Origin of the sequence: Geminocystis herdmanii PCC 6308 (genome assembly GCF_000332235.1) — a bacterium.
In the GTDB taxonomy this organism is placed as follows: Bacteria; Cyanobacteriota; Cyanobacteriia; order Cyanobacteriales; family Cyanobacteriaceae; genus Geminocystis; species Geminocystis herdmanii.
In genome coordinates this window covers 1246382-1359245 of record NZ_CM001775.1, presented here as the reverse complement: position 1 = coordinate 1359245, position 112864 = coordinate 1246382, and the positions used below count along the sequence as shown (strand labels likewise).

The 112864-nt window shown below is 33.4% G+C and carries 133 protein-coding genes, 3 tRNA genes and 2 pseudogenes (1 of these 138 only partly in view); 76 read left to right on the top strand and 62 right to left on the bottom strand.

Annotated features, from left to right (window positions below; genetic code table 11):
- Both SYN6308_RS06955 and SYN6308_RS06950 read left to right on the top strand, forming a co-directional pair.
- Positions 1 to 1382 carry the 3' portion of an alpha/beta hydrolase gene (locus tag SYN6308_RS06955; protein ID WP_017293716.1) on the top strand. The gene continues 259 nt to the left of window position 1, outside the view, so only the last 1382 of its 1641 coding nucleotides appear in the window; the start codon falls outside the window, past its left edge; it ends in the stop codon at positions 1380 to 1382.
- Between the two features lie 226 nt (positions 1383 to 1608).
- Positions 1609 to 2763, top strand: coding sequence for a DUF58 domain-containing protein (locus tag SYN6308_RS06950; RefSeq protein ID WP_017293715.1), 1155 nt, complete (start codon positions 1609 to 1611; stop codon positions 2761 to 2763).
- A gap of 89 nt (positions 2764 to 2852) precedes the next feature.
- Here the strand turns inward: SYN6308_RS06950 and SYN6308_RS06945 are convergent, their stop codons facing one another.
- Entirely contained in the window at positions 2853 to 4388 is a 1536-nt protein-coding gene (locus SYN6308_RS06945; protein WP_017293714.1) for a tetratricopeptide repeat protein, read from the bottom strand.
- 74 nt (positions 4389 to 4462) lie between these two features.
- The gene (pyrE, locus tag SYN6308_RS06940) at positions 4463 to 5020 is read right to left on the bottom strand and encodes an orotate phosphoribosyltransferase (protein WP_017293713.1); all 558 of its coding nucleotides are present in this window, start codon (positions 5018 to 5020) and stop codon (positions 4463 to 4465) included.
- 59 nt (positions 5021 to 5079) lie between these two features.
- Between pyrE and SYN6308_RS06935 the strand changes: the two genes are divergently transcribed.
- Positions 5080 to 5496 (top strand): hypothetical protein, encoded by a 417-nt coding sequence (locus SYN6308_RS06935; protein WP_017293712.1) that lies wholly within the window; start codon positions 5080 to 5082, stop codon positions 5494 to 5496.
- A gap of 8 nt (positions 5497 to 5504) precedes the next feature.
- On the opposite strand, the gene SYN6308_RS06930 is transcribed toward SYN6308_RS06935, so the two are convergent.
- Positions 5505 to 5577 (bottom strand) — tRNA-Ile (locus tag SYN6308_RS06930).
- Between the two features lie 61 nt (positions 5578 to 5638).
- Here SYN6308_RS06930 and SYN6308_RS06925 point away from each other — a divergent pair.
- The gene (locus SYN6308_RS06925) at positions 5639 to 5941 is read left to right on the top strand and encodes a hypothetical protein (protein WP_017293711.1); all 303 of its coding nucleotides are present in this window, start codon (positions 5639 to 5641) and stop codon (positions 5939 to 5941) included.
- A 31-nt stretch (positions 5942 to 5972) separates the two neighbouring features.
- Here SYN6308_RS06925 and SYN6308_RS06920 read toward each other — a convergent pair whose 3' ends face one another.
- A complete protein-coding gene (locus SYN6308_RS06920) occupies positions 5973 to 6431 on the bottom strand; it encodes a molybdenum cofactor biosynthesis protein MoaE (protein ID WP_017293710.1) in 459 nt (152 codons plus the stop codon).
- 376 nt (positions 6432 to 6807) lie between these two features.
- On the opposite strand from SYN6308_RS06920, the gene isiD reads away from it, so the two are divergent.
- From isiD to SYN6308_RS06890, 6 genes are all read left to right on the top strand, one after another.
- Positions 6808 to 7020: a protein IsiD gene (isiD, locus tag SYN6308_RS06915; RefSeq protein WP_017293709.1), complete on the top strand. Its 213-nt coding sequence runs from the start codon at positions 6808 to 6810 to the stop codon at positions 7018 to 7020.
- The gene (gene coaBC / locus SYN6308_RS06910; RefSeq protein WP_017293708.1) at positions 7007 to 8251 is read left to right on the top strand and encodes a bifunctional phosphopantothenoylcysteine decarboxylase/phosphopantothenate--cysteine ligase CoaBC; all 1245 of its coding nucleotides are present in this window, start codon (positions 7007 to 7009) and stop codon (positions 8249 to 8251) included. Before isiD ends, coaBC begins: the two co-directional genes overlap by 14 nt.
- Positions 8252 to 8374: 123 nt before the next feature.
- Entirely contained in the window at positions 8375 to 10105 is a 1731-nt protein-coding gene (locus tag SYN6308_RS06905) for an HlyD family efflux transporter periplasmic adaptor subunit (protein ID WP_017293707.1), read from the top strand.
- Positions 10106 to 10211: 106 nt separating this feature from the next.
- Positions 10212 to 11018: a UDP-3-O-acyl-N-acetylglucosamine deacetylase gene (gene lpxC / locus SYN6308_RS06900; RefSeq protein WP_017293706.1), complete on the top strand. Its 807-nt coding sequence runs from the start codon at positions 10212 to 10214 to the stop codon at positions 11016 to 11018.
- 391 nt (positions 11019 to 11409) lie between these two features.
- On the top strand, positions 11410 to 12156 hold the full coding sequence (locus SYN6308_RS06895; RefSeq protein WP_017293705.1) for a phycobilisome rod-core linker polypeptide: 747 nt from the start codon (positions 11410 to 11412) through the stop codon (positions 12154 to 12156).
- A 341-nt stretch (positions 12157 to 12497) separates the two neighbouring features.
- Positions 12498 to 12809, top strand: coding sequence for a slr1957 family protein (locus SYN6308_RS06890; protein ID WP_017293704.1), 312 nt, complete (start codon positions 12498 to 12500; stop codon positions 12807 to 12809).
- A gap of 22 nt (positions 12810 to 12831) precedes the next feature.
- On the opposite strand, the gene SYN6308_RS06885 is transcribed toward SYN6308_RS06890, so the two are convergent.
- Both SYN6308_RS06885 and SYN6308_RS06880 read right to left on the bottom strand, forming a co-directional pair.
- Positions 12832 to 13137: a HepT-like ribonuclease domain-containing protein gene (locus tag SYN6308_RS06885; protein WP_017293703.1), complete on the bottom strand. Its 306-nt coding sequence runs from the start codon at positions 13135 to 13137 to the stop codon at positions 12832 to 12834.
- A 32-nt stretch (positions 13138 to 13169) separates the two neighbouring features.
- A complete protein-coding gene (locus SYN6308_RS06880) occupies positions 13170 to 13514 on the bottom strand; it encodes a nucleotidyltransferase family protein (RefSeq protein WP_017293702.1) in 345 nt (114 codons plus the stop codon).
- A gap of 151 nt (positions 13515 to 13665) precedes the next feature.
- Between SYN6308_RS06880 and SYN6308_RS06875 the strand changes: the two genes are divergently transcribed.
- Both SYN6308_RS06875 and SYN6308_RS26070 read left to right on the top strand, forming a co-directional pair.
- On the top strand, positions 13666 to 14316 hold the full coding sequence (locus SYN6308_RS06875) for a PAP/fibrillin family protein (protein ID WP_017293701.1): 651 nt from the start codon (positions 13666 to 13668) through the stop codon (positions 14314 to 14316).
- A 1179-nt stretch (positions 14317 to 15495) separates the two neighbouring features.
- Positions 15496 to 15948, top strand: a pseudogene (locus SYN6308_RS26070) (M23 family metallopeptidase); the annotation flags it as partial.
- A 6-nt stretch (positions 15949 to 15954) separates the two neighbouring features.
- Here SYN6308_RS26070 and miaE read toward each other — a convergent pair.
- From miaE to gltB, 9 genes are all read right to left on the bottom strand, one after another.
- A complete protein-coding gene (gene miaE, locus SYN6308_RS06865) occupies positions 15955 to 16548 on the bottom strand; it encodes a tRNA-(ms[2]io[6]A)-hydroxylase (RefSeq protein WP_017293699.1) in 594 nt (197 codons plus the stop codon).
- 92 nt (positions 16549 to 16640) lie between these two features.
- The gene (locus SYN6308_RS06860) at positions 16641 to 16874 is read right to left on the bottom strand and encodes a hypothetical protein (RefSeq protein WP_017293698.1); all 234 of its coding nucleotides are present in this window, start codon (positions 16872 to 16874) and stop codon (positions 16641 to 16643) included.
- 27 nt (positions 16875 to 16901) lie between these two features.
- Positions 16902 to 17108: a type II toxin-antitoxin system HicB family antitoxin gene (locus SYN6308_RS25455; RefSeq protein WP_272943059.1), complete on the bottom strand. Its 207-nt coding sequence runs from the start codon at positions 17106 to 17108 to the stop codon at positions 16902 to 16904.
- Between the two features lie 499 nt (positions 17109 to 17607).
- Complete coding sequence (locus SYN6308_RS06845) at positions 17608 to 18303, bottom strand: DUF3226 domain-containing protein (protein ID WP_017293695.1); 696 nt, start codon at positions 18301 to 18303, stop codon at positions 17608 to 17610.
- Complete coding sequence (locus SYN6308_RS06840) at positions 18296 to 19474, bottom strand: AAA family ATPase (RefSeq protein ID WP_017293694.1); 1179 nt, start codon at positions 19472 to 19474, stop codon at positions 18296 to 18298. Before SYN6308_RS06840 ends, SYN6308_RS06845 begins: the two co-directional genes overlap by 8 nt.
- Before the next feature lie 87 nt (positions 19475 to 19561).
- Complete coding sequence (locus SYN6308_RS06835) at positions 19562 to 19807, bottom strand: DUF4926 domain-containing protein (RefSeq protein WP_017293693.1); 246 nt, start codon at positions 19805 to 19807, stop codon at positions 19562 to 19564.
- Positions 19808 to 19875: 68 nt separating this feature from the next.
- Positions 19876 to 20148, bottom strand: coding sequence for a DUF2442 domain-containing protein (locus SYN6308_RS06830; RefSeq protein ID WP_017293692.1), 273 nt, complete (start codon positions 20146 to 20148; stop codon positions 19876 to 19878).
- The gene (locus tag SYN6308_RS06825; RefSeq protein WP_017293691.1) at positions 20132 to 20365 is read right to left on the bottom strand and encodes a DUF4160 domain-containing protein; all 234 of its coding nucleotides are present in this window, start codon (positions 20363 to 20365) and stop codon (positions 20132 to 20134) included. The genes SYN6308_RS06830 and SYN6308_RS06825 overlap by 17 nt, the downstream gene beginning before the upstream one ends.
- A gap of 38 nt (positions 20366 to 20403) precedes the next feature.
- A complete protein-coding gene (gltB, locus tag SYN6308_RS06820) occupies positions 20404 to 25185 on the bottom strand; it encodes a glutamate synthase large subunit (protein ID WP_017293690.1) in 4782 nt (1593 codons plus the stop codon).
- Positions 25186 to 25683: 498 nt separating this feature from the next.
- Between gltB and SYN6308_RS23805 the strand changes: the two genes are divergently transcribed.
- A complete protein-coding gene (locus tag SYN6308_RS23805; RefSeq protein ID WP_083879529.1) occupies positions 25684 to 25857 on the top strand; it encodes a BrnT family toxin in 174 nt (57 codons plus the stop codon).
- Positions 25850 to 26110: a hypothetical protein gene (locus SYN6308_RS21985; protein WP_017293688.1), complete on the top strand. Its 261-nt coding sequence runs from the start codon at positions 25850 to 25852 to the stop codon at positions 26108 to 26110. The genes SYN6308_RS23805 and SYN6308_RS21985 overlap by 8 nt, the downstream gene beginning before the upstream one ends.
- Positions 26111 to 26198: 88 nt before the next feature.
- Here the strand turns inward: SYN6308_RS21985 and SYN6308_RS06800 are convergent, their stop codons facing one another.
- The 10 genes and pseudogenes from SYN6308_RS06800 to SYN6308_RS06750 form a co-directional block, all read right to left on the bottom strand.
- Positions 26199 to 26969, bottom strand: coding sequence for a hypothetical protein (locus tag SYN6308_RS06800; protein ID WP_017293687.1), 771 nt, complete (start codon positions 26967 to 26969; stop codon positions 26199 to 26201).
- Positions 26970 to 27120: 151 nt separating this feature from the next.
- Positions 27121 to 27969 (bottom strand): M56 family metallopeptidase, encoded by an 849-nt coding sequence (locus SYN6308_RS06795; RefSeq protein WP_017293686.1) that lies wholly within the window; start codon positions 27967 to 27969, stop codon positions 27121 to 27123.
- Between the two features lies 1 nt (position 27970).
- The gene (locus SYN6308_RS06790) at positions 27971 to 28393 is read right to left on the bottom strand and encodes a BlaI/MecI/CopY family transcriptional regulator (protein WP_017293685.1); all 423 of its coding nucleotides are present in this window, start codon (positions 28391 to 28393) and stop codon (positions 27971 to 27973) included.
- A gap of 91 nt (positions 28394 to 28484) precedes the next feature.
- Positions 28485 to 28769: pseudogene (locus SYN6308_RS25450) on the bottom strand (type II toxin-antitoxin system VapC family toxin); the annotation flags it as partial.
- A 132-nt stretch (positions 28770 to 28901) separates the two neighbouring features.
- Positions 28902 to 29129 (bottom strand): hypothetical protein, encoded by a 228-nt coding sequence (locus SYN6308_RS06775; RefSeq protein WP_017293683.1) that lies wholly within the window; start codon positions 29127 to 29129, stop codon positions 28902 to 28904.
- An 82-nt stretch (positions 29130 to 29211) separates the two neighbouring features.
- Positions 29212 to 29583, bottom strand: a complete 372-nt coding sequence (locus SYN6308_RS06770) for a hypothetical protein (protein ID WP_017293682.1) — start codon at positions 29581 to 29583, stop codon at positions 29212 to 29214.
- 10 nt (positions 29584 to 29593) lie between these two features.
- Positions 29594 to 30091, bottom strand: a complete 498-nt coding sequence (locus tag SYN6308_RS06765) for a ribonuclease toxin HepT-like protein (protein ID WP_017293681.1) — start codon at positions 30089 to 30091, stop codon at positions 29594 to 29596.
- Positions 30081 to 30458, bottom strand: a complete 378-nt coding sequence (locus SYN6308_RS06760) for a nucleotidyltransferase family protein (protein ID WP_017293680.1) — start codon at positions 30456 to 30458, stop codon at positions 30081 to 30083. Before SYN6308_RS06760 ends, SYN6308_RS06765 begins: the two co-directional genes overlap by 11 nt.
- Positions 30459 to 30531: 73 nt before the next feature.
- Positions 30532 to 30822 carry a YtxH domain-containing protein gene (locus SYN6308_RS21975; RefSeq protein ID WP_017293679.1) on the bottom strand — a complete coding sequence of 97 codons (291 nt, stop codon included), beginning with the start codon at positions 30820 to 30822 and terminating at the stop codon, positions 30532 to 30534.
- A 14-nt stretch (positions 30823 to 30836) separates the two neighbouring features.
- On the bottom strand, positions 30837 to 31283 hold the full coding sequence (locus SYN6308_RS06750) for an acyl-CoA thioesterase (RefSeq protein ID WP_017293678.1): 447 nt from the start codon (positions 31281 to 31283) through the stop codon (positions 30837 to 30839).
- 247 nt (positions 31284 to 31530) lie between these two features.
- On the opposite strand from SYN6308_RS06750, the gene SYN6308_RS06745 reads away from it, so the two are divergent.
- On the top strand, positions 31531 to 33009 hold the full coding sequence (locus tag SYN6308_RS06745) for a transglutaminase domain-containing protein (RefSeq protein ID WP_017293677.1): 1479 nt from the start codon (positions 31531 to 31533) through the stop codon (positions 33007 to 33009).
- A gap of 48 nt (positions 33010 to 33057) precedes the next feature.
- On the opposite strand, the gene SYN6308_RS06740 is transcribed toward SYN6308_RS06745, so the two are convergent.
- A complete protein-coding gene (locus SYN6308_RS06740) occupies positions 33058 to 33654 on the bottom strand; it encodes a Uma2 family endonuclease (RefSeq protein WP_017293676.1) in 597 nt (198 codons plus the stop codon).
- A gap of 176 nt (positions 33655 to 33830) precedes the next feature.
- Between SYN6308_RS06740 and SYN6308_RS06735 the strand changes: the two genes are divergently transcribed.
- A complete protein-coding gene (locus SYN6308_RS06735; RefSeq protein WP_017293675.1) occupies positions 33831 to 34085 on the top strand; it encodes a hypothetical protein in 255 nt (84 codons plus the stop codon).
- Between the two features lie 40 nt (positions 34086 to 34125).
- Here the strand turns inward: SYN6308_RS06735 and SYN6308_RS23300 are convergent, their stop codons facing one another.
- From SYN6308_RS23300 to SYN6308_RS21960, 3 genes are all read right to left on the bottom strand, one after another.
- Positions 34126 to 35325 carry a polysaccharide deacetylase family protein gene (locus tag SYN6308_RS23300; RefSeq protein ID WP_017293674.1) on the bottom strand — a complete coding sequence of 400 codons (1200 nt, stop codon included), beginning with the start codon at positions 35323 to 35325 and terminating at the stop codon, positions 34126 to 34128.
- A 27-nt stretch (positions 35326 to 35352) separates the two neighbouring features.
- A complete protein-coding gene (locus SYN6308_RS21965) occupies positions 35353 to 35898 on the bottom strand; it encodes a hypothetical protein (RefSeq protein WP_052312594.1) in 546 nt (181 codons plus the stop codon).
- Positions 35899 to 36118: 220 nt separating this feature from the next.
- Entirely contained in the window at positions 36119 to 37009 is an 891-nt protein-coding gene (locus SYN6308_RS21960) for a serine/threonine-protein kinase (RefSeq protein ID WP_052312593.1), read from the bottom strand.
- Positions 37010 to 37278: 269 nt separating this feature from the next.
- On the opposite strand from SYN6308_RS21960, the gene SYN6308_RS21955 reads away from it, so the two are divergent.
- The 6 genes from SYN6308_RS21955 to SYN6308_RS06690 all read left to right on the top strand — a co-directional run bounded on the left by SYN6308_RS21955 (position 37279) and on the right by SYN6308_RS06690 (position 39130).
- A complete protein-coding gene (locus SYN6308_RS21955; protein ID WP_017293673.1) occupies positions 37279 to 37557 on the top strand; it encodes a hypothetical protein in 279 nt (92 codons plus the stop codon).
- Complete coding sequence (locus SYN6308_RS06710; protein ID WP_017293672.1) at positions 37550 to 37966, top strand: putative toxin-antitoxin system toxin component, PIN family; 417 nt, start codon at positions 37550 to 37552, stop codon at positions 37964 to 37966. Before SYN6308_RS21955 ends, SYN6308_RS06710 begins: the two co-directional genes overlap by 8 nt.
- Positions 37967 to 38168: 202 nt before the next feature.
- Positions 38169 to 38438, top strand: coding sequence for a hypothetical protein (locus tag SYN6308_RS06705; protein ID WP_026101959.1), 270 nt, complete (start codon positions 38169 to 38171; stop codon positions 38436 to 38438).
- Entirely contained in the window at positions 38404 to 38574 is a 171-nt protein-coding gene (locus tag SYN6308_RS23800) for a type II toxin-antitoxin system YoeB family toxin (protein ID WP_017293670.1), read from the top strand. The genes SYN6308_RS06705 and SYN6308_RS23800 overlap by 35 nt, the downstream gene beginning before the upstream one ends.
- Positions 38575 to 38673: 99 nt before the next feature.
- Positions 38674 to 38895: a hypothetical protein gene (locus tag SYN6308_RS06695; RefSeq protein ID WP_017293669.1), complete on the top strand. Its 222-nt coding sequence runs from the start codon at positions 38674 to 38676 to the stop codon at positions 38893 to 38895.
- On the top strand, positions 38873 to 39130 hold the full coding sequence (locus SYN6308_RS06690) for a ParE family toxin-like protein (protein ID WP_017293668.1): 258 nt from the start codon (positions 38873 to 38875) through the stop codon (positions 39128 to 39130). The genes SYN6308_RS06695 and SYN6308_RS06690 overlap by 23 nt, the downstream gene beginning before the upstream one ends.
- 110 nt (positions 39131 to 39240) lie before the next feature.
- On the opposite strand, the gene SYN6308_RS21945 is transcribed toward SYN6308_RS06690, so the two are convergent.
- A complete protein-coding gene (locus SYN6308_RS21945; RefSeq protein WP_017293667.1) occupies positions 39241 to 40455 on the bottom strand; it encodes a serine hydrolase in 1215 nt (404 codons plus the stop codon).
- 2 nt (positions 40456 to 40457) lie between these two features.
- Entirely contained in the window at positions 40458 to 42113 is a 1656-nt protein-coding gene (locus SYN6308_RS21940) for a protein kinase domain-containing protein (protein ID WP_017293666.1), read from the bottom strand.
- 258 nt (positions 42114 to 42371) lie between these two features.
- Between SYN6308_RS21940 and SYN6308_RS06675 the strand changes: the two genes are divergently transcribed.
- From SYN6308_RS06675 to SYN6308_RS24825, 3 genes are all read left to right on the top strand, one after another.
- Complete coding sequence (locus SYN6308_RS06675; protein ID WP_202803877.1) at positions 42372 to 42680, top strand: hypothetical protein; 309 nt, start codon at positions 42372 to 42374, stop codon at positions 42678 to 42680.
- A complete protein-coding gene (vapC, locus tag SYN6308_RS06670; protein WP_017293664.1) occupies positions 42673 to 43095 on the top strand; it encodes a type II toxin-antitoxin system tRNA(fMet)-specific endonuclease VapC in 423 nt (140 codons plus the stop codon). The genes SYN6308_RS06675 and vapC overlap by 8 nt, the downstream gene beginning before the upstream one ends.
- A 73-nt stretch (positions 43096 to 43168) precedes the next feature.
- Positions 43169 to 43321 (top strand): hypothetical protein, encoded by a 153-nt coding sequence (locus SYN6308_RS24825; protein ID WP_017293663.1) that lies wholly within the window; start codon positions 43169 to 43171, stop codon positions 43319 to 43321.
- Positions 43322 to 43407: 86 nt separating this feature from the next.
- Here SYN6308_RS24825 and hisG read toward each other — a convergent pair whose 3' ends face one another.
- The gene (hisG, locus tag SYN6308_RS06660) at positions 43408 to 44058 is read right to left on the bottom strand and encodes an ATP phosphoribosyltransferase (RefSeq protein ID WP_017293662.1); all 651 of its coding nucleotides are present in this window, start codon (positions 44056 to 44058) and stop codon (positions 43408 to 43410) included.
- A 101-nt stretch (positions 44059 to 44159) separates the two neighbouring features.
- Here hisG and SYN6308_RS06655 point away from each other — a divergent pair, with 101 nt between their 5' ends.
- Positions 44160 to 44849, top strand: a complete 690-nt coding sequence (locus SYN6308_RS06655) for a response regulator transcription factor (RefSeq protein WP_017293661.1) — start codon at positions 44160 to 44162, stop codon at positions 44847 to 44849.
- 5 nt (positions 44850 to 44854) lie between these two features.
- On the opposite strand, the gene dmeF is transcribed toward SYN6308_RS06655, so the two are convergent.
- The 3 genes from dmeF to map all read right to left on the bottom strand — a co-directional run bounded on the left by dmeF (position 44855) and on the right by map (position 48116).
- The gene (gene dmeF / locus SYN6308_RS06650; RefSeq protein WP_017293660.1) at positions 44855 to 45820 is read right to left on the bottom strand and encodes a CDF family Co(II)/Ni(II) efflux transporter DmeF; all 966 of its coding nucleotides are present in this window, start codon (positions 45818 to 45820) and stop codon (positions 44855 to 44857) included.
- A 405-nt stretch (positions 45821 to 46225) separates the two neighbouring features.
- Positions 46226 to 46861: a phosphoribosylglycinamide formyltransferase gene (gene purN / locus SYN6308_RS06645; protein ID WP_017293659.1), complete on the bottom strand. Its 636-nt coding sequence runs from the start codon at positions 46859 to 46861 to the stop codon at positions 46226 to 46228.
- A gap of 484 nt (positions 46862 to 47345) precedes the next feature.
- On the bottom strand, positions 47346 to 48116 hold the full coding sequence (map, locus tag SYN6308_RS06640) for a type I methionyl aminopeptidase (protein WP_017293658.1): 771 nt from the start codon (positions 48114 to 48116) through the stop codon (positions 47346 to 47348).
- A 398-nt stretch (positions 48117 to 48514) separates the two neighbouring features.
- Here map and SYN6308_RS06635 point away from each other — a divergent pair, with 398 nt between their 5' ends.
- Positions 48515 to 49624: a TRAP transporter substrate-binding protein gene (locus SYN6308_RS06635; protein ID WP_017293657.1), complete on the top strand. Its 1110-nt coding sequence runs from the start codon at positions 48515 to 48517 to the stop codon at positions 49622 to 49624.
- 115 nt (positions 49625 to 49739) lie between these two features.
- Here the strand turns inward: SYN6308_RS06635 and SYN6308_RS06630 are convergent, their stop codons facing one another.
- A complete protein-coding gene (locus tag SYN6308_RS06630; RefSeq protein WP_017293656.1) occupies positions 49740 to 50924 on the bottom strand; it encodes an ATP-dependent 6-phosphofructokinase in 1185 nt (394 codons plus the stop codon).
- Between the two features lie 221 nt (positions 50925 to 51145).
- Positions 51146 to 51880 carry a DUF2232 domain-containing protein gene (locus SYN6308_RS06620; RefSeq protein ID WP_017293654.1) on the bottom strand — a complete coding sequence of 245 codons (735 nt, stop codon included), beginning with the start codon at positions 51878 to 51880 and terminating at the stop codon, positions 51146 to 51148.
- 100 nt (positions 51881 to 51980) lie between these two features.
- Here SYN6308_RS06620 and SYN6308_RS06615 point away from each other — a divergent pair.
- Both SYN6308_RS06615 and SYN6308_RS06610 read left to right on the top strand, forming a co-directional pair.
- A tRNA-Thr gene (locus SYN6308_RS06615) sits at positions 51981 to 52053 on the top strand.
- 116 nt (positions 52054 to 52169) lie between these two features.
- Positions 52170 to 54146, top strand: coding sequence for a potassium channel family protein (locus SYN6308_RS06610; protein WP_017293653.1), 1977 nt, complete (start codon positions 52170 to 52172; stop codon positions 54144 to 54146).
- 8 nt (positions 54147 to 54154) lie between these two features.
- Here the strand turns inward: SYN6308_RS06610 and SYN6308_RS06605 are convergent, their stop codons facing one another.
- From SYN6308_RS06605 to SYN6308_RS06595, 3 genes are all read right to left on the bottom strand, one after another.
- Complete coding sequence (locus SYN6308_RS06605; protein WP_026101957.1) at positions 54155 to 55009, bottom strand: DNA adenine methylase; 855 nt, start codon at positions 55007 to 55009, stop codon at positions 54155 to 54157.
- A gap of 285 nt (positions 55010 to 55294) precedes the next feature.
- A complete protein-coding gene (locus tag SYN6308_RS21935) occupies positions 55295 to 56080 on the bottom strand; it encodes a hypothetical protein (RefSeq protein ID WP_017293651.1) in 786 nt (261 codons plus the stop codon).
- A gap of 163 nt (positions 56081 to 56243) precedes the next feature.
- Positions 56244 to 56705 (bottom strand): peroxiredoxin, encoded by a 462-nt coding sequence (locus tag SYN6308_RS06595; protein ID WP_017293650.1) that lies wholly within the window; start codon positions 56703 to 56705, stop codon positions 56244 to 56246.
- Positions 56706 to 56879: 174 nt separating this feature from the next.
- Here SYN6308_RS06595 and trhO point away from each other — a divergent pair, with 174 nt between their 5' ends.
- Positions 56880 to 57644: an oxygen-dependent tRNA uridine(34) hydroxylase TrhO gene (gene trhO, locus SYN6308_RS21930; RefSeq protein WP_017293649.1), complete on the top strand. Its 765-nt coding sequence runs from the start codon at positions 56880 to 56882 to the stop codon at positions 57642 to 57644.
- A 303-nt stretch (positions 57645 to 57947) separates the two neighbouring features.
- Here the strand turns inward: trhO and SYN6308_RS06585 are convergent, their stop codons facing one another.
- On the bottom strand, positions 57948 to 58652 hold the full coding sequence (locus SYN6308_RS06585; protein ID WP_017293648.1) for a response regulator transcription factor: 705 nt from the start codon (positions 58650 to 58652) through the stop codon (positions 57948 to 57950).
- Between the two features lie 240 nt (positions 58653 to 58892).
- Here SYN6308_RS06585 and SYN6308_RS06580 point away from each other — a divergent pair, with 240 nt between their 5' ends.
- From SYN6308_RS06580 to accD, 4 genes are all read left to right on the top strand, one after another.
- Positions 58893 to 59255 carry a hypothetical protein gene (locus SYN6308_RS06580; RefSeq protein ID WP_017293647.1) on the top strand — a complete coding sequence of 121 codons (363 nt, stop codon included), beginning with the start codon at positions 58893 to 58895 and terminating at the stop codon, positions 59253 to 59255.
- A gap of 206 nt (positions 59256 to 59461) precedes the next feature.
- Positions 59462 to 60508, top strand: a complete 1047-nt coding sequence (locus tag SYN6308_RS06575; RefSeq protein WP_017293646.1) for an AI-2E family transporter — start codon at positions 59462 to 59464, stop codon at positions 60506 to 60508.
- Between the two features lie 416 nt (positions 60509 to 60924).
- The gene (gene psbO, locus SYN6308_RS06570; RefSeq protein ID WP_017293645.1) at positions 60925 to 61758 is read left to right on the top strand and encodes a photosystem II manganese-stabilizing polypeptide; all 834 of its coding nucleotides are present in this window, start codon (positions 60925 to 60927) and stop codon (positions 61756 to 61758) included.
- A gap of 285 nt (positions 61759 to 62043) precedes the next feature.
- Positions 62044 to 62925 carry an acetyl-CoA carboxylase, carboxyltransferase subunit beta gene (accD, locus tag SYN6308_RS21925; protein ID WP_017293643.1) on the top strand — a complete coding sequence of 294 codons (882 nt, stop codon included), beginning with the start codon at positions 62044 to 62046 and terminating at the stop codon, positions 62923 to 62925.
- 102 nt (positions 62926 to 63027) lie between these two features.
- On the opposite strand, the gene rbfA is transcribed toward accD, so the two are convergent.
- Both rbfA and SYN6308_RS06550 read right to left on the bottom strand, forming a co-directional pair.
- Positions 63028 to 63405, bottom strand: coding sequence for a 30S ribosome-binding factor RbfA (rbfA, locus tag SYN6308_RS06555; RefSeq protein ID WP_017293642.1), 378 nt, complete (start codon positions 63403 to 63405; stop codon positions 63028 to 63030).
- A 50-nt stretch (positions 63406 to 63455) separates the two neighbouring features.
- A complete protein-coding gene (locus tag SYN6308_RS06550; RefSeq protein ID WP_026101956.1) occupies positions 63456 to 63659 on the bottom strand; it encodes a DUF751 family protein in 204 nt (67 codons plus the stop codon).
- A 148-nt stretch (positions 63660 to 63807) separates the two neighbouring features.
- Here SYN6308_RS06550 and SYN6308_RS06545 point away from each other — a divergent pair, with 148 nt between their 5' ends.
- Entirely contained in the window at positions 63808 to 64167 is a 360-nt protein-coding gene (locus SYN6308_RS06545) for a GGDEF domain-containing protein (RefSeq protein ID WP_083879528.1), read from the top strand.
- Between the two features lie 20 nt (positions 64168 to 64187).
- Positions 64188 to 64823, top strand: coding sequence for a metallophosphoesterase family protein (locus tag SYN6308_RS06540; RefSeq protein ID WP_017293639.1), 636 nt, complete (start codon positions 64188 to 64190; stop codon positions 64821 to 64823).
- Between the two features lie 310 nt (positions 64824 to 65133).
- Here SYN6308_RS06540 and SYN6308_RS06535 read toward each other — a convergent pair whose 3' ends face one another.
- The 3 genes from SYN6308_RS06535 to acnB form a co-directional block, all read right to left on the bottom strand.
- Positions 65134 to 65388 carry a hypothetical protein gene (locus SYN6308_RS06535; protein ID WP_017293638.1) on the bottom strand — a complete coding sequence of 85 codons (255 nt, stop codon included), beginning with the start codon at positions 65386 to 65388 and terminating at the stop codon, positions 65134 to 65136.
- Between the two features lie 61 nt (positions 65389 to 65449).
- On the bottom strand, positions 65450 to 65575 hold the full coding sequence (locus SYN6308_RS25745) for a hypothetical protein (RefSeq protein ID WP_017293637.1): 126 nt from the start codon (positions 65573 to 65575) through the stop codon (positions 65450 to 65452).
- Positions 65576 to 65615: 40 nt separating this feature from the next.
- Complete coding sequence (gene acnB, locus SYN6308_RS06525) at positions 65616 to 68219, bottom strand: bifunctional aconitate hydratase 2/2-methylisocitrate dehydratase (RefSeq protein ID WP_017293636.1); 2604 nt, start codon at positions 68217 to 68219, stop codon at positions 65616 to 65618.
- A 143-nt stretch (positions 68220 to 68362) separates the two neighbouring features.
- Between acnB and SYN6308_RS06520 the strand changes: the two genes are divergently transcribed.
- From SYN6308_RS06520 to SYN6308_RS06495, 6 genes are all read left to right on the top strand, one after another.
- Positions 68363 to 69277 (top strand): DNA adenine methylase, encoded by a 915-nt coding sequence (locus tag SYN6308_RS06520; protein WP_017293635.1) that lies wholly within the window; start codon positions 68363 to 68365, stop codon positions 69275 to 69277.
- Positions 69278 to 69305: 28 nt separating this feature from the next.
- The gene (locus SYN6308_RS06515) at positions 69306 to 70079 is read left to right on the top strand and encodes a type II restriction enzyme (protein WP_017293634.1); all 774 of its coding nucleotides are present in this window, start codon (positions 69306 to 69308) and stop codon (positions 70077 to 70079) included.
- A 276-nt stretch (positions 70080 to 70355) separates the two neighbouring features.
- Positions 70356 to 71657 carry an AAA family ATPase gene (locus SYN6308_RS06510; protein ID WP_017293633.1) on the top strand — a complete coding sequence of 434 codons (1302 nt, stop codon included), beginning with the start codon at positions 70356 to 70358 and terminating at the stop codon, positions 71655 to 71657.
- 5 nt (positions 71658 to 71662) lie between these two features.
- On the top strand, positions 71663 to 72328 hold the full coding sequence (locus tag SYN6308_RS21920) for an RloB family protein (protein ID WP_017293632.1): 666 nt from the start codon (positions 71663 to 71665) through the stop codon (positions 72326 to 72328).
- Positions 72329 to 72559: 231 nt separating this feature from the next.
- A complete protein-coding gene (locus SYN6308_RS06500) occupies positions 72560 to 73090 on the top strand; it encodes a hypothetical protein (protein WP_017293631.1) in 531 nt (176 codons plus the stop codon).
- Entirely contained in the window at positions 73087 to 73278 is a 192-nt protein-coding gene (locus SYN6308_RS06495; RefSeq protein ID WP_026101953.1) for a hypothetical protein, read from the top strand. The genes SYN6308_RS06500 and SYN6308_RS06495 overlap by 4 nt, the downstream gene beginning before the upstream one ends.
- Positions 73279 to 73427: 149 nt before the next feature.
- Here the strand turns inward: SYN6308_RS06495 and SYN6308_RS06490 are convergent, their stop codons facing one another.
- Both SYN6308_RS06490 and SYN6308_RS06485 read right to left on the bottom strand, forming a co-directional pair.
- Positions 73428 to 73712: a type II toxin-antitoxin system RelE family toxin gene (locus SYN6308_RS06490; RefSeq protein ID WP_017293629.1), complete on the bottom strand. Its 285-nt coding sequence runs from the start codon at positions 73710 to 73712 to the stop codon at positions 73428 to 73430.
- Positions 73687 to 73917, bottom strand: a complete 231-nt coding sequence (locus SYN6308_RS06485; protein ID WP_017293628.1) for a hypothetical protein — start codon at positions 73915 to 73917, stop codon at positions 73687 to 73689. Before SYN6308_RS06485 ends, SYN6308_RS06490 begins: the two co-directional genes overlap by 26 nt.
- Before the next feature lie 324 nt (positions 73918 to 74241).
- Here SYN6308_RS06485 and SYN6308_RS25445 point away from each other — a divergent pair, with 324 nt between their 5' ends.
- From SYN6308_RS25445 to SYN6308_RS06445, 9 genes are all read left to right on the top strand, one after another.
- Positions 74242 to 74403, top strand: a complete 162-nt coding sequence (locus tag SYN6308_RS25445) for a type II toxin-antitoxin system HicA family toxin (protein ID WP_272943057.1) — start codon at positions 74242 to 74244, stop codon at positions 74401 to 74403.
- A gap of 2 nt (positions 74404 to 74405) precedes the next feature.
- The gene (locus tag SYN6308_RS06480; RefSeq protein WP_017293627.1) at positions 74406 to 74624 is read left to right on the top strand and encodes a type II toxin-antitoxin system HicB family antitoxin; all 219 of its coding nucleotides are present in this window, start codon (positions 74406 to 74408) and stop codon (positions 74622 to 74624) included.
- A 53-nt stretch (positions 74625 to 74677) separates the two neighbouring features.
- Positions 74678 to 74878, top strand: coding sequence for a hypothetical protein (locus SYN6308_RS06475; protein WP_017293626.1), 201 nt, complete (start codon positions 74678 to 74680; stop codon positions 74876 to 74878).
- Entirely contained in the window at positions 74868 to 75221 is a 354-nt protein-coding gene (locus SYN6308_RS06470) for a type II toxin-antitoxin system PemK/MazF family toxin (RefSeq protein WP_017293625.1), read from the top strand. Before SYN6308_RS06475 ends, SYN6308_RS06470 begins: the two co-directional genes overlap by 11 nt.
- A 119-nt stretch (positions 75222 to 75340) precedes the next feature.
- Positions 75341 to 75556, top strand: a complete 216-nt coding sequence (locus tag SYN6308_RS06465) for a hypothetical protein (RefSeq protein WP_017293624.1) — start codon at positions 75341 to 75343, stop codon at positions 75554 to 75556.
- The gene (locus SYN6308_RS06460) at positions 75546 to 75953 is read left to right on the top strand and encodes a type II toxin-antitoxin system VapC family toxin (protein WP_017293623.1); all 408 of its coding nucleotides are present in this window, start codon (positions 75546 to 75548) and stop codon (positions 75951 to 75953) included. Before SYN6308_RS06465 ends, SYN6308_RS06460 begins: the two co-directional genes overlap by 11 nt.
- Before the next feature lie 45 nt (positions 75954 to 75998).
- Positions 75999 to 76199: a type II toxin-antitoxin system Phd/YefM family antitoxin gene (locus SYN6308_RS06455; protein WP_017293622.1), complete on the top strand. Its 201-nt coding sequence runs from the start codon at positions 75999 to 76001 to the stop codon at positions 76197 to 76199.
- A gap of 81 nt (positions 76200 to 76280) precedes the next feature.
- Complete coding sequence (locus SYN6308_RS06450) at positions 76281 to 76466, top strand: hypothetical protein (protein ID WP_017293621.1); 186 nt, start codon at positions 76281 to 76283, stop codon at positions 76464 to 76466.
- Complete coding sequence (locus SYN6308_RS06445; RefSeq protein WP_026101952.1) at positions 76450 to 76791, top strand: type II toxin-antitoxin system PemK/MazF family toxin; 342 nt, start codon at positions 76450 to 76452, stop codon at positions 76789 to 76791. The genes SYN6308_RS06450 and SYN6308_RS06445 overlap by 17 nt, the downstream gene beginning before the upstream one ends.
- Before the next feature lie 233 nt (positions 76792 to 77024).
- On the opposite strand, the gene SYN6308_RS06440 is transcribed toward SYN6308_RS06445, so the two are convergent.
- Positions 77025 to 77930 (bottom strand): S1 RNA-binding domain-containing protein, encoded by a 906-nt coding sequence (locus SYN6308_RS06440; RefSeq protein WP_017293619.1) that lies wholly within the window; start codon positions 77928 to 77930, stop codon positions 77025 to 77027.
- 158 nt (positions 77931 to 78088) lie between these two features.
- Here SYN6308_RS06440 and SYN6308_RS06435 point away from each other — a divergent pair.
- From SYN6308_RS06435 to SYN6308_RS06415, 6 genes are all read left to right on the top strand, one after another.
- Positions 78089 to 78169 (top strand) — tRNA-Leu (locus SYN6308_RS06435).
- A gap of 71 nt (positions 78170 to 78240) precedes the next feature.
- Positions 78241 to 78315: a hypothetical protein gene (locus SYN6308_RS25985; RefSeq protein ID WP_390091428.1), complete on the top strand. Its 75-nt coding sequence runs from the start codon at positions 78241 to 78243 to the stop codon at positions 78313 to 78315.
- A gap of 35 nt (positions 78316 to 78350) precedes the next feature.
- Positions 78351 to 78827, top strand: coding sequence for a DUF1499 domain-containing protein (locus tag SYN6308_RS06430; RefSeq protein WP_017293618.1), 477 nt, complete (start codon positions 78351 to 78353; stop codon positions 78825 to 78827).
- 77 nt (positions 78828 to 78904) lie between these two features.
- Positions 78905 to 79252, top strand: coding sequence for a DUF1622 domain-containing protein (locus SYN6308_RS06425; protein ID WP_017293617.1), 348 nt, complete (start codon positions 78905 to 78907; stop codon positions 79250 to 79252).
- A 378-nt stretch (positions 79253 to 79630) separates the two neighbouring features.
- The gene (locus SYN6308_RS06420) at positions 79631 to 80560 is read left to right on the top strand and encodes a glycosyltransferase family 2 protein (RefSeq protein WP_017293616.1); all 930 of its coding nucleotides are present in this window, start codon (positions 79631 to 79633) and stop codon (positions 80558 to 80560) included.
- 115 nt (positions 80561 to 80675) lie between these two features.
- Positions 80676 to 82850 (top strand): hypothetical protein, encoded by a 2175-nt coding sequence (locus SYN6308_RS06415; RefSeq protein WP_017293615.1) that lies wholly within the window; start codon positions 80676 to 80678, stop codon positions 82848 to 82850.
- A 56-nt stretch (positions 82851 to 82906) separates the two neighbouring features.
- On the opposite strand, the gene SYN6308_RS06410 is transcribed toward SYN6308_RS06415, so the two are convergent.
- Positions 82907 to 83329, bottom strand: coding sequence for an ATP-binding protein (locus SYN6308_RS06410; protein ID WP_017293614.1), 423 nt, complete (start codon positions 83327 to 83329; stop codon positions 82907 to 82909).
- 71 nt (positions 83330 to 83400) lie between these two features.
- On the opposite strand from SYN6308_RS06410, the gene SYN6308_RS06405 reads away from it, so the two are divergent.
- Positions 83401 to 84303, top strand: a complete 903-nt coding sequence (locus SYN6308_RS06405; protein ID WP_017293613.1) for an alpha/beta fold hydrolase — start codon at positions 83401 to 83403, stop codon at positions 84301 to 84303.
- Positions 84304 to 84385: 82 nt separating this feature from the next.
- Here the strand turns inward: SYN6308_RS06405 and ppk2 are convergent, their stop codons facing one another.
- The 3 genes from ppk2 to SYN6308_RS06390 all read right to left on the bottom strand — a co-directional run bounded on the left by ppk2 (position 84386) and on the right by SYN6308_RS06390 (position 85999).
- Positions 84386 to 85315 carry a polyphosphate kinase 2 gene (ppk2, locus tag SYN6308_RS06400; RefSeq protein WP_017293612.1) on the bottom strand — a complete coding sequence of 310 codons (930 nt, stop codon included), beginning with the start codon at positions 85313 to 85315 and terminating at the stop codon, positions 84386 to 84388.
- Positions 85316 to 85660: 345 nt separating this feature from the next.
- Positions 85661 to 85792 carry a type II toxin-antitoxin system HicA family toxin gene (locus tag SYN6308_RS25980; protein WP_017293611.1) on the bottom strand — a complete coding sequence of 44 codons (132 nt, stop codon included), beginning with the start codon at positions 85790 to 85792 and terminating at the stop codon, positions 85661 to 85663.
- On the bottom strand, positions 85793 to 85999 hold the full coding sequence (locus tag SYN6308_RS06390; protein ID WP_017293610.1) for a type II toxin-antitoxin system HicB family antitoxin: 207 nt from the start codon (positions 85997 to 85999) through the stop codon (positions 85793 to 85795). It abuts the gene before it with no gap.
- 93 nt (positions 86000 to 86092) lie between these two features.
- Here SYN6308_RS06390 and SYN6308_RS06385 point away from each other — a divergent pair, with 93 nt between their 5' ends.
- Positions 86093 to 86314 carry a hypothetical protein gene (locus SYN6308_RS06385; RefSeq protein WP_017293609.1) on the top strand — a complete coding sequence of 74 codons (222 nt, stop codon included), beginning with the start codon at positions 86093 to 86095 and terminating at the stop codon, positions 86312 to 86314.
- 21 nt (positions 86315 to 86335) lie between these two features.
- Here SYN6308_RS06385 and SYN6308_RS06380 read toward each other — a convergent pair whose 3' ends face one another.
- A complete protein-coding gene (locus tag SYN6308_RS06380; RefSeq protein ID WP_017293608.1) occupies positions 86336 to 86599 on the bottom strand; it encodes a type II toxin-antitoxin system RelE family toxin in 264 nt (87 codons plus the stop codon).
- Entirely contained in the window at positions 86592 to 86783 is a 192-nt protein-coding gene (locus SYN6308_RS06375; RefSeq protein WP_017293607.1) for a hypothetical protein, read from the bottom strand. Before SYN6308_RS06375 ends, SYN6308_RS06380 begins: the two co-directional genes overlap by 8 nt.
- Before the next feature lie 166 nt (positions 86784 to 86949).
- Between SYN6308_RS06375 and metH the strand changes: the two genes are divergently transcribed.
- The 9 genes from metH to SYN6308_RS06320 all read left to right on the top strand — a co-directional run bounded on the left by metH (position 86950) and on the right by SYN6308_RS06320 (position 97861).
- Complete coding sequence (metH, locus tag SYN6308_RS06370; RefSeq protein ID WP_017293606.1) at positions 86950 to 90501, top strand: methionine synthase; 3552 nt, start codon at positions 86950 to 86952, stop codon at positions 90499 to 90501.
- A 122-nt stretch (positions 90502 to 90623) separates the two neighbouring features.
- A complete protein-coding gene (locus SYN6308_RS06365; protein ID WP_017293605.1) occupies positions 90624 to 91994 on the top strand; it encodes a DUF6035 family protein in 1371 nt (456 codons plus the stop codon).
- A 185-nt stretch (positions 91995 to 92179) separates the two neighbouring features.
- Entirely contained in the window at positions 92180 to 92416 is a 237-nt protein-coding gene (locus SYN6308_RS06360; protein WP_017293604.1) for a type II toxin-antitoxin system HicA family toxin, read from the top strand.
- A 1-nt stretch (position 92417) separates the two neighbouring features.
- Positions 92418 to 92657, top strand: a complete 240-nt coding sequence (locus tag SYN6308_RS06355) for a type II toxin-antitoxin system HicB family antitoxin (protein WP_017293603.1) — start codon at positions 92418 to 92420, stop codon at positions 92655 to 92657.
- 107 nt (positions 92658 to 92764) lie between these two features.
- Positions 92765 to 92995, top strand: a complete 231-nt coding sequence (locus SYN6308_RS06350; protein WP_202803895.1) for a BrnA antitoxin family protein — start codon at positions 92765 to 92767, stop codon at positions 92993 to 92995.
- A gap of 627 nt (positions 92996 to 93622) precedes the next feature.
- Positions 93623 to 94402: a hypothetical protein gene (locus SYN6308_RS06335; protein WP_017293599.1), complete on the top strand. Its 780-nt coding sequence runs from the start codon at positions 93623 to 93625 to the stop codon at positions 94400 to 94402.
- Positions 94403 to 94722: 320 nt separating this feature from the next.
- A complete protein-coding gene (locus SYN6308_RS06330; RefSeq protein WP_017293598.1) occupies positions 94723 to 95532 on the top strand; it encodes a metal ABC transporter permease in 810 nt (269 codons plus the stop codon).
- Positions 95533 to 95792: 260 nt separating this feature from the next.
- Complete coding sequence (locus SYN6308_RS06325) at positions 95793 to 96728, top strand: ribonuclease Z (RefSeq protein ID WP_017293597.1); 936 nt, start codon at positions 95793 to 95795, stop codon at positions 96726 to 96728.
- Positions 96729 to 97087: 359 nt separating this feature from the next.
- Positions 97088 to 97861 carry an RNA polymerase sigma factor SigF gene (locus SYN6308_RS06320; protein ID WP_017293596.1) on the top strand — a complete coding sequence of 258 codons (774 nt, stop codon included), beginning with the start codon at positions 97088 to 97090 and terminating at the stop codon, positions 97859 to 97861.
- Positions 97862 to 97946: 85 nt separating this feature from the next.
- Here the strand turns inward: SYN6308_RS06320 and SYN6308_RS06315 are convergent, their stop codons facing one another.
- Together SYN6308_RS06315 and SYN6308_RS06310 are read right to left on the bottom strand one after the other, a co-directional pair.
- The gene (locus SYN6308_RS06315; protein WP_017293595.1) at positions 97947 to 98690 is read right to left on the bottom strand and encodes a YebC/PmpR family DNA-binding transcriptional regulator; all 744 of its coding nucleotides are present in this window, start codon (positions 98688 to 98690) and stop codon (positions 97947 to 97949) included.
- Positions 98691 to 98907: 217 nt separating this feature from the next.
- Positions 98908 to 99999, bottom strand: a complete 1092-nt coding sequence (locus SYN6308_RS06310) for a DUF389 domain-containing protein (protein ID WP_017293594.1) — start codon at positions 99997 to 99999, stop codon at positions 98908 to 98910.
- Between the two features lie 81 nt (positions 100000 to 100080).
- Between SYN6308_RS06310 and SYN6308_RS06305 the strand changes: the two genes are divergently transcribed.
- Both SYN6308_RS06305 and rpmB read left to right on the top strand, forming a co-directional pair.
- Positions 100081 to 100320: a hypothetical protein gene (locus tag SYN6308_RS06305; protein WP_017293593.1), complete on the top strand. Its 240-nt coding sequence runs from the start codon at positions 100081 to 100083 to the stop codon at positions 100318 to 100320.
- A gap of 248 nt (positions 100321 to 100568) precedes the next feature.
- Positions 100569 to 100811 carry a 50S ribosomal protein L28 gene (gene rpmB / locus SYN6308_RS06300; RefSeq protein ID WP_017293592.1) on the top strand — a complete coding sequence of 81 codons (243 nt, stop codon included), beginning with the start codon at positions 100569 to 100571 and terminating at the stop codon, positions 100809 to 100811.
- Positions 100812 to 101076: 265 nt separating this feature from the next.
- Here rpmB and SYN6308_RS06295 read toward each other — a convergent pair whose 3' ends face one another.
- A complete protein-coding gene (locus SYN6308_RS06295) occupies positions 101077 to 101334 on the bottom strand; it encodes a hypothetical protein (protein ID WP_017293591.1) in 258 nt (85 codons plus the stop codon).
- Positions 101335 to 101529: 195 nt separating this feature from the next.
- Here SYN6308_RS06295 and SYN6308_RS06290 point away from each other — a divergent pair, with 195 nt between their 5' ends.
- The 5 genes from SYN6308_RS06290 to SYN6308_RS24170 all read left to right on the top strand — a co-directional run bounded on the left by SYN6308_RS06290 (position 101530) and on the right by SYN6308_RS24170 (position 107516).
- Positions 101530 to 102375 carry a hypothetical protein gene (locus tag SYN6308_RS06290; RefSeq protein ID WP_017293590.1) on the top strand — a complete coding sequence of 282 codons (846 nt, stop codon included), beginning with the start codon at positions 101530 to 101532 and terminating at the stop codon, positions 102373 to 102375.
- A gap of 96 nt (positions 102376 to 102471) precedes the next feature.
- Positions 102472 to 103017, top strand: coding sequence for a TIGR04376 family protein (locus tag SYN6308_RS06285; RefSeq protein ID WP_017293589.1), 546 nt, complete (start codon positions 102472 to 102474; stop codon positions 103015 to 103017).
- Positions 103018 to 103043: 26 nt separating this feature from the next.
- Positions 103044 to 103403 (top strand): hypothetical protein, encoded by a 360-nt coding sequence (locus tag SYN6308_RS06280; protein ID WP_017293588.1) that lies wholly within the window; start codon positions 103044 to 103046, stop codon positions 103401 to 103403.
- Between the two features lie 85 nt (positions 103404 to 103488).
- The gene (locus SYN6308_RS06275; protein WP_017293587.1) at positions 103489 to 105159 is read left to right on the top strand and encodes a serine/threonine-protein kinase; all 1671 of its coding nucleotides are present in this window, start codon (positions 103489 to 103491) and stop codon (positions 105157 to 105159) included.
- A 455-nt stretch (positions 105160 to 105614) separates the two neighbouring features.
- Positions 105615 to 107516 carry a calcium-binding protein gene (locus SYN6308_RS24170; protein ID WP_017293586.1) on the top strand — a complete coding sequence of 634 codons (1902 nt, stop codon included), beginning with the start codon at positions 105615 to 105617 and terminating at the stop codon, positions 107514 to 107516.
- Between the two features lie 158 nt (positions 107517 to 107674).
- On the opposite strand, the gene SYN6308_RS06265 is transcribed toward SYN6308_RS24170, so the two are convergent.
- The 4 genes from SYN6308_RS06265 to SYN6308_RS06250 all read right to left on the bottom strand — a co-directional run bounded on the left by SYN6308_RS06265 (position 107675) and on the right by SYN6308_RS06250 (position 111107).
- Positions 107675 to 108859 carry a M20 family metallopeptidase gene (locus tag SYN6308_RS06265; RefSeq protein ID WP_017293585.1) on the bottom strand — a complete coding sequence of 395 codons (1185 nt, stop codon included), beginning with the start codon at positions 108857 to 108859 and terminating at the stop codon, positions 107675 to 107677.
- Between the two features lie 650 nt (positions 108860 to 109509).
- Complete coding sequence (rpsR, locus tag SYN6308_RS06260) at positions 109510 to 109725, bottom strand: 30S ribosomal protein S18 (protein ID WP_017293584.1); 216 nt, start codon at positions 109723 to 109725, stop codon at positions 109510 to 109512.
- 44 nt (positions 109726 to 109769) lie between these two features.
- Positions 109770 to 109964, bottom strand: coding sequence for a 50S ribosomal protein L33 (gene rpmG, locus SYN6308_RS06255; protein ID WP_017293583.1), 195 nt, complete (start codon positions 109962 to 109964; stop codon positions 109770 to 109772).
- 954 nt (positions 109965 to 110918) lie between these two features.
- Positions 110919 to 111107 (bottom strand): hypothetical protein, encoded by a 189-nt coding sequence (locus SYN6308_RS06250; RefSeq protein ID WP_017293582.1) that lies wholly within the window; start codon positions 111105 to 111107, stop codon positions 110919 to 110921.
- 339 nt (positions 111108 to 111446) lie between these two features.
- Here SYN6308_RS06250 and SYN6308_RS06245 point away from each other — a divergent pair, with 339 nt between their 5' ends.
- Positions 111447 to 112301, top strand: a complete 855-nt coding sequence (locus tag SYN6308_RS06245) for a carbohydrate ABC transporter permease (protein ID WP_017293581.1) — start codon at positions 111447 to 111449, stop codon at positions 112299 to 112301.
- The last annotated feature ends 563 nt before the right edge of the window (positions 112302 to 112864 follow it).

Genomic DNA, 112864 nt, shown 5'->3' with positions numbered 1-112864 from the left:
AACCTGTTTTAGTTTCTCGCTTTTTTAATAGTGAAATGGGAGAACAAATCCTTCTACGTTTAGGTAAAGGAATCACCCTTGAAGGGGGCGAAAACGGCGGTATTGCCTTACGAGGTGCGATCGTACAATCAGCTTTTGATCCCGATGGTTTAACTTTACTTAATATTCTCAAAAAATATCCCACAAATCTTCAAATACAAGGGGAATTAATTAAGGGTGCAGTGGAAGAAGGAGACAAAATCATCTCCGCTACGGAAAATTTAGTCAAAGAAATGCGCACTTGGACGGCTGAAGAAGCCTCTAATAATCCTTCTGTTGATTATGCTAAATTACCTGATATTCGTAAAGCAGGACAATATCAAGTCAAAAAAGAAGTTTGGCAGTTGACAGATACCAGTCGTAACCGTAAATTTTATGTTGATGTTTATGTACCTCAAGGGGTATCAAGGGATAAAATTCCCGTTATTGTATTTTCTCATGGTTTATCCTCTCGTCCTGAAGATTTTGCCGATCCCCTTAACCATCTTGCTTCCTATGGTTATGTCGTCGCCGCTCCTCAACACATTGGCAGTGACATCATTTACTTAAAAGAGATGTTTGAAGGCTACCATAAAAATATATTCGATCGAGATGAATTTATCAATCGCCCTAAAGATATTAGTTTCGTGATTGATGAATTGGAAAGACGCAACCCCACTGAGTTTAAAGGCAGACTTGATCTTCAAAATGTGGGAATGGCAGGACATTCTTTCGGTGGTTATACTGCCTTGGCCATCGCTGGTGCTACCATTGATTTTGATTACTTACAAAAAGCCTGTGAACGCCCTTACGGTGGTTTAGATGTAGCGATACTATTAGAATGTAGAGTCTTAGAATTACCTAGACAAGATTATCAGTTTAGAGATTCTCGTGTAACTGCCGTATTTGCAGGTAATCCTGTCGTTCGGTATATTTTTGGGCAAACGGGTATCAGTAAAATTGATATACCTGTACTCTTGGCTTCAGGAAGTGATGATCCAGCCGCCCCCCCAGTGTTTGAACAAGGAATGCCTTTTATTTGGTTAAATACACCCGATAAATACTGGATGTTAGCAGAAGGACAAGCCCATGTTAATTTTAGCAAACTTGATGGCGGAATAAAACAAGCTCTTGATTCGACAGTTCATTTAACATTACCTAGCCAAGATTTGATTAGTAGTTATGTCAAAGGAACTTCTTTAGCTTTTTTTGAAGTTCATCTCAAAAATAATCAGGATTTTCGTAAATATTTGCAATCTTCCTATGCACAATATCTCAGTGAAAATCAAGATTTTAAACTAAATTTTATTACTAATGCTTCTGCCGATAAAGTCAAAAATTCGATCGAAAAATTTGATAATTAATATTGTCACTGTACTTTGAGGGAAAATAGAGAGAAAATAAAAATAATCACAAATATTATTCTTTCTCTATGAACAAAGATAACAGAATTCAAAAATAAGGGCATCATAAAATGTGATAAAACAGATATAGCAATCCGATTTGAATCCTGAGATTGGAAATGTATATTTCTCATTCCTCATTCTTTAGCAGGTATAATTGATTGTAAAACTATGCCATCCTGTATCAATGTCTAATTCTCCCCATAATAATTTCATTATCTCTTTTTTTGATTGGTTAGAAAGTCGTTGGGCAACTCCAGCTTATGCTGGGTGGGTTTTAATCGGTATTGCCTTAAGTTTTTTTGGGGCAGCAACTAACACGATGGCAGGTTGGTTATATGTTTTGAGTGGGGTGTTATTTTCTTTACTGGCGTTAAATTTATTTGTCTCTATCAATACTTTAAAAAGACTTCAGTTAAAACGAACGAATATTGAAGCCATCAGCGCGGGGAATGAGTTAACCATCGAGTTAGTTGTTAGTAATCCCACGAAAAAAGTGAAAACTCTTATAGAAATTATTGACGAGTTACCTTTGGAATTGTCAGGGAAAATTATTAATCGCATCGAAACCCTACCACCGAAAAGTGAATTAAAATTAGTATCCTATGCCCACGCCAAAAAAAGAGGAGTCTATCATTGGCATAATATTATTTTAAAAACGGCTGCCCCCTTTGGATTATTTTACAGCAGTCGTCAACGATCGATCCAAAGTAAAGCCATTGTTTATCCCCAAGTCTTACCATTGCAAACTTGCCCCCTCATTGATAATATCGGCATTCAAGAAACCCACCAGAGACAAAGTGAAAGACTGTATCAAAACGCCACAGAAGGAGTGACAAAAGCCATCAGACAATATCGTTATGGTGATGCAACCCGTTTAATACATTGGCGTAGTAGTGCCAAATTCGGAGATTTACAAGTAAGAGAATTAGAAACCATTACAGGAGGAGAAGAAATCATCATTTGTTTAGACAACTCCAGTCAGTGGCAACCGGAATATTTTGAAACCGCCGTCATTGCCGCCGCTTCCATGTATTTTTATGCCAGTCGTCAACAATTAGATGTAAAATTATGGACGGCAGATAAAGGTTTAATTAGGGGAAATAAAGTCATGTTAGAAACCTTAGCAGGTGTTGATTTTTTAGTCAACTCGATCGAACAAATCCCTTCATCTCCAGTTATTTGGTTATCTCAAAATGCCGATTCCTTGTCATCATTACCCCTAGGCAGTCGTTGGTTATTATTTCCCCCTGTTGAGGGGAAACCCAATCCCGAAAATCTTTCAGGTATTTTTTATGATGAGGAAATCCCCTTACAAACTCTGCTACAAAAACCCCTTTAATTAATTCCTTTTTTTCTCCTGATTGATTTTTTTATCACAAAAAATGCCTACATTTCTTGACAATTATCATTTTAAATTAAATCAAATAGTTAAAAAGAATGAGTTTGTTTACTATCAGGTACATTAAAACAATATTTGTCCAAATCACTGTTATTTTTTCCTTTACTATTTATACCAATAACTTCAGGATTTTGTGTCAAGGAAGATAAAATTTCATTATCATCAAGAATACTTCCCTCTTTTTCTAATAATGAAGATAAAGAGTGATGATTTTGAATTGCTGGAATAAAATAAGGATCAATTTCTGAAATAATTTGATAGGTATTAATCGATTCTTTATAGTAACCTAAATCAGCTTGTAAAATTGCTAAATTATAATAAGATTTTAAATATTTATCATTAGCTTTTATTGCCAATTGATAACTGTTAAAGGCTTGTTTATATTCTCCTAATTGTTGATATATAATGCCTAAATTATAATAAGCCTGTGGTAAATTTGGTTGTATTTTTATCGCTTTAAGATAATCTTCGATCGAACTGTCCTTATCTCCTAATTGATAATATATAATAGCCCGATTATAAAAACCTTGAAACAAACTATGATTAATTTGAATCGCCATAGTATAATCTTCCAAAGCCTTAATAAATTTAGTTAATTTAGTATGAATAATGCCTCGATTAAAATAAGCAAAATAATTTAAAGGATTAATTTTAATTTCTTGAGAATATTCCATTAAAGCCTCTGGATAATTACCTAATTGTTGATGTAAATATCCAGCCCAATGATAAGCTAAAGAATCTTGATCGTTTAACGTAATAGTTTGAGAAAAATCTGTTAAAGCACCTTGAATATCGCCTAATTTATATTTAGAAATACCTCGTAAAAAATAATTTTTTGATTGAGTAGGATTATTAAAAATTGATTTATTATATAACAGTATTGACTCAGCATAACTACCTTTTTTGAGATAAGATTTAGCTAGTTTTAAGAGATAATAATCAGTAGGTAAAATGTTTTGTAAATAAAAATTGAGTCCACCTATATATAAAAAGTCTGCTAAATTAATATCTAGTTTATCATTGAATCTTGGTAATGATTCCACAGGAATAAATCCTAAAAAAATAATAACATATTCTTTTAAATTAACTCTAAATTTCTCTGGAGAAATTGTATAAATAATTAAATTATTATGTTCGATTTCTTGTGCAGATACACTATATCTTATCTTCTTAAAATTTCCTGAATAAGTTTTAATTAAAATTTTATTATTTGTTGCCTGTTTCACCAAAAAATGGCTATTAACCAAACTCGCTTCATAATCTTCATAATATTTATGATTATCTAACCAAGTTAAATGACCAAATTTTAATAAAAAAGCCTCCATACCTAATTTTCGATAAAAAACTATTTCTAATATTTCTTTTAAAGGGTAAGTTAAATTATATTTATTGGCAATTTCTTCGGATTCTAAAATAGATTCAACCTTAATTTTTTCGATCGAATCTTCATTAATAACCACCATTTCACTATGAAGATAACTTTCTTGACAATGTAACAAATTTCCCAAATCAAGACGGGAACAAAAATCTTGTTGTTGTGCCTTTAATGGTGTTGTCCAATCCATGGGGGAAAATAACTAATATAGCAATCAAATTGTATTTATAAAGGTCGAATATCAGAATTCCTAATTCCTAATTCCTAATTATTTCTAATCTCTTCTAAAGTAAAAAGACTCTCAAATTCTAACCCTTGAGATTGATAAAATTCACTACCTCCTGCTTGTCGATCGATCAAAGATATAATTTTGTTAACCTGATAACTGGCATCCCTTAATCTTTCTACAGCCAACATAGCAGATTTTCCTGTTGTTACCACATCTTCTAAAACAACCACATTAGCACCAGAAGGCAAACTAACCCCTTCAATATAAGCCTGTGTACCATGTCCTTTTGCCTCTTTACGCACAATTAATGCTGGAATAGGCTTATTTTCTAAAGCAGACACTAAACTTACAGCTGTAACCATCGGATCAGCTCCCAAAGTTAAACCAGCTACGGCAGTAGTATTATCACTCAAGAGAGAAAAGATTAATTTACCTACTAATAAAGCACCTTCTGCCCTTAAAGTCACCTGTTTACAATTAAGATAAAAATTACTTTTTTGTCCCGAAGAAAGAGTGAAATCCCCTTCTTGATAAGCATATTTAACGATTAAATCTAATAATTCTTGTTTTAAAATAGTGTTATTATTTTCCATAAATGTTTTTCGATAAATCAGTTACAATGAGAGTAACATGATCTTACCAAATATCAATTATGTTATCAAAAATTTCTCGTTTTGTTGCCATTGCCACGTTAACAACTCTAACCTGTGTGATTACTAATCCCACTTCTGCTAAACCAGTTGACTCTTCCAAATCTCCCGAAGTAGAAACTGTTGAATACCGCCCAATGAATATGAGTAGATTAGTCAATGAAGCCTTTTCTACCCATAGTGGGAATTTTTTTGAAGGTGCGAGTCTAGCAGGACAAATTGATACTATTTTAGGAATGCGTAGCTTTCCTCAAGGCTCTTTTCCTGAGAATAATATCACTAATGATGCCTTACTGTTAAACGTTATCATGTATGATTATTTTAGACAGTTAAAAGAAGGAGACCCTACTATACGCACCGAAGATTTACCTAATCCTTTTGATACTTCCTTAAGAGAAATTATGGATGATAGACAGTAATTGATTTATCCAGGGTACAGGAGTTGAACCTGTCTTGGGCGAATTATGAGTTCGCTGCCTCAACCGCTCGGCCAACCCTGGTATTTTTTAACCTTTCCCATTATAAAATATATTGTTATCTTTTTGTCAAATTTTTCTTTTTATGAAAACAAATACTTCTTCGCTACGTTCCCCTACTGCGATCGCAAGTATTCTAGTACTAATCAGTAGTCTATCTATTGGTATTGGTGTCGGATATTTGTCTTTTTATTTAGGTACAGAATCTTTAATGGGAGTGACATCTCCAGAAGAAAACCCCACCCAAAAAATCAATAATAAATCAGAAAATGGCAAAGAACGTCAAAATTTTACCTTGATGTCTGAACAAAAAATGTTGGTCAAGGTTTATGATCATATACATAAAGCTAGGGAAGAAAGTAAAGTTCAAGCACAACAGAAAAAATAAATTGTTTCAAATGAGATAATCTTGCTTTTTCTCAACAATTATTCATCTTTAATTGTTCACACATTCCGATACTAACCCAACTACTAACTCCGTCTTCAAAATGTTCTTTTTTCCAAATAGGAGCATTATGCTTTAAGGTATCAATGCCATAACCACAAGCACTAAAGGCTTCTCCACGATGAGGACATCCTACGGCAACTAAGACACTAATATCACCTATATTTAATTTGCCGATACGATGATGGATGATAACACTATTCACATCTTGCCATTGTTCTTTAATTTGATGGCTAATATCTTGAAAAATTTTTATCGCCATAGGTTCGTAAGCCTGATATTCTAAATATTTAACAGGTTTCCCCTCGGTTTTATTTCTTACTGTACCACTCATAAGCACGATCGCACCATTACCAGCATTATCTGCTAGTTGATACACTTGAGATAAGGAAAGGGGTGCAAAAGTAATCTTAAAATTAGTAAATAAAGTCATAAGAATCGAGGAATGAGAATTGAGAAAACCTGAGTTCGATATAAAAATAGGTGAGGGCTGACTCTCGTTGACAGGAAGACAGGCAGACAGGAAGATTGTATTTCTGGTGAATGAATAAAATTCTCTCAAAAGTACATCAAATATTGAGAATTTTTCTCCCTGTCCACTTGTCCACTTGTCCACTTGTCCACTTGTCCACTTGTCCACCTGTCTAGTTTTCATCATTTTCTTTATGTCGAACTGAGGTGAGAAAATACTATTCTATCCATTTTCTGATTAATTACTTATTGTTAACGATTAGTGGTTAAGAGTGCAAAGATGGTTAAAATACAAAGTGGGGTAAAATCAGTATCTCCTAATAAGGGAGGGTAAAGCTATGACAACTGTAACTTTAAAAGAAGAAGACTATTCTAAAATCACGGCGGAGGAGGTGGCTGAAATTGCCGCTAGACTTGAGCTAGATGACTATAATACACCTTTTGATGGTTTACAAGATTGGCATTTATTACGCGCCATCGCATTCCATCGGGAAGATTTAGTCGAGCCTTATTTCTATCTTTTAGATATTGAGGGTTATGACGAATCATAGTCATCCGTTGACAGGAAAAAACATTTTAGTTGGTGTGGGAGGTGGTATCGCCGCTTATAAGGTGTGCGAAGTCGTCTCCCATTTGTTTCAACTGGGGGCAAATTTGGAGGTTATTCTCACGGAATCAGCTCAAAAATTTGTCACTCCTTTAACTTTTTCTACTTTAGCTCGAAAACCTGCTTCTGTCGATGGAGATTTTTGGCAACCTGTCTATGAGCGTCCGTTACATATTACCCTAGGAGAATGGGCGGATTTAATGGTTATTGCACCTTTAACCGCTAATACTTTAGGTAAATTAGTCCATGGTTTAGCTGATAATCTATTGACTAACACGGTTTTGGCTTCTACTTGTCCGATTATAGTCGCCCCTGCCATGAATACGGAAATGTGGTTACAAAAGTCTGTGGAGGATAATTGGCAAAAATTGGCTCAAGATAGCCGTTATCATCTTTTACATACTAACACGGGTTTATTGGCGTGCGATCGAATCGGTAAGGGCAGAATGGCAGAGGCAAAGGAAATTTTAAGCTCGATCGAGTCTATTATTGTCAGTAAAGGAAAACGGGATTTAGTGGGCAAAAATATTTTAATTAGTGCTGGAAACACAAGGGAATACATTGATCCTGTTAGGTTTATGGGCAATCCTGCCACGGGGAAAATGGGCATAGCCTTAGCCAACGCCTGTTATTATCGAGGAGGAAATGTTACGTTAGTGGCAGGAAATATCAACCCCGAATTGTTACAACTGTTGCCTCCTGTGCAAATTATTCCTGTTACCACCGCCCAAGAAATGGAATCGGCAATGGTGAGTAATTTTCCTCAAGCGGATATAACTTATATGGCGGCAGCAGTTGCGGATGTGAAACCCCGACATTATGCTTCCCAGAAATTGAGTAAAAAATCTTTACCCTCTAGCCTTGAATTAGAGCAAGTTAATGATATTGTGGCTAAATTAGGGGAAATGAAGCAGTCAAGTCAAAAATTAATCGGATTTGCCGCTCAAACGGGAGATATTATCACCCCTGGGAAGGAAAAATTGCAACGGAAAAATTTAGATGCCATAGTTGCTAATCCGATAGATAAAGATAACGCAGGGTTTGCTACAGATACTAATGAAGGAGTATGGCTCGATCGTCAAGGAGAACAAATTATGTTCGATCGTACCACTAAATTAACCTTAGCTCATAAAATTATCGATTTTTCACTTTTTTACCTAATACCTAATACCTAATACCCAAAGTCCACAATCTATTTTGCATCAGTACTTAGAAGTAAATTTTAGTACACAATATGGAACTTTTCCCTCAGAAAATTGATAAGCTAGTTTCTAATCCCCTATTTATAATATTTAATTATGGTTAATAACAACGGCAAGACAGTAAATATAGACCCATTATTACAATCTCCTGAAAATTCTCTCAATGGTAATCAGAAAAATTCTGATACAGCTATTAACTTAGATATTTCTGAATTTGAAAAGGATGTCATTCTTAAACCTTCTCCTATTTGGTCAAGAACGATGATCTGGAGTATTATGGGGGTGACGGTATTTGCTATCGTTTGGGCGGCCATTGCCAAAATAGAGCAAGTTGTAACGGCTCAAGGACAACTAAAACCGAAAGCTACAGTTAAAGAAGTTCAAGCGCCATTAAATGGTGTTGTCAGAGAAGTTAATGTGGAAGATGGACAAAAAATTCAAAAAGGTGATTCATTGTTAGTTTTTGATTCGGAAGCTACAGAAGCGGAATTAGAATCTCTCCAAAAAATCAGAAATTCTTTAATACAAGAAAATAAATTTTATCGTACTCTGATTAATGCTAATATCACCCCAGAACAAATACAACGATCGATCACAGAATTAAAATTACCTGCTGAAATAGAAGCATTAGCTTTAAATCGAGCGGAATTGGTGGCAGAAAACAAACTATATCAAATACAGTTAGCCGAAGGAAATCATAACATCGGTAGCTTGAGAGCTGATGAAGCGTCTCGATTACAAGCCGCCTTTGCGGAGTTAAATTCTCGATCGAGTGCGGCTAAACTAGAAGCTGATCAAATTGAAAAACAACTGACTCAAAATCGAGTTAAATTACAGGATACTCAAAAACAATTATTGAACGATCGACGAGTACTTCAAGAAATCGAGTTTCGTAATAAACAATCCATCAAAGAAGCCGAAGAAAGTTTGCGTATTGATCAAGAAATTTTAGAGAGTATTCAACCTTTATCAGAAGAAGGTGCTTTAGCCAGTATTCAAATTGAAAGACAAAAACAACAGGTACAAGATAAAAGACGAGATTTGGTCGATCGAAAATCTAACGGTATCATTGAATTTGAAAATCAAAAACAGCAAATAGAAACCCGTTTAGCAGAAATTGAGCAACTCAAAGAAGAAGAATCTCGTTTGCGTGTCACCATTAATCAAGCGCAACAACAATTTGAAAACACCATCGCCGTTACAGAAAAAGATGTGCGCGATCGTATGGCAGTCAATAGCCAAAGAATAGCCGAATTAGACAGTCAAATCAATAAAGTGATTGTGGATAACGAAAAGCGTATTTCTGAACTTACCAGTCAAATCAGTAGCGCGAACCAAACCATTAAATATCAAGAATTAAAAGCTCCCGTATCAGGTACAGTTTTTGACTTAAAAGCTGGAAAAGGTTTCGTGCCTAAAAGTGGACAATCGGAAGCACTGTTAAAAATTGTACCCGATCCCGGTCCTGATAATCCCCTCATTGCAGAAGTTTATGTTACTAACCAAGATATAGGTTTTGTGCAAGTAGGACAAATTACCGATGTTCGTATCGATTCCTTCCCCTATAGTGAATTTGGAGACATCAAAGGAAAAGTATTTTTTGTCGGCTCAGATGCCCTCGAACCCGATCAAATTTATAACTTTTATCGTTTTCCTGTCAAAGTAGAATTAGATGCCCAAGAATTAGTCATCAGGGGTGAGCCTGTGGTTTTACAATCGGGGATGTCCATCAGTGTTAACATCAAAGTAAAAGAAAATCGTACAGTACTAAGTCTATTTACAGAACTATTCACCAAGAAAGTGGAAAGTCTCAAACAAGTAAGATAATGAATGGAGAATGAAGAATGGATAATGGATAATGGATAATGAATGAGAGAAATATTCTTAATTTTCAATTTTCAATTCTCAATTCTCAATTCTCAATTACTTACTTATGTTCACACCTTTTGAATTATCTGGTATTGGTCTTCATTCTGGCGTTAAAACTACCGTTAAAGTTTCCCCTGCTCAAAAAGGGAAAGGACGTTATTTTGTCAGGGTGGATTTACCAGATAAACCCATTATTCCAGCCTCGATCGAATCTATTGCGACTACAACTTTATCCACAGAATTGAGCAACGGGGAAGCAAAAATTAGGACAGTAGAACACTTATTAGCCAGTTTAATCGGTTGCGGTATTGAAGATGCCGAAATTTCCATCGATGGTTGTGAAGTTCCTTTGTTAGATGGTTCAGCCCAAGAGTGGGTAAATCATCTCGACTATCAATCAGAAAATCCCTTTCAAGCAGTAACCGAAACCATAGAAGAAGAAATTTGGGTAAGAAAAGGGGATGCTTTTTGTGCCGTGATACCTTCCCCTGAAATGAAGTTTAGTTGCGGTGTGGATTATCCCTATGCCGTTCTCCAAAATCAATGGTATAGTTGGTATCCTCAACGAGAAAATTTTGTAAGCTCGATCGCCCCTGCCCGTACTTTTGGCTTTGCCGATCAAATAAAACAACTCCAAGAAGCAGGATTAATCAAAGGAGGAAGCCTTGAAAATGCCCTAGTGTGTGATCATAGCGGTTGGTTAAATCCTCCCCTCAGATTTGAAAACGAAGCTGTTAGGCATAAACTCTTAGATTTTATCGGTGACTTGAGTTTATTGGGCAAAATACCACGGGCGCACTATTTAGCCTATAAAGCCAGTCATCAACTCCATACAGAATTAGCAAAAAAAATTCATAAGGTAATAAGTTGATTTCTGACATATTTTCCGTAGAAGGGTTAAATTTTACATCTCTACAATGATTTGGGCTTCTGAAAATTTAATTTAGATTCCCTGAGTTCGAGATTAAAAACCTTTTAAAATAAGGGTTATTGACTAATAACAGTTCAAATTTTAGTCAAAGAAAATAATTAAATAAAGGTAAATAATTGCCAAAAATGAATTTTACATAAGTTTAAATCAATTCTTAGTACTATCTCCTCTCTCCTATCTCCTCTCTCCTACCCTTATCTAAAATTTTATGGTTCACTCAGGTAACTGTAACAATTCTTTACGTTTTTTCAGGTAAAATGCCGTTGTGGATTATGCTAATGATTGTAGAAAAAAACATTTAAGATAATCTTAAGATACGGAGGTCTTAACATTGGCTATTCCTCTTTTAAATTACGCACCTAACTCTCAAAATACTCGTGTAGCAGGTTTTGAAGTCGGTGGAGATGAACAACCCAGAATCTATAACGCTGAAAGTCTTTATAGTGCATCTGATATGGATGTATTGATCGAAGCGGCTTATCGTCAAATCTTCTTTCATGCTTTCAAATCCGATCGTGAAATAGCCTTAGAATCTCAATTACGCAATAAACAAATTACCGTGCGTGATTTTATTCGTGGTTTATTATTATCCGAAACCTTTAAAAATAGTTTTTACGATAAAAATAGTAACTATCGCTTTGTACAGCACTGTATTCAAAAAGTATTGGGTCGTGAACCTTACAGCGAAAAAGAAAAAATCGCTTGGTCGATCGTGGTTGTAAACAAAGGAATCAAAGGCTTTGTTGATGAGTTATTAAACTCTGATGAATACTTAGAAAACTTTGGTTATGACATCGTACCTTACCAACGCCGTCGTAATTTACCTTCCCGTGAATTAGGAGAAAGACCATTTAATATTTCTTCTCCTCGTTACGATGCTTACCATCGTGCTATTCTCGGATTCCCTCAAATTATTTGGCAAAATCAAGTACGTCGTTTCGTACCCCAAGAAAAACAAGCAAAAGCAGGAGATCCTTCTCTATACCTCAGTATGGCGCGTAGTATTAATGCTAAAGGTTCACCAACCCCTCGTGTATCTGCGTTAAATATTAGTTTAGATAAAGTACCTCGTCGTTAATTTGATGGTTGACAGTTGATCAAACATTGAGGAATGAATAATTATGGAGATGTTAGGTTTTAGGTGTTAGGTTTTAGGTGTTAGGTTTTAGGTTAAATAATGAAAAATCAAGGCTTTGATGCTGTTATACTTGGTAATAAGCATAATGATATTTAGAGGAAATAAAGTTAAAAGTTTTGATTTTAATAGCTTTCTGACTTATTCAGCAAACTCTAATCCTCAATATAAGTATTTATACTCAGTAAAATTTCTTAAATATTAAATTTAATAAAGAAAATAAAACCCTTTAAAAAACATTTGATAATCTAAAAAAAGTAAGCAATCAAATCTTATAAAGGGTAATGAAACATTTTTCGGATGACTGGATTAAAGAGTGGTGTCAAGACAACGGTTGGACTGATTTGTTTGTAGAACGTTGTGACTATTGGGCATTTCCACCTCACGGGGTGATACCTTTACCCATTCCCAAGGAAACTTTAATTCAAATCAAAGCTGATAAGGGTTTTTCTCCACAGGAAAAAATTTGGCTAGGTAGTGCGATCGTATTTACTATCACAGCGATTCTCTTAACTTATCTTCTTAATTGTCCTATGCCTTTAGTTTTTGCTTTTGCTTTTTGTTCGATCGTGGTTGGTCATTTTGAAGTAGATTGAAGATATTACATATTCTGGAGATTTATTTTAGATTTTTAAGAATATCCTCAATTACTGGTTTGAGAATGGGTAAATCATTTTGTATGCTATTCCAAATAATTTTAAGATTCACTGCAAAATACTTATGAGCAATTAAGTTTCGCATTCCCTTTATACTTCTCCAAGGAATATAAGAATATTTATTTTGTATCTCTTTAGGTATTTTATTAGTAGCTTCTCCAATAATTTGGATGGCGTGAATCACGGCAAAATTAGTTTTTTCATCTTCAACAAAAGCATTGAAGCTAAATCCATTCGTAAATTTTTCGATATTATTTAAGGCTTTCAAAATATCTTCAAGATAATCTTTTAATTCTCTTTTTATAAATAAATAACTTCATTTAAAATGTGTTTTCCGATATGAGGTTTTAAACCACTTTTCATGACCAAATCTACTTTTTTCCCCAAATAATCACTGAGTAAATTTTGTAATTCACAATACTTAAATAAACCTAATTTAGCATTAGGTGTAAATTGAATCAAAATATCTATATCACTATTTTCTGTTTCTTCACCTCGTACATAAGAACCAAATAATCCTAATTCTTCTATTTCATATTTTTCCTGAATTTCCAGTTTTATCGCTTTGATTCTTTTTAATAGATGTTTTAATTGATTTTCTTTTAACTTATCTTTTGTTAAATCAGTCTCGATCGAGCTAGTCATGTTAAAATTGCCTTAGTATTCAACGTTGTTATTCCTAACCTTAATTTTACTGTGAGCGACATCATTAGACCAACTTCAATATTTTAATTTGTCGTAAATCACAAGAATACTGATAAAAATAAACTCTAAATATATAAGGTGAAATAAAATTTTGAAAAATCGTCTTCTTCTCAAAGAAACACTATTATCAGAAATCAAAACTCTGGCAGAAAACAGAAACATCAATCCCCAATATCCCATCACCGATTTAATGGTTTCTACCACCGAAAGTGGTTATCTTGAAGATATAACTCTTAACTTAGAAAGTTGTAATCCGTTTCCGAAACCTCTACTCTATGGAGTTAACTTATTAGATGGTATTTGGCAATTACATTATTCTACGGCTAGGGAAATTCGATCGTTAAATAAGTTACCTTTTGGCTTTCAGTTACAGCAAGTTTACCAAATAATTAACACTCAAAAAGCCTCGTTTTTTAATATCGCTTTTGTCAAAGATTCCACTGGATTAATCAATGGCTATGTGAAAGTAACTGCTACTTTTGAGCCGAAAATTCAGGAAAATGAAACTTTACCTGATGACATTATTAATGTCAATTTTGATCAAAGATATATTTCCATTCAAAAAATTTTTGGTATTAAAACACCAATATTAGACCCTTTTAAAACATTTAATGCCAGAAATCCTCAAGGGAGAATTCCCAGTTTAAAAATCACCTATATTGATGAATCTTTACGCATCGGGAGAGGAGGCGATGGTAGCTTATTCATTCTCTCGAAACAAAAATCTATGGTGAATAGTTAAATGTTTCTTTAAAAAAGTTTGTTGGTAAACATTAAGCATGGGCAATACTTTTTGTCATGCTTTATAAATTTTTAAGGATTCTCATTTAAGATTCATTATTTAAACTTATAAATATATAATCTTTTTTTCACCTTTAGAGAGAAAAAAGTCTTTTTAGATTCTGTTTTTATCTTTTTCTGATGGTTTATAACTCTTATTTACAAGAATAAGAGAATTAATGTATAAGAAATTTATATCATTATTCAAAAATTAGAGTGACATTTATTGATATATTGATCTAAAATTTAGTCAAAAAATAACAATCATTCAATTAATGTTCAGTAGTAGATTATCGTTTCATTCGATAGTTTGCCGTCCAATTTTAAGAGTGTGACGAGTAAAAAGGAAATTGTATTCATGAATCTAAAATTAGTATTGCCCAAATTACCTCAAACAGCCATCGTGCTTGGTTTAGGATTAGTTTTAATCCCTAATGTTGCCAAAGCTACTAATCCTGTTAATGCTACGGAAAACTTAGAACTTTCTCGCCCGACTTTATTAGTCACGAAGGCGGAAGAAGTTTCTGCTTTAGTCGAAAATGCCCAAACTGTACCTTCTCACGCTTCTATTTCTGTGGTAGAGAATGTCGATCGAAATAATTACTCCATCGCCAAAAATCAAAGGTTAACAAGTCTTTTCGAGGAAGCAAAAGACAATCCTCCTTTAGCGAACGTTAAAAGTCTGACAACAAAAAAAGTCGATTCTCCCACTTTAGTCGCCCAAAATTTCACTAATCCTCCTAGTCAATCTGCGTCTTTACCTATTGCCGTAGAGTTACCTTCTCAACCTGCTAACAATCAATACATATCTATACCCATTCAGGTAGAAACCCAACCAGCTACCACCGTTAATAATTCTATTCCTGTTAATCAATCTATTCCTATACCTGTTGTTATACCCTCCAGTGAAGTTACAACACAACAGACTGAAACTCAAATCTCGATCGAAAAAGTAGAACAACCTACCTTAATTAGTAATAATCCAAGAGAATTTAAGGTCAATTCTCAACCTTTGAACAATAGGATTATTAACCCTTCTGAATCTCCTAGAAATAATCTTAATCCTTCGGAGGATTTAGTTAGTGTAATTCCTATTGAAGTGGAATACTATAACCCCATGGTTACGCCGTCAGCAGGACAGATGGTTTCCCCAGATTTACCTGAAATAAATTCCCCTGATCCTTTTCTTCCCGAAGGCGATCGACCCTTTACTGGTTATATTTGGCCAGCCAAAGGAGTCTTTACTTCAGGTTATGGTCCACGTTGGGGTAGAATGCACCGAGGAATTGATATTGCCGCTCCTGTAGGTACTCCCATCGTTGCTGCTGCCGAAGGAGAAGTTGTTAGCGCTGGTTGGAACTCTGGCGGTTTCGGTAACTTAGTAAAAATACGTCATTTTGATGGCACTGTAACACTTTATGCTCACAATAGTAAGATTCATGTACGCCGAGGACAATTTGTTAAACAAGGGCAACATATAGCCAATATGGGAAGTACAGGCTTTAGTACGGGTCCTCATTTACACTTTGAAATCCATCCCCAAGGACAAAAGCCCATTAATCCCATTGCTTTATTACCCAAAAACAGAAACTAACTTACGTTAACTGTGTATTCTTGGTTCCGGATAAAGATTACGGAGTATGTCGCTTTCTAGTTCGGCTAACTCCTCTAGTCTTTCCTCTACAGTGGCTCGATCGAAATATTGAGTAGCTAATACCCAATAAATACCATAATGTCGAGCTTCCGAAGCCATTAAACCCCGATAAAATTTAGCCAATTCTGCTTCGGGACAATATTCCCCTAATAATCCTAGCCTTTCATGCGATCGAGCTTCAATTAAAGCCGATACTAAAAGAGAGTCTAACAATCGATCAGGCTCATGTCGTCTAATGGCATCCTTTAAAGTTGCACCATAGGGAGAAGGTTTTAACGGTGCAAGGGGAATGCTCTTTTTTTCTAACCAATAGTTAACTTGTTCAAAATGTTCTAATTCTTCTTTAGCAATACTGGTAAGTTGATAGATTAATTGTTGATGGGAAGGATAACGAAACAAAAGATTTACTGCCACTCCCGCCGCTTTTCTTTCACAATGGGAATGATCTAATAAAATCACATCTAAGTTATTTAAGGCTTGTTGTAACCACAAATCATGGGTAGGCTCACAAAGTAGTTTAATTTTTGTATTGATAGGCACAGTTTTTCGTCAGAATAAACACACATATAGCAATCCTAAATCATTTCTGTAAAAAAAATATAATAAATTTCAGAAAGTTGTTAAAAGTTCAATTAAACTGTATTCTTTATCCAATCTTTATTTTCAGCACCATCGGAGGGTAGTTGATCAAAAACATGATCAGGAATATCATTTATAATCTCATCGGCAATTTCCCAAATAGGTTTATAAGAGTTTTCTGCCAATTTTATGGTACTTTTAAATACACGAATTAAATCTAATATTTTTGCTAATTTTTGTTCTGGTATTTCTTCAATTTCTTGAAAAATTAATTGCTTATTTGTCATGGTTTTTCTTAATCAAATAAAATGAAATTAACTTAAACTTAATGTCTCTTTTTTATTACTTGGTTTAGGGATAGCTCGATCGCACTGTTTAGCTGTATTAATCCATGCTTCTACAGCATCTTTGCCCATTAAAATAGCTTCTTCTTCTGTTTCACCATCAAACATACAACCGAGTAAATAAGGAAATTCGATTAAATAACCGCCTCCATCTTCGGGAGATAACGGTTTTAAAATATAGGGATATGGTAAATTATGACTTATTTTTGACCTTATCTATTGATTCAAGTAATTTTTTAATATAAATAGGTTTAATCGGTTTATGGGCGGGAATTGTGACAATCTCTGTTAATAAAGGGTGTTAAAAAGTGACATGAGAACCACTTGCTAATCTCTTTTTAAATCCATAATAAATTGCCATACATTCAATATCTTCAATTCTCCAATCACGAGGATTATTCCTCATCTTAGCAATTAATTTATCTATTTTACCCATTAACTCATTTAACTTTATAATTTATATATTATATTATGTTCTTCGATCGTCGTCACACCGTTTAAAACATTATGATTATAGTCAACAAGGGGCTTATTTTGTCACCATTTGCATCGAATATCGACAATGTTTATGGGGTGAAATTAAACAAAATCAAATGTTCTTAAATCATTTCTCTTTTGCCGTGTTAATCCATGCCTTTATGACATGGCATCTTTACCCATTAAAATAGCTTTTATTTTACTCATTGATTTTTTCATTAAATAACAATAAAAAATCTTTTAATTCCTGTAAATTTTTATCTTCAAAATTCCAAATATCTTTTTTATTAGTCATAACGTATTCAAAATTATTCATACTGCATTTTTTACCTGCTTGTTTTCTTTCTTTATTAGAACAAGTATCATAACGAATGTAAATATTTACCCAAAATTTATCAAAGTCTTTTTGTTTGATATTTCTACCTTGATTTTCTAAGCATTTTTGCCAATCTTCAAGGCAATCTGCATGAGGTGAATCTTGAGATTTGATCGCTTTTAATACCGTTTCTAATTCTCCTTTTCCTTCAATATTCGTAAAATAACAAGCTATTTTAATCTTATTACTAGGAGTAGATGCTTCAATAAATTCATGGGTATTTTTCAATGTATTTATATCTAAAAAAACTGGATTTAAACAATTATTAATAAATTCTATTCTCTTCGCTACCGTGTAATTATCAATATCGATAATAATACCTAACTTATCAATTGGTTTTTTCACATTACGAGCTTGTAAACTTTTGATTTTTTCTATTAATATTTTTTCTGATAAACCATCTAAAGTTTCGTATTCATTAACGATAATTTCCGTTTCGATTGGTAGATTGAGATAATTAATTAAAGCATCAAAAAAAAATCGATCGTTTTTGCTTTCAACAATAAGAATATTACTCACCTCTTAACCCGACTCCTCCTTCATGCTTTAAAGAATATTGCAAAACATCTAAATCTCTTTTTATACTCACAATTTGATTCGTTTTTTCATGTCTTGCTAATTCAAAATAAGCCCCTTCATTTGGATATTCTAAACCTATATCAGCAAAGGCTTTTATCATTTCTAAACTGTGAGTTGTGGCAAAAATTTGAATATCTAATTCCACGGCTAACTTAAACAAACTACGCCAAAATTCTCTTTGATTTTGATAATGAATACCATTTTCTATTTCATCAATTAAACACACACTATTTTTAGTATTAATTAATCTTAAAATAATATCTAAAACTCGATTAAAACAATCACCAAATAGAGAAATTGGTAAAAAAGTTTCCCCTTCCCTCCTTAAATAAATATCAGCTTCTCCTATATTTAAACTTCTAATTTCTATAATAGAAGGATCAAGTTTTTGCAAAATCTTTAGTATTTCTTCTGATTTTTCATTAAGTATTGCTAAATCAAAATATTGGGCTAATTCTCTACTGGAAATTTTTGGTAATGATGACGGGGAAAAAACAGGTATTTGTTTCAAAAATTGCTCTATATATTGGCTATATTTTTGTTGATATTTTGTTCCGCCTTTATATAAAATACCTTGAGATGTTAGTTGATTAGATATTATTTCTAAATCGGAAGAATGACGTTTTATAATCGTATATTCTTTTTCTGTGTGCCAGTTATCATTTCCTGACTCTGATTTAATAGTTAACCTTGAATTACCTGTTAATTTTCCTTTGAAATTATCATTTAAAAATTTGATATTTGTATTGTTAAAATCAAACTCTGAGGTAGATAAATTTTTTACTATTACGCTATTCGTTATCGGTAAAGAATCGTGATGATCAATAAATTTTAAATAACCAGAAGTAATTTGAATTAATTGATTATTGTTTCTATTAAAAAATAAATTATCCCAATATTTATCGCTAGGAGAATCAAGATAAGATTCATTCCTTAAGTGTTTTAAAAAAAGAAAACTTTGAGGAATAGGTAATATGCAACAATATACTGCTTCTAATAACGCAGTTTTTCCAGAATTATTTTTTCCTCCAATTAAGTTTAATCTTTGAAAACCTTGTACTTTTGTATCTGAAAAACAACGAAAATTTTTGATATGAATATCATACAACATATTATTGATTAGTTTTTTAGTATAAGTTAAAACAAATAGAGTTGGCGAATTCCACCATCAAATTATACATTAATAAATACTTTAATATTAGGATACTAATAGTTCGATCGACTCATAAATTAAAGGAATTAAATTTTCTTTTCTTACCGTTTCCATGGCATAAGTAACACCATTTCGATCGACAAAATCAATTAAAAAAGCCTCTTGATTAAAATCCATTAAAACTGTTCCTACTTGCCCTCGACGTAATAAAATTTTCTTCAAAGTTTCTTTATGAGTTACTTCAGTATCTTCATTTAAAACCACTAAATTATATTCTTTAATTTGATTCATTATTTTTACCTCATGGAATTTTTATTAAATGGATATTTATATAAATATGAAAACAAAATAAAACTAAATTACCTCCTTAAAGTAATATTTGCTTCATAATCAGGGGCAGTTGCACCTCGTAATAATCCTTCTACACTTATATCTTCATCAATTTCTTCCCAATGAATACCATAGCCACCACCACAAATTTGCCATTTTTGTAATTGTTCTTGATTTGCATTAAATAAGCGAGGATACCATGCTAAAGGAGCTTTTATCGTACGCCCATCCATAATTTCTACCGCTAAATTATCATCTTCAATGATTACATTTTTGACTCTTATATCAGCTAAAATACTCATTCCATGCCTCCAAAAAATTTGTTTGATTTGATTCTACAATAGACTGAATTTTTCTCAATTCTTTTCCAGAAAAACCAATATTTCTAGCTAAAAAAATTGGAGATAACCAAAATTTTGCCGATAAATTATCTTTGTCTACATGAATATGGGGAGGCTCATTTGGTTCATGACTATAAAAATAAAAACGATAACCTTTATATCTTAAAACAGTTGGCATTTCTCCGTAGGGTGGGCATTGCCCACCACAAAATTAAATTACACCGTTGTTAACTCTTTTTGAGCTTTAACTTCAGGGTTTTCCGCTTCCGAAGGAGGAACAACTTGCCAGAATTTCGGTACATAATTAGCCCAATTATCTAAGATTAATTGACCTTTTTTACTACCTGTTTTTGCCACATGATTGGTGATTAATTCTTTTAATTGTGCCTCACCTTCGGGGGTACAAATACGCTGAATTTTGACGATTTCAGGGTTAACTTTTGCCTCAAAATTGCCCTCCTCATCTAAGAAGTAGCCTAAGCCTCCTGTCATACCTGCACCCACGTTACGCCCAACATTTCCTAATACGACAATTAAGCCTCCTGTCATATATTCGCAACAGTGATCTCCTGCACCCTCAATTACTGCTGTTGCTTTCGAGTTACGCACCCCAAAACGCTCTCCTGCTCGTCCATTAGCGTATAATTCACCACCAGTAGCACCGTATAAGCAGGTATTGCCTAAAATGACGTTATCAGAAGCCTCAAAAGTTGACTCAGTAGGAGGTACAATAACGATCGAACCTCCATTGATGCCTTTCCCAACGTAGTCGTTAGCTTCTCCTTCGAGATGAAGATTCATGCCTTGAAGGTTGAAAGCCCCAAAACTCTGTCCTGCAATGCCTTTAAAGTTGAGGTTGAGTTGTCCATTAAAGCCATAATCGCCGTATTGTTTAGCGATGACTCCTGCAATTCTTGCCCCGACCGATCGATCGGTATTGATAATGTTGATCTCTTTGGTTACAATATCCTGATGGTGGATAGCATCGGTAATAGCAGTATCAGCGAGGATTTCATTATCTAAAACGTTGCCGTTAGTGTGAGCTTCTCCATGATTCAACCAATCACGGTTAGTTGTCACGTCAGGAAGGTTGGTTAAACAGTCTAAAACAAGGGCTTTGGTTTTGGCAAGTTTTGCATCGTCACGGTAGGTTAACAAGTCACCACGCCCGATAATCTCATCTAAGCTACGATAACCTAGTTTAGCAAGGATCGATCGAACCTCCTCCGCTACAAAGTAGAAGAAATTAACCACATCCGCAGGTACACCTGAGAAACGTTGACGTAATCGCTCTTGTTGAGTGGCAACCCCTACAGGGCATTGATTGGTGTGGCAAACACGAGCCATAATACAGCCTTCTGCAATCATGGCAATGCTACCGAAGCCATATTCTTCAGCGCCCATTAACGCCGCCATGACAATATCCCAACCCGTTTTTAAACCACCGTCAGCACGGAGTAAAACTCGATCGCGCAGTTGATTTTCTAGTAAAGTGCGATGTACTTCCGTAACTCCCAATTCCCAAGGGCAACCTGCGTGTTTAATGGAGCTTAACGGTGATGCACCTGTACCACCATCATGACCAGAAATTTGAATGACATCAGCATTCGCTTTGGCTACCCCTGCGGCGATCGTACCGATACCCACTTCCGACACTAATTTAACGGATACCTTAGCACTAGGGTTAATCTGGTGTAAGTCGTGGATTAATTGGGCTAAATCCTCAATAGAATAGATGTCGTGGTGAGGAGGAGGAGAAATGAGGGTAACACCGGGTTTTGAACGGCGTAGCATAGCGATATATTCACTAACTTTTTTACCGGGTAACTGTCCACCTTCACCGGGTTTCGCCCCTTGTGCCATCTTGATTTCCAGTTGTTCACCGCTCATTAAATACTCAGGAGTGACACCAAAACGACCAGAAGCAATCTGTTTGATAGCAGAGGTAGCTCGATCGCCTTTTTCTAATCCTTTGAGGTGAGGGAATAAAGGATGTTTGCCGTGTTCATCTACTTCATCAATGATATTATAACGGTTCGGGTCTTCTCCTCCTTCCCCAGAGTTGGATTTTCCGCCGATACGATTCATGGCAATAGCGAGGGTTTCGTGGGCTTCTTGGCTTAATGCTCCTAAAGACATCCCCCCTGTACAAAAGCGTTTAACAATGCTCTCTACGGACTCCACATCATCGATCGAGATAGCCGATCGATCGCTCTTAAATTCCAGTAAATCCCTTAATGCGGTAAGAGGACGATCTTGTAAATAGTTGCGATACCATTCATAATGATCATAACCTTCCTCAGTACCATAAGCGGATACGGCTTTATGTAAGGCTTTTGCCATTTCAGGGGAGTTCATGTGATATTCTCCACCCTTTTTATAGTTGACATAGCCATAATTTTCTAATTTTTTGCCTTGTAATTCAGGGAAGGCTTTTTGATGAAAACTGATGATTTCGTTAGCTACTTCTTGAAGGTTTAAACCACCGACACGGCTAGTTGTGCCTTTGAATGCCATTTCCATGACATCTACACCCAAGCCGATACATTCAAAAATCTGCGCCCCGTGATAGGAAGCCAACAGAGAAATACCCATTTTCGACAAGATTTTGAGTAATCCAGCTTCGACGGATTTACGATAGTTATTTAAGGCTTGTATCTCAGAAATTCGATCGATTTTCTCATTTTCCATCAATTTTTGAGTTTTTTCGTCATGCCACCAAGCAGATACGGTTTGTAAGGTAAGGTAGGGGCAAACGGCGGAAGCACCAAAACCAATGAGACAAGCGTAATGATGAGTACTCCAACATTGAGCAGTATCAGCAATTAAGGAGGTTTTGAGTCTCAATCCTTCTTTAATTAGGTGTTGATGCACTGCACCCATAGCCAATAAGGGAGGAATATAAGCAGTTTCAGCGTTGATTGATCCCCCTAAATCCCCCTTAGTAAGGGGGACTTTTCCCTCATTTCCCCCCTTGGTAAGGGGGACTTCTTCTGTATTGTTCCCCCCTTTTGTAAGGGGGGCTAGGGGGGATCGATCTCCTTGTGAAGGGAAGTTAGGGGGGGTGCGATCGCTTAAAATAATGATTTGATGCCCTTCTTTGACTGCTTGGGTGGCTTCATTACATAATCTTTCTAAGGCTAATTTTAAGCCATCAGGTCCAGATTCGATCGAAAAGAGGGTGGACAATTCAATGGTGGCAAAGTCAGATTTTTTGATAAAATCTAAGTCAGCTTCAGACAACACGGGAGAATCGATTAAGAGGGTATGAGCGTTTTTCGGCTCAATGTGCAGTAAATTACCTCTTTCACCTAAGTGCATCTGTAACGACATTACCAGACTTTCCCGTAAAGGATCAATAGGAGGGTTGGTAACTTGGGCAAAACGTTGCTTAAAGTAATCATACAATAAACGAGGTTTATCCGATAACACAGCTAAAGGAATATCATCCCCCATACAGAATGTAGGCTCTTTACCGTCTTTTGCCATGGCAGTAATAACCATCTCCACATCTTCGAGGGTATAACCGAAGGCTGTCTGTTGTTGCACTAAGTTAGTGTCTGACAGGCTAGAAGCCTGTTTTACATTTCTCCCCTCTCCTGTGGGAGAGGGGCTGGGGGTGAGGGGAATATGTAAGCGATATTCTTGTAACCATTGCCCGTAGGGTTTTTGGGAGGCGATTTCTTGTTTAATTTCCCAGTTTTTGAGGATTTTATTATGTTCTAAGTCCACCACAATCATCTGACCGGGACCTAATTTGCCTTTTTCGATGATTTCTGATTCGTCTAAGTCAACCACCCCAGTTTCTGATCCTACTACCACATAGCCATCTTTGGTGATAGCATACCGCGCTGGACGTAAACCATTTCGATCGAGACAAGCGCCCACAGTTTTACCTTCACTAAAAGCGAGTAAAGCAGGACCATCCCAAGGTTCTTTTAATCCGCTATAGTAGTTATAAAAGTCGATAATTTCGGGATATTTTTCTAACTCTGGTTGATTTTTATAGGCTTCAGGTACGAGAATCATCAGGGCTTCGGGAATACTGCGTCCTGTACGCACTAATAGTTCCAAAGAACTGTCTAGGTTGTAGGAGTCACTATTATTCATGTTGACGATGGGAGTAACTCCGTCAAATTCTTCTTGACTCCAACCGGGTAATTCTAAATTTGCTTCCCTTACCGTCATCCAGTTAATATTGCCGATGAGGGTGTTAATTTCCCCATTATGTCCTAAAACCCGCATGGGTTGAGCGAAAGGCCATTTTGGTACGGTGTTAGTACTAAAACGACGATGATACACCGCAAAACGGCTCTCATAGGCGGGGTTTTGTAAATCTAGGTAGAATTTTTCTAATACGTCTCCTTGTACTAATCCTTTATAGACGATCGTACGACAGGAGAAAGAACAAATATAGAAGTCATCGCTTAATTTTTTGCCTACTCTCGAACGTGCTACATATAATCTTCGATCGAGTTCATCTCCTTTGTAGTGAGTATCTCCAGAGGTAACAATAATTTGTTCGATGCGGGGTTGATTTTCTTTGGCTTGTTGCCCTAATACATCAGAATTTACAGGTACAGTACGCCAACCAAGAGTTTTAAGACTCTCTACCGCCACCATTTCTTCTACATACTTGCGCCCTTCTTGGGCTTCCTTTTCATCTTGGGGTAAAAATACCATACCAACCCCCCATTCTTGGGCTGGGGGCATCTCAATATTATTGTCTGCAAACCATGTTTTAAAGATTTCTACAGGGATACCAGTCATAATACCCGAACCGTCACCCGTTTCTCTGTCTGCCCCACATCCGCCTCTGTGTTCCATACAGTGTAAGGCTTTCAGTGCTTGTTTCACCAATTTATGGGATTGACGATTATCTTGATAGGCGATAAAACCGACACCACAAGCGTCTCTTTCTTCCACTAACCAAGGTTGCCCTTGAAATGGTTGTAACTCACTATTAATAGAATTTATCATTATATCTTGACCTTGCATACTTAGATTCGTTATATTACTACCTATTGGTTATCAAGACTTAGTAACATTCATATACACTAGCTTTACTTTGTCTATAACCTTCGATCGTTATTCTTTCCATTATAAAGAATTGTTAAGTATTTTTTAAGATTCTCAATAATTATTTTTTGGGTGGCAATTAAAATATAGCAATTCTCATATTTATGAGGTACAGAGAAAAACTCAAACCGATTAATATTAAGAAATAGGTGTACCTCACTCCTCACTATTTAGATAAACGCTATAATTCAATTAGGTAATAAAATAGCTTAAAATCCTGAAAATTTAATTAATATCTCTGGGGAAAGACAAATTTTTGAAGAAAATATAAACATAAAAGAACAAATAATTAAAGTTAGAGTTGTCATTAATCCTAAAGGTAATCTTCGCTCAATTCACATTAGATATTAACTATTAAATATGAAAATTTTATTTCATTTCGATCGAGAAGAAGAAATTTTCTGATATTATAAAGACATCAAATTAGTTAATATTTATGGTGAAGATAGATGGCAAGTATTGGGCGAAGTTTATGGTATTGTCTTATTTGTCACTTATACTATATTAGAAAATGATACTATTAGATTAATTTCCGCCAGAAAAGCAACTAAACAAGAAAGAAAAATTTGGGAGGACTACTATTATGAATAATAATACAACAAATTATATTCCTAGTCAAGAAGAATTAACAAGAATTAAAAATATCAAAGATGAAGATATTGATTTATCTGAAGCTCCTGAAACTGATGCAGAATGTTGGCAAAATGCCCAGAAATTTAGTAAAAAAACTGAACAAAATTTAGTTCTGTTAGACGCAGATATTGCTCAAATTTTTCCTGATAATAAGTCTGTTAATGATGCTCTAAGATTGTTAATTAATGTAGCTCGATCGAGCGTAAAATAGCTAAAGTATTTATGATAAAATAGATTTTTTATTGCACGTTATAAATTACCAATTAATCATTCCTTATTCCTTATTCCTCATTAAATTTTTAGCCGTCGTTGTGAACTCTTTGAGTAATCATCTTTAAACCATCTGAGCGAATCAAGATTACGGAATACCAATGATCTTCAGAAGTTACTGGCATTTTTACTCGTTTAAAAATTCCCCCTGCGGATAAAGAATCTAGCTCAAAAGTGGAGGGATTCAGGTACAATTCGGGGTTAATTTTATCTTCTAAAGCCGCACCTAAAATTAAATCAGAACCTATAGGTTCTTGTAATATTACATCAAAGTCAAATTCTTGTCCGGGTCGTACTTTTTCTGGTAAATTAATCGTTACGTTGGGGGGATTTTCTCCTGAAGTTACCTCTGTTTTTTCGGTTAAAATTTTCTGTTTAATTAATTGATTATTGATGAAATATTGTTCGGATTTAATTTGGGAATTAAGGATTAATTTTTTACCACTAATATCATAAGTGCCTTGTATATTAGTGATGGTGGTTGCGATTAATTGATCTCCTTCTCTTTTCCACGATTCGATCGAGGTGGTATATTTTAAATCATCATATTTTTCCCATGTTTTTTTGAGAGAAGAAATATAACTATTATAATCTAGTCCATCTTGATTAGTAAATTGGGGGGAAATATTGGCTTCAATTAAGGTTAAATCCTGATTATTTGCTCCTAAATCAATTTTAGTAACAATGTCTAAAAGTTCTCTCGGAATATTATTTGATTGAGCGGAAACAGGATTAAATTTAGTAAGAGAAAAAGATAAACTTAATATTACTAACAAGAAAAATGTGAGATTTTTTTTCATAATAAATCAATAAAATTTGAGAAAGGTATATTGTGATTAAGAATTTTATGTTTGACAGGTTCGATCGAGCAGCGCCACTTTGTGATCAAGTTTCTATGGTAACAAAATTATATCTAAGTTAGATATAAAATTTATTTATGAAAGTCAATTATTAACAAGGGTTATGAAATGGGAAAAAAATCCAAGGAATAAAGACTAAAAATAACCAGATTACTTGCCCCCAATTAAAGTTACTAGATTCATCTGATTCTGTGAGTAAATTATCGATTCTTTCTTCTAAACGGCAATTAGTAAAAGGACATTCCCAATTAAACTTAAGGGGTTTTTCTTGCTCGATCGAGGCATTTGTAACGGTTAATAATGCTTCTGCTATCAATAAAAAATCTACAGTTTTAGAAGCAATTTTATCAGCTCTTAATTCTCTTAAAAGTAGTAAATTATTCCACAAATTTTGATTATTAGGAAGCCAAAATGTTAGTCTTTCTAAGTATGATAACCAAAAGAAAAAGAAAGGATCTCTATTGATTTTATGGGCGGTTTCGTGGGCAATTACTGCGTTTAAATGCTCAGGAGATAATAGTTGAATTAACCCTTGACTGAGGACTAATTGAGAGTCCCAAAAACCTACTTGAGCGGCGTAAGGAAAGGAAGTATCGATAATTTTAATATCTTCACCGTTGATATTTGCTAAGGGATATTCTTGAATTAATAAGGATAATTGATGAAGATTCCAGATCGTTTTTATTAAGGTAAAAATAGCAAAAATAACAAAACCTTCTGCTAAATAATAACTAAATTTACTGGCTTTTATGCCCCACATTTCCCCATGATAACCCATTAAAAAAACCGCTAAACAAGTCATTAATAATAAGAGGGGAGGAAAGGTAAATAAAAATAGTGATAAACCCCATTTTTTTTGATATTTTACTTGTTTTAGGGTACTGATCGATCGAACAGTATAAGCAATAAATAAAGCTGTAAAAATTAGGATAAAGTGCATTTTATTGATCTTCTCCTCTTTGTTGACGAATTTGAGTTAATCGATCGGCGATCGCCTGTATTTGTTCTACACTAGCGGTATCAAGACTATCAGCAAAAGAAGCCACCACATCAGGATTACTAATAGCTAAAAAATTGTTTAATTGTTCGTAGGATTTAACCGCCTTAGCTTGTGCTTTAGAAATGAGAGGAGTCCAATAAAAACAACGACTTTTCTTAACATATTTTAACCAACCTTTTTTTGTCAATCTTTGTAAAACTGTCATGACAGAAGCGTAGGCTAATTCCCGTTCTGGGTCTGCTAAAATTCTCTCATGAATATCCTTAGCACTAGCTGATCCTAAATCCCAAATAATCTCTAAAACTTCTTCTTCTAGGAAGCCTAATGATAACTTTTCTGGTCGATATTTTGGTAAAAAAGACATTTATCTTAATATATGGAAAATCAAATTTATTATCCTAATTCTACCATGATTAATTAAGGTTTACTGAATCAATCAGTTGTTATTTTTTCACCTATGTTAATAAATGAATAAAACCAGCTTGAGAAAAATGTTTATCAGCCGTAAAGGCTTCGGTTATTCCCTCCTGTTTCATAATCACAAAACTGATACAATCTGTTAAACCCCAATCTTTATCAATTCTCGATCGATATAATTCTAATCCTTCAGTAAATAAATTATTACTTAAACTGATTATTGTGATAGATTTCAGCTTAGATAAATTACTAATAAAATTAACAGTATTTTGTCTAATAAGAGGAGAAGATAAAGCATCAGCTACTTCTAATAAAACGAAATTACTGGTAACAAATAGATAATTTTGTTGAAGTAATTATAAACGTAATTGACTTGCTTTTTTATGCCAACTATCATCAACATTTAGTAAAGCAATCCAAGCGGAAGTGTCAATAAAAACTTGATTCATTAAAAATTAATTTCCTCGTTTTGGTGTTCCATAAAGATAATGATCATGTTGTTCTGCAAGATCGGTAATTCCTGTACTAACCTGACATTTTTCTAATAAATCTCCCAACTCATCATTGTTATTTTTATTGTTAACTTCTCTTTGACTACGACTTTTAATAACTTGATAAAATTCTTGTAAATCTTCTTCTGATAAATAATCTAATTCCTGTTTAATTAACTCTTTAATACTCATTGTTTTAACTTTCCTTTTATATTAGTGAATAATTTATTTTTTTATTTTCTAAATTTTTGTGGGCAGTGCATCGCCCTACAGTCTAATTATTATCGGTTTGCCATGTTTTAATACCTGCTTTCACCCCTGCCCAAAAACCACGACTTTTAATCTGTACAGTTTCAACTTGTTTTTTTGCAGTGACTAAAGTTCGATCGATCTGTTTGACTGCCCCAGAAGCACTTTTAACTCCTTCCTTCATTTCTCCACTCAATTCTGTTAACTCTAAATTTGTATTTCTGATAGCATCTAAAGTGTTGGGAAATTCTCGATTTAAAGTATCAAACAGTTTTTCTGCACTACGAGCCGCCCGACTCAATTCTTGCACTACGGGAATCAAGGTGATTAAGACAGCGGTTAAACTAACGGATACTAAACAAAGGGAAAACCCTAGCCAAAAAAAAGGTTCAGTCATGATGCAGAAATTATGATGATTGTTCGTCAGAGGCACACTGCAATAAGAAAATATTATAGTATTCTAATTCCTGATTAATCAAAAAAACTAATTTTTCGTACATGGTTTTTAAATAATCCAATCGATACCAGTCATATTCAAATTCATAGTAGTATCTTTTAAAGTGCCGAAATCTTCTTAATTCGTCTAATAATAAATAGGATTCACGGGATAAAACCGCTTTTCTAATACCGGGTATATCAAGACGCATTTTTCTTAATAATTCTTTGTGCCATTCCTCTGAATCTAAATGATTTTCAAATTTTCTGGAGATACGAAATAAAATTGTCTCAATACAAGTATAAGTATTGCAGAGAATTTCTGCCAACAAAACCGCATCCCTTAAATCTCGTTTCGATTCATCGGCAAAAGTTTCTTGATAGGAAAGATATAACTCATTAATGTTTTGTAAAACCATTTGAGAATCTTTAATTTCGCTGACTAATACTAATAAATCATCATTTTCCATAGACTATTTTCCCTTTTCGTAGCAAAATTTTTTGAAATGAACCATCGACATTTTCCCAACGTATCAAATCTAAAGAAAAATTGGTCATATCTTCTGCCTCTTTTAATAATCTCATAAATTCGATCGAATTAATTCCTTCTACGGCGATGTCAATATCGGAAGCCTCCGAAAAGTGCTTAGATTCTAACACTGAGCCCCATTGAATAATTCTCTTTGGGGTATATTTATTTATAATCATCATGATAATATATTCTGCGTCCTGTTGGGCTTGTTGCCACAATGCTAAACGTTTGCTTTTGAGATTCTCTTGTTTCTTCTTAAGGTATAGTCTAGCACTAGCATAATCAAATAAATCTGTTTGTGTCATATTTTTTTTACAAATAAATTTAGTGAAATTTCACGCTCATGTCGCAAAGATACAAAGACGCAAAGTTTTATTATTATTCTTTATAGTTTTGACTCGCTTCTACTCCAGCAGTGATAGCATTTTTTAGACGATTAAGGGTATTATCCCATTTTTGCAGGGCTGATTGAGAAAGTCGATCGCTATTAAGTTGTAAATTAGATGAAATATCTTGAGCCATTTCGGGTAAAGCCTGAGCGGTTTTACTGACTATTTTACGGTTTTCTTGTCCATTGCGAGGACTAAATAAGAGGGTGGCGATCGTAGCGATCGAACTTCCAACCACAATACCCAGTAAAAAGGCGTTATTTTTTTCTTCTTGACTCATATTTTGCTCTATTTCTATAATTTGACAAGGGCATCTTTTAATAATGGCGGTAAGCTACGCATGATTTTACCTTTCTCTCGATCGATTCCCACTAAAGTCACTCTACCACTAACATAAATTAAAGAAGCATTAGAGCCTGTAATTTCATAATCCCAATGGATTCTTACCCCTTGCACTTCATTCATGCGAGTTTTCACAATACCATGATCTCCCATTCTCATAGATTGATGATACCTTAAATTAATCTCAATCACAGGCAAATCACAGCCTAGACTAACTAAATCAGTATAATCGATGCCGATCGATCGTAAGCATTCAATTCGAGCCGATTCCATCCATGTTAAATAAGTACCATGCCAAACAATTCCTGCATAATCGGTATGGTGAGGATGAGCAATCACAGGATACTCGAACCATTTTTCTGTCGTAGCTCGAAAACTATTATCTAATTCAATCTCCATGGTAGGAGATAATTGAGGTTGAGATGCGTGAGACAAGGTACTCTCCTCCCAATGTAATGTCCATGATCAATTATTGATGATTAATTATCAACTGTCAAGAATAATTTATTGTGAATTGACATACTTTGAGAGTAATTATACAACTTTGCGTCCTTGAATCTTTGCTTCTTTGGGACAGGAGCGTGAAATTCTACTATAATTATGAAATTAAACCTGATATGAAAGATAGGATTTAATTATTAAATTTATGACTACAGAAAGAGAATATCGGGAAAGGCAAAAACGAACAAAAAAAAGATACAAGCCTAAAAAGAAAACCAATAATATTCTGTCCATTTTATGGATATTAATTGTTTTTTCTTCTGTGGTATTAACCATTAAAAATCAACCTAAATATTTTAGTTTAAATGATAAAAAACAATTAACATGGCAAAATATATTAAATTCTTTTTCTAATAATTCTTTGAGAATTTTAACTCAAGAATTTATTACAAAAATTGATGAGCCTATTGTTATTAATAATCCTGTTAATTTACAAAACAAAAAATTTACAGCTATTGATAGCAAAGCAAGAAGTATTCAATATACGGGAAATTCTGTTAAGGAATTAGCTAATATTTTATCGAGCTATGCCACTACAGATGAAGAAAAAGCTCGAATTATTTATACATGGATTACCCATAATATTAGTTATGATGTGGTTGCTTTACAAAATTTGTTCGATCGAAATATTTACCCTGATGTTAAAGTAGAAACTGTCTTAAATACTCGATCGACCATTTGTTCAGGTTATGCTAATTTATATCAACAATTAGCTCAATATATGGGATTAAAATCAGTAATTGTGATTGGATATGCCAAAGGAATTGATTATGCAGTGGGAGAAGATAATCAAGTAAATCATGCTTGGAATGCGGTTAAAATTGATGATGATTGGTATTTAATTGATACAACTTGGGGAAGCGGTACAGTTAATGATAATGTTTTTAAAGCTAAATTTAATCCCTATTATTTCGCAACAAATCCTAAAGAATTTATTTATAGTCATTTCCCCGAAAATTCTCAATGGCAATTATTAAATACACCTTATTCTCGTGAACAATTTGATATTTTTGCCGATATTTCTCCTACTTTATTTCAATACGATATAAAATTAATTAGCCATAAAAACTTACAAATTGATACTGATAATCGTGTTAATATTACCCTCAAAGCACCTAAAAATGTGGTAGCGATCGCGCAACTAAAATCAGCAGAAAAACCATTACCCGAAAACTATACCTTAGTGCAAAAACAAGGAGAAAATATCATTGTTAATGCCAGTTTTCCAGAAGAAGGAAACTATCAATTAGATATATTTGCTAAACCAAAAGATGATAGTAATAAATATCCTTTAATCGTTACCTATGATATTTCTGCTAAAGGTAAAAGTAGTCAATTTCCCAAAACTTTTCAACATTTTATTGATAATAATGGCTACATAGAATCACCTTTAACAGCTAAACTTACTCCTAATCAAAATACTTATTTTAAACTCAGAGTTGACTCAGCAATAGAGGTAAAAGTAGTAAATAAATCGACTAATCAATGGCATGATTTAACCCGTTATGGTAACGTTTTTACGGGTAATATTAATGTTGGTAATGGAGAGATTATTGTATATGCTAAATTTCCTAATGATAATCGTTATTGGGCATTATTAGAATATAGTAATAATCAGAATTAAATTTTTTTCAAGAGTTCGATCGCACTCGCACCACTTCGTGATCGAACTTTATTCAGCAATATTAAAAATAACTCTTTGATATAAATTTTCGAGGCTAATTTCTAAGGGTAAAGATTCTAATTTTAATACGGTTTCTTTGCCTAAATAATCACTTAAAACCCATTTTCCCTCTTGATTTTTGGCAAATTGTTTGACATAATATTGATACTGATCAATTAAGATATATTCTTGTAAATCTGAGATCGATCGATAAGCGTCAAATTTATCAGTTTGATCATAATTTTGTGTGGATTTAGATAACACTTCCACAATTAACAAAGGATTTTTGACGGAAGTTGTACCTTTACCTTGATATATGGGTTTTCCCTTTACTACCATCACATCAGGATAAGTATAACGGTTATATTGTTCAATAAATAACCGCACATCACTGATATACACTTGATAATCTTCTGCACTAAGTTGGGTGAATAAAAATGAAGCAATAGTTAAAGCTAAAGTATTGTGATTAGTTGTACCCCCCGTCATGGTGATAATTTCTCCATCATGATATTCGTGTTTTTCTTCGGCTATTTCTTCTAAGGCAAGATATTCGTCAACGCTGTAATGTTTTTGTTCTGTTTTAGGCTCGATCGAACTTACCATAATATTTTCCCTCAATTTAAGATTCTATTTACTTATCAGGGTGGTTTGCTTAAATTATGCACTCTTAATCAAATTGTATAACTAAAATACTTTCTGAGCTTACGAATTTTGAATAAATCGTTATCTATTGTTGTGATAGAATAACTCTAGTTACTTCAATAATATGGAGAAAAACCTTGATTAGAGCCGTTAAACAAAAAGGAATTGTGGGAAAACAAGGAAAAATAGAGCTTTCTTCTACTGGAATTGATGAAGGTACAGAGGTTGAAATCATTATACTTGCCCCTTCATCCGAAGTTGATACTACAAAATATTTATTTTCTACAGAAGCTAACAAACAAGAATTATTAGAGGCAATAGAAAGAGTCGAAAAGGAAGATAATGTCATTCCGATTACTCCTGATGAATGGCATGAGAAATATAGTAGTTGAGTTCATTAATTACATATTTTATTTTGTGCTTATTAAGTGATTATTTTATTGCATTACTAAGGGTATAAAAATTAAAACCTCTATTTTGATAATTAATGATAATATTTTCTAACGAATTTACGGTATTCATACGAGTTAAACTTTCTTCTGGATGAATAAAATTAGGATTAGTTTTTGCTCCATCGTGCATTAAAATAACCGCAGGATTATTATTATTAATCGCTAAATTAGTGATAGTTTTTCTATTGCTACTATTACGCCAATCGTTAGTGTCAATTGTCCATTGTGCATTCTTTAAACCAAATCTATTTACTATACTTAATAAATCAGGATTTTGATCTCCATAAGGCGCTCGAAACCATCGGGGTTGATAACCGATACATTGTTGAATAATTTGCTGAGTATATGCGATCTCTTTTTGTTGTTCTTCGATCGAAATCTTAGTAAGATAAGGATGAGTATAAGAATGATTCCCAATTTCATGACCTTCTTGATACATTCTTTGGATAATTAGACAATTTTCTTGAACTCTTTTACCCACTACAAAAAAAGTAGCTTTGACATTATATTTTTTCAAAATATCTAAAATTTTAATCGTATATTCTGAAGTAGGTCCATCATCAAAAGTTAAGACAATTGATTTTGGTTTCATCGCATTAACAAAAACGGCTTTATTTTTAATTGTTAAGTCAGGAGAATTAGGCGGTAATATCTTTTGATTTTGATAACGATTTTTATTATTAAAATAATCTTCCCATTTTTTCGCTGATTCCTGATATTGAATAATATATTTTTGATATTCTTGAGCATAGTTATAATATCTACTTTCAGGAGGAATTGCTTCTAAAAATTTTTGAGAATTATTAAGATTAATTTTTGTATTTTCTAAAATATTTTTACCTGTCAATTCATCTATATTTTCATTCATTTTAGAGAAATTATCAGTAACGTATTTAAAATAAAATGCCCCTTGATTTAAGTAATCAGAGTAAATTGTTTCTTGAGTTTCTAACTGATTTTGAACAATATTAGAATCAATTTTATTTTCTATGATGTTCTCTTTTTCTGAGGGTTTAATCTTATTTTCTGAGATGTTTTTTTCAACAGTATTTGATGATAATTTTTGTTCTTTTTTCTCAAAAAAATCGCTAGTGTAAATATAAGCAGAAACAACGCCAATTGTTACACTAGCAATAAAAATAAATAAAAAATTTAATGATTTAAAATGTTTATCAGACATTATTTTATAGTTTTATTTAATTTCAAATTAGCGACGATCACTTTTTTTAACCCAAAAATCATAACCAGAAACAGCACTTAAACTATTGGCAAAACTCCACGCTGCGCTTTCTGATTTAAAACTAGCAACTTGAGTTTCTCCTTTAACAACTAAAGCATCCCCACAATAATTATTTTTAACTATACTTAAAGCGGATTTTGATCCCTTGACAGCCCACCATTGACTATAACTATCCCAACTATCACCGCAGGTAGGTTGCCATGCTATAGATGGAGAAGAAGAAGTATAATTTTCTACAATACTAGATGGATCAACTACAATGGTTTTAGGTTGAGATTGTGCTTTAATTTCGGCTTGACGGCGTAATTCTTCGGCTTTAGCCCTCTCTTTTTCAGCTTCTAACCTCATTTTTTCTGATTCTTGCCGTTTAACTTCTTCTTCCTCTCGTTTTTTTTGTTCATCGGCTAATTTAGCTTCAGCTTCCTCTTTTTCTTTCTCCATAGCTTCAAATTTTGCTTGAGTTTGAGCCCTTTGTTGTACTATCAAAAAACCTCCTGATACTCCCAACGCCACTAATAAAGCCGTAATTATAATTACTAAAATATTATTGTTTTGAGGATTACTGACAGGATTTTGGTTAATGCCACTAGGGTTTATTGTTGGTTGACTCGCAGGATTGGGAATTAATACCGTTGGGGATGAATTAGAGTTATACTCATCAAGGTTATAATCTGATGTTGCAAAATGTACAGTTGCCTTTTGCCTACTTGCCTTTTGCCTACCTTCACCAAACTCAAGTTATACCCTCGCCAAGTATAGTGGGTTTTGATAAGTCAATATTATTGACAGGAGGCACAACCGCCATAGTATTAATTTGGCTCATGTGTAAGGCTTCATACATAGCTTGAGAAGTAGGATACCTTTGACTTAAATCGATTTTCGAGGCTTTTTCCAATACTAGCCTTAAATTTGAGGGCAAATTAGGGATATAGCTTTGCCAGTCTAATTCTCCCGTGATGTTATTATTCGGGAGTTCGATCGGATACTTTCCTGTTAAGCTGTAAATCATGGTTAAGCTCAAGGCGTACAAGTCGCTACTAAAAACCGTTCTTCCCGTGCTTTGCTCAGGGGGGATAAATCCTCTCGTACCAACGATTACAGAGCTTACCGTTGAACCGCTACTTAAACTTACAGCTCCCATACTTTCTTTGACTGCACCAAAATCGATTAAGACGGGCAATTTATCGGAGTCACGAATAATAATATTTTCTGGTTTGATGTCTCGGTGAATGATGTTTTTGCTATGGATATATTTAAGGGTATTAAGTAAGGATGACAAAATTGATTCACACTGGGAGCTACTAATTGCCCCTAATTCCGCTAAACTTTTCCCTTCGATATATTCCTGCACAAGATAAAATTCTTCATTTTCAGTGAAATAAGCGTATAGAGTAGGTATTTGAGAGCAATTCTGTCCTAATTCTTCTAATACCTTCGCTTCTCTCTCGAATAATCCTTGAATTAGCTCGATCGAAATATTATTCTGATGAAGGGGTTTGAGTTTTTTTATGACAACCTGTCTTCCCGAAGGCATCTGTAAATCTTGAGCTAAAAATGTATCCCCAAAGCCACCGCTACCTAAACTTTTAATGATGTTGTATCTAGTTTCGATCGAACTTACCATATATTTCCCTCAATTTAAGACTATATTTACTTATCAGGGTGATTTACTCAAATTATGCACTCTTAATCAAATTGTATAACTAAAATACTTTCTGAGCTTACGAATTTTTATGAACAGAAGTGACAAGATTACTTCCTATCTCGTGAGTGGGTAGAGTTCTCATTGTGCTTCAAGTTAAAAAATTATTATGTTAGTTGTCAAGATATTGATTTTACAGATGATAGTTATCGAGCTAAAATAAAATAAAATTCACTCTTAACATTCAATCGATGATTGCCATACCAATAACTTTAGAACAACTCATTTATACCATTAAACAATTACCTGAACATGAGCGAAACCAAATTGCCAAAGTATTAATTGAAACAAATTTACCATCAGATTTACACAATTCTATCACAGAAATTTATAGTGATTCATCTAAAGAAAAAAGAAGACAGGAAGCATCGTTAAAACTGTCAACATTAATGGATAAAGCTAGTGATGAAGCAGAAGCGAATGGATTAACTGAAGAAATATTAGTGAGTATTTTAGCTAATGATGAATAAACCTAAATTTGTCTTGGATTGTAATGTGATAATTAGTGCATTTTTATTCAAGAAAAGTAATCCTCGTTTTGCCTTAGAAAAAGCCAAAAATCAGGGCATAATTTTATTATCTGATTCTATTATTGAAGAACTAAATAATGTTATACAAAGAGAAAAGTTCGATCGTTATATTTCTCTTAATATTCGACAACAATTACTCGATAATTTAATCACATTAGCTTATATTATTAATCCACAAGAATTTATTAACGAATGTCGAGATGTTAAAGATAACAAATATTTAGAAGAATTAGCGTTTAGTGGGAATGCTGAATATATTATTACAGGGGATAATGATTTACTAATTTTAAATCCATTTCGAGAAATAAATATTATTAAACCTGAAGAATTTTTGTCTATCATGTTATAACTCGATCGAACTTATCATAATATTTTCCCTCAATTTAAGACTATATTTACTTATCAGGGTTATTTACTTAAATTATGCACTCTTAATCAAATTATCAAATTGTATAACTAAAACAATTTCTGAGCTTACAAATTTTGACTAAGCCTTTATCTATGGTTGTGATAGAATAACTCTAGTTACTTCAAAATTTTGGAGAAAAACCTTGATGAGAGCGGTTAAACAAAAAGGAATTGTGGGAAAACAAGGAAAAATAGAGCTTTATTCCACTGGAATTGATGAAGGTACAGAGGTTGAAATTATTGTACTTGCCCCTTCATCCGAAGTTGATACGACAGAATATTTATTTTCTACAGAAGCTAACAAAAAAGAATTATTAGAAGCAATAGAAAGAGTCGAAAAACAAGATAATCTCATTACGATTACTCCTGATGAATGGCATGAGAAATATAGTATTTGCTCCAAAAGCCTTTAAACAGTTTAATGAATGGGCAATTGAAAATAAAAAACTTTATCAAAAAATTGTCAAATTAATTAACGATATAATCCGTCATACTTTTTCGGGAATTGGCAAACCTGAACCATTAAAACATACTTTAAAAGGTTATTGATCAATCGGTTATCTAGCATAGATACCCTCTTACCTAAAATCTATAAAAAAAGTGTATGATAAAGTATAATAAAAACAGACACTTAATTTAGACTGAAAAATGACAACTTTAATAGAAATTGAAACGGCAATTAAACAATTAAATAAAGATCAAGTTTTACAACTTGCACAATGGCTAGATGAATATTTAGATGATAATTGGGATAATCAAATAAAAAATGATTTCAAAGAAGGTAAATTAGATCGATTAATTGCAAAAGCTGAAGCAGATATTAAAGCTAATAATGTGAGAAATCTTGATGAAGTCATTTACTACAACTGATTTTTGGAGCAATTATGTCAAACTCACTCCAAATATAAAACAACAGGCAAAAAAGTGTTATCAACTATGGAAAAAAAATTCACAATATCCCTCTTTACATTTTAAAAAAGTAGATAAAAATTTATGGTCTATTCGTATCACTATAAATTATCGGGCTTTAGCTATCAAAAAAGGTGATGATTATTACTGGATTTGGATTGGCACTCATGATGAATACGATAATTTATTATCTTAATTATAATTAATAAAATTTTAAATAAATTTAAAGTTAATTGTAGATTAAATTATAATAATTATAATCATAAAAATATTCTTTTATGGACTTAGGTTTATAAACTTTATCTATTATTTATTAGATAATTTGCTCATTTCTTCATAAACCATTTTAGACACGATCGGCATAAATTCCACATCTTTATAATAAGCTGGATCATCACCTAAAATAACTAAAATATAACGAGTTTTTCCGTCTGGACTAATAATAATAGCCCCATCATTTCTATTACTAAAAGTCCATCCCATTTTAGAATAAAATTGAACATTTTTATCGGGTATTCCTTCCCCTAAAAATCCCTTGATAGCATTAAAGGGAATATTTTGCCATGCACTAGGGTTTAAATCTCTTTTTAATAAAAATAACATCGCCTGTGATTGAGGGAATTGTTGAGCATAAATTTGATACATTAAAATAGCTATATTTTGTGATGTTAAATAGTTTCTAAGGGGTTTTTCTTCACCGTTAGGATGACGTAATTGTAAATCTGTACCTTCGGGCATATCCATTTGTAAATAAGGAATTGGAAAAGTTTTTTGACTAATATTAAGATTAGGAATATTAAAAAATTTATTAAGATTTTCTCTGTTATTTTTCCACTGCTGAAATTGAGTATCAGGTAATTTTTCTTTTGATGATTTAGTCTTAGAAATAGTATCAACAACTATGCTTGAATCTTCATTATCAGAATCAACTATCATTTTTGTTAAATGTGCTTTAAATTGTTCATCAGGATTAGGATTTTGAGCATAAGCAATAACTAACCAAAATAATTTTACAAGACTAGCAGGATAGCGAGGTATATTATCTTGATATTTAAAGTAGCAAGGGCTTCTATTTTCCTTCATTAAAGGACATGAATATTCACTAAAATCAATTAAACTAAATGATAATTTTTCTAAAGGTAAGTTTCTTTGTTTCGCTAAATTAATAATTTTTTGTTCAACAGAAACTAACTCTTTTTGTTGCGGATTCACATTAAAAGAATGTGGTAATTGATTCTCTTTTAAATCAGAGTTGAGATTATTTTCTGATCCTATTGTTATTTGACTATCTTTACTTTCAATTTTAGGAGATTCTTCTAGAGTTACTTTCTTTTGTTCTTTTTGATTAATTTGTTTTTCGGATTTTACTTGAGTTTGATTTTTCTCTTTATTTTGATTATAAGTTATTAACAAACCTATGGTAATAATAAAGGCAATACAAGGAGTAATTACAGGAAATAAAAAAGATAATTTATTTTTTCCTAATTGTTTAAGTTTTTCTTTTAGTTGATTTTTATTCATTTTTATTTTACTTCGTAATTATAAATTTTCCAGTTACCATTCTCTTTTTCAAACCAATAAGTAACTGGTTTAGAATAACTTTTATACTTACCATTGCAACCTGCACTACTTGAACCATGTAAAGCTAATTTTTCTGAAACTATTACAGTTAAACTTGGTCTAGTACCACTATTATTAAAAGAAATTACATTATCAATATTAGAATACTGATAATCATAATAACAATTATTATTGATGAGCCAATTCATCGATCCATCATATTTAGTAGTATCATTATATAGTTTTCCTGTGGTTAATTCTTGTACTAGATACTGATTAAATTCACCACCAAAAATACGAGGTTTAGCATCATACCACTTTTGAATAATATTGAATGCTTCTTGTTGATTAATCGAATGAGTTGAAACAGGATTAATAGGATTATTTGGTGCAACAGAATTATTTTTTACCTCATTTGTGAAAGATTCTATTTTTTGTTGTTGATTATTTTCTTTAGCTAATTTTGCCTCCATTTCTTGTTTCTCTTTTTCAATGTCTTCTTTCTCTTTTTCAATAATGGCTAATTTTTCTTGAGTTTCTTTCATGTGTTGACTAATTAAAAACGCCCCAGACACTGCCAATGCTACGAATAAACTCGTCACTAGGGTAATTATCAAATTATTATTAGAAGAATTATTACTAGGATTATGATTAATATTAGTTTGTGGTGTGTTAATAGGGTAATTAACGGAATGTGTATTATTAACGGGTTGACTGGCAGGATTGGGAATTAATACCGTTGGGGATGAATGAGAGTTAGTGGGTTTTGATAAATCAATATTGTTGACAGGAGGTACAACCGCCACTGTATTAATCTGGCTCATGTGTAAGGCTTCATACATAGCTTGAGAAGTAGGATACCTTTGACTTAAATCGATTTTCGAGGCTTTTTCTAATACTAGCTTTAAATTTGAGGGCAAATTGGGGATATAGCTTTGCCAGTCTAATTCTCCGGTGATGTTATTATTGGGAATCTCGATCGGATACTTTCCTGTTAAACTGTAAATCATGGTTAAGCTCAAGGCGTACAAGTCACTACTAAAAACCGTTCTTCCCGTGCTTTGCTCTGGAGGGATAAATCCTCTCGTACCAACGATTACAGAGCTTACCGTTGAGCCACTACTTAAACTTACCGCCCCCATACTTTCTTTCACTGCGCCAAAATCGATTAAGACGGGCAATTTATCAGAGTCACGAATAATAATATTTTCTGGTTTGATGTCTCGATGAATGATGTTTTTGCTATGGATATATTTAAGGGTATTGAGTAAAGATGACAAAATTGATTCACACTGGGCGCTACTAATTGCCCCTAATTCCGCTAAACTTTTCCCTTCGATATATTCCTGCACAAGATAAAATTCTTCATTTTCAGTGAAATAAGCGTATAAAGTGGGTATTTGAGAGCAATTTTGCCCTAATTCTTCTAATACCTTCGCTTCTTTCTCGAATAATCCTTGAATTAGCTCGATCGAAATGTTATTCTGATGAGCAGGTTTAAGACGTTTGATAACTACTTGTTTTCCTGACGGCATTTGAGTATCTTTAGCTAAAAAAGTATCCCCAAAACCGCCACTACCAAGACTTTGGATAACATCATATCTACTGGCGATAATCATAAAATATTTCCCCCTAGAGTTATACTTACTTATCAGTCACATTTGTTTAATTTATGCGCTCTTAATAAAATTGTATATCTAAAATACTTTCTGAGCTTACGAAATTTTCTGAAAAGAAGTAACAAGATTGCTTCCTGTTTTGCAAAGCTATAGAGTTCGCATCGTGTGTCAAGTCAAAAAAATTATTATGGTAGAATAGTCAAAAAAATATCATCTAAATAATGATTGTGCTGTGAGGTAATTAATACAATGGAAGTAATGGTAAACATACCAGATAAACTGAAGGAAAAAATTGGTAATCAATGGGGAGATTTATCGACTAAGATTATTAGTAATTTAGTATTGATGGCTTTTCGTGATGGTTTGATTAACCTTTCAGAGTTACGAGAAATGCTCCATTTAAGAGATAATGATGATTTTTATGTTTTTTTGAGAGATAATTACTTACTCCATAATTCGGGGTTACTGAATCTTTATGGTAGTTGTCAGGATATTGATTTTGCTGATGATAGTCTAGGTATTGTTGATGATTTAGATAATGATATGATTGGAGCGTTTGATGAGTAATTCTTCTCTAGTTTATCTACTAGATACAAATGTCTGCATTGTATATTTGAAGGGAAAGGCTGAGAGTGTCAGGGCTTGTCTTGATGGTTTACACAGAGAGCAAATAGCTGTTTGTGCTATTGTTAAGGGAGAGTTGTTTTATGGCGCAATGGGCAGTAATAATCCTCAGAAGGCATTGAATCTTCAAAGGGCTTTTTTGAGTCAGTTTATGTCTTTGCCTTTTGATGATAGTTGTGCAGAAGTCTATGGTAGGATTAGAAGGAATTTGGCTAGTCAGGGTAAGCCCATTGGGGGAAATGATTTATTAATTGCGTCTATTGCTTTGGCAAATAACCTTGTTTTAGTTACCCATAATGTCAGAGAGTTTAGTCGGGTGGAAGGTTTACAAATTGAGGATTGGGAGGCACTATTATGAGTAACTGGGCTTACGCATTTTTACTAATATGATATAATTATTTTATCTTTATTTCTTTCTATCATTAACGATCGTGAGTAAAATAACTTATCAAACTTTACTAAATACAGAAGTCACAGAATTTTGTGATTTAATAGGAGGTTTTTTTGGCAAAATTGAAAGAGATTTATACAAAGATTTAGAAAAAGGAAAAAAACTGAATGATTTAAAAAAAGTTATCAAATAGACAAATAATAACACATCACTGGCGATTCATCCCACACTTGTTTAATTATTTTTTTGTTGAAAACAAAGTGTGGGGCTTCTCGCCGTTTAAGCTAAATTCTCTGATTTAATATGAGAAGATAATTTTTGTACCCATTGATTAAGGTTATAGGTATTAAGACGATAGGTGAGGGGATTCGCCACTAAATAGGCGCTACTCTCGAATAAAACATCAATTTCGATTAAGCCATTTTCCCTTAAAGTTTTCCCCGTAGAAACTAAATCCACAATAGCTTCCGACATTCCCGTAATTGGTCCTAACTCCACAGAACCATAAAGTGGTACAATCTCCACAGGTAAGTCTAACGATCGAAAATAATCTTTAGCACAATTCACAAACTTAGAAGCCACAATGCCATGGGCTGGTAGCTCGATCGAACTACGATAAGGGCTATTTTCTGGCACAGCTACCGACATACGGCAATAACCAAAACCCAAATTAGCCACATTGGCAATATCCGCCTTTTTTTCCTTTAAAACATCATATCCCACAATACCTAAATGAGCTTGACCATATTCTACATAAACAGGTACATCCTGCGCTCTCACCAATAAGGCTTTAGCTACCCCTGTGGGGTCTTCTATTTGTAGTTGACGGTTACTAGATGACAAAAATAAACTAAAATCTAAGCCGACTTGTTGACATAACTCGATACTTTCTTTTAAGAGTGCGCCTTTAGGTAATGCAATAGTTAACATGGTTAAGGATTAGGAATGAAGAATTAGAAATTAGGAATTAAAATTCATTATTCATTGTTTATGGTTTATTGTTTATTGTCAATGATAGAAAGATTATATCTATGAAGATTTTGTTAGTAGAAGACGAAAAAGAATTGGCGTTAAGTTTAGCCCGAATTTTGATGCAGGAGGGTTATGACACGATCGTTGCCCATGATGGCAATGAAGGTTTAGAATTAGCTTTAACATCGGTTTATCATTTGTTTATCCTTGATTGGATGTTACCTCAAAAAACTGGGTTAGAAATTTGTCAGTGTCTTAGGGAAAAAAAGATTACCACTCCTGTTTTATTTTTAACCGCAAAAGATACTTTAGACGATCGAGTTATGGGATTAGATGTGGGCGCCGATGATTATTTAGTCAAACCCTTTGAATTAAGAGAATTATTAGCGAGAGTGAGGGCTTTGTTACGTCGATCGAGTAACATTGAAAATCAACCCCAAGATAGAATTAAAGTCGCTGATTTAGAAGTAGAAATCACCAATCAACTAGCCTATCGTCACGGTAGAATGATTAAACTATCAGAGAAAGAAGTTAAACTATTAGAATTTTTCAGCCTCCATAGCAATCAATTAGTCACTCAAGAGCAAATTTTTGATTATCTTTGGAGTGAAGAAGAAACTCCAAGTAGTAATGTTGTCGCTGCGATCGTGCGTTTATTAAGACGTAAAATTGAAACAGAAAATGAGCCTATTTTAATTCACACCATCTATGGTAAAGGCTATTGGTTCGGCACGATGAACCAACAATAATTTAGTTAGGTATTACTATGATTTTCAATTAGGTTGATACAAGGTTCTCCTTGACAAGGATTTACTTCAACTATCACATGAGACAAAGATGGAATATAATTAAGTAATTGTTTATAGTACATTGGTTCTTGAGGATAATGGGTTGCTAAAGAAATTGTGGCGGCTAAATGATTTTCACTTACTTTCCAAATATGTAAATCCGTAATTCTATTATCTTTATCACCTTCAATGCTATTAACAATAGCCAATTTTACCTCCTTGTCGATCGTACCATCTAATAAAATTGAGGCGGTTTCTTGAACTAATCCATAAGCCCATTTTCCAATCACCAACGCCCCCACTAAACCCATCATGGCATCCATCCACACCCAGCCGAGATATTTTCCAGCAAATAAGGCAATAATCGCCAAAAGTGAAGTTAGGGCATCAGCTAATACATGAATATAAGCGGCACGAAGATTATGATCGTGATGATCATGATCATGACTATCATCGTGATGATGATGAGCATGATGATCATGATCTTCTAATAAAAATGCACTAACAAGATTAACTACTAATCCAATTACGGCGACTAAGATAGCTTCATCAAATTTGATATTTTGAAGGTGAAATAATCTAGTGCATGACTCAATGGCAATACCTAAAGCAATTACTCCTAGTACGATCGCACTGGTAAAACCCCCTAATACACTTACTTTTCCAGTACCATAGCTGTATTTAGGATCGTTAGCATATTTTTTTGCATATTGATAAGCAAATACGGCGATGCCAAATGCCCCTACATGAGTCGCCATGTGCCAACCATCCGCCAGTAACGCTAATGAACCAAAAGTTGTACCAGCGATAATTTCTACTACCATGGTAACAACTGTTAATAATAATACGATCGTGGTTTTTTTCTCTGCCTGATTTCGATCGTCCAAAAAGTTATGGGAATGTTCCCATGTTTCAATATTATGAATGTGCATTGAAATTTATTCAGAAAAATTAAACAATTATTATAGTTATCTGACATATTCCATTATTTTAATCTTTAAAATATGCCGATACCATCAATTATTCAGTATACACTATCCATTATTAATTAGGGTCTGCTGAAAAAGTCTTCTGATGAGGAAAGGTGTTAGGTTTTAGGTGTTAGGTTTTAGGTTAAAGAATGAAAAATCAAGGTTTTAAGACTTCATACAATACATAAAAGGACTAGTGTATTTTGTAAAATAAGCTCAAAAGTGTGTGAGCAGAATTAATTGTATATTTACATTAAGAAAGGCAAGAGGCAACATGGTATTGAGAAAATTTTATTAATTCCAAAATGTACAATCTATTTTGCATCAGTACTTAATCGATCGATTTATTGTCAATATAAGAGAATTTTAAGAATTACGACTCAGGGCGATGGAAATGCCTTCCACAATGATACGATGTTCTTGAATTTGGATTCGATCGTGCAAACTATCCGCCGTATCATCAGCTAAAATCGGTACCACAGCTTGAATTAAAATCTCTCCACTATCCACCTCTAAATCAACTAAATGAACAGTACATCCCGTCACCTTAACTCTAGCAGATAACGCTTGTTCTACGGCGTTAATACCCTTAAAACTCGGCAAAATACTAGGATGAATGTTAATCACTTTTTGGGGATAAGCGTTTAACAATTCTTGGGTAATAATGCGCATCCATCCTGCCATAACCACCCATTCCACTCCATGCACTTGGAATACTTCCACAATAGCTTGATCTAATGCTTTTCTGGTTTTATAATCACGATGATTGAGTAAAACTGTAGGTATGTTCAATCGATCGGCTCTTTCTTTTACCTTAGCATCAGGATTGTTATAGATCAATACCTCAATTTTAGCATTTAATTTTCCCTCATTTATAGCTAGGGCGATGGCTTCAAAATTACTGCCACTACCCGAAGCCATTACCCCCAACTTGACAGTTTTTTCTATGGATAATTGTTCTTGAGTCAAAGATGGTGAGATTAAATAAGGGGAATTTGTCATAAAAAATTTGTCCTGAATAAAAGCATCGTAAGCTAATCATATCATTAGACTTTGACCATATTTGAGATAGAGACGTAAAATTTTACCTCAAATTCACCTTAGATTAAGATAAATAAAGTTTTATAACGATCGAGTTCAGATCATAACATTTCTCCTGAAACGGGGAATAAAAATGCTAGATTAAAGTCACAATAACAGTTTAGGGAAGTGAGAATGACTATGATTACTCTGTTTATGACTCTTTTATTTCTAACGACTATCGCTAGTATTCGCATATACAAACGAACGAATCAAGAAATTCATCTCGTGTTAGCTATTTTCACATCCATTATACTGGTTATCTGGGGATTTGCTGTTGCCCATTGGTCAATACATATCTTAGCATTATTAATCTTACTCTGCATTCGTGTTCGATTGAACAAACTTACTCAAAACTACTCATGAAAGAATTTTAATCTCACAAGTTGCGCCTAACACCTAATATCTAGGAATTTTTCGTCAAAATCTCCACTCCCCCTTGAGTAATGGCGATGGTATGTTCAAATTGTGCCGATAATTGTCTATCCTTCGTTAAAGCTGTCCATCCATCATCTAAAACATCTGCTTCCCATGTTCCTATATTTATCATAGGTTCGATCGTAAACACCATACCCGGGCGCAGTTTTTTGCCTGTACCCTTTTTGCCAAAATGAGGCACTTGAGGTTGAGTATGAAACGTGCGACCAATACCATGACCTACAAAATTACGCACGACAGAATAACCAAAACTTTCTGCATATTCTTGAATAGCCGCCCCAATATCTCCTATTCTACCTCCAGCTCGTACCGCATTAATGCCTCTATACAAACATTCTTCCGTCACTTCTACCAACTTTTGTGCTTCTGGAGAAGGCGTGCCCACAAAAAAAGTTTTTGAAGTATCCCCATGATAACCGTCCACAATGGGAGTAACATCAATATTAATAATATCTCCATCCTTTAAAATCTGGTTTTTACTGGGAATGCCATGACAAATAACTTCATTGACGCTAGTACAAATAGACGCTGGAAACGGTGGACTTCCGTAACCTAAAGGAGCACTTTTTGCACCTCTTGCCTTAGTCCATTTTTCGGCAGCTTGATTTAATTCATAAGTACTAATACCGGGTTTGACCATTTTACCCACATATTCTAATAATTCGGCGGCAACTTTTCCTGCCTGACGCATTTTTTCGATTTCCCTAGCGGATAAAAGTACTATATTTTCGTTACCCATGGTGATTTAATCTAATTTTTCTATATCAACAATACTTTTATTATTTTACCTCAGTTCTATCTCACTTGAGTTCTCTGAAAAAAAATCTTGACAAATAAGGCTTTGAGAATAATTCAGATCACAAAATTGGCAAATATAAAAGAATTAAATTTAGTAAATAATTGTTTAAAATCAATTATGATAATGTTTAAATTAATTATATCTTAGTTTCCTCTTTCTCTAATCCTCTAGTCTCATCTTCATCTATAATTTTATGTGAAACTATGGATGTCTATTAATTTGTGAATATTTATCCCCTATGATGCAAAAAAGCAAAAGTTATTCAAAGTTTTTTCTTTTCACTACTATAATTTGAAAAACAAATTACTATATCAACAACTTTTTCAACTAAAAAATTAATGGAAAGAAGACAATTTTTAACGAATGTCGGTATTAGTACCGTAACTTCTGCTACCCTTGTTTCTTGTCAAAGTAAAAATAATTCTACTGTCACCGCTAACAGTTTACCAGAAATAAAATGGCGCATGGTGACAAGTTGGCCCAAGTCTCTGGATACTATTTTTGGTAGTGTACAAGGTTTTTGCGATCGCCTTAAACAAATGAGTGGTGATAAATTTCAGATTACACCCTACGCCGCAGGAGAAATTGTACCCGGTTTAGAAGTATTAGACACCGTACAAAATGGTACGGTAGAATGTGGACACACTGCTAGTTACTATTATATCGGCAAAAATTCTGCTCTTGCCTTTGCCACGGGTTTACCCTTTGGTTTCACCGCAGGGCAACAGAATGCTTGGTGGTATTATGGAGGAGGATTAGAAGCTATGAGAAAAGTTTATAGTGATTTTAATATTATTAACTTCCCTGCTGGAAACACTGGGGCGCAAATGGGAGGATGGTTTAAAAAAGAGTTAAAATCCCTTGCTGACTTGAAGGGTTTAAAAATGCGTATCCCCGGATTGGGGGGGGAAGTTATGGCGAAAATGGGGGTAAATGTGCAAGTGTTACCCGGCGGAGAATTATTTTTGGCTCTTGACAGAGGTGCGATCGATGCCGCAGAATGGGTAGGACCTTATGATGACGAAAAACTAGGCTTAAATAAAGCTGCCCAATACTATTATTATCCGGGATGGTGGGAAGCAGGACCTAGTTTAGAAGTATTAATAAATAAGTCTGCATGGGAAAAATTACCCTTAGAATATCAAACCATGGTGGAAGCCGCCGCTAAGGAAGCGAATATTTTGATGTTGGCAAACTATGATTTTCTCAATCAACAATCCTTGAAAACTCTATTGGCAGGAGGTACAAAATTAATGGCTTTTCCTGAGGATATTTTGACGGAAGCGAAAAAAGTCTCATTTTCTATTTATGAGGATAACAGTCAGAAAAACCCTGCTTTTAACGAAATTTATCGATCGTGGTTAGAGTTTAGAACAGGTATTCTACAATGGAATAAGATTAATGAATTTAGCTTTACTAATTTTTTGACAAAAACAATTAAGAATTAAGAATTAAGAATTAAGAATTAAGAATTAAGAATTAAGAATTAATTATCTTCTAGTCTTATAGTCTTCTAGTCTCAAGAGTCTCCCTAACACCTAAAACCTAACACCTAACCCCTTATTACTCATTAATGGCGTGAGGATGGTAATGGGATTCTCCTAAATAAATCCCTAAGGAAAGCGCCGTTCTGACCATGAAACCTTCAGGATCGACAGGTGCAGGACAAGTTTTTTCTTGGTGACACCATTTAATCATGGGCATAATTTGTTCTAAGGATTTACTTTCGACACTGCCGTTTTGCCATACTACCAGACGGTTATAACATTCTTGTTCAATTAAATCTAGGGCTTTAATGCCAAATACCGTTGCTAAAATTCGATCGAACGAACTAGGTACGCCACAACGTTGTAAATGTCCTAAAACTGTGGCACGGGTGTCGATCGTATCTAAGCCTTCATAATTATTATCATTATTAACACAAAGACGATGACTATACTCCTTGATTAAATCAGCTAAAGTTTCGGCAATATAAGCATCTTTTTGATTATCTAACCCGTGTACTCCTTCCGCTATCACCACTAAAGCAAATTTTCGTCTATCCCTTCTTAATTTAACAATATATTTGCAAATTCCCTCAATAGTTGCGTCGGTTAATTTAGGAGTCAACTCAGGGATTAAAATACAGTCAGCACCTCCTGCGATACCAGCGTGTAAAGCTAAATGTCCGGCATCCCTCCCCATAACTTGCACTACCATAATACGCTCATGACTAGCCGCCGTAAAGGTAAGATCATATAAGGCTTGAGTAACCGTATTACGCGCTGTATCAAAACCGACCGATCGTTCTGTAAAAGCCACATCATTATCAATGGTTTTCGGAATAACTACTAAATTCCAACCGCCTTTTTTGGCTAAGTCATAGATAATATCAAGACTACCATCTCCACCAATGGCAATTAAAGCATCTAAGCCAAAACGCTTATAACCCTCTAAAATATCCTTCGTCACTTCTTCTTCTTCAGGATTACCTCGACTTAGAGAACCTAATACACTACCACTCATGAATTGAAGTACATCTAAACCTTGTAAAACCCCCGGTACATCGTAACCGTGAGGTTGTAATTTAAGGTCATCTATCTGCAATTTGCCTTTAACCACATCAATAAATCCATCCGTACCTCTGGGAATACCATAAATTTCCCACTGCCTAAGATTAGCATATTTGACGACAGCTCTAATAATAGCATTAAGTCCTGGGCAGTCTCCACCACTGGTTAAAATACCGATTCTTTTTTTCTTACTCATAGTTGTAGTGTTCTGAAAAATCAAGAAATTGTTTAAATCTTCTCTTTCTTTATAGCAGTCTTATCAAAAAATGAATAATTAATCATGACAGGAAATTAGGAAATAATTTGTTATACTCATCAAAGTTATAATCTGATGTTATAAAATCATTATTGCCTCTTGCCTTTTGCCTTTTGCCTCCCCTAACTAAGCTCCAATTATGCCCTTGCAAAGTATAATTCCTATTCATAGTCTAAGATAACTTTTAACCAACGGGGAGGGCGTGGAATAGGGTTATTCAGTCGATCGAACATTAATAATCCTATCAGATGAACGGTTAAAGCATAAATCAAATTATTAACTAAAATTACCACTAACGCTAAAACTTGAATAGTAGTTAAGCTAGGTTCAGCAATAATACCTAATTTGAGAAAAATCCAATCCGCTAAATTGGTAACTTGACTCATTACATAAGCCCATAAATCTTCCCCTAACAAGATGGAAAATAACCAAAAACGAAAGAAAAAACCAAAACAACCAATCAAACTAGCCATAAAAATAGACAGATACCAACTTGCACCATTACGCCATAATGCCCCCAACTGAATCCCCATTAAACCATAGGGAATCACATAAACAATACTACGAGGAGGACCCATCAAGATTCCTAAGAGTAAACCACATACGATCGTAGTGATAATAGAAGCTCTTTGACCACGACGTAAATAAATTAATACAATAGGTAAAGGAAAAAGCATTTTTAAGAATGGACCTAAACGGAAATAATAATCTATTAACCAGATTAAACTAGCGGTACTAGCTAAAAAAGCACTTTCCACCAGTGCGATCGTCGCTGGTTTAAATTGATAGGATTGTAACTTAGGGGAGGAATATGGTGGTTTCTTCTCATCTTCAGAGTAAGAATCTTCCTCGTCTATCCAATTATCATCATTAAAATCTTCGGGTAAAGTAGTCAAGAGAGTAAAAAATCCTAGGGCTTAAATTTTTCCTATTATACCTTGACAAATCCCAAATAAAATTCGTTATAATGGTTATCGCAGTGAAATTATTTCACTTGCCATCTTAGCTCAGTTGGTAGAGCAACTGATTTGTAATCAGTAGGTCATCGGTTCGAGTCCGATAGATGGCTTTCTTGCTATATATAGCTCTCCCAACTTTGCTAAAATGGCAAAAATTAATAATAAAAAGTTAAGTTTTAAGATAAAATACCCTAAAGAATAGTAAATGTGACGATTTACTCAACTTATGTTAGACAGTTTCCTTATTTGTGGATTGGGAAGTTTAGGGCAGAATTGTGTTATTGCTTTAAAAAAATTTGGGGTGAGAATTGTGGTTATCGAAAAAAATCCTCCCCCACATGAGGAAATTCGTGATTTATTGCCTTTGATTGATGTATTTGTGAGGGGTGATTGTAGCGATCGAACAATTTTACTACAAAGTCACATTGAGCAATGTCGAGCGGCATTAATTGTAACTACTTCAGAAAGTGTAAATGTTGCCACAGCTATTGCTATTAGACAATTAAACCAGAAAACCAGACTGGTAATGCGATCGAACAAAGAAAACTTAAATAATTTATTGAGTAGTCAATTAGGTAATTTTATCGCTTACGAACCAACTGAATTACCAGCGAACGCTTACGCACTTTCAGCATTAGGAAAGGAAATTTTAGGGTTTTTCACCTTAGAGGAGCAAAAAATTAGGATAAGCCAAGTAAAAATCACCCCTTCTCATCCTTGGCGCAATTATCAATGTCTGTTTGAGTTAAACAGTCGCACTCGTCGCATCATTAGTCATCATTCTTCTACGGAAACATTTTCATCCAGATTTTTAGAATGGAATCCCGATAGACAAATTTTGCCTGATGATACCATTATTTTAGTAGAAACCGAAGATCATTTTCGTCTAACTCATCATGAGAATAATGTGAAGATGAGAAATCAATCTATCTGGTTAAAATTATTAAATAATTTGCAAAAAATTAAAAATAAATTAGTCACATTAAACACTAAAGAAAAAATTAAAGGAGTGGGTATTTTTGCGAGTATAATCGTTTTTATACTGTTAATTACTGGTACTTTATTATTTAGACATTATACAGAAAATTCTACTTATTTATCTTCTTTTTATGTGACGGCAATTCTTTTGTTAGGAGGATATGCTGACTTATTTGGCTCGATCGAACCCATAGAAGAAATACCCCAATGGTTACAATTATTTAGCTTAACTTTAACCATAACAGGCACAGCATTTGTGGGCATTTTATATGCTTTATTAACCGAAAATTTATTGTCTGCTAAATTCCAATTTACTAAAAAACGTCCTCCTATTCCTATAGAAAATCACATTGTTATTATTGGCTTTGGTAGAATTGGACAAAAAATAGCCTCAGAATTAAAAGAGTTAAAACAATCATTATTAGCTATAAGTTTTAATCAAAATATTGATGCTTCCCTAGAGTCTAATTTTCCTTTAATTATTGGTAATTTACAAGATAGTTTAAAACTAGCAAACTTAGATAAAGCTAAAAGTGCCATTATTGTTACTGATGATGATATAACTAATCTCGAAGTGGCTTTGATGACTCAAAATTTTAACCCTCGTCTTAATCTTGTAATCCGCACCAATGGAGATCAATTTACCAATAATTTGCATCAGTTATTACCGCAATCCAATGTTTTTAGTGCCTATCAAGTGGCGGCGGAAGCCTTTGCGGCGGCGGCTTTTGGGGAGAATATTCTACAAATTTATCGTTTTGAGCAACAAACAATATTATTAACAGAGTATGAAATTGAGGAAGACGACACTTTAAATGACTTATTATTAGGGGAAGTTGCCTACGGATATGGGGTTATTCCTATTTTTTATTCTGGTAATGGTAGTTATGTCCCGACTTTAATGCCCAATGATGATATACTTTTGGCTAAGGGCGATCGATTGATTGTTTTAGCTACTATAGAAGGGCTTAAAAGCATTGAAAAAGGTGAGATAAAACCGAAACAATGGCAATTAGAGATTATCTCCGTTAAATCTGATATGGGTATGTTTGAAGGGGCAAATGCGATCGCACGAATTACAGGTTGTCAGCTAAAAATAGCTAGGGAAACCATGGAAAATCTACCCCAAGTGTTACCCATTAATCTTTACCATCATCAGGCTGTAAGATTGATGACTATATTGCAAAAAAATCAAGTCATCAGTAAACTTCGATGTATGATTTAAGGAGCAACTTAAAATAGATTTAAAGTTAATTGTTGATTGTTAATTAAATTATAAGAAGATAAATAATTAGTAATTAATAACTCTTTGCCTTTTTGTGCCGAAGATTTTTTATAATTATTCATTCCATACTGTAATTCCCATTCTTGGGTATAAAACTCTTTAAAATTATCTTTAATAAATTCACTATTATCATAGGTAATTAACCATTTATGATGAGATTCTTTTACAGTTTGTATAAATTTTTCATGGTTAAATTCTGAATGTAAATTACCTTTTTTTCCATATAGTTTTGACTTAGCCTTATTATAATAAGGTGGATCAAGAAACAAAAAAATATTATTATTATTATTACCTTTAATCACATCCTCAAAATCTAAGTTAGTGATAGTAATATCTTGTAAAATATGTTCTAATAATTCCAAACGTTCGATCGAAGAATCGGTAAATCTTTTTTCAAAAGCACCCTGAGAAAATCCCCCTGATTCTACAGTACCAGAAAAAGTAATTCTATTTAAAATAAAAAATCTGGTTGCTCTTTCTAAATCAGTTAAATTATTAATATTAACAGTAGTTAATTCTCGAAAAAGTTGTTTACCATCTTGATAATTTCTTTTACAATTTTTGATTTCATGAACTAAATTAACTAAATTAGATTGTGCTATTTTCCAAAATAAATATAACTCTGGATTTAAGTCATTAATCCATATTTTTAAACGAGGATTTTGTTGTTTTAAATAGATAAACATTGAGCCTCCTCCTACCATTGGCTCTCTATATTCGCTAAAATTATCAGGTAAGTATTGACAGATATAGTCAATACCTCGACTTTTGCCTCCGGGATAGCGTAAAGGACTTTTAATCATTTTTTTCATTATTTGTAATTAATATATTTAACTTTTTATTTCTTTTTACTTCTAAAAATAACTTATAAATTATACCTATATCTTGATTAGTGAAGATGAAAATATTGTTTTCAATAAATCTGTCTAATTCTTGATTTTTAGTAGATTCTGATAATATAATTTCACCTTTAATATTAATCCCAGTTAATTTTAATCGACAACTAAACTGTAATTCTTTTTCTTCTAAATAAAGACAATCTAAATTAGAGTATAAAATTAGTTTAAATAATCCATCTTCTATATCATCTATGGAAGGTAAACTTTTTTTGATGAGTTTTTTGATTCTTGAATAATATAATTCTGTTTATCCATAATAATTTCGTCAGCAGTAAGGTGATAAATTCCGCCTAAATCATTTTCAATCTCGAAAACTCCTTTACATCCATCTACTAAATATTCTAAAATATGCTCTGTTTGTATTTCTCGATTAATTGCTTGTTGTGAAGATTTTAAAGAAATATCTTTAAATTTTTCAAAGTCTGTTTGAATTTCTTGTAAATATTCTCTTAATCTATCTTGATTGTGTATTTTAATCCCTGTTTGATTCTCTATATTTTTATAACAATCTAATGCTGTATTAAAAATACTAATAAACTCATTTTCAAATAAATTTTTATTCCAATGTAAAGCACTTTGTTTATAGTTAGATATTTTTTCTATTTGTTGTTTAATAAAATCATTATTAAATTTTTGCCCTGATAATTTATCTTTTGAATTTTGCCCTTTTTTTTGACTTTTTTCTGCTTTTTCATAGTAGCCTAAAACAACATAAATATTTAATAAATTCATCCAAGAAAAGGTTATAAATCCTATTTTATCTAAATCGCCATCTTTTCCTTCATCTTTAATTATTGGAATAATAGTTATTACTTTTGATTGACTATAAACATTATACATTCTTGCAAAGGGATAACTTCGAGTGCGTTTAGGAGATACCCATTTGGAATAAGCTATATTTTTATCTTCTATTTTTATTAATCCAAAACTATCAGATATATTAATATCAAATTGTTCAAAATTATAAGGTTTCAACTTTTATATTAAACGGGGATTATAACTAACATTTTTAATAATTCCTTTAAACTTTAAAATATTATTCATAAATTTTTGTGAAAGTGTAAAATAACTATTTATAATTCAGTACTATCACGACTTAAACTTATACTATTCCTAATTTCTAATTCCTCATTATTTATTAACTAGGAAGATTTTTAATAGTTTTCAAGGCTTCTTCTACATGGGCTTTAAAATCTAACATGGAGTTAAAGATATGGCGCACAATGCCTTCTTTATCAATAACATAGGTTACTCTACCGGGTATAATAAAAAGGGTTGACGGTACATCAAATAATTTTCTTACTTTATCACCTCGATCGCTCAATAAAATAAAAGGTAGTTTATATTTACTGGCAAACTGTTGATGAGATTCCACTGAATCACTGCTAATGCCGATAATTTCCGCCCCTGCTTCTTTAAATACTTCGTAGCTATCCCTAAAAGCGCAAGATTCTGCGGTGCATCCGGGGGTATCATCTTTAGGATAAAAGTAAACTACTACGGCTTTTTTGCCTAAAAAGTCTTTGATACTAACATTTTCTCCTGTTGCGGAAGGTAAGGTAAAGTCTGGAGTTCGATCGCCTACTTGTAAAGTTGCCATAATAGTTAATAATGAATAGTTAATAGTGAATAATTGTTAATTAAGATACCTATTATAGTTAATCATAAAGTATCATTGCGAGGCACGAAGCAATCTCAAGCAATCTTTCAAAGCTCGATGTTAGGTTATAATTAGAATAGATATTTGTCTATTTGAGTAGAAAAAATAATTAATATGAGTTTTACATTTGCTTCATTTTACCGTTTCTTATTATTAAATAATTTGACAGATTTACAGGGTAAATTTTTAAATTGGTGTCATGAAGAAAAAATAAAAGGCACAATTTTAATTGCTAATGAGGGTATTAATGCTAATATTGTGGGAGAAAAAGAAGCCCTAAATAATATTATTAATAATATCAAAAAAGAATTAAATTGTGAAGAATTAGAGATTAAGTTTTCGATCGTACAATCAATGCCTTTTGAACGGATAAAAGTCAAAATAAAACCAGAAATCATCACTTTTGGCATAGAAGAAGCAAATCCTAATCAGCAAGTAGGAACTTATATTAAGCCTAAAGACTGGAATAATTTAATCTCGAATCCTGATGTTAAATTAGTTGATACTCGCAATGAATATGAGTTTAATATTGGGACTTTTAAAGGGGCAGAAAATCCACATATTGATTCTTTTAAAGAGTTTAATGATTATATAGATAATAATTTAAACCCCGAAAAAGATCAGAAAGTGGCTTTATTTTGTACTGGTGGTATCCGTTGCGAAAAAGTTACTTCTTTGATGTTAAGTAAAGGTTTTAAAGAAGTTTATCATTTACAAGGTGGTATTCTTAAATATTTAGAAGAAATACCCCAGGAAGAAAGTTTATGGCAAGGAGAATGTTTTGTTTTTGATGAGAGGGTAGCGGTTAAACATGGTTTGGAAAAAGGTAGTTATCAATTATGCCCTGAGACTGGTAATCCTGTGTTAACACAAGAATAAGTTGATACCGATAAAGGTAGAGAATGGGAAAGGAAAAATGAGCAATATTTTAGCTTAACCAGCGAGAAGCCCCATTTTGAAAAAAAAAAAATTAAACAAGTGTGGGATGAATCGCCAGTGACGTGGTATAATAACTAGAAAGTGGGGCTGGGCGTGTTCCTCACTATAAAATGCCGTAGTGGGAAAGAAGGAGTACCACGATGGAAGTTCAAGAAGGATAATTTCCGCTTGAAGCCTACACTCTACGAATGTGAGTGTATGGAGCGTCACATAGTTTTCTAATCAACGTTGCAAATATTGGTATTAAGTTTCTTCTATATAATTAAATTTATAACCAACTCCTCTAATAGTTGTGATATATTGAGGATTATTTGGGTATATTTCAATTTTACGACGAATTTGACCAATATGAACGTCCACAATGCGATTATCTCCCATGTAATTATTTTGCCAGACATTGGCAATTAAATCATCTCTACGCCAAACTTTATTTGGATTACGAGCTAAAAAATAAAGCAAGTCAAATTCTAAGGTTGTGAAAATAAGATTTTCATCTTTTAACTTAACTTCCCTTGTGTGAGGATTAATGAATAAATCTCCTAACTCAATGATATTAAGATTCTCTGATTTGACTAATCTTCGACGGCGTAAAATTGCTTGTACTCTAAATTCTAATTCTTCTAAGTCAAAGGGTTTGGTTAAATAATCATCAGCGCCGATTAAAAAACCTTTTTTCTTATCTTCTACATCTGTACGACTGGTAAGCATTAAAATAAATACATCATTATTATTCTGCATTTCCTGACACAAATTATAACCGAGGGTATCGGGAAGATTAATGTCGAGAATGACTAAATCTGGGCGAAAATAATTAAAGATTTCCCTTGCGGTTTTACCGTCGTTAGCTAATTCTACTTGATATTGTTTTTGTTTGAGAAAACGACTGATTAAATTTGCGATCGCAATATCGTCATCAACAACAAGAATTTTAACTGAAATGGATTCCATGATAACTTTAGGCAGTGGTTTACATCAACAAGACAATAAATAACAAAAAAAAGGGGTTATCTACGATCGATAACTAAAAAGATACAAAATAATGTGGGATTAAAACTTTGATGCAATGGTACTTAGAAGGTTTTAGCTTACCCAGTTTTCAGAGTCAAGATTAGCGTAAAATAAAAGATAAGGATAGGAGTAAGGCAATACTTCTATCCTCTGATTAATACCATTATTGAGGATTTTACCATGAGTACAGTAACAGATAATGATTTAAGAGAGTTAAAGGATTTAATTAACTCTAAATTTGAGCAAGTCGATCGTAAAATTGAGCAAGGCAACGAAAAAATAGAGAATAAATTTGAGCAAGTAAACGAAAAAATAGAGAATAAATTTGAGCAAATAAACGAAAAAATAGAAAGTAAATTTGAAAAAGTTTTTGAGGAGTTTACCTCCGTAAAAGTTGAGGTTGCTACTATCAAAAGCGATGTAAATGGATTAAGCAAAAGGTTAGATAATCTTGAGTTTATCGCTAGAAGTATGATCATCGGTGTTTTAGTTGCTTTATTATCTGGGCTAATTAAATTTCTTTATCCTAACCTACTCGGATAATTTTTAAACACAAAAATTTTTTTCTGATAGTATTTTTTAAGAAGTTGACCAGTAAGCTCGATCGAACTTTCTGTAATTTTCACGAAAAGTATTCCTTACAATAAGATGATCCTCAAAAATGTTAAATAGATTGTGAAATAAGTTAAATTAACCCTAGTATAAAATTATTTTACTTCTTATCAATGATTTTAATCAGGCTATAGCGTATGAATTTTGGTCAATCTTTAGGCTTTTTAGCCTTTTTAATATCTCTTTATATTCTTTGGCAATTAAAGCAATTATTACTCTTAATTTTTACATCTATTATCTTTTCTGTCGTTTTAAATAGATTAGTTACAAAACTAAAAAAATACAATTTTAGTCGTGTCAAAGCCGTGATTATTATTAGTATTGCTGGAGTAGTTATTTTTAGTTTATTATTAATTTTAATTCTTCCACCTTTTCTTGAGCAATTTGAATTATTACTTAACCTTTTACCTAAGGTAATAAAAAGAATTAATCAGTTTCTTAATAACTTTGATTTTGGGGAATATAAAGAAATTATACCACCAATTAATTTAGAGAAAATTTTAAATGATTATGGTTTTTCTACCACTCAAGTATTTAATAACTTTATTATTGTATTTTCTAACTTTTTTAACGTTACTTTTCAATTATTATTCGTTTTAGTTCTCACGATAATTTTTCTTTTAAATCCTCAAAAATATCGCCATTATTTTCTTAAAATATGTCCTTCTTTTTATCGTCGTCGTATTGATGATATTCTGAATAAAAGTGAAGTTTCGATCGTCAGTTGGTTGAGTGGAATCTTGATAAACTGTCTATTTATAGCTACATTGAGCGGTGTTGGTTTATGGGTTTTACAAGTAAAATTAGTTTTAGTTCATGCTCTTTTAGCAGGTTTATTAAACTTTATTCCGAATATTGGTCCTACTTTAAGTGTAGTGTTTCCCGTGATGATTGCCGTAGTGGACTCCCCTTGGAAAATTATCCCAATTATTATCTGGTATTTTATTGTTCAAAATATCGAAAGTTATTGGTTAACTCCCAAAGTTATGGCGGATAAAGTATCATTATTACCGGCGGTAACTTTATTTTCACAAATCTTTTTCGCTACCGCCTTTGGTTTACTAGGATTATTATTAGCGCTTCCCCTAACGGTAATCGCTAAAACTTGGATAGAGGAAATTTTATTCTATGATATTTTAGATAAATGGACTGATGAACCGTTAACGATAATGAATAATGAATAATTAATTATTAGTAATTAATTATTAGTAACGAGTAATGAGTAATGAAATTGATTTTTATCTATTAGACATCGATCGTATTTTTCCTAGAGACATAAAATTTTACGTCTCTATAAATAATGGTAGTTCACACCCATCAAAAGACTTGTTCGGCAATCGCTAATTATTTTTAAAAAATTTACTTCACAAAAATTATTATTTCTCATGGTTGCGAATTATCCATTATTAACGGTTAATAGCTATATACAGTGATATTAAAAAGTTTTAAGAAAGAGTCTTAATTTGGTAAAGTAGATCACGATAAATCTAACTATACTTATTCTCCATCCTAATCAATAAAAGGAAGACTCATGTAGGGATAAGTACAACTTAAGATTAAAAATTTAAAGAAGATTAACAAATTAAAGAGAGGTTAAATTATGAGGTTTCGCAACCTATTAGTCGCTTTCCTAATCGTCTGCTTAGGATTTCTAGGTGCTTGTAGTAGTAATACTGCTCAGGCTTACGATCCTAAATCTATCACCTATGATGAAATTCTTAATACAGGATTGGCTAACAAATGTCCAGAAATTTCTGAGTTTACTCGTGGTAATATTCCTATTTCTGTAGATCAACCCTTGTCGATCGTAGATATGTGTTTAGAACCACAAGAATATTTTGTAAAAGAAGAACCCACTAACTCCAGACAAAAAGCTGAGTATATTCAAGGTAAACTCTTAACCAGAGATACCACCGGCTTAGAACAAATCAGAGGTACTCTCTCTGTGGATGAAAATGGTGTGTTAACTTTAACAGAACTAGACGGTATTGACTTCCAAATTGCGACAGTTCAATTACCCGGTGGCTCACAAACATCTTTTTTCTTTACCATCAAAAAATTAGTAGCAAAAACTGAAGGCGGTTTTAGTTCTGTCAATACTTCTGCCGATTTTGTGGGAGAATTTAAAGTACCTTCTTATCGTGGTGCTTCTTTCCTCGATCCTAAAGGACGTGGTTTAACCAGTGGTTATGATAATGCTGTAGCTTTACCTGCTGGTGCTGACAAAACCGAATATACCCGTAATAACATCAAAAATGCTGATTCTTATGAAGGGGAAATCTCGTTACAAATTACTAAAGTAGATCAAGAAACAGGAGAAATTTCTGGAGTGTTTGAAAGTGAGCAACCTTCTTCTACAGATTTAGGTGCTGAAGACCCTGAAGAAGTTAAAATTCGTGGTGTATTCTATGCCCGTTTAGAACCTCAAATCTAGTTGATAGTCTCTCAAGTTCGATGGAAAATTTATTAGACTTCTCCAGAAATTAAATTTTTAATAGCTAAAACTATTGTTGAGACGTAATATTTTACGTCTCAATAAAATGTGGGAGATGTCTATGGGTGAAGGTAGGGAAATGGTAAGAGGAATGTTGATAATTGACTTCAAATCGCAAACCGAAAACCTACCCCCATCCAAGATTCTTGCATCGAACTCAAGGGATAGTGTATAGTTGATTACTGATAATCGATAATTCCCCATTTCTAATTCCTAACTGTAAAGATGTCCCTACTTGATTGGTTTGATAATTTAAGAAAGTCTGAACCTGAAATAAAACCGCAACAAGAAAGAGAAATTGCTGATGGCTTATGGACGAAATGTCCTGAATGTGGTGTTTTAGCTTATACGAAAGATTTACGAGCTAATAGTATGGTTTGTTTTGATTGTGGTTATCACATGAGAATTTTTAGTGATGAAAGAATTGAACAGTTAATCGATGCTCACACATGGCAAACTTTAAATCATCATCTTAAACCTACTGATCCCCTTAAATTTCACGATCGAAAAAGTTATAGCGATCGACTAAAAGAATTACATAGTAAAATACCCTTAACCGATGCAGTACAAACAGGAACAGGATTAATAGACGGTTTGCCCATTGCTTTGGGAGTCATGGATTTTCGCTTTATGGGCGGTAGTATGGGTTCGGTGGTAGGAGAAAGATTAACTCGTTTAATTGAATACGCTACAGCTAACTCTTTTCCTGTGGTGATTATTTGTGCCTCTGGGGGTGCAAGAATGCAGGAAGGGATGTTAAGTTTAATGCAAATGGCAAAAATTTCTGGCGCTTTACAAAGACATCAGGCACAAAAATTATTATATATTCCAGTGCTAACTCATCCAACAACAGGGGGAGTAACCGCAAGTTTTGCCATGTTAGGAGATTTAATTTTAGCCGAACCGGGGGCAACTATTGGTTTTGCGGGAAGAAGGGTAATTGAACAAACCTTGAGAGAAAAACTACCCGATGACTTTCAAACTTCGGAATATTTAGTTAAACATGGTTTTGTGGATTCGATCGTACCTCGTACCCAATTAAAAAAGACTTTAGCTAATTTAATCAGTTTACATCAACCTTTTTATCCCATTAATCAATTGAATTAGAAGTTGTTAAACAGGTATTTTGATAAAGAGAGAGGAATTAGGAATTAGGAATCAGAAGTTTTAAGGATAAAACATTGATTGAACCTAAAACCTAATTTTTGATTATTCTTCTTCGCTAAAAGAGTCTTCCTTGGGAGTAATACTGTTAATTAAATTAATTAAATTATCCCCTTTTTCTAAGGAAGTGTCCTCAATGAAACGAATTTCTGGAGTGTGTCTTAAACTGATTCTTTGCCCCAACGATTTTCTTACAAAGGGAGTACAGGCTTTTAAACCTTCCATAGTTTCCTTTTTTGCATCAGGAGTGCCGTAAATACTTACGAATACTCTAGCGTGTTGTAAATCTCCAGATATATCAACATCTGTAATACTAACCATTCCAGCTCCAACTCGATCGTCCTTAATGCCACTAATCAGCATTTGACTGATTTCTTTTTTAATTAAAGATGAAACTTTTTCTACTCTACGACTATTTGCCATTATTTCTAATATAAAACCAAAATTTACGAATCGTTCTTTTTACAAAAAAATTATACTGGATCAAGACCTAGCATTGCTTTGAGGGTAAAATAAAGAAAAGAAAAACTCCCTATAAGTAACCCAAATATGGCGGTAGCTGTAATGGGATTTTTGAATAAGGGTTTAATTTGTTCCCATAAAAAAAAGAATATTCCTAAGATTAAACTCACCATATAGCGAGGATAACGTAACACATTTTCCCAAAAGCCGTCCATTTCCATAATAACTCAATATTTATTCTGATAATCTGTTTCTGTATTGTTTAGTTTAGCAGAATTTTCATGATTTACTAATTAGGAATTGCTTAAAGAGTGTTTTTGATGAGCAGAGAGAGGTGTTAGGTATTAGGTAAAGTAATGAAAAATTCAGTGCGATGTCGATTATTTTCGATATTACAATCAAATTTATGATTATGAACAGGGCGATCTCACTTTGATTAAAATAGTAAATATTATTGAAAATTCCCTTGAAGAAGTAATTAGTATTACATGGCTTTGTGATGGTGATGAATTTGGGATTATTTTGCCTAACAGTGACGAAAATAAAACTAAACAATTTGCTGAAAAAATATCTCAAAATATCGATAATGCTAAGATAGTTTTGGATTCTCATAACCAAAATATTGACTATCTTAGCCTCAGAATTGATGCTTATACCGTTTATCCTAAAGAGAAGATTCCTTATACAAATTTTCTGAAAATGATTAGAAATAGCAGAAGTTAAATTAATCTTAATTATGAGATATGAAAATAGCAATAATATCAGATATTCATGGTAATTTAAAGGCTCTGAAAACGGTTTTTCAGGATATTCAATCTAGGGGTAATATTGAGCAAATTATTTGTTTAGGTGATTTGGTGGAAGGGGGAGAGTTCGATCGAGAAGTGGTAGAATTAATCAAAGAGAAAAATATACCCTGTGTAAGAGGAAATCATGATGAATTTAATGATTGTGATTTACCAAAAAATATTAAACAATGGTTACAAGATTTACCTGAAAAAATAGAATTTAACAACCTTTGTTTTACCCATATTTCCCCTAGAGAAAAAGCAAAACAGTGGGCAATCACAAACCAGATTGAGGCATGGAATGTATTTGATGAATTTGATTATCAAATCTGCTTTATTGGGCATTTACACTATCCGATAATGTATGGAGAAAAATGTGAAAATTATGCCGAGTCTGCACCCTATTATGTTGATGATGGAATTTATGATCTAGATCAAAACGATCGATTTATAATTTCTTTTGGTGCGATCGCTTATCCTCGTCATGGCGGTAAATTTATTCGTTATGGTATCTATGATACTAGAGAAAATTCTGTAGAGTTTGTTACTAAAATTGGCTATTTATTACCCTTTGGATTGTGTAAAAAATAACCTTTAATACATTTTCAGAAAAAGAGTATATTTTTAAAAAAATTACTATTATAAATAATCAACAAAATGGATGTCACCATAAAATTTAATAATCAAATTCATTTAACCTTAGTAAAGATTCCATCAAGAGAATTTATTATGGGTAGTGATCTAGGTTATAATTGGGAGAAACCACCAAAAAAAAACGACAATTCCAGACAATTTTTATGTAGGAAAATATCCCATTACCCAAGGTCAATATAAACTAATTATGGGCAATAATTAAGATTATAGTACATTTTAAAATTATATTGTCACACCTGAGACGTCCTCAATTCTCGACATAATCAGCACTTTCTAATTCATCGGAAATTAACTCTTGTAAATCTCGATCGCAGTGAAAATTAAGATGGATTGTTGAGGTTAATAATTCTACTAAAATATCCTCTTTTTGATTGTCAGTTAGATTACATAATTCTAGTTGATTAATTAAAGAAATTACTGTTTGACATTCCTCTTTTAACTCAATAATTAAATGGTTTAAAGTAGAATTCTTAATGTTAATTTTTCTTTCAGTTAGTTGCATTATTTTTCCCTAATCTTTTTAATGCTTGTTCAATTGCCTTTTCAAAGGCTTTGATTTCTTTTTACCAATGTTTAATTAATCCTTCATCTGGATAATCTTTCTTTAATTCTAATCTAATTTTTTCTTGATGTTCAGCAATTCGATTTTCTAAAGATAAAATTGCTTTTTTAAAATGATGTTTTCCCATAAATAAAAATAATGGTGGGCATTGCCCACCCTACAATTAATTATACTGGCATTCCTAAAATATCTTCGATTTTTGGCATTTGATCTAAGGGAATTACTCGCCCTTCATCTTCAAAATTATCGATTTCATTGAAGTTTAAATAACGGTATAATTCGCCCTTGAAAGGATCGATTTTCTCAGATACGATCGAGCTATACTCCTCCACAGTGGGAATTTTGCCCAATAAGGCACAAACGGCGGCTAACTCAGCACTACCGAGATACACCCTTGCACCTTTACCCATACGGTTGTTAAAGTTACGGGTAGAAGTAGAAAACACCGTTGCACCATCTTCCACACGCGCTTGATTGCCCATACACAGAGAACATCCGGGCATTTCAGTTCTTGCACCAGCCGCCGCAAATACACCGTAAACCCCTTCATTCCGTAACTGTGTTTCATCCATGCGAGTAGGAGGACAAATCCATAAACGCCCTTTAACTGTACCTGCACCCTCAAGGATTTTCGCTGCTGCACGGTAATGTCCAATATTTGTCATACAAGAACCGATGAACACCTCATCGATTTTATCCCCTGCACACTCACTCATCAGTTTAACATTATCGGGATCATTGGGAGCAGCGACGATCGGCTCTTTGATTTCATTCAAGTTAACGGTGATAATATCGGCATATTCCGCATTTTCATCCCCAGACATGAGGGAAGGATTAGCTAACCATTCCTCCATCTTGGCAATACGGCGCAACAAAGTACGCGCATCTGCATAACCCCTTGCGATCATGTTCTTCATTAAGCTAACATTCGATCGAAGGTACTCAGCAACAGTTTCCTCGCTTAGTTTAATTGTACTACCAGAACAAGAACGTTCAGCCGTAGCGTCCGTTAACTCGAAAGCCTGTTCAACTTTTAAGTCGGGTAAGCCTTCCATTTCCATGATACGCCCGTTAAAAACGTTGATTTTATCACCCTTGCCATAGGTTAACTTACCTTCCTGCATAGCCACCCAAGGAATAGCATTAACGATGTCTCGCAAAGTCACCCCCGGTTGCAATTCACCAGTAAATGTCACTAACACCGACTCAGGCATATCTAAAGGCATCGCCCCTAAAGCCGCCGCAAATGCCACTAAACCTGAACCTGCGGGGAAGGAAATACCGAGAGGAAAACGAGTATGGGAATCGCCTCCCGTGCCGACAGTATCAGGTAATAACATCCGATTTAACCATGAGTGAATGATACCATCCCCAGGGCGTAAAGCAACCCCTCCACGGGTAGAGAAGAAATCAGGTAAGTCTTTATGGGTTTTAATGTCAACGGGTTTGGGATAAGCGGCAGTATGACAGAAGGTTTGTAAGGTTAAATCGGCATTGAAACCTAAACAAGCCAATTCTTTTAACTCATCACGAGTCATAGGTCCTGTGGTGTCTTGAGAGCCAACAGTAGTCATGATCGGTTCGCAGGAAGTGCCGGGGCGGATTCCTTCCACTCCACAGGCTTTTCCTACCATTTTTTGAGCTAAAGTAAACCCTTTACCCGTATCCGCAGGGGCTTGAGGACGTACAAATAGCTTACTAGGCTCTAATCCCAATGCTTGACGGGTTTTATCGGTTAAAGCCCGGCCAATTAAGAGGGGAATGCGTCCTCCTGCTCTCACTTCGTCTAAAATGGTTTCAGGCTTCAGGGTGAAGGTGGTAATGGTGTCGCCGTTTTCGTTGGTGATTTTGCCCTCATAGGGGTAAATGGTGATGACATCTCCAGTGTTTAAGTTATTAACATCGCACTCAATGGGTAACGCCCCAGAATCTTCGGCAGTGTTGAAGAAGATAGGTGCAATCTTGCCTCCTAAGACATAACCACCAGATTTTTTATTCGGTACAAAAGGAATTTCATTGCCGATGTGCCATAATACGGAATTGATTGCAGACTTACGGGAAGAACCTGTCCCCACTACGTCACCGACATAGGCAACAGGATAACCTTTTTGTTTCAGAAGTTCGATCGTTTCTAAACCTTCGGGCATTCTCGATTCTAACATCGCTAAAGCGTGTAAAGGAATGTCAGGGCGAGTGGTGGCATGGGGTGCAGGGGATAAGTCATCGGTGTTGGTTTCTCCCGTCACTTTAAACACCGTCACGGTGATAGATTCCGCTACTTTGGGCTTACTGATAAACCATGATGCTTCTGCCCATGCGTCAATAACTTGTTTGGCGTAGGGGTTGGTATCTGCTAATTCTAAGACATCGTTAAAGGCATCGAAGACTAAAAGGGTTTTGCTGAGGGCGTTAGCAGATTCGAGGGCGACGTTACTATCTTTGGATTTTAACAAACTGATGAGGGATTGCACGTTATAACCGCCCATCATTGTACCTAATAAGCTCACAGCGCCTTGAGGAGAAATAACAGGAGAGGTTAATTCACCTTTTGCGACTGCGGTTAAAAACCCTGCTTTGACGTAGGATGCTTCGTCCACACCGGGGGGAATTCGATCGCGCAGTAACATCATTAATTCTTCTTTCAATTCCTCTGGGGGATTCTGCAACATTTCGCACAGATGCGATGTTTGTTCGGCATTCAGGGGTAAGGGGGGAATGCCCAATTTGGCTCTTTCTTGAACGTGTTGATGGTATGTTTCTAACCAAGTCATAGTATTTATGCTTATATTTTTTACAATAATTTACTATTTTAAGCATATCAAGGATATGAACAGAGGTTTTGTATCAACTCTATCAAGGTTCGATCGATTTTGAACTATGATTAAACAAAGTAAAATGTTTTTAAGTATTAATTATGTCTTCATCAGGAGTTGTTTGTTTACAAAATCCAAAGCCTTTTCTTAAATGGGTAGGGGGAAAAACACAGTTAATTAGTGAAATCGATCAGTTAATTAATAAAATTGTTGATGAAAAAAAGAAGAAGTTTAGTTATATAGAACCATTTGTAGGGGGAGGAGCAATATTATTTCATATTTTAAATCAATTTAACAAAATAGATAATATAGTTATTAATGATATTAATGATAACTTAGTTAATGCTTATCGAGAAATACAAACAAATCATTTAGAACTAATAGATTTATTATTAAATATAGAAACTAGCTATTACCTATTAAATAATGTAGAGGAAAAACAAAAATTTTATTTAGAAAAGAGAGAAATTTTTAATTCTATTAAGTACTACTCTACTGAAAAAGTAGGGTTATTATTATTTTTGAATAAAACCTGTTTTAATGGACTATATAGAGTTAATAAAAAAGGGAAGTTTAATGTTCCTTTTGGAAAATATAAAAAACCAAATATTTGTGATAAAGATAATTTAATATCTGTTCATCATTATTTACAAAAAGTAAAAATTTTACAAGGAGATTTTCAAGAAACTTTAAAATATGCAGAAAAAAATACTATTTTTTATTTAGATCCACCCTATAAACCCCTTAATTTAACATCATCTTTTACGTCATATTCAGAACAAATATTTGACGATAATGAACAAATAAGATTAAAAGAATTTTGTGATGAAATCCATAGACAAGGAAATTATTTTATTCTTAGTAACTCTGATGTGAAAAATTATGATAGTTCTAATAACTTTTTTGATGAACTTTATAAACAATTTAATATAAAAAGAGTAAAAGCACGAAGAAATATTAATTCAAAAGGAGATAAAAGAGGGGAAATTTTTGAACTTATAATTACGAACTTTTAATTTATTTTTTTTATTATAATATAATCTTATGACTGAACAAGACATTACATCAAAAACTAAAGCATGGAAGGCTATTTTTGATAAATATAATATCTATAATCATGATTTTTCCTTGCCTTATTTTATAAGTGCAAAAAATATCAAATCAGCTACTAAACATTTTGATAAAACCGCAGAAAAAGAGGTGAGAATTATTTGTAAACAAGATACTAGAGAAAGTCGTCCAGATATATTTAAAGAATTAGGATTATTTTTATTACCTGTCAAAAATGGCGAATATGCTATTTTAAAAGGAGAGGGATATATCGATATACCATTAATTAAGGACACTCCAAAAACTTATAAATCTAGTCTTAATTTTAAGTTAGATACTTCTTTAATAGGGGATTCTGAAATGCAACATTTAGATTATGCTTATGCTTCTAGTTTAATTCGTCATTTTATGAAGGATGATAGTTTAGTTTTAACTATTAGAGGCAGAAAATATACTCCTAAATTTGAAATGATAGTTAATAATAATAAGTTAACTATTGAAAGTGTACAAACTGAAGTTGATGCAGGATACGAGGGTGAAAAACAGGTAGTTTTAATAGAAGCAAAAAACATTAAAACGGATAATGTCATTATTAGACAACTTTATTTTCCTTTTCGTCAATGGCAATCACATACGAATAAAAAAGTAATAACTTTATTTTTTTCTAAGTCTAATAATATTTATTCTATTTGGAAATTTGAGTTTAAAAACCCTGAAAATTATAATAGTATTTTCTTAACAGATTCGGCAAAGTTTGTTATTACATAATTGAGTGAGTTAAGTTTAACAAATGCTTAATTTATCATAATTCTTACTTAAGAAGAGGATCGATCAAATCTTTTCGGTTGGGGAGGTGCGATCGACTTTTGACAATAATTTACTATTTTAAGTATATCAAGGGCATGAACAGGGGTTTTGTATCAACTCTATCAAGGTTCGATCGATTTATCTCCTAAAGTTTACCAGAATAATTGCAAAATTTCCTCATAGTATCTTAAGATTTATCTATTCAATTCAATCATTAAAGGTGAACAGAAGAAAATCATGCTTATAGAATTTCAGGTAGGGAACTTTCTCTCTTTTAAGGATGTAGTCACCTTTAGCATGGTTGCCTCTGATATTGATAGCCAAGATGAAGAATTAGATAATAATAATATATTTTCAGTTAATGAAGAATTAAAATTACTAAAAACTAATGCCGTTTATGGTGCGAATGGTAGTGGAAAAAGCAATTTAGCTAAGGCGATAGGATTCATGAAATATCTAGTAATTAATTCTGCGAAAATGCAAATTACTGATCCTATTCTAGTTGAACCTTTTAAATTAAATACAGAAACAGAAAATAAACCTTCTTTTTTTCAAATTGTATTTTACTTTTATGACAGAATCTATCGATATGGATTTGAGGTTTCTTCAAAAGCAGTTGTAAAAGAATGGCTTTATCATAGTATTGGCGAAAAAGAATATAGATTGTTTGAAAGACAAAATCAGAAATTTATTTTTATTAGTAAAAAGTCATTTAAAGAGGGAGAAAAGCTCAAAGAACAAACAAAAGTTAATTCTCTTTTTTTATCTGTTTGTTCACAATTTAATGGAAAAATATCTAGGTTTATTGTGATCTGGTTTAGTAATTTACTTGTTATTTCTGGTTTAGGAATTTATGACAGACTTCATAGACAAAATGCCTTAGAAATTTTAGATGATCCTCTTTTTAGAGATAGTAGTCTAAAATTAATTCAAAACTTTGATTTTTCTATAGAACAATTTATCATAAATAAAGACAAAATAGACTCAGATATATTGCCTTCTGATTTGCCAGAAGAATTCAAATCTTTATTATTAAAATCTACAAAAAAATCTGAGTTAATAACATTCCATAAAAAGTATAATACAAATAATGAAGTTGTGGGAATGGTAGATTTTAATTTAGAAGAAAATGAATCTGAAGGTACGAAAAAAATGTTTTATTTTATTCCTATTTTTTTAAAGGCTTTACTATATGGACAAATTTTAGTTATTGATGAATTAGATACGAGATTACATCCTTGGATTACTCATAAATTGGTTCAGTTATTTAATTCTAATGAGCATAATCATCAAAACTCACAATTAATTTTTATGACTCATGATACTAATTTATTGAATCGAAAACTATTTGGAGGACAATTATTAAGAAGGGATCAAATTTGGTTTACTGAGAAAAATAATCAGGGTGCAACAGATTTATATTCTTTGGCGGAATATGATATTTCTGAAGATGCTCCTTTTGAATCAGATTATATTAAAGGGAGATATGGTGCAATTCCTTTTATTGGAAATTTTCAACGATTATTAAAAAATAAATAGATAAAATGCCTCAAAATAAATATTCTCGCAAAAATATTAATAAAAGAAAACCAAATAAAACATTTTTAATTATTTGTGAGGGAGAAACTGAAAAAAAATATTTTGACATTTTTAAAACATTCGCCAGTGATAAAAATATTTTAATAGAGGTAAAATTAGGAAATAAAAAGTCGGGAGCAGTCGGAATAACCGTTGTCAAAACTGCGATCGATTTAAAGGATGAATATTATAATGATGATGAGGTTTGGTGTGTTTTCGATCGAGATGCTAAAAAAGAAAATAATAACCAACAAAATTTTAATCAGGCGATCGAATTTGCTTACAATAATCAAATAAATTTAGCGATTTCTAATGATGCTTTTGAGCTTTGGTTTTTGCTTCACTATGAATATTATTGCAGTGAGACTCATAGAAGTAATCTTAATAAATTATTAACGGATAGATTAGGGAAGAAATATGAAAAAAATGATGATATTTATAATCAACTAGAAGATAAACAAGAAAATGCTATCAAAAATGCTAAAAAATTATGGTTCAGTCATTGTAAAGAAAAGGAGTATGATTCAGATAATTTATCTGTATATGAGCAAAACAAAATACATAATATGAATCCTTCTACAACAGTTTATCAATTAGTAGAGAAATTAAGAGAGGTGATTGGTATAAAATAAGATTTTAATTAATTGTTTTTTTAGTGTGGATGGTATGTTTCTAACCAAGTCATAGTATTTATGCTTATTTTTTCCAATAATTTACTATTTTAAGCATATCAAGGGCATGAACAGAGGTTTTGTATCAAGTCTATCAAGAAGATTAAAGTCATTAAAAGAAGAAATTAAATGACTTTATATAAAGTGTGCTATCATAAAAGATAAAGTGCAACTTAATAGATAATATGTATTATGTTTAAAATAATTGCTTTTGTGGTTAAAATAAATGGTCTGTTTCATACCATACTTGTTTTTTCAATCATACTTTTTTCAACTCCTACACTAGCACAATCCTATAGTGAATTTAATGTTGTTCATGATTCGCATAGTAATTTTCTCAAAAATACAAAACCAAAACCTCAAGAGAAAAACAAAACTTACACATTAACAGGTCAGTTAACATTGATTGATAGTAAAATAGAACATGAGGATAATTCTTGTCGAGGAAAGGGTGGTTATGGTGATTTAAGTTTTACCACTAGAATAACTATCTATGATGGTAAGCAAAATATAATAGCAATGGGACAAGCTATTGGAAAAAATAATCGTAATCATGAAAATTGGAGGGTTCAATGTATTTTTAATTTGACAGTTGAAAATATTCCTAAAGTTGATTTTTACATTATTGAAATAGGGCGTAGAAAAATACAATATTCTTTTCAAGAATTGGAAGATATGAAATGGAATTTAGATTTATCTTTATACTCAGATTACAATTTTTGATAAAGTTAAAATTATGTAAGATAATTTGGAAAGAATTTCCAGTTTTACCCTATGAAGAATTTGTCAAAATTCAAGATTTATTAGAAGATTTAGAAGATTTAGAAGATTTAAGACAAGCTAAAAAAGAAGAAGAAAATAGTCCTTCAATTCCTCTAAGTGAAGTCAAAAAAATGCTTAATTTGTCATAATTTTTGCTTGATTAAGAGGTGCGATCGTTTGTAGTGATGGCTTTAGCCATAATTAGCCCTAAAGGGCTTACTACGAACTGAAGATCGATCGAATTTTTGAAGTGTAGAAGGTTCGATCACTTATTAAACTTTTATTTTGAAACAGAGTCTTAATCATAGATTTTACTTCGGTGAGCAATTAAGATAATGGTAACTATATTTTCATTATCATCAATTTCATATACTACCCGATAATCCCCCACCCGATAACGATAATAACCAGATAGTATGCCCTTCAGAGGTTTAATATTGGGATAATTACGGGGGGTTACTTTTAATATATCAAAACAACGATCTAATTTTTTTTGCAAAGAAACAGAAGAAGACTCAAAGAATTTTTGTGCCTCAATTTCAATAGTAACAGTGTAATTAATATTTTCGTTTGAGTTGGTCAACAGAAATCACCTTTCCTTGTTCAATGTTTTTTTTAGCTTTTTCAAAAGACTCTTGAAAACCAGTAATTTTTAGCAATTCTTCAGTGGCATCTCCACATTCTTTTTCGGCTAAATAAGCAAGAAAATCTGCCGCCACTAATAATTTTTCTTCTGGTAATTGTTCAATAGATTCTTGAATTTGAGTACGCAATTCTAGTGCATTCATAAACAATTAGGTCTTATAAATTTAATTATTAATCATAACATAATTTTTGCTTGATTAAAAGGTACGGGCACGCAGCGTGCCTTTGGCATCATTTGTAGTTGTGGCTTTAGGCATAATTAGCCCTCTCCGTGCTTACGGGTTGAATAATATTCAACCCCTACGAACTTAAGTTCGATCGAATTTTTGGAGTGTAGAAGGTTCGATCGAACCTAATTTATTATACTAATACAATATAGAAATCAAAAAATATTTTTAAGAATGGGGAAAAAATAAAAACTACTTGATAAACTTAAAAATAGCCCCAATAACGTCACTTTTAGCGATATTAGTAAACTGTTAGAATTAGAAGGATTTATTCTCGATCGAATTACGGGAAGTCATCATATTTTTGTAAAAGATGACATTGTTTTTGTTATCCCAGTCCATCGTAATCGAGTAAAATCAGTATATGTTAAAAAAGTAATAGAATTAATTGAGGGAAAGTAAAAATGAATTATCCAATGGTTATTTATCCTTGTGCAGAAGGCGGATTTGTGGCAGAAATACCTTGTTTAAAAGGATGTCTCGCCCAAGGAGAAACATTACAAGAAACATTAGAAGAATTGATAATTGTTAGGGATTTATGGTTAGAAACTGCACGGAAAAAAGGGACTAATTTACCTGATAAAAAATTCGCAATTTCTCAAGTTAAAGCATTAAGTTTATAACTTAAGCATCGAGCTTATAATAAAAGATAAATCATAATAAAGAGGATGTAATTATGAAAAATAGTACGATCGTTAATAAGAATCAAAATAATAAAAAAATTTATTCCATTAAAGAATTAGTAAAACTTTCTCTTGAAGAAAGAGCTAAGATTTTAAGCCCTATAATTAATCAAATTGCAGAAGATGTAAATAATGATCCTGAATTTAATCTTTTCTCTCATTTAGACGGAGAAGGTATTGAAAATGACGATTAATCCTCAAAAAGGGGAAATTTGGCAGGTTAATTTAGATCCGACTATTGGGCAAGAAATCAAGAAAATACGCCCTGTTGTTGTTATTATTTCAAATATTTATAATCCTATTGCTTTAAGAATTATTATCACCATTACTACTTGGCAAGATAAGTTTCTCGATCGTCCTTTTATGATAAAAATAAGTCAAGATGAAAATAATGGATTAGTTCAAGATTCTGGGGGAAATGTTTTACAAATTAGAAGTATATCAACCCAAAGATTTATGAAAAAAATTGGTATTATTTCTCATGAAATTATGAGTGATATATTAGCTTCGCTTATGATTAGTGTTGATTATTTCTAAATTTACAACGATTCGATCGCATCTTTTCGGTTTATAAGGTTCGATCGAGCTTTACAACTTTTCGATCGAGCTTTAATAGTTTAGAATGATGAGAGAATCTCTATTCAGGGTAAATAGTTATGGTAACAAAACAAAAAATTCAAGAAAAATTAGATAATTTAACGCCCGAACAACTTAACCAAGTTTATGGAATTATAGAAGAATTAAGTAATCTTGAAAATGTTGAAAAAAAGCCTAGTTTGATGGCTAAATTGCAGAAAATTTCTATTGATGCACCTGAAGATTTTTCTGTTAAACTTGCTACTCGTTTTGGGAGAGATGTGAGTGAGGACTAAAATTTTTATTGATACTTGGTTTATTGTTGCTTTAATTAATAAACGAGATCAATATCATCAAAAAGCGTTAGCCTTAGCTGAACAATTTGAAAATTATCCTTTGATTACAACGGATGCAATTTTGTTAGAAGTTGGCAATGGTTTATCAAGTAATTATAGGAATGAAGTAGCTGAATTAATAGAAGAATTTTTGACATCTGATGATGTGGAAGTTATTCGTTTAACACCTAAATTATTTGATGAAGCATTAAGGTTATTTAAAAAGCATCAAGATAAATCTTGGGGTTTAGTTGATTGTATCTCTTTTATTGTTATGAGAGAACAGAATGTGACTCAAGCATTAACATTTGATAAACATTTTATTCAAGCTGGTTTTCAGGCTTTAATGAGAGAATAATTAATATATTTATGCTTTTGATACTTTTAATAATAAAGTTAAGCAATGATCCAATTACATCCAGAATTTATAACTAAAAATGGTAATAAAGAATTTGCAGTTTTGCCTTATGAAGAATTTACCAAAATTCAAGAATTATTAGAAGATTTAGAAGATTTGCAAGATTTAAGAAAAGCTAAAAAAGAAGAAGAAAATAGTCCTTCAATTCCCTTAAGGGAAGTCAAACAAATGCTTAATTTATCATAATTTTCGGTTTAGGAGGTTCAATCGAGCTTATGATAGAAAATCAATTATAATCAAAAAAGTTATAGTAATGAGGTTTTAAATATGACGACAAAATTAGCAGAAATTAAAGAAATGATTTTTCAACTTCCTCCAGAAGAAATAAATCAATTAATTAGAGAAATTAATGAAACAATATCCACAAAAGATTTTATGAAATTAGCTGAAACAGGATTTCAAGAGTGGAATGCTCCAGAGGAGGATATTTATAGTAATGATGCCGAAAATTAGAGAAATCTGGTTAGTTTCTTTTCCTTTTAGTGATTTAACAGCTACAAAACTTCGTCCTGCTTTAGCCGTTGCCAACCATAAAGAAGAAGTAATTATTTTAGGGATATTCTCAAAAATACCTAATGAAAACTTACGAGAAACTTGGGTGTTAATTTCTGAAAATGATCTAGAATTTAAAGAAACAGGATTGAAAAAAACGTCTTTAATTAGAGCCGATAAAATAGCAACTATTAGTAAGTTTATTTTTCAAAAAAAGTTAGGTATTTTATCCTCTGATTTGATGGAAAAAGTTAATTTAGCTTTGAAGAAATCTCTTAATTTATAAAGTATATATCGATCGCATCTTTATCGGTTTAGGAGGTTCGATCAAATTTTCTCAAAATGAGTAGATTCGATCAATTTGATATTATTGACTCTTATGATGGACTTTTAATTTTTCTTAAATTGTCCTTTATTCTCGCTATCAAAATAGGAAGAATTAAGTATATTTTTTTGAATAGTTATTTGCTACTAATTCTTCCGAAAATTTATTCCTTATTCTACAATGACAGATAAATTCTAACCTGCTGATTTTGCCTGTTTTTCAGCCAATCTGGCTTCGGCGGTTTCCATGACTAAATCTTTTTTCTCGATAAATTCTCCCGGATAAGTTTCCAGCACTTTTGTTGTCAGAGAAATTCGGTTTTTGATTTCGTCAATTTCTAACACTACTACTTTGATTTCTTCGCCAATTTTAAATATATTACTTAAAGAGCTAATTTGTCCTTCACTAATTTGTTTTATATGCAACAATCCAGCTACACCGCCAAAGTCCACAAATAATCCATAAGGTTGAATTTTGACAATTTTACCTTGCACTAATTCACCTTGTTGTAAGTTCTGCATCGCACTCGATCGAGCAATATTTCTTTGAGTCAAAACAATTTTATTCTGAGGTCGATCGATTTGCAGTACATTAGCCTTGAGAGATTGATCAATTAACTTCTCAAAATCATCTTTTTCAATTAAGTGCGATCGAGGTATAAAAGCCTTCAACCCATCTATTTGTCCGATAACACCACCTCGGTTAACTCCCGTTACCAACATTTCCACCACTTTCCCTTTTTCCTGAATCTCTACCAAATTATCCCAAGCCTGTTCAATAAAAAGCTGACGACGGGATAATTTCACTTGCCCTTCAGAATCTTGCTCTTTAATAATCAAAAATTCAAATTCTTCTTGGAGGGGTAAAACATCCGCTATATTAGAAACATTTTGCCACGAGGCTTCACTGAGAGGAACAAACCCCGGAGACTTACCGCCAATATCAACATAAACACCACTAGAATCATATTGAAATACTTTGCCCTTGACAATATCACCTTTACTAAAATGATAATCATATTGTTCTTGTTCTAAGGCTTGAGCAAAATCATCCATTGAAAAAGGAGTTTTTTGTTGGGAGGAGTTAGAATTAGCGGTCATAATTAATTAATAAAAAAGTCACTTAGTTCTCATTATAGTAGCTTATGCCTGATGCGATCGAAAAATTATTACAAAACTTTTTGTAATCTTAACTCCTTGTTATTTGACCATAGTTGAATTATTTGACAAAGAATGTTATCATAGTATCTGCACATTAAGCGGACGTGGCGGAATTGGTAGACGCGCTAGATTTAGGTTCTAGTATCTTTGATGTGAGAGTTCGAGTCTCTCCGTCCGCATTCTCTATAGCATAGTCGTTTTAAAAACTGTACTTGTAACAAATTACTTATAATCAGTATTTGGCAATAATATCTTCAGTTTTGAAGACATCTTCGGTGGCAATGATAACAATTTTAATGATATTTTATTACCAGTAACTTATTGACATTTGTAGCAAAATTTAAAATAAAATCAGTTTTTATGGTATCAATTATCTCCATTTTTAGCTCTTTAATTATCTCTTTTTCAGGATTGTTTTTTCCTTTGGGTGCAATTTTTCATTTTGAAGGACAAACACCGAACAACTTAGGTGTAGTTAACAGTCAATTAGCTTCTTGTCCTCCTTCTCCTAATTGTGTTGTGAGTCAGGATGCTGATTCTAGTCATTATATCAAACCTTTGACTTATCAGCTCGATCGAACTCAAGCCTACGATAGTTTTCTGAAAATATTATCAGTTGTACCTGATACGAAAATTGTTGAACAAAAAGACAATTATATTCGTACAGAATCTCGAAGTAAAATCATGGGTTTTGTGGATGATGCCGAGTTTTATTTCCCTGAAGGGGAAAAAGTAATACAATGGCGATCAGCTTCTCGTTTAGGGGAATCAGATTTAGGGGTAAATCGTCGCCGTTTAGAGCAAATTCGTCTTGCTTTTGACGATTTGGTAAATTAAGCTAACCTAAGCCTAAAACTCACGGTGGAGACTTGTATTCAAAACCGTGCAGTAGAGTAACAATAATAACTTTTAACATGGAATATTTAGAACATGGATTAGCTCTTATTATTACACTCCTGAAGTTTTTACTAGAAGCCATTGCGGTTTTTTGTATTCTCTTAGGTGTATTAAAAACTGGGCTACTCGCTTATCGATCGAAATATGATCGTAGTAAAAATTTATTTAGGGAAATTCGGCTAGAATTTGGAATGTGGCTTGTACTAGCGTTAGAATTTCAGTTAGGTGCGGATATTGTTGCTACCTCCTTAAGTTCAACCTTTGATTCTTTAGGAAAATTAATAATTATTGCTCTAATCAGAACTTTTCTTAATTATTTTCTTACCAAAGAATTAGAGACTCAACAAAAGACAAAAGAAAAATAAATCACATTAACTTAAATATCTGACGTTACCGCTCCGAACGGCCGTTCGCTCCTACTATTTTCTTAGATCGAACTCAGGTTTTCAAATAAGCAGACAATAAGTCAGAAGCACTTTAAAATATAAATATGACTTTTTGCCTCATGAGCGTGAGAAAAAAAGACCTGAAGAAGTAATTATAGAAAAAATAGGTTGGGTTACAGCCGAATTAACGTCTGTGGACAGTATCAAGCCGACTTGACTGGTAGAAGCAGAAAGTAAACGCTATAGTGAGTAACTATAGATAAGTTTTATATAACAGAACATAAATTGATAGCGAAGAAAGAAGTTTTTAGGTTATGATGCGTAAATTCTGAACTATTTACTCTCAGGAGTTTATTTGTGTTTTTTAGCGTTGTTATTCCTACCTATAACCGTTTGCCAATCCTGCAAAAATGTCTTCTTGCTTTAGAAAATCAAGAGTTTGATCAAAATATCATTACTGATTATGAAATTATTGTAGTGGACGATGGCTCGATCGATCAAACAATACCATGGATAACCGAAGAAAAAGCCTCATTAGCCCATGTTAAAGTTTTAACTCAAAATCACAAGGGAGCAGGTTCAGCTCGTAATTTAGGAGTAGAAAATGCCGTCGGAGATTGGATTATTTTCATCGATAGCGACTTAATTGTAACACCTGTTTTTCTTCAAGCCCATAGTCAAGCTATTATTAAAGCACAAGAGAAAGAAAATAGTGAGCGAATTTTTACCTATGGTGCGGTAATCAACACTTGCAACTTTGACAATCCTACCGCAGAACCTTACAAAATAACAGATTTTTCTTCAGCCTATTTTGCCACAGGAAATGTCGCCATTGCCAAAAAATGGTTATTAGAAGCAGGATTATTCGATACCATGTTTAATCAATACGGTTGGGAAGACTTGGAATTAGGGGTTAGATTAAAGAAATTGGGCTTAAAATTAATCAAATGCCCTGAAGCCGTAGGCTATCATTGGCATCCACCCTTTAATTTGCAACAAATACCCCAATTGATAGAAAAAGAAATCGAAAGGGGAAAAATGGGTGTATTATTTTATCAAAAACATCCTACCTATGAGGTAAGAATGATGATTCAAATGACATGGCTACATAAATTATTATGGGGGATTCTTTCTTTTGGAGGCACACTCAACGAAAACACCATGAAACCCCTATTACAGTGGTTGATAAATCAAGGAAAACCGCAACTTGCCTTAGAGATAGCGCGAATTTTTCTAAATTGGTATAACGTTAAAGGTGTCTATAGCGCTTATAATCAGACTAAGTAAAAATACTTAATTTGAGAAAATAAGATTGCGAAACAAAATTTATCCATATAATTACTGTTAGACAAAAATTAAAAAATCTCATAACAAACTTTTATAAAAATTTGGAGGAAAATTCATGGAAGCCGTTTTTGCCATTATCGGTGCGGTTATAGGTGCAGTTATCGTATTTTTTGTAAAACCGAATAAAATTGACGATGGAGTTATTGAAGAAGCGAAACAAAAAGCCTTAAGAGATGCGGAAGAAGGTTTTGAAACTCGCAAACAAGAGTTAATCGCTTCCCTTAGACAAGAGTATGAAGCCGAAACTAATCGTAAAATTGCGGAAACAGAAAAAGCCTATGAAGGGCAAATTCAAGATTACCAAGATCAACTAAGTGGCTTACAATCTGATTCTGTTAGCAGTGATGAGGTAATTAATCTTCAGAATACGATCGAGCAATTACAAGTTAGAATTAACGAATTAGAATTATCGAGTTTATCGACTTCTAGTGAGGGAGATTATAATAGTAGAGTAGCAGAATTAGAAGAACTATTAGCACAAAAAGATCAAGAATATCTCGATCGACAGGCACAACTACAAGAGTCTTTCCAAATTCAAATCGAGCAATTACAAGCGAATCATCAGTCACAAATAGAAGATTATGAGACGCAAATTGGCAATCTCCGAGAAGCCATAGCGAATATAAATATTCCACCAGAAGAAGATACTTTTACTTCTTCAGAAGTTGCTGAAGCAGCCACAATTCTGGAATTAGATGATGAATTAGAAGAAGAAACCTCCTCTTTCGATGATGGTGATTTAGAGTTTACATCGGAAGAAGACTTAACTCCCTCTTTTGAGTTAGAAGAAGAAACCCCCTCTTTCGATGATGGTGTTTTAGAGTTTACATCGGAAGAAGAATTAACTCCCTCTTTTGAGTTAGAAGAAGAATTTACATCGGAAGAAGACTTAACTCCCTCTTTTGAGTTAGAAGAAGAAACCCCCTCTTTTGATGATGGTGGTTTAGAGTTTACATCGGAAGAAGAATTAACTCCCTCTTTTGAGTTAGAAGAAGAAACCTCCTCTTTCGATGATGGTGGTTTAGAGTTTACATCGGAAGAAGAATTAACTCCCTCTTTTGAGTTAGAAGAAGAAACCCCCTCTTTTGATGATGGTGGTTTAGAGTTTACATCGGAAGAAGAATTAACTCCCTCTTTTGAGTTAGAAGAAGAAACCTCCTCTTTCGATGATGGTGGTTTAGAGTTTACATCGGAAGAAGACTTAACTCCCTCTTTTGAGTTAGAAGAAGAAACCTCCTCTTTCGATGATGGTGGTTTAGAGTTTACATCGGAAGAAGAATTAACTCCCTCTTTTGAGTTAGAAGAAGAAACCTCCTCTTTCGATGATGGTGGTTTAGAGTTTACATCGGAAGAAGAATTAACTCCCTCTTTTGAGTTAGAAGAAGAAACCTCCTCTTTCGATGATGGTGGTTTAGAGTTTACATCGGAAGAAGAATTAACTCCCTCTTTTGAGTTAGAAGAAGAAACATCCTCTTTCGATGATGGTGGTTTAGAGTTTACATCGGAAGAAGAATTAACTCCCTCTTTTGAGTTAGAAGAAGAAACCCCCTCTTTTGATGATGGTGGTTTAGAGTTTACATCGGAAGAAGAATTAACTCCCTCTTTTGAGTTAGAAGAAGAAACCCCCTCTTTTGATGATGGTGGTTTAGAGTTTACATCGGAAGAAGAATTAACTTCCTCTTTTGAGTTAGAAGAAGAATTAAACTTAAATGCTTTTGCTGAGTCTCCAATGACTGGAGAAGCTGATGTAGAAATTTTTAATGACTCGATCGAGCTAGAAGGTGACGATTTAGGAGATAATTTTAATCTGGATGCTTTTTCGCCTTCTGATGTGGAATCTGAGGTGGATATGTTTAGCGAAGCCTTAGATTTAACTGGTGATAACGAGTTAGAAGAAATATCTCATGATGATTTTAACTTAGATGTTTTTTCTGAATCGGCTTCCGCCTCGGCTTCTGTGGAATCTGATGTTGAGATTTTTGGAGAAGATTTGGATTTAGCGGATAATTCTAATGATGACTTTAACCTTGATTTAGATTTGTCAGATAACTCTGATAATGATTTGAGTTTTGATTTAGATTTGTCAGATGATGCTGAGGATGATAATGATTTAGATTTATCGGCTTTAGTTGATGATAACAGTAATGATCATGATCTCAATCTTGATTCTTTTGCCGATAGTGATGATGATGAGTTTGATTTTGATGCTTTATTGGAAGACGATAAATAAAATAATCTTTATTTTCTCTTAATTCCATTACAATGATGACGCTACTCTAATATTAATTAGGGTAGCAAATTTTTTTTGATTAATAAACAGTTTCGATCGTCTTCATGATGATCATAGCTTAACTCATCAGCAATTTTCTGTAAAATCTGAATACCCCTCCCCCCTCCGGCTAAATCGGAAGAGGGGGAAATTTTTTTGGCGATGGAAGTTAATTGAAATGGTTGCCCATAATCCCATATCCTAATATTAATTTCCTCCTGAGTCACCGATATTTCTATATCTATGGGAGTATCAGAAGGTTTATTTTTGTGGGCGTGACGCACGGCATTGGTAAAACCTTCCGCTAAAGCTAATTGACATTGTAGCCAGTCTTTCTGATTTACCCAATCTTGTTTAACTGCTTCAAACTGTCGCAATACTTCTTTTAAATCACTGACATCGGTTTTAACTTGAAAATTGACTTGCTGTGAAATATTCAACGGTAACTTAATTCCTTATAGCCTACTATTAGATTAAAGTTATTCTAGCGTAAATTTTATCTTATCAAACTATGACATTTTCATCCTCAACTCAATATTATTCTTGGAATAAATATAAATGTGCCTATACTAGCTATAATACCGATAAAATGCACGATCGAGCCATCGTCTTAATTCATCCCATCGGTGTCGGCTTATCAGGAAATTTCTGGCACAGATTTCTGCAAACACAAACTCAGTTAAACTATAATTTGCCTATTTATAATCCTGATTTATTAGGCTGTGGTAATTCAGATTTACCTCGTATTGCTTATGATCCTAAAGATTGGGCAAATCAGTTAAACTATTTTATTAATAATATTGTCAAAAAACCTGTTATTTTAGTGGTACAAGGTGCATCTTTTCCCATTGCTATTTATATGGCTTCAGGAGAGTTAAAATCTGATTTAATTGAAGGTTTAATCTTGTCAGGACCTCCAGCGTGGAATATTATGATTAATGGTGGTAATCTTCGCATTAGTGAAATTATTTGGAATCTCTTTTTTGACTCCTTTATTGGTTCATTATTTTATCAATATGCCCGTCGCCGTGAATTTATTAAATCTTTTTCCATCAAAGAGTTATTTGGTGAAGCTAAAAATGTTGATGATGAATGGTTAGATATGTTATCACAAAGTGCGATTGAGCCTAAAAGTCGTTATGCAGTATTTTCATTTTTAGCTGGTTTTTGGCGTAAAGATTATACAAAATTAATGCAAAAATTAGACCAAAAAATATTACTTTTAATGGGAGAAAAAGCCACCAGTGTTAGCAAGGAAGGTTTTAAAGAAACTCCTGATCAAAGAATAGAATTATATCAAAAAAATATCCCTAATGTACAAGGGAAAAAAATTAAAGGTAGAAATGTTTTACCCTATGAATCTTCAGAGGAATTTTTAACAGAAGTTATTAATTTTTATCAACAATTTTCTTAAAATTATCAAGGATTAAAATTAGTACATTAATTTAACTAATTTTTAAATAGAGTTTGCTGAATAAATCAGAAGTACCTGCACATCAATATTTTTGAGGAACAAAAAACTGTTCATTGAGAGGAGGGCGCACATAATTTAAAGGGGCACTCTTACGAGGAGCAAGTTCTAAAGGCTCTGGTGTCATATCGACATAGGGAATTTTACTAAGAAAATGGCTGATGCAATTGAGCCTAGCTCGTTTTTTATCATCAGCTTCCACTGTAAACCAAGGCGCTTCAGGAATATTTGTGTGGGCAAACATAGTATCTTTGGCTTGAGAATATTCCGCCCAGCGATCACGAGATTCTAAATCCATAGGGCTAAGTTTCCAACGTCTTGCTGGGTCTGTGGTGCGAGATTGAAAACGTCGCTCTTGTTCTTCATCGCTAACAGAAAACCAATATTTAAGCAGAATAATGCCCGATCGTACCAACATTTGCTCAAATTGTGGACAGGTTTTCAGAAACTCTTGGTATTGTTCATCAGTACAAAATCCCATGACGTGTTCTACACCTGCACGATTATACCAACTTCGATCGAAACAGACAATTTCACCCGCACCGGGAAGATGAGCAATATAGCGCTGAAAATACCATTGAGTCTTTTCATGATCGCTCGGTGTTCCTAAAGCCACTACCCGACATCCTCGTGGATTAAGAGGTTCAGTAATACGTTTAATAGTACCACCTTTCCCAGCAGCATCACGACCTTCAAATAAAATAACAATACGAGTACCAGTATGTTTAACCCAATATTGCATTTTCACTAATTCTATTTGCAGACGAGCCAATTCTTTTTCATAAAAACTTTTAGAAAGTTTCGAGCTACCTTCTCCTTCAGAAATATATGAATTTTGAGAATTCCTTTGTTTCGCAATCTTTTTCTTATCTTTCTTTTGCTTCTGTTTCTTCGATATATTCGCTTCAGGAGAAAGACTTTCTACGATTTTAGATGTAGAGTTATTTTTGCTCATAGTATTGTTATATAAATATTAAGTAGTTACTATTTTTTATCTTTGTGCCTAACTATACAAGTATAAAACCGAGTTGAATGTATTGAATCTAACTAAAAACCATAGAGCAAACTAGCAATAATCAAATTCTAATTCTGGAGTAGGCAAAATTAATTAAGTGTTCATTTTTATTTGATATTCTATAGTTTGTCAAATAAGCTAAAGTAGTTATTTAACATAACTTTATAGAACTTCTCATAATCTTAATCATCTATGAAAAGCCGATTTTTAGACAGACTACACAGCGACGATCGAACTTCGATATTTTAAACTTTATTAACTATTCACGGATGGAATAAGTTATTATCAGAAGAAAGTATAAATTGAACCCGATTTCGTCATAATCATGTGACTACCTTTTTGTCGTGATAATTCCCACCCTAATTTTCTAAATATTTTAACAGCATCATCCCCAGAAATTTGGGGTATTTTACCCATTTAAGCACAAATCTCTAACTCAAAATAATCAATAGTCAAGGGTAATCCCTTTTCTTGTCTGACTTCTAAGCAAAGTTCGATCGCCTCTTGTATATTAGAGATAGCTTCTTCTTTCGTTTCCCCTTGACTCAAACATCCCGGTATAATAAGACATTCCACAACATACCATCCATCTTCATCTTGATACATCGTAATAGGATATTTCATATAAACAATTTTATTGATTGACTACTGATAAACAATATATATTATCGCTCTTAAATAAGCTATTATTTGGGAAAGTTATAACCGTTGGGCATTATGAGTAAAACAGTTCAAGAAATTTATAGCGAAGTTGTCGAGATATTACCCTTAGATGAAAGATTAAGACTAGCAACGATGATATTAAATGACTTAACAAATCAAAATATTAGCTTTGTGAATTATAGTGACGCTTGGACAGATGAAGATCAATTAGATATTGTTAACTACTCTTTACAAAATATTAATGATCAAGATGAGAAATATATTAAATGGAGTTGAGAAATTGATCATTATGAGTGATTATTTTTTATAAACATCTTGGCGATGTCTAACTCTAGTAATTTTAATTAATTTCTCAGAATCATCTATCTCAAAAACCAATCGATAATCTCCCACTCTAATGCGATACAATTTATCATCTCCTTGTAATTTAATTACCCCAGATATTCGAGGATTTTCTTTTATTTTTTCCAAAACCTCCCCTATACGTTTCTGAATATTTGAGGGTAAATTTTTCAACTCTTTAGCACTTGATGATTTAAACTTAATTTGATATTCAATCATGAAAATTATTATTAATATCTAACTCTTGTTTCAAATCTTCCCAAGCAATTTCTTCTTCATCTTCTCTTTGTTTAGAAATTAAAATATCGTAAAAATCTTCCCAAACTTCTCCCCATTTTTCTAAGTCGATTAACACCGCTTTTTTTATTCCTTTTTCATCGATAACAAAATCAATTCCTTCCATAATTTATCTTACTTTCAACATTTACTCTGATTCTAACTTAAAAATTAATAAAAATCATACTAAAACGGTATCACAAATAGTCGTTATAACTTATCATAGCCCTTAAATAAGCTATCATTGGTTAATTAACATAACTTTATAGAACTTCTCATAATCTCAATTATCTATGAAAAGCCGATTTTTAGACAGACTCCATAGCGACGATCGACCCGTGCTAGTATTTGATGGTGCCATGGGTACGAATCTGCAAGTGCAAAACCTGACAGCCGAAGACTTTGGTGGTGCAGAATACGAAGGCTGTAACGAGTATCTGGTGCATACTAAACCCGAAGCAGTGGAAACTGTGCATCGAGGATTTTTAGAAGCAGGGGCAGACGTTATCGAAACCGACACCTTTGGGGGTACTCCTTTAGTTTTAGCAGAATATGACCTAGCCGATCGCTCCTATGAGTTAAATAAAACCGCCGCCCAACTTGCCAAACGATTAGCTGAGGAATACTCAACTCCCGAAAAACCCCGTTTCGTGGCTGGAAGTATGGGACCCGGTACAAAATTACCAACATTAGGACATATCGACTACGACACCCTCAAAAACGCCTATGTAACCCAAGTGCAAGGGTTATACGATGGAGGCGCAGACTTATTATTAGTAGAAACCTGTCAGGATGTCTTACAAATCAAAGCCGCCCTTAACGCCATTGAAGAAGTATTTGCGGAAAAAGGAGAAAGACTTCCCCTCATGGTATCCGTTACCATGGAGACAATGGGTACAATGTTAGTGGGTACAGAAATTAACGCCGCCCTCGCCATTTTGGAGCGCTATCCTATCGATATTATGGGGCTAAACTGCGCCACAGGACCAGATTTGATGAAACCCCATATCAAATATTTGAGCGAAAACTCTCCTTTCGTTGTCTCCTGTATTCCCAACGCAGGATTACCTGAAAACGTGGGCGGACAAGCTCATTACCGTTTAACACCCATCGAGTTACGCATGGCATTAATGCACTTTATCGAAGACTTAGGGGTTCAAATTATCGGCGGGTGTTGTGGAACCCGTTACGAGCATATTAGAGCCTTAGCAGACATCGCTAGTACATTAAAACCGAAAGAGAGACAATATCATTATGAGCCTTCGGCTGCATCTATTTATACAACCCAACCTTATCAACAGGATAACTCTTTCCTCATTGTGGGTGAAAGACTCAACGCCAGTGGCTCGAAAAAATGCCGTGATTTACTCAACGCCGAAGATTGGGATGGTTTAATCTCCCTCGCCAAAGCCCAAGTGAAAGAAGGGGCGCATATCCTCGATGTTAACGTGGATTATGTGGGGCGCGACGGGGTGAAAGATATGCACCAATTAGCTTCCCGTCTGGTGAATAACGTTACCCTCCCCTTGATGTTAGACTCCACCGAGTGGCAAAAAATGGAGGCAGGTTTGAAAGTGGCAGGAGGTAAATGTATCCTCAATTCTACCAACTACGAAGACGGAGAAGAACGATTTTTCAAGGTGTTGGAGTTAGCGAAGGAATACGGTGCAGGAATCGTTATTGGTACTATCGATGAAGATGGTATGGCGCGCACTGCTGATCAAAAAGTTGCGATCGCCCAACGTGCCTATAATGATGTGGTAAACTATGGCATTCCAGCCCATGAAATCTTTTTTGATACCCTTGCTTTGCCCATTTCTACTGGGATTGAGGAAGACAGAGAAAACGGAAAAGCTACGATCGAATCGATCCAACGCATCCATGCAATGCTTCCCGAATGTCATTTTATGTTAGGGGTGTCGAATATCTCTTTCGGTTTGAATCCTGCAGCGAGACAGGTGTTAAACTCCGTGTTTCTTCATGAAGCTATGCAAGTAGGAATGGACGGTTCGATCGTATCTGCTAGTAAAATATTACCATTAGCTAAAATTGACGAAGAAGCCCTTAAAATTTGCACGGATTTAATCTATGATAAAAGAGAATTTGACGGTGATATTTGCACTTATGATCCCCTAGGAAAATTAACCACCTTATTTGAGGGTAAAACCACCAAAAGTATTAAAACAAATGTGGCAGATTTACCCATCGAAGAAAGGTTAAAACAACATATTATTGATGGGGAAAGAATTGGTTTAGAAGATGCTTTAAAACTAGCCTTAGAAAAGTATCCGCCCTTAGAAATTATCAACGTCTATTTACTAGATGGCATGAAAGTTGTAGGAGAATTATTTGGTAGTGGACAAATGCAATTACCCTTCGTTTTACAGTCAGCCCAAACCATGAAAGCCGCCGTTGCTTTTCTTGAACCATTTATGGATAAAGCGGATAGTGATGGTAGTGGAAAAGGTACATTTTTAATCGCTACGGTGAAAGGAGATGTTCACGATATTGGCAAAAATTTAGTCGATATTATTCTGTCTAATAACGGCTATAAAGTGATTAATTTAGGTATTAAACAACCCGTAGAAAACATTATTAAAGCCTATCGTGAATCTAACGCAGATTGTATCGCCATGAGTGGTTTATTAGTAAAATCCACTGCTTTTATGAAAGACAATTTAGAGACATTTAACCAAGAGGGAATCAATGTTCCTGTTATCTTAGGGGGTGCGGCATTAACTCCGAAATTTGTTTATGAAGATTGTCAAAATGTCTATCAAGGTAAAGTAGTTTATGGAAAAGATGCCTTTGCCGATTTGCATTTTATGGATAAACTAATGCCTTCTAAAAAAAGTAATCAATGGGATAACCTAGAAGGCTTTTTAGGCGATTTTATGTCAGAAAATAGTATCTTTAAAGGGCGTAATTTTGACGAATCTGGAGAACTCGTAAAACAGGCTTCTAGCCCGTCCAAAAATCAAGAAATAACAGAAATTGATACCCGAAGAAGTGAAGCAGTTGATCCTAATATCGATCGACCAATTCCTCCTTTTTGGGGTACAAAAATTTTATCACCTAATGACTTTGATTTAGATGAACTTTTCTGGTATTTAGACTTACAAGCACTGTTTGCAGGGCAATGGCAATTTCGTAAACCTCAAGGGCAATCGAGAGAGGAATATAATGAGTTTTTACAAGAAAAAGTTTATCCTCTTTTAGAAGAATGGAAAACCAAAATTAAAGCAGAAAATTTGTTACATCCCACTCTAATTTATGGTTATTTTCCTTGCCAATCGGAGGGCAATACTTTATATATTTATAACCCAGAAAATCCTGAAAATAAGGAAGAAATTGCCAAGTTTGAATTTCCCCGTCAAAAGTCTGGTAAAAGGTTATGTATTGCGGACTTTTTCGCCTCTAAAGACTCAGGCATAATCGATGTTTTCCCTCTCCAAGCGGTGACAGTGGGAGAAGTTGCCACAGAATACGCCCAAAAACTGTTTGCTAAGGATGAATATACCAACTACCTTTATTATCACGGGATGGCGGTACAAGTGGCGGAAGCTATGGCGGAATGGTGTCATGCAAGGATTCGCCGTGAGTTGGGTTTTGGGGATTCCGAACCCGATAATATCCGAGAAATGTTACAACAACACTATCAAGGTTCACGGTATAGTTTTGGTTATCCTGCCTGTCCGAATATGCAAGATCAGTATGTACAATTAGATTTACTAGACGCTAAACGGATTGGTATGTATATGGATGAGTCAGAACAAATGTACCCCGAACAGTCCACCAGCGCGATCGTCTGTTATCATCCTGTAGCTAAGTATTTTAGTGCTTAAATGAGGTTTTGGTGGGCATTGCCCACCCTACAAACTTACTTAATTAAGTAGCTTTTTATGTACTTTTTACCAGAATTTACGTTTATTTTAAAATACTATATTTTTAAGAAAGAGTATTGATTATGAGAGATAATTACGATTTTCCTGAAGCAATTAAAAATCCTTATATTAATACTTCTTTAACTAATAAAAAATTAATTAATAGGACAATTCAAGAAGTTTTAAATATACAAACTGGAGAATATCTTAGTGCAGATTATTTTTTCTCTTTATCTGAAGATGTCATTTTTAAAGGAAGAAGAAAGTTAGAAGAATATAATCAAAGGGAAGAAAAATTATTAGTATGCCCTTTTTGTTATCAATCAGTAAAAATTAGGGGAAATAAAACGGGCAAAAAATCAATGCACTTTTCCCATTTATACGATAGCGGTGATTGTCCAATAAAAACAAGTAATAAATATACAGAAGACGAAATTAGAAGAATGAAATATAATGGACAAAAAGAAAGTGAAAGACATAAAATGTTGAAAAATTTTATAGGGGAATTTCTTGAAAAAGATAACAGATTTTATGATGTGCGAATAGAAAGAAATTTTCAGGATAAAGGATTATCTAAAGAATGGAAACGTCCAGATGTTGCCGCTAAATTTAGAGATTTAGATATTGTTTTTGAAATTCAGTTATCAACTACTTTTTTAAGTGTAATTGTTGAAAGAGAGGTATTTTATCAAAAGAATAAGACTTTTATCATTTGGTTTTTTAATCAATTTCATACTCAAGCAGATGAGCAAAAGTTCACGGAAAAAGATATAATTTACTTAAATAATAATAATGCTTTTGTTATTAATAACGAGACAATATTGAAATCACAACAAGAGAATAAGTTGATTTTTCTTTGTTACTATGAAGAAGCTTATATAGATAAAAATAATTATATTATAAAAACTGATTGGACATCAGAATATATAACTTTTGATGAGCTAAAATTTGATTATATTAATTATAAATTATATTATTATAATACTGAAAAAGAAAAAGAAAATTTAATAAATGAACTCAGAAATAAACTAATCATAGAATTTGAGAAATTTTGGCTAGATTATATTAAATTTACTGCAAAATATAGGAGAACAAAACTAGATGAATTACAAAATTTATTTTACTCTCAAAAAACTGATGTTATTCTTAATGATATGATTCATATTGATAAACTATATCCTATATTAAATGCGCTTTATTCTTTTAAGTATGGAAGAATTATTAATTATAATTTTCCTAATTTTCTTGCCTTAATCAACTATGTTTTAGAAGATAGAAAAGAATATGGAAAAGTTTTGTTTTCTGCTATCCGTTACTACAACTATGAACAACTATTACTTTCAGCCGATAAAAAAGGTACTTATCGAAAAAAATTAAATAAATCTCTTGATTGTGAACAAGATCAAAAATATAATAAATTATTAAAAATATTATTTCCTGAGTTGAATCAATAATAAAATCTAATTAGATTTACTAGACATTAAACGGATTGGTATGTATAGGTCTTTATCAGAACAAATATACCCTAAACAGTCCACAAGCTCGATCGTCTGTTATCATCCTGTAGCGAAGTATTTTAGTGCTTAATTTCTCAAAAAATAGTGGGCTTTTTGCTCACCTTAAAAATATAGTATTATTTATGAGTAGAAAGCAAAAATTATTAGACAAAGCCAAAAATAATCCTAAAGGCTTAAGTTTTGATGAGTTTGAAACCTTGTTAAGTTTATATGATTGGATTTTTGATCATCAAACAGGAAGTCATCGCATTTGGTATTCTACCAAGAAAGCACGTTTATCTATTCAACCTGCTAAAAATGGCAAAGCAAAAGCCTATCAAGTAAAACAGTTTCTCAATTTAGAATTGGAGGAAAAGTAAGATGTCACAAACAAAAAAACATGATTTTAATGGTTTTACCATTACCCTTTTTCAAGATGACGAAGACGACTGGGTGGCTTATTTTGTAGAAATGCCCAATGTTTCTGCTTTTGGTGATACTCCCTATATTGCTATCGATGAATTAGAAATTGCGTGGCAAGGTGTGAAGGAAAGTTATCTTAAACATGGGGAGATAATTCCAGTAGCTTCATCTTTTCAACAGCGTTCGATCGTAGTTTAATTTTGAAATTATTGTCGTTGTTTACACAGACATAAACAATATAATTAGAATTATATCAGCACGAAAGGCAACCAAAAATGAGTAACAAATTTACTTCAATGAAATCTATGAGTAATTGGGAAAAACTAGAATCTATGACTGATGAGGATATTGATTTTTCTGATTGCCCAGAAATCAGCCCAGAAATAGCTAAAAATGCTTTCATTAGACGTGGTTTAAAATCTCCTGAAAAACAATCTTTAACTCTTTTTCTTGATGCTGAAGTTGTGAATTGGTACAAACAAAATGAGATTAAGCATCAAACAGAAATAAATCATTTATTAAAAGAGTATATTTGAAAGTATTAATAAATTATGTTATCATCCTGTGGCTAAGTATTTTAGTGCTTAATATATAATTTAAGGTGGGTATCAAATCCCTTTTTAAGTCTCTCTTGTACTAATTCTAATTTTTGTTGAGGAGTTAATTTATGATAATCATACATAATTCTCGTTCGTAGTAATGGCTTTAGCCTTCATTCTACTGATGATAATGCCACTAAAGTGGCAACTACAAACTTTTATTCTTTATTTTCTATTTTCTCAATTAGAAGTTTCGATCGCCCAAGCCTAACCCACAACAAGTAATGCTATGATTAACCTATTAACACAGGCTATAGAACAAAATCAAATGGGTATTCCAGCTTGGCAACCTAGTATTCAAAAAGTAAAATTACAGTGGTAATTATGATTATATTAGAATAAGAAAAACAACAAAATAAATTAAATAGCATGAAACAAACATTAAATCTTTTAAGGGAATAAATAAGTTAAATTATGGAGAATAAAAAAGGTAATTATCGAAAAAAATTCAATCAATCTCTCAATTGTTAACAAGATCAAAAATATAATAAATTATTTAAAAATATTATTTCCTGAATTGAATCAATAATAAAATCTAATTATATTTACTAGACACTATAATTTATGAATGATAAAAATTGGTATTCACAAGAACAAAGAAAATTATTAAAAAAAGAGCGTTATTTTACTGGTTCTCATCATTATTTTTTTGAAGTAAAAGAAGCTAAAAATGGCTCTAAATATATTATTATTGATCAGAGAAAAAAAGTAGGTGATGAATTTATAGGTGCTAAAATTAGAGTTTTTGAAGACGAAATGTCAGAATTTCTAAGGATTTTTGATGATTTAGTTTGTTTTGCATTAAATACAAAGTCAAATAAAACTACTAATATTATTGAAAATAAGATTGAAGAAAATAATAATAGCTTAGACTTAAATCCTCCTTTTTTTAGTAAATTAGTTTCTACTCAAAATTGGCAAGAATTTGAAAAATATACTTATTCTTTATTAAAACTATTAGGAATTAATAACATTTATAGTTTTTTCGGACAAATACAGGCTGGTAGAGCAGATGGTTTTTTTAAGATTGGAAATTTAGCAGTTATCTATGATTGTACATTAAGAATAAGTAATATTGAAGAAAATAAATATGAACAAATAAATAATTACTGTAATCAATTACAGCAAGGTAGTGTTTATATTTCTGATAAAATCAAAGAAGAATTTATTAATTATAATAAACAAGTATGGATTATTACTCAAGGGAAAAGTGAACATATAAAAACAATCAATAATATAAAAATAAAGGAAGTATCAGTCAAAGATTTAATCAAAATCTATGAAGAATATTTAACAAATATTGATAATTATGATTCATTAGAAATAAGACTATATAATTTATAATTGTACTTAATAATTAGTAAAAAAAATATAACTGTTATGAGTTATAAAATAGGTACTATTTTTTATGGTAAAGTGTTTTAACGATCATCACAAGTTAATTTAAAACTAAATACGAAAGTTAAAATTATTATTGAAGAAAAGAATCAAGAAAATGTCAATTGCGATCGAGCTTACACTTTTTAAAAACAGGTAGAAATATCAACATCTATCTCTTTTATTGAGATCGTCATCAACTTAGATTTTTTTAAGTATGAAATAATTTTTATTATAAATAATGCCTTATAACGATTAATTAATACTTCAATTCTCAATTCTGAATCATGCTTGATATATTAAACTTTGAATTTATGCAAAATGCCATTATGGCAGGTGTTTTAGTAAGTATCGCCTGTGGCATTATTGGTACATTTGTCGTGGTGAATCGTATTGTTTTTATTAGTGGCGGTATTGCCCATGCCGCCTATGGTGGTATTGGCTTAGGTTACTTTTTTGGCTTTAATCCTTTTATTGGCGCTATCATATTTGCCGTGTTGTCGGGCTTAGGGATGGGAATAGTGGAAAAAAAAACCAAAGAACGATCGGATACTATTATAGGCACAATGTGGGCGATCGGCATGGGTATCGGTATCATTTTAATTGATTTAACCAAAGGCTATAAACCCAATTTGATGAGTTATTTATTCGGTAGTATTCTCGCTGTACCGAAAAATGATTTATGGATTATGTTAATTTTAGACATCATTATTGTGGTGATGGTATGCCTATTCTATAAAGAATTATTAGCGATCTCTTTTGATCCTGTTTTTGCTACTACCCGTAATATTCCTGTTAATAGCTTATACCTAATGTTGATCGGTTCGATCGCACTTACCATCGTCATGGTGATGCAAGTAGTTGGATTAATCATGGTAATCGCCTTATTAACCATTCCTCCTGCCGTAGCGAATCAATTTGTAGGAGAAATTAAACAGATGATGATATGGAGTACAATTTTGGGAATAGCCTTTATTTTCATCGGTTTATGGCTTTCCTATAGCTTTAACTTAACTTCGGGGGCAACAATTATTGTGGTGTCAGGATTAGCTTATTTTCTCAGTTTAGGAGTTAAATATTACTTAGCACGAGAATAATTTAATGTTGATGAAGGTTAGGTTTTAGGGATTAGTTTATTTATAAAAATTATGCCTCCCTAAAGCCTCATAATATAATCAATTTTTAATTCTTTAACGAAGCAATCTCTAAAACTCAACTTTTCAAAAAAATTAAACCACAAAACCGATACTTAAGTAGTTAATTACTTTCGCTCTTGTCTTTATCAAAATTTTACATCGAAGACTGGTATAATGAAAAATAATGTAACATTATAGTTAGGCTCGATCGAAAAATCATCGTGGAAATAACTTTTTTAGGCACAAGTTCAGGCGTACCAACCAAATTCAGAAATGTCTCCAGCGTGGCTTTAAGGTTGACTCAACGGGGCGAAATATGGTTATTTGACTGCGGAGAAGGTACTCAACATCAACTATTACGCAGTGACTTAAAAACCTCCCAACTCAAGAAAATTTTTGTAACCCATATGCACGGAGATCATACTTTTGGGTTAATGGGATTATTAGCTAGTTGTGGTTTAGGCGCTCACGCTGAAAACGTTGAAGTATATGGTCCTCCGGGAATCGAACCCTACTTGAAATCTTGCATGAAATATTCTCATACCTATTTTCCCTACGGTGTAGAAATCAAAACTGTCGAGCCGGGGTTAGTCTATGAAGATGAAGAATTAACCGTCACCTGTGAACTTTTAAAACATCGGGTAACAGCATACGGCTATCGTGTGACAGAAAAAGATCGATCGGGCAAATTTGATATAGAAAAAGCACAAAAAATGGGTATCCCTTTTGGTCCTGTTTATGGCAAACTTAAAGCAGGAGAAATCGTTACCCTTGAGGATGGTAGAACATTTAAGGGTGCTGAATTTTGTGGACCAACAGAAATAGGTCGTAAATTTGTTTACTGTACCGATACGGTTTTTTGTGAAAGTGCGATCGAGCTATCCCAAGATGCAGACGTATTAATTCATGAAGCCACCTTTGCCCATCAAGATGCCCAAATGGCTTTTGAGAAAATGCACTCCACCACCACCATGGCGGCTCAAGTCGCCTTAGCGGCTCAAGTCAAACAACTAATTATGACTCACTTTAGCCCCCGTTACGCTCCAGGCAACCCTCTCCAGTTAAAAGATTTGCTCAAAGAAGCCCAAGCAATTTTTCCTGATACCTTGTTAGCCTACGACTTCTTTCATTACGAAATTCCTCGCCGTAAATCATGACGCAAAATTGTCATTGTTAGCAATAAAAAAGAATCTCAAAGTCTTGTCCTTAAAATTATTAACTTTAAACTATTTTTTAAATTAAGATTTTGTAATAAAAGACACTGAAAATACTAGATAAAAGAAACTTAATTGATATTCAAAGAGGGATAAATTAAGTAAATTTAAAATTTATCCGTATATATAGTTAAATTCCCTCATTGTTAATGATAAAAATACAGTAAATACCCCATTGTTTTAGGTTAATCCAATTAGCTAGAATAGGGTAAGACTTAAATCTCAAACTATCATTGACCATTAAAAAACAAAAAATATAACAATTGTCCCTATTTTACTTATAAATAAGTAACCGTAAGATTATGTATAGCAAAACTTCATCAGAATATAAATTTGATAACGATCGACTCTTTACCTGTTATCAGGACAGTCAGAATCTGAAAATTCGTAATGAAATTTTAAAACTGAACTTAGGCTTAGTAAGGAAAGAAGTTTGTCATTGGCTTAATCAGTGTCAAGAAAATTATGATGATTTATTACAAGTAGGTTGTCTTGGCTTGATCCGTGCTATAGAAAGATTTGATCCCGACAAAGGTTTTGCGTTTAGTTCATTTGCTCTACCTTATATCAGAGGGGAAATTCAACATTATCTCAGAGATAAAGGTTATTCGATTCGTATTCCTCGCCGTTGTTTAGAGTTGAAAACCCAATCAAATCGCATTGTTAGAGATTTAAGAATTAAATTAAATCGTCAACCCACCGACAAAGAAATAGCCAAAGAATTAGGGATTTCTTTTGAAGAATGGCAAGATGTTAAGTTAGCTCATCAAAACAGAGAACCTATTAGTTTAGATGCTACCACGAATAATGATGATGATAAAACAACTTTAGCAGATTGTTTGCCCGATAATCAATACCGTAGTTTCCAATTGGTACAGGAAGATAAAATAAGATTAAATAATGCTTTAGAACAATTAGAAGATGGTACAAGAAAAGTCTTAGAATTTGTTTTTTTACAGGATTTGACTCAAAAAGAAACTGCCGACAAGTTGGGCATCAGTGTTATTACAGTATCTCGTCGAGTGAAAAAAGGTATTGCGAAAATGAGAGGGCTTATTCAGCCTGATGAATTTTAATTTGTCTTAAAGCAGATGAAATTTAAGTTCGTAGTGAGCCTTTTAAGGCTTATTAATTCATGGCTAAAGCCACTACTACAAACTTTTATTTTTGTTCTAAATATAATTCGGCATTGGTTGTAACATTCTGAACATCGTCTAAGGATTCGAGGGTATCTATCAAACGGGATAGAAATTTAATCTGGTCTCGATCGACAATTTCTACCGTATTATTAGGTATCCACCGCAATTCTAATTCTTTCACCACAAAATTATATGCTGTCAAGGTTTGATTTAAGATTTCTAAGGCGGTAACTTCCGTAAAAACTTCCGCGCCTTGATAGTCTTCTTCATGGATAATCTCATAGGTATCAGCATTCGCCGTCACACAAGCCTCTAGGAGTTTATCTTCTTCTATGTCTCCTTCAATAATAGCAACGCCTTTTTGATCAAACATCCAACTAACGCAACCAGTTTCCCCCAGATTTCCGCCGTTTTTGCTAAAGGCGACTCGAATGTCGGCAGCAGTACGATTACGGTTATCTGTCAAGGCTTCAATTAATACCGCAACTCCACCGATACCGTAGCCTTCATATCTAATTTCTTCTAAAATGCTGTCATCATCGCCGTAAGTTCCTGCACCCTTGGCGATGGCTCGATCGATGTTATCATTAGGAATACCCGCTATTTTCGCTTTTTCAATGGCTGTACGCAACTGAAAATTTCCTTCAGGATCAGGTAATCCGGCACGAGCCGCCACAATGATAGCACGAGAAAGTTGAGTGAAAGTTTTGCCTTTTTTTGCATCAACTACGGCTTTTTCTCGTTTAATATTTGCCCATTTGCCCATGTACTATTTCCTCCTTACTATTAAAATTAATCGTATTTTCAATAGTTAATAATATTTATGGTGACAAATTATTAATATCTTGTCAAAGATTAAATAGACTTCCCCAAAAAAAGATTTTTACTCTTGTTTGTAGTGATGGCTTTAGCCATTAGACTTTTCCAACAATTGACAAAAGAAGGGTTAAAACCCTTACTACGAAATTATTTATGATGAAAAGTTACTTCAAGGGAATAATTTGATTATTTTCAGGGAGAGAAAAGTTATTACCATCTATTTCTAACGGAAAAGTAGGGATTTCTTTATCTTCTCCCGTAATTCTTTTCACGGGGATAACAGAAAAAATAAGATCAAATGTTCGATCGAGCCGTTGATTAAGATAATCTTGTACTAATCTAACTTGTCGGGGAGATATTTGTTTATCGGTTTGTAAAGTCACGGTAATAACAGGGGTTTTAGTTGTCCAAACTATTTTTACTTTCACATTCTCTACATCTTTCCCCACGGTAATAGTTTCATTAACTAATTTTCGATTAATCTCCGTTTCTATCTGTTGTTGTTGCAATAAACGGAAAAAACTAGCTCCTAAAGGTATCATTAAAAAAATAGTGAGTAAAGTAGTCCATCCTAATATCTGACTTGCTTTCGTATAACCAGAAACGATAAAAGCAATCATACAAGCAAGAGTAATGCCCAAAAGATTGGTAATATACAATAAAAAAGCACCAATAGCATAAGGATAGTTACCCATAGCTAAGGAAATCCCGACAACACACAAAGGAGGCATCAAAGCTACGGCAATGGCAGTACCTGCTAAGGTTTCACTGATACCCTCTCGAATTTTGCCAAAACCACTAATTCCTCCAGCGGTGATAGCAATGCCTAAATCAATCAGATTGGGTTGAGTTCGTGCTATAATTTCTGAACCCATATCTGGTAAAGAAGCTATTTTGGCGATCGTACTGGAAAGAAAAAGAGAGACTAAAGTTGCTCCAACAATAGATAGTATCGCTTTTTTAAATAAGTTTAAATCCCCCTCACAGGCAGAAAAAGCTAATCCTCGTAAGGGTAACATCAAAGGTGCAACAATCATCGCCCCAATAATAACTGCCGTGCTATTACTGAGTAATCCAAAAGTAGCAATTAAACAAGCGGCGATGGTACATAAAATAAAGTCAACACTCCAAGAGGAATCATAGGATAATTTTTGATGTAATGACTTGACTTTTTCGGGATTTCTCGGGGGAATAACTCGATAAAATGTCATTCTTAACCAACGGCACACTGCTTTAAATTTTCTTTTTTTAACCATTTGTAACTAAATTTAGAGACTCGATCGAACATCTTTACTTTTTAAGAATAGAATTTAAAATAACATAATGAAGTTTAAACTATGAACAATTCTTTTTTTGATCCTAATCAAAATAATAACAATAATAATCAAGACATCGATCGAGAAGAGTTAGCAAAAATATCTCCTCAAAAAAGACGAGAATTTACTAAATTATTTGTTATCCTGATTACTATTGGTTTAATTATCGGTACGATCGTTTCCTTTGCTTTAATTAAAGTAATGACTAAATTCGGCTTAACTGAAAAAACTCCCCAATTTGAAAGAATACAAGAAAATTGAGAATTGAGAATTAAGAATTGAGAATTGAGAATTGCGCATTAGAAATTAATAGACTTCTTCAGCAAAAATAAATTTTAAATAAATTTGTAGTCATGGTTTTAACCTTTATTCTATTTAATTCCTCATTTTCCATTCTCCATTCTCCATTCTCCATTCATTTGTAGATTGCCATAAGCACAAAATCACAGTAAAATGGAAGTTTGCACGATAAACTAAATATTTATAGATAAATCAGGAGATAATTTGTTATGCGAGTATGTCAACTCACTGGAAAAAGAGCGAATAATTGTTTTGCGGTTTCTCACTCCCATCGTAGAACTAAAAGATTACAACACGCCAATTTACAAGATAAAAGAATTTGGTGGGCTGAGGGTAACTGTTTTGTTAAACTTCGTATTTCGACAAAAGCCCTCAAAACTTTAGATAATAGAGGTTTAAGCGCGATGGCAAAAGAGGCAGGTATTGATTTAAACCAGTATAAAGTTTTATAAAAATCACTCTTGAAACAGAGTTTGGTGAGGAATAATAATCATCGTAAATTAGTTTTCCTCATCTTTTCGATGCAAGAATGTCTGATAAGGGCAAGTTTCAGGTTGCAGGTTTCAGGTGTAATTTTCAGAAGATTATATAATTTGATCAAAGAATTGAAGATAAAAAAATCAATTAAGATATATTTGTTGTCAATTCTTTAACCTAATACCTAATAGCTAACACCTGACACCTTTACAGCACCGAAAATTTTATCTCAAACTCAGGTTAAATTGAATCTCGATCGACACTACCAAAAAATACAGGTTCAACTCGAATACAAACAATATTAGCAGGGCGCACCACCATATATTCTCCTTGAATATTTTTGATAGGTACATTAATAAAATCTTTAGAGTCAGCTTTTGGTATTAACTCTCCACTGTACCATTTTTGAAACTCTTGTATCGTGGGAAAACGTACTTCTTCTTTATGTCCGTTACTAATTAATATATGTACTGTATATTCATCTAGTTTTCTTGCCATGAAAGATAATCCCTACAATAAATTTAATATTCGTTAATTATTTTTGCATAGAATGAACAATGAACAATGAATAATGAACCATCATTCTTCGGAATAAAATTATATGCCATTAAAATGCGTCGATCGCTTAATATTTAGAAATCAGATCGATCGAACCCTTAAATATTTATAACTCTCAATTAGTATTATATAATTATGAACCATACTAAACCAAAAATAGGCTTAAAAAACAACTTCGATAAATTATTATTTCTCTTGGCAACGGTTTATTTAATGTCAGTAATGGCATGGATTTGGAAACAACATCAGACTCAGCAAATAACCTCATCACTCCCCCCTATTAACAACAATCAACAATCTCAAAGCAATAATATAGTACCGTTAAATCAAGAAAATATCCCCTTACCAACCTTACCAAATAATCAAATCAATTTAGTTTCCGTTGATAATAAAAACCCCAACTCTCCTTCGTTGACTCCTCCTCCGCCTTTACCTTCTTTGTCTCAACCCACATCTTTTAATAATACTTTAACAATTCCACCCTTACCGAATACTCAAATTTCTGCTAATCCTTCGGAAGTTTCTCCTCTCCCTATTCCTCAACCCCCTCAACCTATGTTACCTCCTCCCCCCCCTCTACCTTCCATCAATAATATAGTTAATTCTTCTCCTTCTTCTTCTCCTTCTTCTCCCATTTCTCCTCCCCCTCCTCCAAAAAAACTAACAAAAGTGCCTGTTATTTCTTCTGCTAATAATAGTATTTCTCCTGCTAATAATCAGAATAATAACACTGTTTCGATCGCATCTTTACCTTCAGAAGCCCCAAAAGAAACTAACTATAATTACACTTTACTCGGAGTGGTAGAATTAGGAAATAGTGATAGTCTTGCTATGTTTAATATTAATAATATCACTGAAAAAGTTTCCATCGGCTCTGAAATTGGTACAACGGGTTGGGTATTAATGGGCATCAATGATAAACAAGCGATAATTAGTCGTAATAATCAATCTATTTATGTACGAGTCGGAGAAACTTTCTAATTTTTCATTTTTCATTGCGAGGCACAAAGCAATCTCAGCAACTTTTTTTTACCTATCATGAAAAACTAATTTTGTCAACTTTAAAAATTAAAAAATATGAATTTTTTTGAAGATTTTACCAAGTTTTTAGAATCCCGTTTAGATGAATTTTTACAAAGTAATCCTCATCTAAATTTAACCATTATTGCTCAGGAATTAAAACAAGAAAAAAATGATACCATTAAGTTAATTTTACAAGGAGAATCTGAACTAAAAAAAATTGAAAATAATCTATTAACTATCGGTAAAGATATTCAAACATGGCATAATCGCATTGAAAAAGCACAACAAGCTGGAAGATTAGATTTAGCTCAAGAAGCAGAAAATCGACAAAATTCTTTATTAACTCAGGGGGCTTTATTCTGGCGACAAATGGAGGAAATTAAACAAAAAATTATCTTAAATAAAGAATTGTTAAGTTCGATCGAAACCAAAGAAAAAGAAGTTAATCTAAAAATAGAACAATTAAAAGCCACTCAAAATTATACCAATACTTATCAAGCACCATCATGGAATCAAACAAATTATAACGATGATTTAGAAAGTAAATTTCAGCAGTGGGAAATTGATCAGCAATTACAAGAAATGAAAAAAAATCTGTAACTTAATTTTTTAATTAATCACAAAATATGAAACATTTATCTTTAATATTAGGGCTATTTTTATCCCTAAATTATCCTACCTTAGTACAAGCTCAAACTTTACCATCAGCAGAAGAAGTTGGTACTTTATTTGGTAATTATATGTGTCAATCTTTGATCAAAACAGGCTCAATGAGTGATGATAAAATGATGGAAGAATTTGTTAGTAATTTAATCAATAAATACGGAGAAGAAAATACTGTTCAATTAATGGATAAATTAGAAGGAGTTTTTAAGAAAGATAAACTAGGAGACGATCGATATGGTTTAGAATTAATGAGAGGAGCATTAAATCAGCTTATCAATAATGACAGTTGTTTTCAAGTTTTTGTCAATGAAATATTTTAAGGCAAAAGTAGGAAAGATTAGGGCAGAAAATCCAGTAAAATAATAAATAATTCCACAGCGATCATCATCAACATCCGTAATCACTATGATTTATTGGAAAACAGGGCAGATAATTCAAAAAGGAAAATATGTGGTTGATAAAGTTTTAGGCACAGGGGGATCGGGTATTACATATCGTGCCAGAGATGTTCAAACTGGAGATATTGTCGCCATAAAAACTCTTAATCCCACCATTCAAGCACAACCAGACTTTATCAAACATCAAGAAAGATTTATTCAAGAGGCTTTTCGTTTAGCTAAATGTAGTCATGCCCATGTTATCCAAGTGGACGATGTCTGTCAAGAAGGTGAATTATGGTGTATGGTGATGGAGTATATAGACGGCGGTAATTTAGAAAGTTTAGTTAAGCAAAAAGGCGGACTTGAAGAAGTTGAGGCGATTCGCTATATTTATCAAATTGGTAGTGCCTTAAGTTATATCCATAAAAGAGGAATTTTGCACCGAGATGTTAAACCAGCCAATATCATGCGTCGCAGTCAAACGAATGAAGCGGTGTTGATTGATTTTGGTTTAGCCAGAGATTTTATTGAGGATAAAACCCAAATCCATACTAACTCTCGTACGGAAGGTTTTGCACCCTTAGAACAATATTCCCGTAATGCCAAAAGGGGTGCTTATACCGATGTTTACGCTTTAGGGGCAACTTTATATTATATCCTTACATTACAAATACCTTTCCCCGCTCAATTTCGGACTCAAGGTATTAATTTAATTCCTCCCCAACAACATAACCCGAAAATTAGCGATCGAACAAACTTAGCCATATTGAAGAGTATGGAGTTACATTCAGAACATCGACCAGAATCCATTGCTGAATGGTTAACTATGCTCACAGAAAATACCGAAATTATTTTATCGTCTTCTCCCATTCAAGCTAAAAAAGTAGAAGAAAATACTCCCACTATTAACGAAACATCTACTATTGAAGAATCTTCTCCCACGATTACAGCTAATTCAGTACCTTTTCCCATAATGCCCGTACCTCCCGTACCGAAAAAAGTTCGTCGTGTGGTAAAAAAAACTAGGGTGATAGCTACTCCACCTGATGATTATACCTATGATCCATTTTCCCCTACCAGATTTCAAAATACTCCTGCCACAGTATCACCTGCAACCCAGTCGGCTTCGGTGTTCGATCGAGATCAAGTATTTAATGACTATGACGGTATAGATAAAGACTCCATCCCGACTCAAGTAGCGACTCCTGAAACATCTTTAGAATCAGAACCTGAAGTAATTTCTCCTTCCGAAGTGGGACTCGACTACAGTACCCTAGAAACATTATTACAAAATCAATCATGGCGTAAAGCCGATGAAGAAACCCAAAAATTGATGTTAAAAGCCGTTAACAAAGAAGATAGTAAGTGTATCGATCGATCGGCAATGAATAAATTTCCCTGTCGAGACTTACAAACCATTGATCAATTATGGGTTAAATATAGCAATGGTAAATTTGGTTTCTCCGTACAAAAAAGAATTTATCAAAGTTTAGGGGGAAAAAGAGGCTACGACAAAAAAGTGTGGGAAACCGTGGGCGATCGACTAGGATGGAGAATGAACGGTACATGGTTATTTCAAGATTATTTGATTTATACCAACAAAGCACCTCAAGGACATTTACCCAGTGTTGCCATGTCTGGATTATTAGAAAGAGGAATATATACTCTCATGTCTCGTCTCATGGACTGTAATTAGGGTTTGCTGAATAAATCAGAAAGCTATTAAAATGAAAGGTTTAGATATAATACATTAGTGAAAAAGTGCTCCGTTTTAAGGATTTTTATTCAAAAATTCAACACTTTTAACCTTATTTTTTAAAATACAACTATACTCATTTTATCTATTAACAGCATCAAAACCTTGATGTTTCAGTATTTCTCCTATCTCCTGTCTCCTAACTCCTATCTCCCTAATCGATAAAGACTATGAGGCAAATCCTAATTAATAAGCATTTTATCTATCTTCAACTTATTTTGACCTAAGTCGTTATATATTTTTTGTTTTTAGTTCAAATAGCGTAAATAATGATATACTATTTATATAGTTACATTTACTTAAACTTTCAGTTAACCCATCAATCTGAATATATATAAAGAGTAAATTCATAAGGCACAAGAATGGAAGCCGAAAACTAAATTATCACCCTCACTATGGGGTGGATAACGTTGCTTAATTGGAGTAATATCACAAATATTGAAAATATTATCATTAATACCACTGGCAATGGCGCACAAACCATTACGACAGGAGTTAATTTTGAAAACTCATTTGCTCCTCTTGGGGTAGCACTTACCACAAAAACATCTGGTGCTGGTGCTATTAACCTTACCATGACTACATTTACTGGTACGGCAACACTGATAACAACATCTGGTGCTGGTGCTCAAGATATTGTCACAGGTTCGGGTATTACCATTGTAGAAGCAATATCCTCAGATGGAGCATTGAATATTAAAGGTGTAGGTCTAAATCAGGCATTTGCAACTACAACAGGAGCAGGTGCTCAGACAATTGGTGATGGCAGTGGTAATGGTGCTAATCTTGTTTTAGTGAATGCAATATCCTCTGGAGGCTCACAAACCATAACCAGTACCAGTGCAAATACTGTCATAATAGAAGCAATATCGGGGGCAGGAAAACAAGTTATTACAACAGGTTCAGGTGCTGATATTATCACGGCATCAACAACAAGTGCTACTAATACCATTAATACTGGGGCAGGTAACGATCGAATTACTATTTTTCCGACAACTTCAGGTAGTTACACTATCGATGGCGGTATAGGTAATGACACCATAACAGGGGGAGCAGGAAATGATACTCTCATTGGTGGTGTTGGTAATGATATTTTGAATGGAGGTGCTGGTGTTGATAGTATGAGCGGTGGTGATGGTGATGATATTTATTATGTCAATATTGCTACAGATATAGTAACGGAAACTAATCCTAATGCCAGTATAGGAGGCATTGATGCCGTTCGATCGACCATCACCTATACTTTACCTATCAATGTAGAAAACCTAATCTTAGAAGGTACTGCGAACATTAATGCAATGGGAAATACATTGGATAATGTCATCACAGGCAATAGTGGCAATAATATTCTGAATGGTTATGTAGGTAACGATACCCTCAGTGGACGACTAGGAAATGATACATTAGATGGTGGAGACGGGAATGACGATCTCCAAGGAAATGAAGGTGATGATGTAATTTATGGGGGTAACGGTGATGATACTGTTCGTGGCGGAAAGGATAATGATACTATTTATGGTGGAGTTGGTAATGATACCCTTCGGGGTGATTTAGGTAATGATGTGATCCGTGGACAAGTGGGAAATGATACCTTAGATGGTGGAGACGGGAATGATGATCTTCAAGGAAATGAAGGTGATGATGTAATTTATGGAGGGAACGGTGATGATACTGTTCGTGGCGGAAAGGATAATGATACTATTTATGGTGGAGAGGGAAATGATAGCCTTCGAGGTGATTTAGGTAATGATATTCTTTATGGTGAAAACGGTAATGATATTCTTTATGGTGGAAACGCAAACAATCCAGACTATCCTGGCGTAGATGGTAATGATATTCTTTCTGGTGGAGATGGTGATGACACCATTTTTGGAGAACAAGGAGATGATCTTCTCTATGGTGATAACGATAATGATCAAATCTTTGGCGGAGATGGAAATGATACCCTCATTGGTGGTAGTGGTAATGATACCTTAACCGGTGGAACTGGACAAGACTATTTCCTCTTTAATTCTCCTGAAGAGGGGATCGATCAAATTACTGACTTTAATATCACAGATGACACGATTTTAGTTAATCGCACAGGGTTTGGCGGTGATTTACCTTTAGGAGAATTATTCGTCGATCGATTCCATATCGGTTCATCAGCGAGTACTTTAGATCATCGTTTCTTTTATAATTCCAGTAATGGAGGATTATTCTTTGATGCAGATGGTAGTGGCACCACGACGGCGGTGCAATTTGCAACTTTAAACACGGGATTAGCTATGACACATCAAGATATTATGATTGTGTAACTGTCTCGGTCATAAAAATTATGAATGATAAAATGAACGAAAACCATTCATAATTTTTTGTTCACATTTGATTAATATTCTTTCTAATTAATTATTGATCGAGGACATATCCTTTGATTGTTTTTGGGATTTAATCATCACTGTCACGATCGACTATATCAGTTTTTTGATTCATTAAAATACTGATAAGCACTATAAGCCATCGTAACAACCCCCGTGACGATCGAAGACTCATCCAACTCAAAACGAGGATGATGCAGAGGATAATTATGTTGATCACTTTTACCTACTCCCAACCTAAACATTGTACCCGGAGCATGATCTAAATATACAGCAAAATCTTCCGCCCCCAAAGACGGCTCAAGAATAGAAATTACCTTTTCTTCTCCTAGGGCTTCTAAAGAGGCTTTCTCCATAATTTTGGTTAACTTCACATCATTTTGTACACTAGGCAAACGATGACAATAGTTAATCTGACATTTTGCTCCATAGGTATTACAAATTCCTTCCACAATTTGTTGAATCCATGTGGGTAAATTTTCTCGGATTTCAGGATTGAGCGATCGCACCGTACCCACCATTTTAACCTGATCAGCGATAATATTAGGAGCGATACCACCATTAATTTGACCAATAGTCAACACCAGAGGATGTAAAGGGTTTTGCATTCTACTGATCGCTTGTTGCAACGCCGAAATTACCTGAGCCGAAATCCAAATCGCATCAATAGCCTGATGAGGACGTGCGCCATGCCCTGCCTCCCCTTGTATAATAATCTCTAAGTCATCCATTGCCGAAGTTAAAGCACCGTAACGAATGCCCACACAACGAGCAGGAATAGACGGGAAAACATGAACCCCAAAAATAGCAGAAATATCTTTCATTGCCCCTTCCTCCACCATCCACAACGCTCCCTGAGCGATTTCTTCCGCAGGTTGGAAGATAAAACGAATATTTCCCTGTAAACCTTCTTTTAACTGAGATAATACCATGGCAGTACCAAGCCCGATCGTGGTGTGTAGATCATGTCCACAGGCGTGCATCACTCCCGGTATCTTCGAGGCAAATTCTAACTGAGTTGCTTCTTGAATCGGTAAAGCATCCATATCCGTACGAATCCCCAGATAAAGATTACTCTTAGCGTTACCCTTTAATTCACCAATTACCCCAGTTTTACCCACACCTTCCCTTACCATCAAGCCACAGGAAGACAAAACCCCCGCCACATAAGCACCTGTTTGATGTTCATGACCACTCAATTCAGGATGAGCATGAAAATGACGGCGAATTTCAATTAATCTTGGTGCTAAATCTGAGGCTAAATCTTTAATCTTACTAAGCATTATTTCAATCAATCACAGTTTATTAAATCTATCATAATTAAAATTATCTACTTAGGCGTTGCCTCATAGTATTTTGATGGGGAGTGATGTTAGATAATAGATGTTAAGTATTAAGTAAAATAATGAAAAATTAAAGTTTTGAGACTTTGTATAGATAAGGTGTCACCTCAGTTCGACATAAAGAAAATGATGAAAACTAGACAGGTAGACAAGTGGACAAGTGGACAAGTAGAAAAATTCCCAATATTTGTGGGTTTTAAAAATAATTTTATTGACTCAAAAAAAACACAATCCTCCTGTTTGCCTGTCTGCCTGTCTTCCAAGTCAGTCCTCACCTATTTTTATATCGAACTCAGGTGGTGTCAGGTATCAGGTATTAAAAAATCAGTAAAAAAGTTGAACAAAAATTGATTTTATCAAAATTAAATTAAGTGATTAATTGATCTAAACAAAGAAATTATTAACCTGCAACCTGTCACCCAAAATCTATTAACCTCAAGAATTCTTTTATAGAACTCAGGTAAACTCTATTTAGGAATGGCTAAAAAAATTTTGATTTTGATAAAGAGAAACAAAAAGTAATGAGTAATGAGTAATGAGTAATAACTCATGGAGAGTAATTCTCAATGCTCAATTCTCAATTCTTAAAATTAACCTTCTACATTAACAAAAGGTAATAAAGCCACCAAACGAGCTTGTTTTACCGCTCTGGTTAAATCTCTTTGTTGACGAGCCGTTAAGCTAGTGATACGACGAGGAAGCATTTTACCTCTTTCAGTGATGAACTTGTGTAATAATTCAACGTCTTTGTAGTCAATAGGTTGACTTGGAGGAATAGGAGATAATCTTTTGCGAAAATAAGCCATAATTTATAATTTAATCCTTTTTTTAGTTTAAAAACATCAAGAAACTATTTAATTTCTTTGTGAATAGTATGTTTGTTGCAATGGGTACAGAATTTTTTTAATTCTAATCTGCCGGTGGTATTGCGTCTATTTTTCATAGTGGTATAACGAGAAACACCTTTAGAACGCTTATCGAGATTAGTACGACACTCGGTGCATTCAAGAGTGATAATTAAACGGACACCTTTTTTACTTGCCATTTTTTTTAGTTTAAGTTACTATAACAGTAATTTTATACACAATCTATTATTATCCTACACAACCCAAACTTTTGACAAGGTTTTTTTGGAAACTTAAGATTTGGATATTTTAGGTAAAGACATAAAATTTTACGTCTCCACTGTAGTGATCTATTAACTTAGAAATGATGGATAAAATAATTCTCTAAAGTTCATAATTATACTAACCTGTTCCTCAAAACAAAATTGATGCCCCAATAGTTGGAGTTATTCAAAATTTAATTATGAAACAAGTCTATTGATTTGATTAAGAAATATAAAGTAAAATCAAGAAAAATTACAAACTCTCTGTTTTACTAGCCAACCCTGAGCAAATAAATTATATTGGTGAGTAGGTACTCAAGAGAGAAGTAAAACCTCTTTCCCAAAAGTGCATTAGAGTTTGTACCCCCCGCTCTGATGATTGATTGCTAACTTGAAAACTGTGACTTCTGAGATTGTTTAACTTGACTTGAATAGTTGTAGTGTAAATAAAAAAGTCGAAGAAAGAGGCGTTAATAAAGTTACGTTGGTTGTTTTCTAGCCCGATCGAGTTACGTTAGTTGAGTTAATTTTCAATTTGTGATTTGTCGGTTATGTAAGCCCAGTGTAAAAGTTAGTGAACTGTTAACCTTTAGTAACTCAGAATTTCTGAGATAAATTTTTGACTCTTATTTCACCTAATATACCATAACCCTCCTAGTTTCTATGGGGGGTTTTGTTATTTAATTTTTTGGGGGAAAGTTGAGTTTTAGAGGGTGTCATCAATGAAAACTAAAAAGAGAGACAATATATTTCCGAATTAGGATAGATTGAAAGGAGTGCTACCATCTCACAGAGTATTTTTTTGAATAAGAGGAATTTATTAGGGATGACAGTTAATCTGTCAGTGTACAACCAAAGCCATTTATCGGACTCGAACCGATGACTTACTGATTACGAATCAGTTGCTCTATCTTTCAAACCCTTGTGGTCATTTACCCATTTTTCTACACAACAAACACGATGGTCTGCTTCACTGACAATATATGTTAGTAACAATACAGCTAGTTGACCATAACTTAATCCCTTACGATTACTATGAGGTGGCAACAAATTTTCATCAATGATTTGTACAATATTCATTTGTGTTAACCAATAAATAATTAATGGCAAATCATCGACTCTTTCTGACTGGGTTTGTACAATGATTAGTTCACTCCATCTTGTTAAACAGTATATTCAGTAATGATTTTAACCTTTTTTTGCCAACCATCTTATTTTATTTGAGCGAACGATGAGTTGCAACATTCTCATTTTTTGAAAGTTTTTTAAAAAGTTCCATCGAACTTGCTAAACTGTAATAGAAATAGTACTCTTAGATCGAAGATGATAGCCTATAAGAAATAAAAATTTTTGAGTTCAATTTAGTAAGCTACAATTGTAATAAATTAAATCTACCAAATTTTACCTTTAACACATCACTTGGATATTTTCAAAAAACCTAACCTAATAGCTTGGTTATTTCTTGCACCAGCCTTAACTTTTCTGACAATATTTCTTTTTTTCCCCATTATTTTCCTAATCTATCTTAGCTTTACCAACGGTAACATAGTCGCAGGTAAATGGATAGGGTTAGCAAATTATCGAAGATTAATCATTGATTCTGATTTTCGTCAAATAATATTCAATACAGCCTATTTTTCGATCGTCACCATCATCCCCAGCATTATAATTCCATTAGCATTAAGTATCCTCTTAAATCAAAACATAATTTTCAGAGGATTTTTTCGCACCGCCTACTTTATCCCTAGCATCACCTCCTTAGTTGCCATGGGTTTAGGTTTTCGCTGGTTATTTCAAAATAATGGACCCATTAACGAATTTTTATCATCATTAAATATTATCCCTATTCCTTGGCTAAATAGTACATTTTGGGCGATGCCCATACTAATAATTTTTAGTACATGGAGACAAATCGGCTTTAACCTAGTCGTCTTTTTAGCCGGATTACAAGCCATTCCCCAATCCCGTTACGAAGCCGCCGAATTAGATGGAGCAAAATTTTGGGCAAAACTTTGGTATATAACCCTACCCGCCTTAAAACCAACCCTAATATTTGCCACCATAACCACATCTATTTTCACATTTCGATCGTTCGAGCAAGTATATATCATAACCAATGGAGGGCCATCCAACTCCACCAATATACTTTCCTACTATATATATGAACAAGCCTTTCGCCAATTTAACTTCGGTTACGCCTCAGCTAGTACAACTATTCTATTGTTGATTGCCCTTATTCTCGTCATTCTTCAACTAACCATCTGGCGAGACTAATTTGTAGGTTGGGTTGAGGAAACGAAACCCAACAAAAACTTCAAACTTGACGGAGTAGGGCGATGCACTGCCCACCAAATCAAAAAAAAAATTTTAAAAGAAAAACCCATATAAATCAACACTTCTAGCCATCATTAAAAAGAAAATAAAAAAAAGATTGGCAAAAAAGTTGCCGATTTTTTTTTTATTAGTTATATTAGTAAATGTGCGATTGAGGCAAACGCCCCAGTCTAACACACCACGAACCTCGACAATTCAATAGTTTGAAAGCCATTTTCAAATATAACATACACCCTTGTTAAAGAACTTTAAATTAACAAACAAGTATTAAATTACTAAAAACAAAGAGCAATCAAAAAGCTCATTATAGAAGACTGAGTAGCGAAAGTAAAAAGAAATCTACAATGGAGAGTTTGATCCTGGCTCAGGATGAACGCTGGCGGTATGCTTAACACATGCAAGTCGAACGGTCTCTTCGGAGATAGTGGCGGACGGGTGAGGAACGCGTGAGAATCTGCCTTTAGGTCGGGGACAACATTTGGAAACAAATGCTAATACCGGAT

Excerpts from the sequence above, each read along its gene's own strand:
- SYN6308_RS06950 (WP_017293715.1), top strand. The coding sequence starts at position 1,609 with ATGTCTAATTCTCCCCATAATAATTTCATTATCTCTTTTTTTGATTGG.
- SYN6308_RS06945 (WP_017293714.1), bottom strand. The coding sequence starts at position 4,388 with ATGGATTGGACAACACCATTAAAGGCACAACAACAAGATTTTTGTTCC.
- pyrE (WP_017293713.1), bottom strand. The coding sequence starts at position 5,020 with ATGGAAAATAATAACACTATTTTAAAACAAGAATTATTAGATTTAATC.
- SYN6308_RS06935 (WP_017293712.1), top strand. The coding sequence starts at position 5,080 with ATGTTATCAAAAATTTCTCGTTTTGTTGCCATTGCCACGTTAACAACT.
- SYN6308_RS06925 (WP_017293711.1), top strand. The coding sequence starts at position 5,639 with ATGAAAACAAATACTTCTTCGCTACGTTCCCCTACTGCGATCGCAAGT.
- SYN6308_RS06920 (WP_017293710.1), bottom strand. The coding sequence starts at position 6,431 with ATGACTTTATTTACTAATTTTAAGATTACTTTTGCACCCCTTTCCTTA.
- isiD (WP_017293709.1), top strand. The coding sequence starts at position 6,808 with ATGACAACTGTAACTTTAAAAGAAGAAGACTATTCTAAAATCACGGCG.
- coaBC (WP_017293708.1), top strand. The coding sequence starts at position 7,007 with ATGACGAATCATAGTCATCCGTTGACAGGAAAAAACATTTTAGTTGGT.
- SYN6308_RS06905 (WP_017293707.1), top strand. The coding sequence starts at position 8,375 with ATGGTTAATAACAACGGCAAGACAGTAAATATAGACCCATTATTACAA.
- lpxC (WP_017293706.1), top strand. The coding sequence starts at position 10,212 with ATGTTCACACCTTTTGAATTATCTGGTATTGGTCTTCATTCTGGCGTT.
- SYN6308_RS06890 (WP_017293704.1), top strand. The coding sequence starts at position 12,498 with ATGAAACATTTTTCGGATGACTGGATTAAAGAGTGGTGTCAAGACAAC.
- SYN6308_RS06880 (WP_017293702.1), bottom strand. The coding sequence starts at position 13,514 with ATGACTAGCTCGATCGAGACTGATTTAACAAAAGATAAGTTAAAAGAA.
- SYN6308_RS06860 (WP_017293698.1), bottom strand. The coding sequence starts at position 16,874 with ATGACAAATAAGCAATTAATTTTTCAAGAAATTGAAGAAATACCAGAA.
- SYN6308_RS06840 (WP_017293694.1), bottom strand. The coding sequence starts at position 19,474 with ATGTTGTATGATATTCATATCAAAAATTTTCGTTGTTTTTCAGATACA.
- SYN6308_RS06835 (WP_017293693.1), bottom strand. The coding sequence starts at position 19,807 with ATGAATCAAATTAAAGAATATAATTTAGTGGTTTTAAATGAAGATACT.
- SYN6308_RS06830 (WP_017293692.1), bottom strand. The coding sequence starts at position 20,148 with ATGAGTATTTTAGCTGATATAAGAGTCAAAAATGTAATCATTGAAGAT.
- SYN6308_RS06825 (WP_017293691.1), bottom strand. The coding sequence starts at position 20,365 with ATGCCAACTGTTTTAAGATATAAAGGTTATCGTTTTTATTTTTATAGT.
- gltB (WP_017293690.1), bottom strand. The coding sequence starts at position 25,185 with ATGCAAGGTCAAGATATAATGATAAATTCTATTAATAGTGAGTTACAA.
- SYN6308_RS21985 (WP_017293688.1), top strand. The coding sequence starts at position 25,850 with ATGAATAATAATACAACAAATTATATTCCTAGTCAAGAAGAATTAACA.
- SYN6308_RS06800 (WP_017293687.1), bottom strand. The coding sequence starts at position 26,969 with ATGAAAAAAAATCTCACATTTTTCTTGTTAGTAATATTAAGTTTATCT.
- SYN6308_RS06795 (WP_017293686.1), bottom strand. The coding sequence starts at position 27,969 with ATGCACTTTATCCTAATTTTTACAGCTTTATTTATTGCTTATACTGTT.
- SYN6308_RS06790 (WP_017293685.1), bottom strand. The coding sequence starts at position 28,393 with ATGTCTTTTTTACCAAAATATCGACCAGAAAAGTTATCATTAGGCTTC.
- SYN6308_RS06775 (WP_017293683.1), bottom strand. The coding sequence starts at position 29,129 with ATGAGTATTAAAGAGTTAATTAAACAGGAATTAGATTATTTATCAGAA.
- SYN6308_RS06770 (WP_017293682.1), bottom strand. The coding sequence starts at position 29,583 with ATGACTGAACCTTTTTTTTGGCTAGGGTTTTCCCTTTGTTTAGTATCC.
- SYN6308_RS06765 (WP_017293681.1), bottom strand. The coding sequence starts at position 30,091 with ATGGAAAATGATGATTTATTAGTATTAGTCAGCGAAATTAAAGATTCT.
- SYN6308_RS06760 (WP_017293680.1), bottom strand. The coding sequence starts at position 30,458 with ATGACACAAACAGATTTATTTGATTATGCTAGTGCTAGACTATACCTT.
- SYN6308_RS21975 (WP_017293679.1), bottom strand. The coding sequence starts at position 30,822 with ATGAGTCAAGAAGAAAAAAATAACGCCTTTTTACTGGGTATTGTGGTT.
- SYN6308_RS06750 (WP_017293678.1), bottom strand. The coding sequence starts at position 31,283 with ATGGAGATTGAATTAGATAATAGTTTTCGAGCTACGACAGAAAAATGG.
- SYN6308_RS06745 (WP_017293677.1), top strand. The coding sequence starts at position 31,531 with ATGACTACAGAAAGAGAATATCGGGAAAGGCAAAAACGAACAAAAAAA.
- SYN6308_RS06740 (WP_017293676.1), bottom strand. The coding sequence starts at position 33,654 with ATGGTAAGTTCGATCGAGCCTAAAACAGAACAAAAACATTACAGCGTT.
- SYN6308_RS23300 (WP_017293674.1), bottom strand. The coding sequence starts at position 35,325 with ATGTCTGATAAACATTTTAAATCATTAAATTTTTTATTTATTTTTATT.
- SYN6308_RS21960 (WP_052312593.1), bottom strand. The coding sequence starts at position 37,009 with ATGGTAAGTTCGATCGAAACTAGATACAACATCATTAAAAGTTTAGGT.
- SYN6308_RS21955 (WP_017293673.1), top strand. The coding sequence starts at position 37,279 with ATGATTGCCATACCAATAACTTTAGAACAACTCATTTATACCATTAAA.
- SYN6308_RS06710 (WP_017293672.1), top strand. The coding sequence starts at position 37,550 with ATGAATAAACCTAAATTTGTCTTGGATTGTAATGTGATAATTAGTGCA.
- SYN6308_RS23800 (WP_017293670.1), top strand. The coding sequence starts at position 38,404 with ATGAGAAATATAGTATTTGCTCCAAAAGCCTTTAAACAGTTTAATGAA.
- SYN6308_RS06695 (WP_017293669.1), top strand. The coding sequence starts at position 38,674 with ATGACAACTTTAATAGAAATTGAAACGGCAATTAAACAATTAAATAAA.
- SYN6308_RS06690 (WP_017293668.1), top strand. The coding sequence starts at position 38,873 with ATGAAGTCATTTACTACAACTGATTTTTGGAGCAATTATGTCAAACTC.
- SYN6308_RS21945 (WP_017293667.1), bottom strand. The coding sequence starts at position 40,455 with ATGAATAAAAATCAACTAAAAGAAAAACTTAAACAATTAGGAAAAAAT.
- SYN6308_RS21940 (WP_017293666.1), bottom strand. The coding sequence starts at position 42,113 with ATGATTATCGCCAGTAGATATGATGTTATCCAAAGTCTTGGTAGTGGC.
- SYN6308_RS06675 (WP_202803877.1), top strand. The coding sequence starts at position 42,372 with ATGGTAAACATACCAGATAAACTGAAGGAAAAAATTGGTAATCAATGG.
- vapC (WP_017293664.1), top strand. The coding sequence starts at position 42,673 with ATGAGTAATTCTTCTCTAGTTTATCTACTAGATACAAATGTCTGCATT.
- hisG (WP_017293662.1), bottom strand. The coding sequence starts at position 44,058 with ATGTTAACTATTGCATTACCTAAAGGCGCACTCTTAAAAGAAAGTATC.
- SYN6308_RS06655 (WP_017293661.1), top strand. The coding sequence starts at position 44,160 with ATGAAGATTTTGTTAGTAGAAGACGAAAAAGAATTGGCGTTAAGTTTA.
- dmeF (WP_017293660.1), bottom strand. The coding sequence starts at position 45,820 with ATGCACATTCATAATATTGAAACATGGGAACATTCCCATAACTTTTTG.
- purN (WP_017293659.1), bottom strand. The coding sequence starts at position 46,861 with ATGACAAATTCCCCTTATTTAATCTCACCATCTTTGACTCAAGAACAA.
- map (WP_017293658.1), bottom strand. The coding sequence starts at position 48,116 with ATGGGTAACGAAAATATAGTACTTTTATCCGCTAGGGAAATCGAAAAA.
- SYN6308_RS06635 (WP_017293657.1), top strand. The coding sequence starts at position 48,515 with ATGGAAAGAAGACAATTTTTAACGAATGTCGGTATTAGTACCGTAACT.
- SYN6308_RS06630 (WP_017293656.1), bottom strand. The coding sequence starts at position 50,924 with ATGAGTAAGAAAAAAAGAATCGGTATTTTAACCAGTGGTGGAGACTGC.
- SYN6308_RS06610 (WP_017293653.1), top strand. The coding sequence starts at position 52,170 with ATGTTAGACAGTTTCCTTATTTGTGGATTGGGAAGTTTAGGGCAGAAT.
- SYN6308_RS06605 (WP_026101957.1), bottom strand. The coding sequence starts at position 55,009 with ATGATTAAAAGTCCTTTACGCTATCCCGGAGGCAAAAGTCGAGGTATT.
- SYN6308_RS06595 (WP_017293650.1), bottom strand. The coding sequence starts at position 56,705 with ATGGCAACTTTACAAGTAGGCGATCGAACTCCAGACTTTACCTTACCT.
- trhO (WP_017293649.1), top strand. The coding sequence starts at position 56,880 with ATGAGTTTTACATTTGCTTCATTTTACCGTTTCTTATTATTAAATAAT.
- SYN6308_RS06585 (WP_017293648.1), bottom strand. The coding sequence starts at position 58,652 with ATGGAATCCATTTCAGTTAAAATTCTTGTTGTTGATGACGATATTGCG.
- SYN6308_RS06580 (WP_017293647.1), top strand. The coding sequence starts at position 58,893 with ATGAGTACAGTAACAGATAATGATTTAAGAGAGTTAAAGGATTTAATT.
- SYN6308_RS06575 (WP_017293646.1), top strand. The coding sequence starts at position 59,462 with ATGAATTTTGGTCAATCTTTAGGCTTTTTAGCCTTTTTAATATCTCTT.
- psbO (WP_017293645.1), top strand. The coding sequence starts at position 60,925 with ATGAGGTTTCGCAACCTATTAGTCGCTTTCCTAATCGTCTGCTTAGGA.
- accD (WP_017293643.1), top strand. The coding sequence starts at position 62,044 with ATGTCCCTACTTGATTGGTTTGATAATTTAAGAAAGTCTGAACCTGAA.
- rbfA (WP_017293642.1), bottom strand. The coding sequence starts at position 63,405 with ATGGCAAATAGTCGTAGAGTAGAAAAAGTTTCATCTTTAATTAAAAAA.
- SYN6308_RS06550 (WP_026101956.1), bottom strand. The coding sequence starts at position 63,659 with ATGGACGGCTTTTGGGAAAATGTGTTACGTTATCCTCGCTATATGGTG.
- SYN6308_RS06540 (WP_017293639.1), top strand. The coding sequence starts at position 64,188 with ATGAAAATAGCAATAATATCAGATATTCATGGTAATTTAAAGGCTCTG.
- SYN6308_RS06535 (WP_017293638.1), bottom strand. The coding sequence starts at position 65,388 with ATGCAACTAACTGAAAGAAAAATTAACATTAAGAATTCTACTTTAAAC.
- SYN6308_RS25745 (WP_017293637.1), bottom strand. The coding sequence starts at position 65,575 with ATGGGAAAACATCATTTTAAAAAAGCAATTTTATCTTTAGAAAATCGA.
- acnB (WP_017293636.1), bottom strand. The coding sequence starts at position 68,219 with ATGACTTGGTTAGAAACATACCATCAACACGTTCAAGAAAGAGCCAAA.
- SYN6308_RS06520 (WP_017293635.1), top strand. The coding sequence starts at position 68,363 with ATGTCTTCATCAGGAGTTGTTTGTTTACAAAATCCAAAGCCTTTTCTT.
- SYN6308_RS06515 (WP_017293634.1), top strand. The coding sequence starts at position 69,306 with ATGACTGAACAAGACATTACATCAAAAACTAAAGCATGGAAGGCTATT.
- SYN6308_RS06510 (WP_017293633.1), top strand. The coding sequence starts at position 70,356 with ATGCTTATAGAATTTCAGGTAGGGAACTTTCTCTCTTTTAAGGATGTA.
- SYN6308_RS21920 (WP_017293632.1), top strand. The coding sequence starts at position 71,663 with ATGCCTCAAAATAAATATTCTCGCAAAAATATTAATAAAAGAAAACCA.
- SYN6308_RS06500 (WP_017293631.1), top strand. The coding sequence starts at position 72,560 with ATGTTTAAAATAATTGCTTTTGTGGTTAAAATAAATGGTCTGTTTCAT.
- SYN6308_RS06485 (WP_017293628.1), bottom strand. The coding sequence starts at position 73,917 with ATGAATGCACTAGAATTGCGTACTCAAATTCAAGAATCTATTGAACAA.
- SYN6308_RS06480 (WP_017293627.1), top strand. The coding sequence starts at position 74,406 with ATGAATTATCCAATGGTTATTTATCCTTGTGCAGAAGGCGGATTTGTG.
- SYN6308_RS06475 (WP_017293626.1), top strand. The coding sequence starts at position 74,678 with ATGAAAAATAGTACGATCGTTAATAAGAATCAAAATAATAAAAAAATT.
- SYN6308_RS06470 (WP_017293625.1), top strand. The coding sequence starts at position 74,868 with ATGACGATTAATCCTCAAAAAGGGGAAATTTGGCAGGTTAATTTAGAT.
- SYN6308_RS06465 (WP_017293624.1), top strand. The coding sequence starts at position 75,341 with ATGGTAACAAAACAAAAAATTCAAGAAAAATTAGATAATTTAACGCCC.
- SYN6308_RS06455 (WP_017293622.1), top strand. The coding sequence starts at position 75,999 with ATGATCCAATTACATCCAGAATTTATAACTAAAAATGGTAATAAAGAA.
- SYN6308_RS06450 (WP_017293621.1), top strand. The coding sequence starts at position 76,281 with ATGACGACAAAATTAGCAGAAATTAAAGAAATGATTTTTCAACTTCCT.
- SYN6308_RS06445 (WP_026101952.1), top strand. The coding sequence starts at position 76,450 with ATGATGCCGAAAATTAGAGAAATCTGGTTAGTTTCTTTTCCTTTTAGT.
- SYN6308_RS06440 (WP_017293619.1), bottom strand. The coding sequence starts at position 77,930 with ATGACCGCTAATTCTAACTCCTCCCAACAAAAAACTCCTTTTTCAATG.
- SYN6308_RS06430 (WP_017293618.1), top strand. The coding sequence starts at position 78,351 with ATGGTATCAATTATCTCCATTTTTAGCTCTTTAATTATCTCTTTTTCA.
- SYN6308_RS06425 (WP_017293617.1), top strand. The coding sequence starts at position 78,905 with ATGGAATATTTAGAACATGGATTAGCTCTTATTATTACACTCCTGAAG.
- SYN6308_RS06415 (WP_017293615.1), top strand. The coding sequence starts at position 80,676 with ATGGAAGCCGTTTTTGCCATTATCGGTGCGGTTATAGGTGCAGTTATC.
- SYN6308_RS06405 (WP_017293613.1), top strand. The coding sequence starts at position 83,401 with ATGACATTTTCATCCTCAACTCAATATTATTCTTGGAATAAATATAAA.
- ppk2 (WP_017293612.1), bottom strand. The coding sequence starts at position 85,315 with ATGAGCAAAAATAACTCTACATCTAAAATCGTAGAAAGTCTTTCTCCT.
- SYN6308_RS25980 (WP_017293611.1), bottom strand. The coding sequence starts at position 85,792 with ATGGGTAAAATACCCCAAATTTCTGGGGATGATGCTGTTAAAATATTT.
- SYN6308_RS06390 (WP_017293610.1), bottom strand. The coding sequence starts at position 85,999 with ATGAAATATCCTATTACGATGTATCAAGATGAAGATGGATGGTATGTT.
- SYN6308_RS06385 (WP_017293609.1), top strand. The coding sequence starts at position 86,093 with ATGAGTAAAACAGTTCAAGAAATTTATAGCGAAGTTGTCGAGATATTA.
- SYN6308_RS06380 (WP_017293608.1), bottom strand. The coding sequence starts at position 86,599 with ATGATTGAATATCAAATTAAGTTTAAATCATCAAGTGCTAAAGAGTTG.
- SYN6308_RS06375 (WP_017293607.1), bottom strand. The coding sequence starts at position 86,783 with ATGGAAGGAATTGATTTTGTTATCGATGAAAAAGGAATAAAAAAAGCG.
- metH (WP_017293606.1), top strand. The coding sequence starts at position 86,950 with ATGAAAAGCCGATTTTTAGACAGACTCCATAGCGACGATCGACCCGTG.
- SYN6308_RS06365 (WP_017293605.1), top strand. The coding sequence starts at position 90,624 with ATGAGAGATAATTACGATTTTCCTGAAGCAATTAAAAATCCTTATATT.
- SYN6308_RS06360 (WP_017293604.1), top strand. The coding sequence starts at position 92,180 with ATGAGTAGAAAGCAAAAATTATTAGACAAAGCCAAAAATAATCCTAAA.
- SYN6308_RS06355 (WP_017293603.1), top strand. The coding sequence starts at position 92,418 with ATGTCACAAACAAAAAAACATGATTTTAATGGTTTTACCATTACCCTT.
- SYN6308_RS06350 (WP_202803895.1), top strand. The coding sequence starts at position 92,765 with ATGAGTAATTGGGAAAAACTAGAATCTATGACTGATGAGGATATTGAT.
- SYN6308_RS06335 (WP_017293599.1), top strand. The coding sequence starts at position 93,623 with ATGAATGATAAAAATTGGTATTCACAAGAACAAAGAAAATTATTAAAA.
- SYN6308_RS06330 (WP_017293598.1), top strand. The coding sequence starts at position 94,723 with ATGCTTGATATATTAAACTTTGAATTTATGCAAAATGCCATTATGGCA.
- SYN6308_RS06320 (WP_017293596.1), top strand. The coding sequence starts at position 97,088 with ATGTATAGCAAAACTTCATCAGAATATAAATTTGATAACGATCGACTC.
- SYN6308_RS06315 (WP_017293595.1), bottom strand. The coding sequence starts at position 98,690 with ATGGGCAAATGGGCAAATATTAAACGAGAAAAAGCCGTAGTTGATGCA.
- SYN6308_RS06310 (WP_017293594.1), bottom strand. The coding sequence starts at position 99,999 with ATGGTTAAAAAAAGAAAATTTAAAGCAGTGTGCCGTTGGTTAAGAATG.
- SYN6308_RS06305 (WP_017293593.1), top strand. The coding sequence starts at position 100,081 with ATGAACAATTCTTTTTTTGATCCTAATCAAAATAATAACAATAATAAT.
- rpmB (WP_017293592.1), top strand. The coding sequence starts at position 100,569 with ATGCGAGTATGTCAACTCACTGGAAAAAGAGCGAATAATTGTTTTGCG.
- SYN6308_RS06295 (WP_017293591.1), bottom strand. The coding sequence starts at position 101,334 with ATGGCAAGAAAACTAGATGAATATACAGTACATATATTAATTAGTAAC.
- SYN6308_RS06290 (WP_017293590.1), top strand. The coding sequence starts at position 101,530 with ATGAACCATACTAAACCAAAAATAGGCTTAAAAAACAACTTCGATAAA.
- SYN6308_RS06285 (WP_017293589.1), top strand. The coding sequence starts at position 102,472 with ATGAATTTTTTTGAAGATTTTACCAAGTTTTTAGAATCCCGTTTAGAT.
- SYN6308_RS06280 (WP_017293588.1), top strand. The coding sequence starts at position 103,044 with ATGAAACATTTATCTTTAATATTAGGGCTATTTTTATCCCTAAATTAT.
- SYN6308_RS06275 (WP_017293587.1), top strand. The coding sequence starts at position 103,489 with ATGATTTATTGGAAAACAGGGCAGATAATTCAAAAAGGAAAATATGTG.
- SYN6308_RS24170 (WP_017293586.1), top strand. The coding sequence starts at position 105,615 with ATGGGGTGGATAACGTTGCTTAATTGGAGTAATATCACAAATATTGAA.
- SYN6308_RS06265 (WP_017293585.1), bottom strand. The coding sequence starts at position 108,859 with ATGCTTAGTAAGATTAAAGATTTAGCCTCAGATTTAGCACCAAGATTA.
- rpsR (WP_017293584.1), bottom strand. The coding sequence starts at position 109,725 with ATGGCTTATTTTCGCAAAAGATTATCTCCTATTCCTCCAAGTCAACCT.
- rpmG (WP_017293583.1), bottom strand. The coding sequence starts at position 109,964 with ATGGCAAGTAAAAAAGGTGTCCGTTTAATTATCACTCTTGAATGCACC.
- SYN6308_RS06250 (WP_017293582.1), bottom strand. The coding sequence starts at position 111,107 with ATGAATATTGTACAAATCATTGATGAAAATTTGTTGCCACCTCATAGT.